The organism is Cnuella takakiae (assembly GCF_001953305.1).
In the GTDB taxonomy this organism is placed as follows: Bacteria; Bacteroidota; Bacteroidia; order Chitinophagales; family Chitinophagaceae; genus Flavisolibacter; species Flavisolibacter takakiae.
The window spans coordinates 2,648,717-2,746,283 of the sequence record NZ_MTFE01000010.1; the positions used below are offsets into that span (position 1 = coordinate 2,648,717).

Annotated in this window: 99 protein-coding genes and 2 tRNA genes; 61 read left to right on the plus strand and 40 right to left on the minus strand. The window is 49.5% G+C overall.

Annotated features, from left to right (window positions below; all coding sequences use genetic code 11):
* Positions 1 to 130: 130 nt before the first annotated feature.
* Complete coding sequence (gene ribF / locus BUE76_RS11545; protein WP_073040260.1) at positions 131 to 1,066, minus strand: riboflavin biosynthesis protein RibF; 936 nt, start codon at positions 1,064 to 1,066, stop codon at positions 131 to 133.
* Positions 1,067 to 1,316: 250 nt separating this feature from the next.
* Between ribF and BUE76_RS11550 the strand changes: the two genes are divergently transcribed.
* Complete coding sequence (locus BUE76_RS11550; RefSeq protein ID WP_073040258.1) at positions 1,317 to 2,504, plus strand: AIR synthase-related protein; 1,188 nt, start codon at positions 1,317 to 1,319, stop codon at positions 2,502 to 2,504.
* 152 nt (positions 2,505 to 2,656) lie between these two features.
* Here the strand turns inward: BUE76_RS11550 and BUE76_RS11555 are convergent, their stop codons facing one another.
* From BUE76_RS11555 to BUE76_RS11565, 3 genes are all read right to left on the minus strand, one after another.
* Positions 2,657 to 4,219 carry a M56 family metallopeptidase gene (locus BUE76_RS11555; protein WP_073040257.1) on the minus strand — a complete coding sequence of 521 codons (1,563 nt, stop codon included), beginning with the start codon at positions 4,217 to 4,219 and terminating at the stop codon, positions 2,657 to 2,659.
* Positions 4,216 to 4,578 (minus strand): BlaI/MecI/CopY family transcriptional regulator, encoded by a 363-nt coding sequence (locus BUE76_RS11560; RefSeq protein WP_073040255.1) that lies wholly within the window; start codon positions 4,576 to 4,578, stop codon positions 4,216 to 4,218. Before BUE76_RS11560 ends, BUE76_RS11555 begins: the two co-directional genes overlap by 4 nt.
* Positions 4,579 to 4,678: 100 nt before the next feature.
* Positions 4,679 to 7,057 (minus strand): PAS domain S-box protein, encoded by a 2,379-nt coding sequence (locus BUE76_RS11565; protein WP_143157202.1) that lies wholly within the window; start codon positions 7,055 to 7,057, stop codon positions 4,679 to 4,681.
* A 256-nt stretch (positions 7,058 to 7,313) separates the two neighbouring features.
* On the opposite strand from BUE76_RS11565, the gene BUE76_RS11570 reads away from it, so the two are divergent.
* Complete coding sequence (locus tag BUE76_RS11570) at positions 7,314 to 8,003, plus strand: cell division ATP-binding protein FtsE (protein ID WP_073040251.1); 690 nt, start codon at positions 7,314 to 7,316, stop codon at positions 8,001 to 8,003.
* Positions 8,004 to 8,089: 86 nt separating this feature from the next.
* Here BUE76_RS11570 and BUE76_RS11575 read toward each other — a convergent pair whose 3' ends face one another.
* From BUE76_RS11575 to BUE76_RS11590, 4 genes are all read right to left on the minus strand, one after another.
* Complete coding sequence (locus BUE76_RS11575; RefSeq protein ID WP_073040249.1) at positions 8,090 to 9,208, minus strand: glycosyltransferase; 1,119 nt, start codon at positions 9,206 to 9,208, stop codon at positions 8,090 to 8,092.
* Positions 9,201 to 10,295 carry a glycosyltransferase gene (locus BUE76_RS11580; protein ID WP_245798302.1) on the minus strand — a complete coding sequence of 365 codons (1,095 nt, stop codon included), beginning with the start codon at positions 10,293 to 10,295 and terminating at the stop codon, positions 9,201 to 9,203. The genes BUE76_RS11575 and BUE76_RS11580 overlap by 8 nt, the downstream gene beginning before the upstream one ends.
* Positions 10,295 to 11,296: a Gfo/Idh/MocA family protein gene (locus BUE76_RS11585; RefSeq protein WP_073040247.1), complete on the minus strand. Its 1,002-nt coding sequence runs from the start codon at positions 11,294 to 11,296 to the stop codon at positions 10,295 to 10,297. The genes BUE76_RS11580 and BUE76_RS11585 overlap by 1 nt, the downstream gene beginning before the upstream one ends.
* Positions 11,297 to 11,507: 211 nt before the next feature.
* On the minus strand, positions 11,508 to 14,114 hold the full coding sequence (locus BUE76_RS11590) for a TonB-dependent receptor domain-containing protein (protein WP_073040245.1): 2,607 nt from the start codon (positions 14,112 to 14,114) through the stop codon (positions 11,508 to 11,510).
* A gap of 232 nt (positions 14,115 to 14,346) precedes the next feature.
* Here BUE76_RS11590 and BUE76_RS11595 point away from each other — a divergent pair, with 232 nt between their 5' ends.
* Positions 14,347 to 15,054 (plus strand): hypothetical protein, encoded by a 708-nt coding sequence (locus BUE76_RS11595; protein WP_073040243.1) that lies wholly within the window; start codon positions 14,347 to 14,349, stop codon positions 15,052 to 15,054.
* Between the two features lie 407 nt (positions 15,055 to 15,461).
* Here the strand turns inward: BUE76_RS11595 and BUE76_RS11600 are convergent, their stop codons facing one another.
* From BUE76_RS11600 to BUE76_RS11630, 7 genes are all read right to left on the minus strand, one after another.
* A complete protein-coding gene (locus tag BUE76_RS11600; protein ID WP_073040241.1) occupies positions 15,462 to 15,668 on the minus strand; it encodes a hypothetical protein in 207 nt (68 codons plus the stop codon).
* Positions 15,669 to 15,741: 73 nt separating this feature from the next.
* Positions 15,742 to 16,488, minus strand: coding sequence for a hypothetical protein (locus BUE76_RS11605; RefSeq protein ID WP_073040239.1), 747 nt, complete (start codon positions 16,486 to 16,488; stop codon positions 15,742 to 15,744).
* Between the two features lie 9 nt (positions 16,489 to 16,497).
* Entirely contained in the window at positions 16,498 to 17,511 is a 1,014-nt protein-coding gene (locus tag BUE76_RS11610; RefSeq protein ID WP_073040237.1) for an acetate and sugar kinases/Hsc70/actin family protein, read from the minus strand.
* Positions 17,512 to 17,687: 176 nt separating this feature from the next.
* Positions 17,688 to 19,238, minus strand: a complete 1,551-nt coding sequence (locus BUE76_RS11615; RefSeq protein ID WP_083596355.1) for a helix-hairpin-helix domain-containing protein — start codon at positions 19,236 to 19,238, stop codon at positions 17,688 to 17,690.
* A 58-nt stretch (positions 19,239 to 19,296) separates the two neighbouring features.
* Positions 19,297 to 20,703, minus strand: coding sequence for a PP2C family serine/threonine-protein phosphatase (locus BUE76_RS11620; protein WP_073040235.1), 1,407 nt, complete (start codon positions 20,701 to 20,703; stop codon positions 19,297 to 19,299).
* Positions 20,704 to 20,768: 65 nt separating this feature from the next.
* On the minus strand, positions 20,769 to 21,407 hold the full coding sequence (locus tag BUE76_RS11625) for a vWA domain-containing protein (RefSeq protein ID WP_073040233.1): 639 nt from the start codon (positions 21,405 to 21,407) through the stop codon (positions 20,769 to 20,771).
* A 293-nt stretch (positions 21,408 to 21,700) separates the two neighbouring features.
* The gene (locus BUE76_RS11630) at positions 21,701 to 24,430 is read right to left on the minus strand and encodes a PAS domain S-box protein (RefSeq protein WP_073040231.1); all 2,730 of its coding nucleotides are present in this window, start codon (positions 24,428 to 24,430) and stop codon (positions 21,701 to 21,703) included.
* A gap of 434 nt (positions 24,431 to 24,864) precedes the next feature.
* Between BUE76_RS11630 and BUE76_RS11635 the strand changes: the two genes are divergently transcribed.
* Together BUE76_RS11635 and BUE76_RS25135 are read left to right on the plus strand one after the other, a co-directional pair.
* Positions 24,865 to 25,962 carry a cation:proton antiporter gene (locus BUE76_RS11635; protein WP_245798301.1) on the plus strand — a complete coding sequence of 366 codons (1,098 nt, stop codon included), beginning with the start codon at positions 24,865 to 24,867 and terminating at the stop codon, positions 25,960 to 25,962.
* Positions 25,893 to 26,468 carry a cation:proton antiporter gene (locus tag BUE76_RS25135; protein WP_254049529.1) on the plus strand — a complete coding sequence of 192 codons (576 nt, stop codon included), beginning with the start codon at positions 25,893 to 25,895 and terminating at the stop codon, positions 26,466 to 26,468. The genes BUE76_RS11635 and BUE76_RS25135 overlap by 70 nt, the downstream gene beginning before the upstream one ends.
* A gap of 783 nt (positions 26,469 to 27,251) precedes the next feature.
* On the opposite strand, the gene BUE76_RS11640 is transcribed toward BUE76_RS25135, so the two are convergent.
* The 6 genes from BUE76_RS11640 to BUE76_RS11665 form a co-directional block, all read right to left on the minus strand.
* A complete protein-coding gene (locus BUE76_RS11640; protein WP_073040229.1) occupies positions 27,252 to 27,497 on the minus strand; it encodes a hypothetical protein in 246 nt (81 codons plus the stop codon).
* A 30-nt stretch (positions 27,498 to 27,527) separates the two neighbouring features.
* Positions 27,528 to 27,803 carry a hypothetical protein gene (locus BUE76_RS11645; protein WP_073040227.1) on the minus strand — a complete coding sequence of 92 codons (276 nt, stop codon included), beginning with the start codon at positions 27,801 to 27,803 and terminating at the stop codon, positions 27,528 to 27,530.
* Between the two features lie 26 nt (positions 27,804 to 27,829).
* Positions 27,830 to 28,090 carry a hypothetical protein gene (locus BUE76_RS11650; protein ID WP_073040225.1) on the minus strand — a complete coding sequence of 87 codons (261 nt, stop codon included), beginning with the start codon at positions 28,088 to 28,090 and terminating at the stop codon, positions 27,830 to 27,832.
* Positions 28,091 to 28,284: 194 nt separating this feature from the next.
* Positions 28,285 to 29,118, minus strand: a complete 834-nt coding sequence (locus tag BUE76_RS11655; protein WP_073040223.1) for a hypothetical protein — start codon at positions 29,116 to 29,118, stop codon at positions 28,285 to 28,287.
* Complete coding sequence (locus tag BUE76_RS11660; protein WP_073040221.1) at positions 29,115 to 29,687, minus strand: hypothetical protein; 573 nt, start codon at positions 29,685 to 29,687, stop codon at positions 29,115 to 29,117. Before BUE76_RS11660 ends, BUE76_RS11655 begins: the two co-directional genes overlap by 4 nt.
* Before the next feature lie 361 nt (positions 29,688 to 30,048).
* Positions 30,049 to 30,516 carry a helix-turn-helix transcriptional regulator gene (locus tag BUE76_RS11665; RefSeq protein WP_158069960.1) on the minus strand — a complete coding sequence of 156 codons (468 nt, stop codon included), beginning with the start codon at positions 30,514 to 30,516 and terminating at the stop codon, positions 30,049 to 30,051.
* A gap of 124 nt (positions 30,517 to 30,640) precedes the next feature.
* On the opposite strand from BUE76_RS11665, the gene BUE76_RS11670 reads away from it, so the two are divergent.
* The 23 genes from BUE76_RS11670 (at position 30,641) to BUE76_RS24505 (ending at position 45,029) form a co-directional block, all read left to right on the plus strand.
* The gene (locus tag BUE76_RS11670; protein ID WP_073040361.1) at positions 30,641 to 30,859 is read left to right on the plus strand and encodes a hypothetical protein; all 219 of its coding nucleotides are present in this window, start codon (positions 30,641 to 30,643) and stop codon (positions 30,857 to 30,859) included.
* Positions 30,860 to 30,957: 98 nt separating this feature from the next.
* Complete coding sequence (locus BUE76_RS11675; RefSeq protein ID WP_073040218.1) at positions 30,958 to 31,173, plus strand: hypothetical protein; 216 nt, start codon at positions 30,958 to 30,960, stop codon at positions 31,171 to 31,173.
* Positions 31,174 to 31,398: 225 nt separating this feature from the next.
* Positions 31,399 to 31,548 carry a hypothetical protein gene (locus tag BUE76_RS24490; protein WP_158069961.1) on the plus strand — a complete coding sequence of 50 codons (150 nt, stop codon included), beginning with the start codon at positions 31,399 to 31,401 and terminating at the stop codon, positions 31,546 to 31,548.
* A gap of 60 nt (positions 31,549 to 31,608) precedes the next feature.
* Positions 31,609 to 32,217: a hypothetical protein gene (locus BUE76_RS11685; RefSeq protein ID WP_073040214.1), complete on the plus strand. Its 609-nt coding sequence runs from the start codon at positions 31,609 to 31,611 to the stop codon at positions 32,215 to 32,217.
* A 9-nt stretch (positions 32,218 to 32,226) separates the two neighbouring features.
* Positions 32,227 to 32,550, plus strand: a complete 324-nt coding sequence (locus BUE76_RS11690) for a hypothetical protein (protein WP_073040211.1) — start codon at positions 32,227 to 32,229, stop codon at positions 32,548 to 32,550.
* A complete protein-coding gene (locus BUE76_RS11695; RefSeq protein ID WP_073040209.1) occupies positions 32,543 to 32,833 on the plus strand; it encodes a hypothetical protein in 291 nt (96 codons plus the stop codon). Before BUE76_RS11690 ends, BUE76_RS11695 begins: the two co-directional genes overlap by 8 nt.
* A 54-nt stretch (positions 32,834 to 32,887) precedes the next feature.
* On the plus strand, positions 32,888 to 33,121 hold the full coding sequence (locus BUE76_RS11700; RefSeq protein ID WP_073040207.1) for a hypothetical protein: 234 nt from the start codon (positions 32,888 to 32,890) through the stop codon (positions 33,119 to 33,121).
* Positions 33,122 to 33,287: 166 nt separating this feature from the next.
* Positions 33,288 to 33,385, plus strand: a tRNA-OTHER gene (locus BUE76_RS24495).
* Between the two features lie 454 nt (positions 33,386 to 33,839).
* Entirely contained in the window at positions 33,840 to 34,700 is an 861-nt protein-coding gene (locus BUE76_RS11705) for an AAA family ATPase (RefSeq protein ID WP_073040205.1), read from the plus strand.
* 51 nt (positions 34,701 to 34,751) lie between these two features.
* Positions 34,752 to 35,393, plus strand: coding sequence for a hypothetical protein (locus tag BUE76_RS11710; RefSeq protein ID WP_073040203.1), 642 nt, complete (start codon positions 34,752 to 34,754; stop codon positions 35,391 to 35,393).
* Between the two features lie 143 nt (positions 35,394 to 35,536).
* Entirely contained in the window at positions 35,537 to 35,884 is a 348-nt protein-coding gene (locus BUE76_RS11715) for a hypothetical protein (protein ID WP_073040201.1), read from the plus strand.
* A gap of 7 nt (positions 35,885 to 35,891) precedes the next feature.
* Complete coding sequence (locus BUE76_RS11720) at positions 35,892 to 36,503, plus strand: hypothetical protein (RefSeq protein ID WP_073040199.1); 612 nt, start codon at positions 35,892 to 35,894, stop codon at positions 36,501 to 36,503.
* Positions 36,504 to 36,566: 63 nt separating this feature from the next.
* Entirely contained in the window at positions 36,567 to 38,261 is a 1,695-nt protein-coding gene (locus BUE76_RS11725) for a DEAD/DEAH box helicase (protein WP_073040197.1), read from the plus strand.
* Between the two features lie 187 nt (positions 38,262 to 38,448).
* Positions 38,449 to 39,183 (plus strand): hypothetical protein, encoded by a 735-nt coding sequence (locus tag BUE76_RS24765; RefSeq protein WP_178371829.1) that lies wholly within the window; start codon positions 38,449 to 38,451, stop codon positions 39,181 to 39,183.
* Positions 39,184 to 39,196: 13 nt separating this feature from the next.
* Positions 39,197 to 39,649, plus strand: coding sequence for a hypothetical protein (locus tag BUE76_RS11735; RefSeq protein ID WP_143157201.1), 453 nt, complete (start codon positions 39,197 to 39,199; stop codon positions 39,647 to 39,649).
* Positions 39,646 to 40,053 (plus strand): DUF1064 domain-containing protein, encoded by a 408-nt coding sequence (locus BUE76_RS11740; protein WP_083596353.1) that lies wholly within the window; start codon positions 39,646 to 39,648, stop codon positions 40,051 to 40,053. Before BUE76_RS11735 ends, BUE76_RS11740 begins: the two co-directional genes overlap by 4 nt.
* On the plus strand, positions 40,053 to 40,223 hold the full coding sequence (locus BUE76_RS24500) for a hypothetical protein (protein ID WP_158069962.1): 171 nt from the start codon (positions 40,053 to 40,055) through the stop codon (positions 40,221 to 40,223). The genes BUE76_RS11740 and BUE76_RS24500 overlap by 1 nt, the downstream gene beginning before the upstream one ends.
* Entirely contained in the window at positions 40,189 to 41,196 is a 1,008-nt protein-coding gene (locus tag BUE76_RS11745) for a hypothetical protein (protein ID WP_073040191.1), read from the plus strand. Before BUE76_RS24500 ends, BUE76_RS11745 begins: the two co-directional genes overlap by 35 nt.
* Positions 41,197 to 41,563: 367 nt before the next feature.
* The gene (locus BUE76_RS11755; protein WP_073040187.1) at positions 41,564 to 41,884 is read left to right on the plus strand and encodes a dATP/dGTP pyrophosphohydrolase domain-containing protein; all 321 of its coding nucleotides are present in this window, start codon (positions 41,564 to 41,566) and stop codon (positions 41,882 to 41,884) included.
* Between the two features lie 255 nt (positions 41,885 to 42,139).
* Positions 42,140 to 42,559, plus strand: a complete 420-nt coding sequence (locus BUE76_RS11760; RefSeq protein ID WP_073040185.1) for a response regulator — start codon at positions 42,140 to 42,142, stop codon at positions 42,557 to 42,559.
* Positions 42,560 to 43,150: 591 nt separating this feature from the next.
* Positions 43,151 to 43,573 carry a response regulator gene (locus tag BUE76_RS11765; protein ID WP_076026733.1) on the plus strand — a complete coding sequence of 141 codons (423 nt, stop codon included), beginning with the start codon at positions 43,151 to 43,153 and terminating at the stop codon, positions 43,571 to 43,573.
* A gap of 306 nt (positions 43,574 to 43,879) precedes the next feature.
* Complete coding sequence (locus BUE76_RS11770; RefSeq protein ID WP_158069963.1) at positions 43,880 to 44,299, plus strand: response regulator; 420 nt, start codon at positions 43,880 to 43,882, stop codon at positions 44,297 to 44,299.
* 568 nt (positions 44,300 to 44,867) lie between these two features.
* Positions 44,868 to 45,029, plus strand: coding sequence for a hypothetical protein (locus BUE76_RS24505; protein WP_178371830.1), 162 nt, complete (start codon positions 44,868 to 44,870; stop codon positions 45,027 to 45,029).
* 254 nt (positions 45,030 to 45,283) lie between these two features.
* Here BUE76_RS24505 and BUE76_RS11780 read toward each other — a convergent pair whose 3' ends face one another.
* Both BUE76_RS11780 and BUE76_RS11785 read right to left on the minus strand, forming a co-directional pair.
* Entirely contained in the window at positions 45,284 to 45,670 is a 387-nt protein-coding gene (locus BUE76_RS11780; protein WP_073040177.1) for a hypothetical protein, read from the minus strand.
* A gap of 51 nt (positions 45,671 to 45,721) precedes the next feature.
* A complete protein-coding gene (locus tag BUE76_RS11785) occupies positions 45,722 to 47,623 on the minus strand; it encodes a PAS domain-containing sensor histidine kinase (protein WP_073040176.1) in 1,902 nt (633 codons plus the stop codon).
* 190 nt (positions 47,624 to 47,813) lie between these two features.
* Here BUE76_RS11785 and BUE76_RS11790 point away from each other — a divergent pair, with 190 nt between their 5' ends.
* The 10 genes from BUE76_RS11790 to BUE76_RS11830 all read left to right on the plus strand — a co-directional run bounded on the left by BUE76_RS11790 (position 47,814) and on the right by BUE76_RS11830 (position 55,655).
* The gene (locus tag BUE76_RS11790) at positions 47,814 to 48,038 is read left to right on the plus strand and encodes a helix-turn-helix transcriptional regulator (protein WP_073040175.1); all 225 of its coding nucleotides are present in this window, start codon (positions 47,814 to 47,816) and stop codon (positions 48,036 to 48,038) included.
* Between the two features lie 15 nt (positions 48,039 to 48,053).
* Positions 48,054 to 48,506 (plus strand): hypothetical protein, encoded by a 453-nt coding sequence (locus tag BUE76_RS11795; protein ID WP_073040174.1) that lies wholly within the window; start codon positions 48,054 to 48,056, stop codon positions 48,504 to 48,506.
* Positions 48,493 to 49,026, plus strand: coding sequence for a terminase small subunit (locus BUE76_RS11800; RefSeq protein WP_073040173.1), 534 nt, complete (start codon positions 48,493 to 48,495; stop codon positions 49,024 to 49,026). Before BUE76_RS11795 ends, BUE76_RS11800 begins: the two co-directional genes overlap by 14 nt.
* Before the next feature lie 4 nt (positions 49,027 to 49,030).
* The gene (locus BUE76_RS11805; protein ID WP_073040172.1) at positions 49,031 to 49,291 is read left to right on the plus strand and encodes a hypothetical protein; all 261 of its coding nucleotides are present in this window, start codon (positions 49,031 to 49,033) and stop codon (positions 49,289 to 49,291) included.
* On the plus strand, positions 49,292 to 50,926 hold the full coding sequence (locus BUE76_RS11810; protein WP_216820660.1) for a hypothetical protein: 1,635 nt from the start codon (positions 49,292 to 49,294) through the stop codon (positions 50,924 to 50,926). It begins immediately after the preceding gene.
* A gap of 2 nt (positions 50,927 to 50,928) precedes the next feature.
* On the plus strand, positions 50,929 to 52,323 hold the full coding sequence (locus BUE76_RS11815; protein ID WP_073040171.1) for a phage portal protein: 1,395 nt from the start codon (positions 50,929 to 50,931) through the stop codon (positions 52,321 to 52,323).
* Positions 52,324 to 52,334: 11 nt separating this feature from the next.
* Complete coding sequence (locus BUE76_RS24510; RefSeq protein ID WP_158069964.1) at positions 52,335 to 52,487, plus strand: hypothetical protein; 153 nt, start codon at positions 52,335 to 52,337, stop codon at positions 52,485 to 52,487.
* A gap of 59 nt (positions 52,488 to 52,546) precedes the next feature.
* Positions 52,547 to 53,746, plus strand: a complete 1,200-nt coding sequence (locus BUE76_RS11820) for a PKD domain-containing protein (protein ID WP_073040170.1) — start codon at positions 52,547 to 52,549, stop codon at positions 53,744 to 53,746.
* Position 53,747: 1 nt separating this feature from the next.
* A complete protein-coding gene (locus tag BUE76_RS11825) occupies positions 53,748 to 54,419 on the plus strand; it encodes an SGNH/GDSL hydrolase family protein (protein ID WP_073040168.1) in 672 nt (223 codons plus the stop codon).
* Positions 54,420 to 54,617: 198 nt separating this feature from the next.
* The gene (locus tag BUE76_RS11830; RefSeq protein WP_073040166.1) at positions 54,618 to 55,655 is read left to right on the plus strand and encodes a hypothetical protein; all 1,038 of its coding nucleotides are present in this window, start codon (positions 54,618 to 54,620) and stop codon (positions 55,653 to 55,655) included.
* A 14-nt stretch (positions 55,656 to 55,669) separates the two neighbouring features.
* Here BUE76_RS11830 and BUE76_RS11835 read toward each other — a convergent pair whose 3' ends face one another.
* Positions 55,670 to 55,975, minus strand: a complete 306-nt coding sequence (locus BUE76_RS11835; protein ID WP_073040164.1) for a hypothetical protein — start codon at positions 55,973 to 55,975, stop codon at positions 55,670 to 55,672.
* 25 nt (positions 55,976 to 56,000) lie between these two features.
* Positions 56,001 to 56,192, minus strand: a complete 192-nt coding sequence (locus tag BUE76_RS11840; RefSeq protein ID WP_073040162.1) for a hypothetical protein — start codon at positions 56,190 to 56,192, stop codon at positions 56,001 to 56,003.
* A 98-nt stretch (positions 56,193 to 56,290) separates the two neighbouring features.
* Here BUE76_RS11840 and BUE76_RS11845 point away from each other — a divergent pair, with 98 nt between their 5' ends.
* The 10 genes from BUE76_RS11845 to BUE76_RS25295 all read left to right on the plus strand — a co-directional run bounded on the left by BUE76_RS11845 (position 56,291) and on the right by BUE76_RS25295 (position 61,275).
* Positions 56,291 to 56,941, plus strand: coding sequence for a hypothetical protein (locus BUE76_RS11845; RefSeq protein ID WP_073040160.1), 651 nt, complete (start codon positions 56,291 to 56,293; stop codon positions 56,939 to 56,941).
* An 8-nt stretch (positions 56,942 to 56,949) separates the two neighbouring features.
* Positions 56,950 to 57,297: a hypothetical protein gene (locus tag BUE76_RS11850; protein WP_073040158.1), complete on the plus strand. Its 348-nt coding sequence runs from the start codon at positions 56,950 to 56,952 to the stop codon at positions 57,295 to 57,297.
* 32 nt (positions 57,298 to 57,329) lie between these two features.
* Positions 57,330 to 58,418 (plus strand): major capsid protein, encoded by a 1,089-nt coding sequence (locus BUE76_RS11855; RefSeq protein WP_073040156.1) that lies wholly within the window; start codon positions 57,330 to 57,332, stop codon positions 58,416 to 58,418.
* 21 nt (positions 58,419 to 58,439) lie between these two features.
* A complete protein-coding gene (locus BUE76_RS11860; RefSeq protein WP_073040154.1) occupies positions 58,440 to 58,751 on the plus strand; it encodes a DUF6706 family protein in 312 nt (103 codons plus the stop codon).
* Positions 58,745 to 59,077 carry a hypothetical protein gene (locus BUE76_RS11865; protein WP_073040152.1) on the plus strand — a complete coding sequence of 111 codons (333 nt, stop codon included), beginning with the start codon at positions 58,745 to 58,747 and terminating at the stop codon, positions 59,075 to 59,077. The genes BUE76_RS11860 and BUE76_RS11865 overlap by 7 nt, the downstream gene beginning before the upstream one ends.
* A complete protein-coding gene (locus tag BUE76_RS11870; RefSeq protein ID WP_073040150.1) occupies positions 59,068 to 59,508 on the plus strand; it encodes a hypothetical protein in 441 nt (146 codons plus the stop codon). The genes BUE76_RS11865 and BUE76_RS11870 overlap by 10 nt, the downstream gene beginning before the upstream one ends.
* Complete coding sequence (locus tag BUE76_RS11875; protein ID WP_073040147.1) at positions 59,505 to 59,915, plus strand: hypothetical protein; 411 nt, start codon at positions 59,505 to 59,507, stop codon at positions 59,913 to 59,915. Before BUE76_RS11870 ends, BUE76_RS11875 begins: the two co-directional genes overlap by 4 nt.
* A gap of 32 nt (positions 59,916 to 59,947) precedes the next feature.
* Complete coding sequence (locus BUE76_RS11880) at positions 59,948 to 60,463, plus strand: hypothetical protein (RefSeq protein WP_073040145.1); 516 nt, start codon at positions 59,948 to 59,950, stop codon at positions 60,461 to 60,463.
* 69 nt (positions 60,464 to 60,532) lie between these two features.
* Complete coding sequence (locus BUE76_RS11885) at positions 60,533 to 61,069, plus strand: hypothetical protein (protein WP_073040143.1); 537 nt, start codon at positions 60,533 to 60,535, stop codon at positions 61,067 to 61,069.
* A 77-nt stretch (positions 61,070 to 61,146) separates the two neighbouring features.
* Entirely contained in the window at positions 61,147 to 61,275 is a 129-nt protein-coding gene (locus tag BUE76_RS25295; RefSeq protein WP_262485765.1) for a hypothetical protein, read from the plus strand.
* 344 nt (positions 61,276 to 61,619) lie between these two features.
* On the opposite strand, the gene BUE76_RS11895 is transcribed toward BUE76_RS25295, so the two are convergent.
* Together BUE76_RS11895 and BUE76_RS11900 are read right to left on the minus strand one after the other, a co-directional pair.
* Entirely contained in the window at positions 61,620 to 62,417 is a 798-nt protein-coding gene (locus tag BUE76_RS11895; RefSeq protein ID WP_073040139.1) for a hypothetical protein, read from the minus strand.
* 99 nt (positions 62,418 to 62,516) lie between these two features.
* On the minus strand, positions 62,517 to 62,972 hold the full coding sequence (locus BUE76_RS11900) for a hypothetical protein (RefSeq protein ID WP_073040136.1): 456 nt from the start codon (positions 62,970 to 62,972) through the stop codon (positions 62,517 to 62,519).
* Between the two features lie 82 nt (positions 62,973 to 63,054).
* On the opposite strand from BUE76_RS11900, the gene BUE76_RS11905 reads away from it, so the two are divergent.
* The 12 genes from BUE76_RS11905 to BUE76_RS11960 all read left to right on the plus strand — a co-directional run bounded on the left by BUE76_RS11905 (position 63,055) and on the right by BUE76_RS11960 (position 79,057).
* Complete coding sequence (locus BUE76_RS11905) at positions 63,055 to 67,074, plus strand: hypothetical protein (protein ID WP_143157200.1); 4,020 nt, start codon at positions 63,055 to 63,057, stop codon at positions 67,072 to 67,074.
* 9 nt (positions 67,075 to 67,083) lie between these two features.
* The gene (locus BUE76_RS11910) at positions 67,084 to 67,581 is read left to right on the plus strand and encodes a hypothetical protein (RefSeq protein ID WP_073040132.1); all 498 of its coding nucleotides are present in this window, start codon (positions 67,084 to 67,086) and stop codon (positions 67,579 to 67,581) included.
* A 4-nt stretch (positions 67,582 to 67,585) separates the two neighbouring features.
* Positions 67,586 to 69,118 (plus strand): hypothetical protein, encoded by a 1,533-nt coding sequence (locus tag BUE76_RS11915; protein ID WP_073040130.1) that lies wholly within the window; start codon positions 67,586 to 67,588, stop codon positions 69,116 to 69,118.
* A gap of 68 nt (positions 69,119 to 69,186) precedes the next feature.
* The gene (locus tag BUE76_RS11920; protein ID WP_073040128.1) at positions 69,187 to 70,539 is read left to right on the plus strand and encodes a phage tail protein; all 1,353 of its coding nucleotides are present in this window, start codon (positions 69,187 to 69,189) and stop codon (positions 70,537 to 70,539) included.
* Between the two features lie 4 nt (positions 70,540 to 70,543).
* Positions 70,544 to 72,556 (plus strand): hypothetical protein, encoded by a 2,013-nt coding sequence (locus tag BUE76_RS11925; RefSeq protein ID WP_143157199.1) that lies wholly within the window; start codon positions 70,544 to 70,546, stop codon positions 72,554 to 72,556.
* A 26-nt stretch (positions 72,557 to 72,582) separates the two neighbouring features.
* On the plus strand, positions 72,583 to 73,071 hold the full coding sequence (locus BUE76_RS11930) for a hypothetical protein (protein ID WP_073040124.1): 489 nt from the start codon (positions 72,583 to 72,585) through the stop codon (positions 73,069 to 73,071).
* Positions 73,072 to 73,084: 13 nt separating this feature from the next.
* On the plus strand, positions 73,085 to 73,735 hold the full coding sequence (locus BUE76_RS11935; RefSeq protein ID WP_143157198.1) for a hypothetical protein: 651 nt from the start codon (positions 73,085 to 73,087) through the stop codon (positions 73,733 to 73,735).
* 3 nt (positions 73,736 to 73,738) lie between these two features.
* On the plus strand, positions 73,739 to 76,585 hold the full coding sequence (locus tag BUE76_RS11940) for a right-handed parallel beta-helix repeat-containing protein (protein ID WP_073040120.1): 2,847 nt from the start codon (positions 73,739 to 73,741) through the stop codon (positions 76,583 to 76,585).
* Positions 76,582 to 77,277 carry a PAS domain-containing protein gene (locus BUE76_RS11945; RefSeq protein ID WP_073040118.1) on the plus strand — a complete coding sequence of 232 codons (696 nt, stop codon included), beginning with the start codon at positions 76,582 to 76,584 and terminating at the stop codon, positions 77,275 to 77,277. Before BUE76_RS11940 ends, BUE76_RS11945 begins: the two co-directional genes overlap by 4 nt.
* Positions 77,278 to 77,287: 10 nt before the next feature.
* Positions 77,288 to 77,653, plus strand: coding sequence for a hypothetical protein (locus BUE76_RS11950; RefSeq protein ID WP_073040116.1), 366 nt, complete (start codon positions 77,288 to 77,290; stop codon positions 77,651 to 77,653).
* Between the two features lie 136 nt (positions 77,654 to 77,789).
* A complete protein-coding gene (locus BUE76_RS11955) occupies positions 77,790 to 78,395 on the plus strand; it encodes a hypothetical protein (protein WP_143157197.1) in 606 nt (201 codons plus the stop codon).
* Positions 78,396 to 78,451: 56 nt separating this feature from the next.
* Positions 78,452 to 79,057 (plus strand): glycoside hydrolase family 19 protein, encoded by a 606-nt coding sequence (locus BUE76_RS11960; protein ID WP_073040112.1) that lies wholly within the window; start codon positions 78,452 to 78,454, stop codon positions 79,055 to 79,057.
* A 900-nt stretch (positions 79,058 to 79,957) separates the two neighbouring features.
* Here the strand turns inward: BUE76_RS11960 and BUE76_RS11965 are convergent.
* Positions 79,958 to 81,229 (minus strand): tyrosine-type recombinase/integrase, encoded by a 1,272-nt coding sequence (locus BUE76_RS11965; RefSeq protein ID WP_073040110.1) that lies wholly within the window; start codon positions 81,227 to 81,229, stop codon positions 79,958 to 79,960.
* Between the two features lie 108 nt (positions 81,230 to 81,337).
* Positions 81,338 to 81,413, minus strand: a tRNA-His gene (locus BUE76_RS11970).
* A 316-nt stretch (positions 81,414 to 81,729) separates the two neighbouring features.
* Between BUE76_RS11970 and BUE76_RS11975 the strand changes: the two genes are divergently transcribed.
* Positions 81,730 to 83,883: a carboxy terminal-processing peptidase gene (locus tag BUE76_RS11975; RefSeq protein WP_073040355.1), complete on the plus strand. Its 2,154-nt coding sequence runs from the start codon at positions 81,730 to 81,732 to the stop codon at positions 83,881 to 83,883.
* 155 nt (positions 83,884 to 84,038) lie between these two features.
* On the opposite strand, the gene BUE76_RS11980 is transcribed toward BUE76_RS11975, so the two are convergent.
* From BUE76_RS11980 to BUE76_RS12030, 11 genes are all read right to left on the minus strand, one after another.
* Complete coding sequence (locus BUE76_RS11980; RefSeq protein WP_143157196.1) at positions 84,039 to 84,878, minus strand: SdiA-regulated/phytase-like domain-containing protein; 840 nt, start codon at positions 84,876 to 84,878, stop codon at positions 84,039 to 84,041.
* Positions 84,879 to 84,896: 18 nt separating this feature from the next.
* On the minus strand, positions 84,897 to 85,421 hold the full coding sequence (locus BUE76_RS11985; RefSeq protein WP_073040106.1) for a DinB family protein: 525 nt from the start codon (positions 85,419 to 85,421) through the stop codon (positions 84,897 to 84,899).
* Positions 85,422 to 85,590: 169 nt separating this feature from the next.
* Complete coding sequence (locus BUE76_RS11990) at positions 85,591 to 87,267, minus strand: S8 family peptidase (protein ID WP_083596352.1); 1,677 nt, start codon at positions 87,265 to 87,267, stop codon at positions 85,591 to 85,593.
* 162 nt (positions 87,268 to 87,429) lie between these two features.
* A complete protein-coding gene (gene amaB, locus BUE76_RS11995; RefSeq protein ID WP_073040104.1) occupies positions 87,430 to 88,956 on the minus strand; it encodes an L-piperidine-6-carboxylate dehydrogenase in 1,527 nt (508 codons plus the stop codon).
* Between the two features lie 302 nt (positions 88,957 to 89,258).
* A complete protein-coding gene (locus tag BUE76_RS12000) occupies positions 89,259 to 91,172 on the minus strand; it encodes a TonB-dependent receptor plug domain-containing protein (protein WP_073040350.1) in 1,914 nt (637 codons plus the stop codon).
* Between the two features lie 350 nt (positions 91,173 to 91,522).
* Positions 91,523 to 92,338, minus strand: coding sequence for a 3-methyl-2-oxobutanoate hydroxymethyltransferase (panB, locus tag BUE76_RS12005; RefSeq protein WP_073040102.1), 816 nt, complete (start codon positions 92,336 to 92,338; stop codon positions 91,523 to 91,525).
* A gap of 112 nt (positions 92,339 to 92,450) precedes the next feature.
* Complete coding sequence (locus BUE76_RS12010; RefSeq protein ID WP_073040100.1) at positions 92,451 to 92,765, minus strand: hypothetical protein; 315 nt, start codon at positions 92,763 to 92,765, stop codon at positions 92,451 to 92,453.
* A 65-nt stretch (positions 92,766 to 92,830) separates the two neighbouring features.
* Entirely contained in the window at positions 92,831 to 93,148 is a 318-nt protein-coding gene (locus BUE76_RS12015; protein WP_245798299.1) for a response regulator, read from the minus strand.
* Between the two features lie 252 nt (positions 93,149 to 93,400).
* A complete protein-coding gene (locus tag BUE76_RS12020) occupies positions 93,401 to 94,297 on the minus strand; it encodes a Ppx/GppA phosphatase family protein (protein WP_073040098.1) in 897 nt (298 codons plus the stop codon).
* Positions 94,278 to 96,368 (minus strand): polyphosphate kinase 1, encoded by a 2,091-nt coding sequence (gene ppk1, locus BUE76_RS12025; protein ID WP_073040096.1) that lies wholly within the window; start codon positions 96,366 to 96,368, stop codon positions 94,278 to 94,280. Before ppk1 ends, BUE76_RS12020 begins: the two co-directional genes overlap by 20 nt.
* A gap of 106 nt (positions 96,369 to 96,474) precedes the next feature.
* On the minus strand, positions 96,475 to 97,494 hold the full coding sequence (locus tag BUE76_RS12030; RefSeq protein WP_083596351.1) for a lysylphosphatidylglycerol synthase transmembrane domain-containing protein: 1,020 nt from the start codon (positions 97,492 to 97,494) through the stop codon (positions 96,475 to 96,477).
* Between the last annotated feature and the right edge of the window lie 73 nt (positions 97,495 to 97,567).

A 97,567-nucleotide genomic window follows, 5' to 3' on the forward strand; every position in this document is an offset into this window, starting at 1 on the left:
ACACCTTAAAACATTTAGAAATAAAAATAGGTTAGCAAATTCAGTTCTAAAAGAGGTACTGAAATGCATTGTAGCAACAGGAATGTTCTTAACCGGTAAAAGATATGTCCGAAATACAAACAAGATCAAACTAACCAACCAATCCTCCAAGCACCCTCAAACTATTTTCCTTATCCAATAACAACTGTGCTTTCAATGCCTCCAGGTCGGGGTAGCGTTCCTGTCCACGGAGGTATTGGTGTACATGAATGGTGAGGGCAGCGCCATAAATTTCTTCATCAAAGTCAAACAGGTTTACTTCAACACGCTCATCAAGGCCGTTTACGGTAGGCCGTTTGCCGATGCTGAGCATACCTTTCAGAATACGGCCATCCAAAATAGCTGTTACGGCATACACACCAACACTCAATTGAATTTTATCAGGATCGGTATACTGCAGGTTGGCTGTTGGATAACCCAGGGTACGTCCCAGCTTGTCGCCATGCACTACCAGGCCGGAAAAGAAAAAAGGATAGCCCAATAGCTTATTGGCTGTTGCCACATCGCCGCAAAGCAGGGCCTTGCGCACCTTGGTAGAAGAAATTTCAACGGCATCCAGCACGTGTTGTGGTATTTCGATCAGTTTATACCCGTAGGTGGCTGCACGATCTTCCAGTAGTTTAAAATTGCCTTGCCTGCCTTTTCCAAAATGATGGTCGTAGCCGATGATGATGGTATGCGGCTGAAAGCGGGCAATCAGGAATTGGGAAACATAGGCTTCCGCATCCAGTGCGGCAAAGGCTTCATTGAAAGGCACTACCACCAGGTGGTCGATGCCCTGCGTTTCCAGCAGTGCTGTTTTTTCTGCAAGGGTGTTGATCAGTTGCAGGGGCACATCGGGGTACACCACTTTGCGCGGGTGGGGGTGAAAAGTGATGATCACCGTTTCGCCGTCAATGGCTGCTGCTTCGGCTTTAAGGGCAGCAATAATCTGGCGGTGCCCGGCATGTACGCCATCAAAGGTACCGATGGTGATGACGGCATTTCGAAATGGTGGTAGCGCATCGATGGAATGGTGGACCTGCATAGTTGGGTTGCGAAGATAAGCAAGAGCCGACGGTTTGGAGACAAAGGAGAGGAGGGACTACGGACGACGGACTTGACCATGGACGACAGACGACGGACAACGGACGACTAGGGACAACACAAAGTAAAAGTGGTTTGCCTTTTCGACTGTTGTCTGTCGTCTGTAGTCCGTCGTCCGCCAACTTCAACCTGCCAACCCTCCCTGATGTGTTGGTCAATACCATAACTTAGCGCCCTGAAATTAACCGCACATGTCGTTATACAGCCAGCGGGGCGTAAGCGCCCAGAAAGAAGAAGTACACGCCGCCACCAAAAACCTGGACAAAGGTTTATACCCCAGGGCCTTTTGTAAAGTGTACCCCGACGTGCTGGGCGGTGATGCGGCTTACGTAAACGTAATGCATGCCGATGGCGCCGGCACCAAGAGCATCCTGGCCTACCTGTACTGGAAAGAAACGGGTGACCTCAGCGTGTGGAAGGGCATTGCTCAGGACGCCATCGTGATGAACACCGACGACCTGCTTTGTATCGGTATTACCGACAAACTACTTTACTCTTCTTCCATCGACCGCAACAAGGCCCGCATTCCCGGTGATGTGCTGCAGGCCCTCATTGAAGGCTCTCAGGAGTTCTTCGATACCCTGCAGCAGCATGGCGTAGACATCACTTTTATGGGTGGCGAAACCGCCGACGTGGGCGATGTGGTGCGCACCGTGGCCGTAAACGGCACCATGGCGGCACGCTGGCCCAAGGCCAAACTGGTCACCAACGAAGGCATAGCTCCCGGCAATGTGATTGTGGGTTTTGCTTCTTACGGCCAGGCGGTGTACGAAACGGAATACAACAGCGGCCTGGGCTCCAATGGACTGACTTCGGCTCGCCATGATGTGCTGGCAAAGAAATACAAGCACGAATACCCCGAATCGCTGGACGACCTGCTGGCAGATGAAGTATCCTATGTCGGTTCGCTGGGTATGACGGACAAGGTGACCGTCAACTACCGCGGAGCAAGTTTTGAAACGCCGGTGGGCAAGCTGTTGCTGTCACCCACCCGCACCTATGCGCCGCTGGTAAAACGCATTTTGTCCGAGCAGTTTGATGCCGTAAAAGGTATGATCCACTGCAGCGGTGGGGGCCAAACCAAGTGCATGAAATACATGCCGGAGAATGTGCGTGTCATCAAAGACAACTTGTTTGCTGCACCTGAAATATTCCGCATGATCCAGCAATCAAGCGGTGCCGACAACCGCGAGATGTACCAGGTATTCAACATGGGTTGCCGCCTCGAAATCTATACCGATGAAGCATCGGCGGCACAAATGATTGCCACCGCCACCGAACTGGGCATCGAAGCCCAAATTATAGGCAGGGTAGAAGCAGGGGAAGGACAAAGCCTTGTGTTAACCTCTGGAGGCGAAACCATTGAGTACAGGTTCTAATGTTGGTTTAGACAACGGACCTATGACGACAGACCACTTCAATAACCCAATAGGTCTTCCATCATCATTAGTTCATTAAGAGCCACCTTAAGCCGATATGTAAACAAACAGGCAATAATGAAAAAGCCGGAAGGGTGCTTCCGGCTTTTTCATTATTGTTTTTTGGTAATAATCTCAATGACCCCGTACTTTCCTTTTTCTCCGTATTTGTCCGTTGCTGTTTGATCTTTCAGCACATTCATACTGGAGATATTTTCTGGCTTAACGGGAAAAGAGGCTTCGGGGTAATCGCCCATGGTACCCATTTCTTTACCGTCAATTACCAGCAGCGCTTTGCTGGAATCATCTTTAATCTTCCCCTTTTCCGCCAAAGGCTGTTTGGTTCCCGGGCCCCGGTTGGTTTGTGAAGCATCAAGATGCGGCTCTTTGCTTTTTGCAAGGGTTGTTATTTCAATCACCCCATTTTTGCCTTCCTGGCCATAACGTTTTACAGCCTCCTCATTTTTCCAAACATTGACGGAAGCAATCTCCTGCGGCTTTACCATATTTTCCAACTTCTGTGTAGCCGACAGGGTACCCAGCAGTTTTCCATCTACTACCACCAGGGCAGTTGCGGGCATAGGTGGTGGTGGAGGCGGAGGTGTTAGAATGCCTTTCTCCCTGGCTTCCTGCTCCGTAAAGTTTTCTTCTTTTCCGTCTTTATAAGTGATGGAAATGCGGTTGATATTGTCCTTCTTGGTCACGCGTACTTCTTTGATGTTGTCGGCATTGCGTGCAGGTACCGTATCCGAAGTGTTGGATAACCCTTTGGTGGGCAAAGCCGCTGTTTGTTGAACCGAAGCTGCAGCCTGCTTTTGGGCAACAAGCATCAAAATGAGGGCTGCAACAGGAAGCGCCAGCAGTCGGCCTACATAGGCATTTCGGGGTGTTTGCAAGGTTTTGTGGAGCATAGACAATCGTCGTTTTATGGGTTGTTGAAAAAATGGGTTGATCAGGGAAGGGTATGTATTGCCATATACCGTTTGCAGGATCATGCGGGCCAGTGCCCCGGCATCGCTGTTGCGGGCGGCATTCTGGTCGGCAACAAACTCGTGAATCAGTTGCAGCTCGCGGCGGATAATCCAAAAGAACGGGTTGATCCAGCAAAGGGAAAGCACCAATTGCAACACCAGTTTATCTACCGAATGTTTGGCCTTGATGTGCGCCAACTCGTGCCGGAAAATGGCGGCACCCTCCGGAGTATCCAGGTCAATATCCTCTCGCCAGAACAGGCGCTTGAAATAGGAGAAGGGCGCCATCGCATGGGTGGTGAGGTAAACTTGTACTCCCTTGTACCGGATCGCTTTTTCCTGTTGCATCAGCCTGCTCATTTTCCAGACTCCCTTTAATACAGCAAAAAGGAAAAGGAGGGTTGTAAGCGCATAAGCACAAAACAGAAGGGTTGACAAATCCGGCGTTGTTTCAGGCTTTAAAGCTGCCTGCTGGTTGCCTCCGGCAAAAAGCAACTGCCAATTGCCGGAACTGGTTGGGGCACCCTCCGGTAAAAATGCAGGCAGGGAAACCAGCGGGAAGAGGAGGGATGCGGCCACACTACCCAGCAAATAAAAACGGTTGTACTGGTGAAACACCTGGTTGCGCAGCCACAGGTAATAATAACCATATAGCAGGCCTGAGCAAAGGCTAACCTTTAAGAGGTAGAGGGCTAAGGTAATCATGGCTGCTTTTTTTTGAGTTCCGTTAACAGGGCTTCCAGTTCTTCTACGCTCAGGTTGTTTTCCTTCACCATAAATGAAACAGCGTCTGAGAAAGACCCGCTGAAAAAAGAGCTTACCAGCGACCCGATGGAAGATTTCGAATAAGTATCCTTGCTGATGAGCGGGAAGTACTGGTATTGGCGGCCATACTGGTTGGTGCCTACAAAGCCTTTTTCTACCAATATTTTCAGGATGGTGGAAACGGTATTCTGGTGTGGCTTGGGTGGCTTGATGGCATCCATGATGTCGCGGATAAAGCCTTCACCCAGGCTCCAAAGTACCTGCATGACCTGTTCTTCTGCCTTGGTTAATGTTTTCATGATCGAGGTTCTGATCATGAATGTATAACTAATTATTTAGTCGAACAACTAAATAATTAGTTATAGGGAAAAGTTTTTATAAAGATTTGTGGCAGTGGTATTATGCAGGCAGCAGGATGGTAAAAACGGCACCTTCGCCCTTGTTGCTGCTGGCCTGTATGGAGCCGCCGTGCCGTTCGGCAATTTTCTGGCAAAGGGCCAGGCCCAAACCGGTGCCTTCATACTGGTCCTTCGAATGCAGGCGGGTAAAAGTCGTGAAGATCCTTTCGGCATACGCCGGGTCGAAACCGATGCCATTGTCGGTTACTTTTATTTTAAAGAACGACTTAGCATTGACCATTACAGCCTCCGAGTGGATACGGATATGCGGCGGAACTTCAGGTCTGGAAAACTTGAGCGAGTTGTTTACCAGGTTATAAAAAAGTTGGTACAGCAATACCCTTGCGCCCTGCAGGGTAGGCAGGGGCTCTATTTCCAGAACCGCGGTTTTTTGCTGGAGCAAAACCTCGAGGTCAGATTCAATATTGCCAAGTATTTCGTTGAGGTTTACTTCCTCCACTGGTTCTTCATTTCCCGAAAGGGTAGAGTATTTAAGTACGCCGTCAATCATGCTGATCATGCGGCTTGCGGCACTTTGTATTTTGTCGAGGTACTGGATACTGCGGTCCTCCAGTTTTCCTTCCAGTTCCGATTGCAGCCTGCTGGTGAAGGTCTTGATCTTCCGCACGGGCTCTTTGAGGTCATGGGAGGCTACATGTGCAAACTGCTGGAGGTCGGCGTTTGACCTTTTTAGTTCTTGGTTAAGCGCCTCCAACTGCAAGGCTGCTTTACGCTGGCCGGTGATATTGGTAATGGTAACGGTGGCGCCTTCGCCCAGCCGGTCGGCCACTACATCAAAATACAGGGGACCATTGGGATGAAAAACGGTAATGGGGAAATGGCCGTCTTCGTTGTAATCTACGAAGCGAACCAATTGCGTAAAGGCGCCATTATGAGCAGCATCAGGAAAAGTTTCCAGCATGGTTTTGCCAATGATGCCAGCGGCGCTTTGGCCTAGGTCTTTGGTTACCATATCGTTAATAAATGTGATCCGGAAATCGGTAATAATGCCTGCCTTGTTGCGGATGGGTTGGTAGGTAATAATCCCGTTTTGGGTTCGGTTGAGCACCGACTTCAGGAAAGCCTGCGACTGCTCCAGTTCACCTGTGCGCTGGGCCACCTGTTGTTCCAGGTTTTCGGCCAGGTTCCGGTATTGGGCCTCGCTTTGCCTTACCTTTTCTTCTGCAGCCTTACGCTGGCTAAGGTCCTGAATGACGGATATAAAATACTGTGGGGCACCGGCTTCATCACGTACCAGCGAAACAGTTAGGTTTACCCATATGGTTTCGCCATCTTCCCGTATATACCGCTTTTCCAGGTTATAACTTTCCTTGTCGCCATCCAGCACCTGCTGCACCAGTTCCAGGTCCAACTTTAGGTCTTCGGGGTGGGTAATATCCTGGAAGCCATGCTCCAGCAATTTTTCGCGGCTATGGCCTACAATAACACAAAACCGTTCGTTTACCAGCAGCAGTTTGCCATCGGGTGCCACGTGGGCAATGCCCGCCTGGGCATTCTCAAAAGTGCTGCGAAAGCGCTTTTCGCTTGCATCAATCGACTGCTGGTAGCGATGCTGGTAGGTAATATCGCGGGAAACAGAAATGATCTCGGTGATGCCGCCCTGGGTGTTATGCACGGGTGAAACCACCACATCCCACCATTTGGGGGTGCCTTTTGCCGTGGGGCAAAAAGCCTGGAACTGGGTTGACTGTCCTTTCAACGCTTTAGCTACAGATGCTTTTATGGTATCGCGGCTTTCTTCGGGCCAGAGGTCCCACCAGTACTGGCTTGCTACCTGGCAGAAATCGTCCAGTTCCATCAGGCAAAGACCCTGGTGGCTCATCGATATCATGCGGCCTTCGGTGTCGATGATCTTGATACAGTCGGGACTGCTTTCCAGTATGGTACGATTGAATTCTTCTTTTTCCTCGGCTATCCTTCTTGCTTTTACCTGTTCGGTGATGTCGTAACCGGGTGCCATGATGCCCGTAATGGCTCCCGCTGCATTGCGGATGGGCGTATAAATGATCTTAAAAAACCTTTCCTGTTGCGCCCCGTTGTTTTCTACCAGGTAGGATACTTCCTCCCGCACCTGGGCCAGGCCCGTGCGGTATACTTCGTGGTACAGGTTTTCCAGTCCGGTATTTTGGAGGTGGGCAAATACTTCGAAATAAGGCTTATTCAGTACCTCTTCAGCGCTTTTGTTCCAAATCTGCAGCAGTGCGGGGTTGGCAAATTCAATAATGAAATCATCGCCTCCAAACACGGCAAGGGGCGAAGGCATCTGGGCAAGCAAATGGTACTCGGCAGTAGCTGCCAATAGGCTTTGCGGCGCAGTAGCTGCCTGTTCGGTACCAAAAAAAGCTGCTTTGTTTGTCATAAAATCCTGCGGCAAAGGTCGGAAAGGAAACCATCTCTTTTTACAAAAGGAGGGAACTTACGGGTAATTGTCGGTGAAAAGCACCATTGTGACGTTTGGGTATTTTTGGTTGGAGGCGGACTTAAGCATTTCCACCATTTTGCCAAACCGGGTGTGCCGGCACGGCATATGGCAGTGTTTTAATGGGTTAAGCCCCGGCTTTTTAACGGCCGTTTACCGCATTCTTGTCTTATTTTGCAGCCTTCAATATAGGCGCATGTCAGAACCCATTATCGATATAAAGAACGCAAAGATTTTTCAAGGGGAAAACCTGGTGTTGCAGGAGGTAGACCTGCAGGTGCATAAAGGCGAGTTTGTATACCTGGTAGGTAAAACAGGTACGGGTAAATCGAGCCTGCTGAAAACCCTCTATGGCGAACTACCCCTTAAAGAGGGCCAGGCAACTGTTGCGGGTTATAACCTGCGCGACCTTACCTGGAAAACCGTTCCTTACCTGCGCCGCACCCTGGGTGTTGTTTTCCAGGATTTCCAACTCCTTACCGACCGCAACGTAAACGATAACCTCAAGTTTGTATTGAAGGCCACGGGCTGGAAGGACGAAAAGCTGATGTCGGAAAAGATTGCCGATGTATTGGAAAAGGTAGGCCTTAAATCAAAGGGGTTTAAATACCCGTTTGAACTGAGTGGCGGTGAGCAGCAGCGTATTGATATTGCCAGGGCCCTGCTCAATTCTCCCAAACTGATCCTGGCCGATGAACCTACCGGTAACCTCGACCCCGAAACTTCGGACGAGATCATGAACCTCCTGTTCCATATCTCCCGCGATTTTGGCGCCGCCATCGTAATGGCTACCCACGATTATATGGTGATCCGGAAATTCCCGGCCCGCGTGGTACGTACCGAAGCCGGCAAGGTGCTGGACAATGCCAGTATTTCGATGTTCTAAAAATTAGAATAAATGGTTGAAGGGCGGTCCCGTGTAAAAGCGGGGCCGCTTTCTTGTTTTTAGATTCAAAAAACAATGCTTCTTGCTTAAAAAAGCATTGTTGCCAGTTTTTGGGCATTTACGGCAGTGTCATATTGCGCCAGCCATTGTGCTCTTTCCTTTATTTCCCTGGGCCCAAAAGGTTGTTGCATCAGGGCTCCAATCTGTTGTTTAAAAGCAGCCACATCTTCTGCAAGGTGTACTGCTTCCTGCAGGCCACTACCCGATACGGCTGCGGCATTGGCCACCACATGGCGCCCCCGGAAAAGGGCATGCAACAGCTTAAGTTTGACACCCGAAGGATGGAGTGCAGGCACGAGGTTTACCTGCGCCTTGCCAATCAACTGTTCCAGGTATGCTTCCGTTGGGTTGGCAATGATGGTGCAATTATGGTCGGCCTCCATTTCCGATACCAGGCCCTTGGGTGGGTTCCTGCCTGCAACAACCAGGTGGGCTGCGCCGTCTTCAAAAACATTATTCGCCAGCCACTTTGCCGTGGTGGCGTTGGCTGCCACAGAAAGGTCGCCATGGTATAAACAGTAAGGCTCGGCATAACTCCGGAATTGTGCCTGTTGCCAGGGCGTAAAAGCGGGTACCCACTGCACGCCATTCCAACCCATCCTGTTGGTAAAATATTCCTGTTCGGCAGCGGAGATGGCCGCAACCTTCAGTTGGTGGGAGAGCTTTTGCTGGTAGCGGTCCAAACGGTTGGCCTCGGTAGTATAGTAAAGGTTGCGCACGGGGTTGATCTCGCTATGCGCCAGTTGGCGGTAATAGGCGGCTTCGTTGTTGTGGAGCCGTAATACCAGGCTCCGGTCCTTTGCCAGGTAGGGTAGGATGCCGGTGCAATGAATGCCTTCCACCAGCATGGGATCCTGGTCCTCATTCAACCGGCTAATCAAATCCTTGTTGATGCGCGAGGAAACTATATAGGGTAGGGAAGAGGCCAAGCATTGCCTATAGCTTTTACGTGGGTAAGCGTAAATGGCTGCGCAAAAAGGTTCCAGTCCCGCATGGCCCCTGCCTTCCTGGTATTGGAAATAATGCAGTTTGATGGAAAGTCCCAATGCTGCCAGTGCTTTCACTTTTGCATAAACATCTACCACCCCGCCATAATCGGCAGGGGCAGGCGCATTGAAACAAACGATATGGATAGAATCAGCCAAGGATAGAACGGTAAAAGTGAATCAATCTTTTTTCTTCTGCCTGCCAGCTAAACACCTCGCGTGCTTCCAGGCAGTTGCTGCGCAAAGTTTGCAGTTTAGCCGGACTCGCCAATAATTGGTTGATGGCACTTGCGAGGTTTCGTGCCGACAAATCAGCTACCAGGTGCGCCACTTCATACTCCTGGTTGATGCTACGGTAAACGGGATAGTCTGCACAAAGCTGCGGCACACCGGCATGCATATAATCAAAGAACCTGTTGGCCAGCGAATAGTAATTGCTCAGGCCTTTGTTTTCAAAAATCGTGATTCCTAAAGTGGCCTTGGGTGTTTGCGCCTGCAATGCTGTGGGCACCAGTTTCCCTTTGAACAACACTTTTTGCGAAAGCCCCAGTTCCTGCACCAAGGCCCTTGCCTGTTCCAGGAAGTTGCCATCGCCGTAAATATGCAGGGGCAGGTCAATCCATTGAAAGGCGGGAATCAGGGTTTCAAAACTGCGGCCTTCGTTTACGGCACCCTGGTAAAGAATGAATGGTTCAGGCTCCGGGGTATGCTTTACAGGTTTCAGCCATGGCATATTCCGGATCACTTCGTAGTGTACGCCATACTCCCTTGCCAGTATGTCCCTTATTGGTTCATTAACGGTATAGCCCAACCTAAACTGCGGTACCGCATACCGTTCCACCCCTTTCCAGAACTGGTAAATGCGGGGCCGGCTTACCACTTCCTTCATTTCGCAGAACAATTCGTGGGCATCATATACCCGCTTGGTGCCTTTTAGCTTTGAGGCAAACAAAACAGGTAAAATGGTATCGAGGTCGATGGCACAAAGCAAGTTTGCTTTTTGAAACAACAGCCAGGTAAAGAGCCGGAGGTTGTATTCCGCGTAAAACAGTTTTCCCTTTATAAACCAGCAATGAATTCGATGTTGCCGGAACGGCTGTGCAACCAATGCCGGGGTATTTCGATAGCGCCTGCCTACAAGCATGACCTCGTAACCCGCATCAGCCAGGGAAGTGCAAATACGGATCATCCGCTGGTCGTACAGCAGGTCGTTGGTAACGGCACATATGATCCGTTGCTTCCGCATCAGCGCCGTGCAGCTGCGTAGAGTTGTTCAATAAGGGTAATGGTACTTACCGTATCCTTTGCTTCGGGCAGGCTCTGGGGCTGTCCTGCCAAGGCTTTTTGCAACTCGTCATACACCAGCTGGTGGTTACTCATATTGCCGGAATAAATACCATTATCATTGGCACCTGCATCCATTTCCGGTGTATACGGCACTCCGGCATCATTGCTGTTCCATTCGATGGTGTTGAGGTACTGGCCGCCAATTTTCATAGTGCCTTTTTCACCGATTATGGTAAAAGAACCTTCCTTGTTCCCCCCATGTGCATTAATGGAAAAGTGAGCGGTGCCCAATGCACCGCCGGTTGTTTGCAGCAAGGCCACAAAACTGTCTTCGATTTCAAAGTGGCTGCGCAACCCGCTGTTGCTTGCAGCAGCACTGATAACAGTTGTATCACCCAGGAGCCAAAGCAGCATATCAAAAAAGTGGCTGAACTGGGTGTACAGGATTCCGCCATCTTCGTGCCGGGTGCCGTGCCAGTTACCGGTATAGTAAGCTTGCGGCTGGTTCCAGTACCCATTCAACGAAAAGGAAAGGATACGTCCCAGGTTGCCTGCTTCCAGTATTTGCCTGGCAAAAAGCACCGGTTTATTAAAACGGTTTTGTTTTACCACGAACAATTTGCGGCGGAAGAAATGCGCGGTATCGCGCATGGACCATGCCGCTGTAAAGGCAATACACAGAGGTTTTTCGCACAGCACATGGCGGCGAGCCTGCAGGCTCTTGATGGCATGTTCGGCATGCAGGCCGTTGGGCGTACATACCACCACCAGCTCCACCAGGGGCTCCTGCTCCAGCAATACCTCCAGCCGGGTATAAACCCGGGCCTGTGTTCCGGCTGCCAGTGCCTGGGCCATTGCCAAATCAATATCACAAACCGCCACAAGGGCGCCGGTACGGAGGATCTCGGTTTTATGCCTTTGGGCAATACGGCCGCATCCAATGAGTGCAAACTGCGTCATGGGTTGCGAAGGTAGGAGGAGAAAGGGTTAAGTAGCTGTTGGCCTTTGGCAGTTGGCTTCTGGCTAAACTAGCAAACGATTAGTTTGCGCATTTAAAAGCCACAGGTGGTCTTGTCAAGAAGTTTGGGACCACAAAAAAAGGCTGCCCGCTTTCGCGACCCAGCCTTTTTGCTATTTAAAATTCAGGCAATCAACCTAAACCTTGAATTCCTTAGAACCCGGTTTCGATATTATTGCTTTCGCGTTCGCCACGGGTATTCTTACGCTTGAACAGGGCCGGGTCGAACTTGCCAAAGCGCCAGTTGAAGTTTACCCGCACCAGCTGCGGATCGCGGCGGCGTGAAACTTCCTGGAAGAATATGGGCGATTCGGATACTGCCTGGTACAAACGGGTGCGGAAGATATCCTGGATATTTACCGAAAGCGAAGCGGCCCTGTTTTTCAGGAATTCAAAACGGAGGGCGGCATCTACGCCGTAGTTGGGTTTGATATAACCCTGGGCCGTAGTTTGGGTGCCAAATCCGCCGCCAAAACCACCGCCGCCGCGGCCACCACCACCACCAAATCCACCGCCGCCACCTGCAGGCAGGATGGTTTTGCTCTGGTAATCAGCAGAAACCTGGAGCGAGAAATTTTTAGGCAGCTTAAAGGTGTTATTCCATTTAAAGAAATAGGAAGCCAGCGGGTCCTGCTGTGTTTGGTTGGGGATGTCAATCTGAATTTGGGAAACAAACAGGTTCAGGTTGGCATTCATATCCCACCACTTCGTCAGTGTGTTGCGGCTGGTCATTTCCAGGCCGGTGATATAACTGCGGTTGGCATTTACAAAGGTGTTGACTAAGATGGTTTGCTTGATCACCGAATCAGCTTCTTCAACCTGAACGCGGCTGATCAGGTTATTGGTATTGCGGAAGTAAACGGATGCCAGGAACATATCGCTTTTACGATAGGTTTTCTGGTAGCTCAATTCCAGCGAGTTGGTAAACTCTGGACTCAGACCTGGGTTACCCCGGGTGATGTTAAGCGTATCGGTATAGTCGGTAAAAGGAAACAGTTGCCAGAAATTGGGCCTGTTGATCCGGCGCGAGTAGTTGAGTTGCAGGTCCTGGTTCTCACCCAATTGCTGGCTCAGGAACACGCTTGGGAAAAAGCTCAGGGGGAAATCAATGTTGAAATTTTGTCCTTTGCCCGGCAGGGTGCCTTCGTAGTTGGAGCTTTCGGCACGCAGGCCTACCTGGTAGTTAAAAGTTTTGAGCTTGCGGCTATAATTTACATAGGCAGCATGTACCTGGTCGCGGCTGTTGAACAGTACCGACAGGTTGGGTGCATAGATATAGGTGCCCGTGGTGTCGATATAGAAATCATTGCGGCTGTTTACGTTGCGCCATTGGGTACGCAGGCCCATTTCAAATTTGGCATTGTCGGAGATGGGGTTGGTATAATCCAGTTGGTATACCAGGTTTTCGTTGTTGCCCCGGCCCTGTTGCAGCTGGTTGAGGTAGCTGATCTGCGGACCGCCTTCATAAGCGTAGTTGTTGGAAAATACTTCGTTGTCGTTATTGTTGCGGCTACGGTTGTAGGTAATGTCGGAAGTAAGTTCCTTGCCCGCTTTAGGAAAATTGTATTTGTACGAAACCTGGGCGCCCATGTTGCGGAACTGGCTTTCCGAATTGGCTTCGCGGTTGTTGAAGCTGTTTGTCTGAAAAGGCTTTTGCTGGCTGATGAAGATCCGGCTGTTATTTTCGGGGGTAAAACCTCCCTGGCCAATATTGCCGCTAAAGCTCAGCGTGTTGCGGTTGTTGATGAAATAATCGATACCGGCGCGCAGGAAACGGAAACTACCTTCCGATACGTTGCGGTCGTTTTGGTTGAGCGTACTTTGAAGCCTGGTAGAATTGGTGCTGCGGTACTGCGAACCAGTAGAAATGGACTTGCGCTGGTTGTAGTTGACACTGCCAAAAAAGTTCACCTTGTTCTGGCGGAGGTTAAAATCGCCACCAAGGCCTACACGAGCCCTTGAGTCGATGCTGGTGCGCACCGAACCATTATAGCCTACGCGTTTTGTTTTTTTCAATACTACGTTGAGGATACCAGCGCCACCACCCGAAGCATCGTACTTGGCCGACGGGTTGGTGATGATCTCTACGCTTTCAATGGCGTCGGCGGGAATTTGCTCCAGAGTGAGGTTGGTAGGACGGCCGTCTACAAATATCTGCGGCGAGCTGTTGCGCAGCGTTACATTACCGTCCACATCCACGTTCAACGAAGGTACATTGCGCATCACATCGATGGCGGTACCACCAGTGGAGGTGAGGTTGCGGTCAACGTTGAAAATTTTCCGGTCGATACCCATTTGCAACTGTGGTCTTGAGGTTGCCGTTACCGTTACATTCTGTAACAGCTTGTCGTCAATCTCCAGTTTGATATTGCCCAGGTCTTTGTCCAGCGCCGCCATCATGTTGGAAGGATCGCCGCCGCCATTGCGGTTGGGTGCGCTAAAGCTTACCGCCTGCTCAAAAGGCTTATAGCCGATGCCGGTGATTCTTAGTTTGTAGCGGCCCATTGCCGGCACGTTTTCCAGGCTGAACTCGCCATTGTTGCGGGTAAGCATGCCATTGGCAACAACCTCCTTGCGCTGGCGGGTGGCGCTATCCATTCGCTCCTGCACCAGGGTTACAGAAGCTGCATCTACCGGTTTATTGTTGGCATCTACCACTTTGCCATAAAAGCGGCCACTCATCTGCTGCCCACCCCGGTTCTGTGCGGAGAGGTTGGTAAACAACAGCAGGGAAAATAAAAGAACGTAAATTTTGCTCATCATTTTGCTATTACACTTGGGTAAGAGTTACAGGAGTATAACCCATCAAATCGCGGGCAAGTTAAGACGGGATGTACTCAGGCATCGATATGATTAACCATTATTAACCTCGGGTCTAACTTTAATTAACCTCTTTAAGCAAGTAGTACCAAAGCGCTAAAGCCAACGGCAAGCCTTACCTTTGCCCATTCTGCCAGGGTGCATACCGTGGCAGAGTTAACCTATTAGCTTCATGACAGATACTGATAAGATATATCGCGGCCTTGTTTCCTTTGTGCATTACGACAAACATTTTGCTACCATTGAATACAAGGCAGGAGGCAAAATGAAATCCATCAATACTAAAACAAAGCTGCCTGGTGCCGGCGGCAAAACCCACCATTTCCGCGTGGGTGATGAGATCAATTTCAAACTGCGCCTTACCGACCGCGGCGACCGCCAGACGGCTTACGACGTTGAGTTCTTGTACAATGGCGGCCTGGACAAGCTGACGCAAAAAGCCCGTAGCGAAAACCGCTTTTCGGGTTACCTCAAGCAGGTAGAGGATGATTTGTTTGTAAAGGAGATGGAGACCTACCTGTTCTTTCCCCTCAAATTATCGCCCTGGGAAAACAAGCCCGGCGAACAAAGCTTCAATGCGCCGGTGACCTTCCAGTTGGTAAACCTGGACAAACCCAAGCAAATAGCCGCAGCTTTATCTTACCGGGTATTCAAACCCGAGTATCGAGAGGCGCTTAAAGCGTTTGAAGCAAAAGAACCCATACCTGCAATCATCACCAAGGTATCGCCTTACGCGGTGTACCTGGACCTGTATGGCGGCAAAATTCCATCCAAGATCAACCTGCCTGCACCGGGACTTGAAAACTTGGAAGCAGGGCAGGAGTTGAATGTGTTGATCAGTTTTATGAACGAGGACCGGGTAGTTGTACAGCCTGCCTGATAAGGAAAGTAAAATGGCTGTGGATATCACGGTAGCCTATGCACTTCAACAACTAGTGCAAAAGCCAGCGTGCTACTTGTTCGTTTATGAATAGTTGGTGCAAACCCGCGGCCTTGCTGCGGGTTTGTTTTTATATTGGTTATGGCCACCATGCCACTGTAATATACCTTTTACCAGAGTGATCCGCTTGCGGTTGTCAGTGCCATCACAATCGTTTGTATACCTTAATGGAATGCAGGGGCACAACGCAGCTTTGACAATTACCTTCCCCCACCTTCCTGAACTTAATCAGCTTTCACCGGGAAAATGAAGCAGGTTGCTGGTGGCTTTTGCGCAGCAGGCGCAAACAAATGCAAGGTCAGGCAAACACAAAACAGCCCCATAAGTGGGGCTGTTTTGTGCAGGGTTTAATTAACCGGTATGATGTTGTGCTCCCAAAGCAGGAGGTGGTTGCCGGGGAAAGTGACCCATATCTGCCCGTTGGGTTCATGACTTTTTACTTTGCCTGCAGTCTTTGCGTTAATATACTTTTCGTAGATAAAGAAGTTTTGCTTCCGGTCATCCTCCTGTAAGATATCCTGGTTGAGGATGACTTCTGTTCCAATGGGTACCATTGGGCGAAGATACTGGCATGTAGCGGGTCAGCTGAAAGTTGGGTTAAAATAAGTATCCCTATAGAGCACCCGCTTAGAAATATTGAACGATCTTCTTCAACTCCGTTTCTATTTCTTTTTGCTTGTGCTCGCCGGCCAACAGGAATGATTGCCGGGAAGTATTCAGCTTGTCCTTGGTCAGGTTGATCTCCTGCGTGATCTGATTGATCTCCGCCTTCAGTGTATTGATGCGCATGGTGAGCGCCTGCAATTCCTCCGCCTTTTTGTCGATCACCTGTTCCTTGCTTTGCACTTCCTTTTTATACTGCAGCGCATGTGCTCCCTGGAAGGCATTCATATCCCTGCCAATAAGGTTCAGGTATTCCTGGCCGGTTGCCAGTAGTTTATCGCGGGTGAGCCCCGTACTTTTCAGCACATTGTAGGCCGTGCGGTACTTCAGCGATTCGTCGGTGATGTCATCGATGTCCATCTTGCTGTCCACAAACTCCTTGTAGTCGGAGCCCTGGAAGATGGGATTGGTGCGGTTGGCCTCATCGATCAGCTTTTCGAAATAGGCCACATGCTCGGGCAGTGGCTCCGTAAGGGTGCCGGATGCCGAATAGGTAGGCACCTGGCTGGCAGCCGCAGCAGCGGCAGCCGGCTCGTTGATCAGCGGATGTATGGCAGGCTGGTCCTGTGGTGGTGGTGCGGGTGCCCTTGGCTGCGGTGTAGCGCTGCGCGTGGGCGCCGCAGGCGTAGGCTGGGTTGGTTGTGCACCCTGATTTTTTTTGTCCTCGTCGAACTCGATAAAAGGGTTGAGGAGTTGTTTTAAAAAACTCATAGGTAAGGATTAACGGTTCAGACCAAGCAAGAAGCCAATGGTGAAATTGGCATCCCAGTCAAAAACAAAGGTGTCGGTATTGGTGGCTGCTGCAAGCGCCTTGTAGATGTTCAGGCCCGAAGCCATCTTTTTGTCTGCCGCCTCGTACTTGGCGGGTAGCCGCAGCACGGTGTAGCGTTCTTCACCCTTACGATGCTGCTTGGCTAAAGTGAAGGGCACGCCACCCAGGATGAAGCCCACATTTCTTTTGTTCTCCGGGATGCGGGCGGCCTGTTCTTTTACCTGGTTGTACACCGCATCGTCAGCCATGCCTTTCTCGTAATACTTGGCTCCGGGCAGTTCAATGGCTTTGAGGCCACCGCCCTCTTCCCAGGAAATTTTGGTGTTCCCCGAGCCGATATCTACGAGGAACGAATTATCGCGGAACTGGGGCGGAATGGTTGCCTGTAGTGCATAGCGTGCTTCCTGTTCTGCCGTCACGAGGTTGACGACGTAGCCCATTTTTTTTAACTCGTTGCTGATGGTAGCCGTCTTAGGTTCTTTCTGTGCACCCGAGGAGATCACAAAGTGCATGTTGTTTTTGGATACGCCTTTGTCGAACATGGCGGCCAGGTATTTTTTCAGACCGCTGCGGATGTCTTCTGTGGTAGCCAGCCCTTCGTAGGCCAACGATTCCCCAAAGTCCTTGGAAACGATCTCCCAGCGCTTTTGCGTATCCATATTGATCACAAAAGAGTTGAAGCCTGTTGCACCCACTTCCACTACACCCCTGAGCGTGCCGTTCTGTGGCTTTTCCGGCGTATAGTTGAATTCGCGGTCATCTGTATTGCCGGTGCTGGCTGTAGTGGGCTCTGGGACAGTTGTGTTGGTACCTTCTGCGGTTGTGCTCCGGTTGCCGGTAGTGCCGGGCAGTTCTGTGTTGTTTTCCGAGCGGATTTCAGATAGGCGGGGCTTCAGTGCAAAATAGCCCAGAATGGCAATGATCAAAACGATGATCAGTATGCCTGCAGGTTTTAATCTCATATAGGTGTGTTTGACTTTTTTGATAAAGGTTTGCAGCGGGTTAGTATGGAAACGGTATTTGGGTCCCAGCCAACAGACAACAGACCACAAAGGGTACTGTCATTGTGGTCTGTTGTCTGTTGGCTGTGGCCACTGTATTTGATTCCATGCCCGATTATTTGATTTGGGATTATAGATTATTTATTGGCCATGGTAATGACAATGATCCGGCCGCCTTCCTCCCGCGACAGCAACAGCTTTTTCCCATCCGTCAGGTCTACCATCGTGCCAATGGGGATTTCCTTGTCTTCGGTAAGATCTTTTAAGGAATCCAGCTTTTGGTTTACCAGTACCCACTTGTTGTGGTGAAAGGTGAAATAGCCCACCGGAATCATCTGTTCTTTTGTCAGCCTTTCGTTGCGTACCACGTTTCGGTTTACATGCCATTGAAACAGGTACTGGTTGTGGTACACCATCAGCCGGTGGTTTTCGGGGTGCCACACCGTTGGCTTGAACTGGTAGTACAGGTCCAGTACCGGCAGGGTGCCTTTTACCGGCGTTCCGCAAAAAGGACATTTGGGTGCATTGGTATTGTCAAACACAAACCACTTCTGGTCGCATTGCGGGTTGGCGCAGGGTTGCATCAGGTCGGTGGTTTTGAGCAGGGCCTGCTCCCAGCTGTCGGCGTTGGGCCGCATGTTGGGGTTGTGCAAACCTGTAATGAATGCCTGGTCGAACAATGTTTTCAGGTAAGGGCCGGTGAGGGTATAAGGCAGCTTGCTTACATCGGCCCAAGGCAGGGCCCATTTGCTTACCTGGTCCAGCTTGGGCCGGTTGGAAAGGTCGGTAGGATTTTCAATAAACAATGCCTTTTCTCCCATCGACAAGAGGTCGTCCTGCTCCGTATCCAACGAGTTTACCTTGCCGCCCTTTAGGGGGTGGCGGTACAACAGGTACATATAGATCATCACCGCAAGGGCGTGGAGGTCGGTCGTGCGGTTGGCGTGTTTACGGGCAGGATCCCGCAGTTCCAGGTGTTTGGTGGACAGTACTTCCGGTGCAATAAAATCAGCGGTACCGATTACATCGGGCGGGTACAGGCCGGGCACTACCAGTCCATCGATATCGATGATGGTGGCCGAGCGGCTCACTGGGTCCACCAGCACATTTTTATAGGAAAGGTCGGAGTGGGCCAGGCCCGCAGCATGGAGCCTTTTTACGCCCCTTGCAATTTTGACACATACCTGGAAATAACTGAGCCAGTTGCCCAGCTCACTTTCATCCAGGCGGAGTGAAAAACCTTTGTTGCGAAACTTGCCCGAGGCAAACCAAAGCCCCTGCTTTTCTTTTCCTTTGATGCCTTCGCTGGTGGCATAGCCTTTCTGGAAAAAGAAAGCTTTGTTATAGGTAGGCACCACCAGGCCTACCTTTCCACCTTCCTCCACCATATCGGTGGGCCAGCAATACAATTCCTTGAAATAATCGCCGCCCTCCCGGTTGAAGAAACTGTCGTAGTACTGGGTCACGATCTTTTGCAGCCGCTCCCGAGAATTATAATCCTGTTTGTCGCGGTAAAAAGCAACCACGTAGGAGCGGTCTGGACCAAAGTACACGTCCTTCATCCCGCCGCGCATGGGTTCGCCATTATCAACGTATTGATAGGTTTTGCCCGGGTGCACCACGGAAGGCGCCGTCCGGATGCGATAGCCGGGTTTACCTGTAAAATTGCCTGCTTGGTTCACAACCATGGTGCTCTATCGTTTAAATTTGGGTGCCTGGAAATAAGGGGATGGTGTGGCGCACCGGTTAAAACACAATCGCCAGTGTGCGGTCATCATGATTGCCCGGGCTCCAGAAATCCATCCACTGCGATAGCTGTTGTGCTATTTCCGGGTTGTCCGGGTTAAGGTCTACCTTGGTGCCTGCTTCATTGTTGCCCCCGAGGTCGGCCAGGAACTCCTGCCACTTGCTGATCTTAGGCAGTGCCGCTTCCACTACGAACTTGGGATCGTAAATACCATCCGACATCAGGAACAGGTAAGAAAAGTCATCGATCAGCTTAAATCCAAAACGGGTGGCGAACTGCTTGTTCTGGAAGATCTCCGGCATGGTGATAAAGCGGGTGCCGCCGCCAAATTCGCCTACGTCGAGCCAGTTCATCAGTGTCACTTCTGTCACGTCCCTGTTCAGCACTGCAATGGGGCAGTCGCCAACACCAAAAGAAAGGAATGCATACCCTGCTTCGTATTTTTTCCAAAGGGTAAAGATCAGGGTGGCGCTGAGGTCTTTCAGGGTGGCGCCACTTTCCTTGGCAAAGACCTCCAGCTTTTTGTGGGTGGTAAATGCAGCCTTGCCCAGGTTGTTGTATACAAAGTTGTTCAACTCCTTTTCCGTAGCGGCTTCCTGTTGGGCCAGGTATTGTTGCAGCACGGCGTCAAAACCTGCCATACTGGTTTTGGCCGCTTCTTCTTTGAAATACTCCACCACCGAGGCGCATGCCAGGGCTGAACCTTTCCGGGACAACTTTGCACTGCCGGCGCCATCAGCTACCACCACAATCTGCCAGCCATTTTCAAGGCTATCGAAAGCAAAATCATCTTCGCGGAAAGAACCCACATTTGCATGGGAGCGTCCCCGTTTGGATGATACCACAATGTGGCGGTCGCCCAGCGGGGCAAACTTTGTAACATGATCCTCCTTCCAGTAAGGATCCTGTGTATCACTTTCCAGGTTTTTCCAGAGGCTTTTGGGGTCGGGATTAACCGTCAGGGTAAGGCTTTTTGCATGGAGGGATGCATCCTCTTTTTCTGTATCCAATCGGTACAGGAACTGGAGCGGGATGTCGCCACTTTGGGTAGGCGTACCGCTGATCTGCCCAGTGGCCGGGTCGTAGGCAAGGCCTATTGCCTCCAGACCCGAAAAAGCGGTTTGCACCATGTCCTGCCAGCCCAGTTTCTGAAAATCAAGGGTAGCAGTGTAATCTTTACCAACCGTTGCATTGGGGATACGCAGGAGCTGCTGCTGCAGGTCTGCAATCCGTTCTTCCTGTTTCCATCCGGCCATAAGCAAATTGCCTGTTTGCATGATTACATCAATAAGCGCCTGGTTTCTTTCGGCTTCCAGGAAGCTGTTGAACAGCGCTTTTCTGTCGTCCGTTATGGCAATGCCACGGTTACGGAAAAGGCTGTCCACCACCGCTATTATATCTTCCATTGCCGCTATGTTTTAAGCTCCTGTTTCTTTGGTAGAATGCTTTTTGAATGGAGCAGCTGTATCAGTTATACCACTACATTCAGTTCGGAAGGAGGGGGCGGCAGTTCGCCAAGACCGGTTACCTCTTTGCCCGAATCTTCTACCTTGGTGGAGGTAACGCCAATGGATGCGCTTACCCAGGTAAAGAACTTGGCGATGCTCTGGCTGTCGGCGGTATCGAGGCTTACCACGTTTTCGGTGATTTGCTTGAGCAGGTTGGCATCGGCACCGCTGCCGGCTGCACAGGCAACGGTATAGGCCGTTTTGCGCTTTTTAAATTCTTCCAGTCCGCTTTGCCAGTCGTCGGTGGGAATGCCATCGGTCATGATAAAAACAAGGGGCTTCCAGTCGCCTTTCTGCTCTGCGGTGGTCTTGGTCACTTCGTTGTCGATGCTGGTGGCTGCCAGTCGCAGGGCAGCACCCAGGCTGGTGGTGCCGGTAGCCTTGATGTCCACCATCTGGAAAGAAGCCAGGTCGGTAAGCGGCACCAGCTGGCGCGCATCGCTGTCGAAGGTGATCACGCTGATGAAGGCGGTCTCAATGGCCTGCGGGTTCTGGCGCAGGGAGCTGATCATAACCTGCACGCCGTTTTTTACGGCTTCGATGGGCTCGCCGGTCATTGATCCTGAAGTATCGAGCAAGAGGTAAACGGGGAGTCTTCTCATTTTGTATGGTGATTTTTGGGTGTATAAAAAGGGAAATGCCCAGCGATGCAGCGCATTTCCAGGGTCGCACCATTATATGCAAATCCTGAGCCTTGTTTCATTAGTCAGGAACAGGTTTGCATTCTGAAAGGGATATCCTCTATCCCTTTTTACAAAAACTGAAATGCTTTTATCAGGGTTGTACCTCCTGCTCATCCCTTTCTTTCCCAGTTATTCAAATGAATAGAGCGCATCCATCATGGATGCGCTCTATTCGTTGTGCTATGTACCCGTTCTTTTATTATCAATACTGGTTATTCAATGGGCAACAGCACGGAAAAAGTTGCCCCTCTGCCCGGTATACTTTCAGCCCAGATATAACCGCCATGGTTTTGCACAACGTTTTGTGCAATGGACAATCCAACACCCGTGCCGCGGTATTCGGCATTGCCATGCAGCCGCGTAAATACATTGAAGATTCTTTCTGCATCTTCCTGGTCGAAACCAATACCATTGTCCTGCACTACAACCAGGTGGTACAGCATTTCACCTCTTTTGCCATTGAGGTGCAAGGGGGTGTCTATACCTTTTACCTGTTTTGAGGTGATGTTGATTACGGGCGGTATATCTGGGTTGCTGTACTTAAGGGCATTGCCAATGAGGTTCAGAAAAAGCTGCTGCAATTGTTGCCGGTGTCCTTTGATGGTGGGTAATTCAGCTACCTTGATGGTGGCTTTTTTCTCTGCCAGTTCTACCTCCAGGTCTTCCAGCACCAGCTGAATTTTTTTGTTCAGGTCCACCATTTTATCCTTCACGGCACCCCTGCTCACATGCGAGTACAGCAACAGGTCGTCTATAAGGGTGTTCATCCGGTGGGTAGCATTGATGATCCTGGTGAAATAATGTTTGTCATCCTCCTCCAGCTTGCCTTCGAGCCGGCCTTTGAGCCGGTCGGAAAAGATCTGGATCTTGCGCATGGGCTCCTTCAGGTCGTGGGAAGCGGCATAGGCAAACTGCTCCAGGTTTTTGTTGGAACGTTCCAGTTCTTCATTGCTTTTGTGAAGGGCTTCATTGGCGTCCGCAAGCGCCTGTGTGCGCTCTTCCACTTTCTTTTCCAGCTCTTCCTGCCATTGTTTCCGCTCGGTGATATCGCGGAAGAAAACGGATAAACCGCCATCAGTTCCCGGGTATATGCTGGTATCAATCCAGATACCGAGCAGGGGCGACACGGTTTCATAATGAACGGGTCTGCCTTCCTTTTGCGCCTGGTAGTGCATGTGATAAGATTGGCTGCCTACGGCTTTGGGAAACTCGGTCCAGTAGTGTTTACCAATCAGGGCCTCGCGGTCGCTGCCCCAGAGTTGGGCTGCTTTTTTATTGACATAGGTAAAGTTGAAATGCTCGTCCAGCGCATAAAAAGCATCGGCTGTACTTTCCAGGATATTGACGATGCGTTCATGCGCTAGGCGCAGGTCTGCCTCCACCTTTTTACGTTCAGTAATGTCCTGCATAGAACCCAGCATCCGGGATGCCTTTCCGTCCTTATCATGGATGATATAGCCCCTGTCGAATACAAGGGCATAGCTGCCATCTTTTTTCCGGAACCGGTATTCTGCCGACCAGTTGGTTCCGCCACTACTAATTACCTCGTGAATGCCACCCACAATACGTTCCTTATCATCGGTGTGCACGCGGTTGTACCAGGAATCCACGGTGGGTTCTATCTCCTCGGCCTGGTAACCAAAAAGTTCTTTAAAACCTTCGTTCCACCAAATTTCATCCGTGCGCAGGTTCCAATCCCAGATTACGTCCTGGGTCGCTTTGGCCACCAGGTAAAAACGTTCGGTGCTTTGCTGCAAGGCCTCGGCCGCCCTTATTTGCTCGTGCACATCGGTGGTGGAACCATACCATTTCAATATGCGGCCATGTGCGTCCTGCATCGGTGTGCCCCTTGTAAGAAACCAGCGGTATTTGCCGTCAAACCGTTTAAGGCGGTATTCAATTTCATAGATGGTGCCGGTCTGAAGGGCTTGGTTCCATACCGCATGTGTACGTTCCAGGTCGTCTGGATGCAGTGATTGCATCCAGCCATCACCCTGCACGGCTTCCAGCGGAAGGCCTGTAAATTCGAGCCAGCCTTTGTTGAAAAAATAGGTATACCCATTGGCTTCAGCCGCCCACACCAGCTGCGGCAGGGTGTCGGTCACAAACTGTAATTCCTTATTGGCTTCCTGGACTTTTTGCCGGGCCTTCACCTGCTCCGTTACATCGTGTGAAATGGTAAAAACTCCAGTTGCTTTGGTGCTGCCATTAGTGAAGTAAGGCTGGTACACCAGGTTGAAATAGTGCAGCTCCTCTTTTTCTTTAGCCATGGAAGATACGGGCACCTCATGTGCAATATAAGGTTGCCCGGTGGTGCGCACCTGGTTGAACAGTTCGATGATGCCCTGGCCCTTCAGTTCGGGCAAGCTTTGTAAAATGGGCTTGCCAATGATCTCTTTCCCTTTGCCCCATAACTTTAAAGCTTCTTCGTTGGCCATCTCCAGCACATAGTTGTCACCGTTTACCATACCTACCACCATGGGTGCATGCATAAAAAGGCCAAAGGCTTTTTCAATGCCTTCCAGCTTTTGTGCTTTTTTCCGGGCCTGGACCTGCCCGGTTATGTCCTCGGCGGTATGGATGATGTACAGCAGTTCGCCTGCATTACCCAGTACCGGCACATTGTACACCTGCCAGTATTTTTCGGTAAAACTGCCATCTTCATTGGCAACATCGTAGCGTTGCTGGGGAAGGCCATGGGGTACTTTTTGTTGTTGGATGTACTCCAGGGAAGCCCTGATGTTTTGCTCACCGGTAAATTCCGGGTCCAGGGTGCTTTGGGGGAACTGCTCAAAAAATCCGCGGCCGATTAATGCTTCCCGGGGTAATCCGGTTGAGCGAACCAAATCGTTACTCACGGCCATTACGGTAAACAAAGGTGCATCGGGTAATAAAACGGCGCTGATACCCGGACGGGCCTCGAAAATTTTAGGATCTAACACTGTTCTGTTATCAGTTAAAGATTAAGGGTTGGTAAATATAAAGGTTTATGGCCCGACCCTTGTGTAAGCTGGCTGATTTAGAATTGGGTTTGTTGAGCCAGTGATAGTGCGCCAAAAAATGTTAAGTATCGCCCATGTTACAGGCAAAAGTTTTAAATCAAGCTTGCAGTTTTTAGTTATAAAGCCATTTTTCCAGCTATGTTGAAACAAATGTTCTACGGCTTGAAGGATGGACAGGAACGCACATACTTTTCGTAGTTAATTGCGATAAAAATTGCGGTTAAATCCACATTTTTAAAAGCAATACCACATCAAACTGCTTGTAATGCTGTCTGGAAGTATTGCCAACACCATAGACATGCTCGAAAAGGTGCACTACAGCCAACAATAATGGAATGCCCTGCTTTTGGTATTTTTAGTGGAATCACCCTTGCATGCAGATCATCTTCATCCAGTTTGTCTTCCTTGTTTTATATATCCTGGCCTTGGTTATGCTGGCCAACAGGCTGAGAATTGCATACCCCATTGTGTTGGTTGTAGGTGGACTGGCGCTGAGCATTTTCAGTTGGTTTTCCCATATCACCATCGACCCTAACCTGGTGTTTTTTATTTTCCTGCCACCTTTACTTTATGAAGCTGCCTGGCAGGTGTCGTGGAAGGAGTTTTGGAAATGGCGCCGGGTGATCACCAGTTTTGCCTTTCCCATTGTAATCATTACCTCCTGCGTGGTTGCGTTTGCATCCAGTGCGCTCATACCCGGCTTTACCCTTGCGTTGGGATTTCTGTTGGGTGGCATTGTTTCGCCACCCGATGCGGTTTCTGCCACCACCATCATGCGCCAGGTGGATGTGCCCAGGTCGTTATTGAGCATTATAGAAGGAGAGAGCCTGCTCAACGACGCCTCTTCGCTGATCGTCTTTCGGTTTGCCATGGCTGCTGTTATTACCGGCCAATTTCATTTTGGCGAGGCTGCCGGCAGCTTTGCCCTGGTAATAGTTTTGGGAACGATCATCGGGCTTTTGGTGGCTGCTGTATTTTATGCCATACACCGCTGGTTACCTACAACCACCAGCATCGAGATCGTGCTTTCGCTGGTGGCTCCTTACTGTATGTATTATGCAGCCGAGCACTTTCACTATTCCGGTGTTTTGGCCGTTGTAAGTGGCGGGTTGTTTTTATCCAGCCAAAGACAGTCTATGCTATCCTACAGGAGCCGCATTGAGGCGGTAAACGTCTGGACCAACCTGGTCTTTGTCATGAATGGGCTGATCTTTTTATTGATCGGGCTGCAACTCCCCACCATCGTAAGGCAGTTGGGCAACCCCAGTTTAGTAGAGGCAATCTGGTTTGGCTTACTAATATCATTGGTTTTGATTGTATGCCGTTTGCTATGCACGTTTGGAGCTGCACTTTTTACCCGCTTTATAAGCCGCTTTATTACCGTTGCCGATCCAAACCCCGGATGGAAATCGCCCCTTATTGCAGGATGGGCGGGCATGCGTGGGGTAGTTTCATTGGCCGCAGCATTTTAATTCCTGTTGTCATCAATGAAACCACGCCCTTTCCCTTTCGCAACCTGATCCTGTTCATCACCTTTATTGTCATATTGGTAACGCTTGTTTTCCAGGGGCTTACCCTGCCCTGGTTGATCCGCAAGGTTCGACCTGAGGAAGCTTCACCTGCAACCAAGTCGGCAGCAGAAACAGAACTGATTATCCAGGAACGTCTCGCCGATGCGGGTCTCGCATTTTTAAAAGGCCGGCAAACGCCGGAAATGGGCGTCAACCCGCATTACCAAAACCTATTAGAGCGGGTAAGCCTCGACCATGTGTTTGCAAGCGGGAAAATGAAGGGTGTTGTGGATGAAGATAACCTGCATGCTTTCCGGCAAATCTACCTCGACCTGTTACAAAGGCAACGGGCTATACTCCAGGAGTTGAACCGTGAAGATGGATTTGATGAAGCGCAAATAAGAAAATACACAGCCCTTGTAGATATCGAGGAATGGAAGCTTAGGGAGCGTTTGCCTGAAGGATAAGTTCCAACTTTTAGTTTGCACCAGCTACATTCAAACACAATTGTCCCTTTTAGCTGATTAGTGCATCCGCCATGGGGCTTACAGCTATTCCATCCAGCGGTATATTGAAGAGGCTTTTGTTGCTCCCCGGCATCCGAAATGGAATTTTCCTACCTGCACTCCAATCAAAGTTTGGCAGCCTTGGAATAGTATAAGGAATCTTAAACATGGAATTTCTTCTTATGCTATTCCCGCTATATTAGGCGCGTGTTGCTTTGGTCTAAACCTTGCGTATTGTTAGTATCAATCTCTAAACTTAAACTATATTGACGCGGCAACCGAAGCGGGAGCGGAGAAGATTTGGGAGATTGTAAGTTGGCAGCGGTTTTCAAGGGATACCCCCCCCAACAAAAAACCCCGCAATTTGCGGGGCCTCTTGGGGTGAATGACGGGGTTCGAACCCGCGACCTTCGGAACCACAATCCAGTTACCTGAATTTTTCAATTTCTGAAACCCGCTCCTGTAGCGGCTTTGAATAGATCAGCTTTATTTTTTCGGCAGCTCCGCGCTGCACTTTTGTGATGATTTTTGTGATGCTACGGCTGGGCTTGTTTTGCCATCATTCAGGTATTTTCCCATTAGCTTGCTTTATGGATAATTGTTTTTTTTGATAAATTAGGGTTATGGAAAAGCATGATAATACTGCAGGTAAGGCCACTATAAAACCCAGAACTCTTGCCAAGGCTATAAAAGGAGTTACTGAAGCGGCGCTTTCAGGGAAGCCCTCTCTTAATGCACGAGCTATTATTGCCGTTCAAGGATCTGGAACTTCAGAAAATAAAGATCATTCTTCATCTCGTCCAACCGGGGGGTAGGTGCTCCGCCTTCCTTTGCAATAATTGTATTCAGTTCCTTTATTGCCTGCTCTACATCTTCTAGGTGTTTGTCTAAATTTTTGTTCGCCAGAATGTCATTGTATAGGGAGGCATAGACGTTTTGAGCATTTTTCCAGTCCTTTTCTCCAAACTCGGTTTGTTCGTTTTGGCTCATTTATGGTTTTGGTTTTATTAAGTTGCCCTTTTACTCTACCTGCTGCTTCTTGTTCAAATACTCAATTCGCTCATGAACTAGTCGCTTCAAATAAACCAGATCCTCTTTAACCCCCTCAATCCAGGCATTAGTTTGACCGCCTGCTTGTTCCTTCTGATCGTTCAGATTTATGATCCCTATCTCAATCTCACTTACAAGTGCTTCAAGGTTTTCGCCTGTATAAATCTTATGATACAAAAGGGTATAAACCTCTTGAAACTTCTCGTAATCCTGTAGTCCAAACTCAAGTCTTGTGTACTGGTTCATAAGAAGTGCTTGTTTTTTACCACCTATTAACTGGCAATAGTTTCCATCTGTTCAAATATTAATTGCTTCAAATACAACAAGTCACCTCTCACATCCTCCAGCCAAAAGTTGGTGAGACCATCCTCCCGATCTATATAGGTATTCAGGTTTCTGATTCCTTCCTCCACTTCGTTTAGCTTTTGGAGCAGGTCTTTGCCTTCCCTGATCTCCTTATACATGCCATCGAATATGAATTGAAACTGTTCATATTCATCCTTTCCGAACTGTATTCCTTTAACTTGTTCCATTGTGAATTATTTACCATTACCCTTCTTACCCTGCCACCTATTTGAAATCGGCTAAGGGTTTAACCTAGCACCTTCTTCAATGAAAATGCTTTAAAGCCAACAGAAAGAACCAAGGCTAGTAGGGGGCCTGATTGGGATCAAAAGATTTTTTGAAATCAATCGCTGGATTCTACAAAAAATTGACTTAGAATACATTAGGTAAACATGTCGATTATTTCCCCCTTATTCGACCACCTAGAAACTTCATGATCAAGTGACTTTTCCAATTGCCTGACATAAGGTAAAATTTTCTTAACCTGAAAACCAGAAACTTGATCATCAATGATCGCCACTTTGTTTTTTATAAAAGAGTTTAGATCCGAGCCGGTTGCAATATCAAAATCAACTGTAGCATTGGTCAGGCTTCTCCTATAATAATCTGGCGTAACACCTGTTATGTATTTAACCAGGACAATTTTGGAATCAGCCTCCGTTGCAATTGCATTGAACCTCACACTTTCATATTTAGGGCCCAAGCTCTTACCAAACTGCAATTTTGTATCATCCTTTCGCAAGTATATCCTCTCTAAAAAGTTATTTACACCCCCCAAAAATTTCTCTCTTTGTTGAACATCTTTTGCTTGATCTATTTCATATAGAGAATGGAACGTATATAGGGATTGAGAAATAAATTGAGCAAGGTCATGAACCTTGTTTGGAACCATGTCTATTTCACTAGTCGATGAAAAATACAAATCATTAACTCCATTGGAAGTTTTTCTTAATTTGTAAAAAGATGTATAATAAAATAGAAGAGGATCAAATTCCTTTGTTTTAAGCAAAGAACTTTCATAATACTCCCCAGACATCAACCAGCCTCCGTCAGTGACGATGTACTTACCGTCCCTTTCAGTAATAAAAACTGAGATGAATTTTGAATCTGGTGATGTATAATGAGTTATTATTTCCAAAGTGTTACCCCTGTACTTTGCCTTCCACAAACTGCAGAACGACTCCTTTACTTCTGTGAAAACTTCTAATAGGTTCATGTTGGAAACTTTATACCTTCTAACAGATCATCCGCTTGAACAGGTAGTTGGAAAATCCTGGTGTCACCTGATTCAATAAAAGGGAAAGTACCATCGATGTACCTGAGGTGACATTGTTCACAAAATAGAACGAAAAAATCACCAATCCTTTGAAGTTCTGAGTAGTCTATATTTTCTAGCTCTGGGGTTTGATATGCGATGCTTTCTCCTTTATTATTAAACTTGTTAAAATGTGGAGTAGGTACAGATTGAAGTTTCAGTTTTTCAGATTTATTCTGATGTGCAGACCCATCTGAATCAAAACGAAAAATTGGTTTTTCACAGTACGATGGACACCTTAGCTGAAATTTGTAAAAGTTCTGGTCAACCTTCTTTTGCTCAGCCATGAAAAACACTTGGTCTTTTATTGAAGAGTGCTCCAATAGGTTTTCATACCACAACATGTCTTTTTTTCTTGTAGGCTTGTCTTGGCTAAACCTTATGGTTTGCTGAAAAATCTTTTTTAGATCATATACAAGCATCTCATACTTGCTGAAGTCTTCAGCAATAGCTAGAATTGGTCTCTGCATAATGGCTATAAATTGATCTTGGTTTTATAGTTTTCCCTTTCACTCTACCACCTATTTACATTCTGCTAAGGGTTTTTACTAAGTACTTTCTTAATTAAGGTTAATGTGGTTTTTACTGTTGAGCTTTGCGTAGAAATTCGCTTAGATTGCTAAACAAATTAGTACACAACCAATAAGCCGACTGCCCGATGAACATGACCGATACCCTAAAAACTTGCCCTTTGTGCTTGTATGCCAATGATGGACGGTGCCCTATTCAAATTCAAGCATCCAGCTTTTGCCCTAGGTTTGATGAAAAGCCGCAAGGCAAAACACCAATACCAGATCAAATCAAATTGCTGCTAAGATTTACTGCTAAAGCCTAGCGTTTTGATGCCTCCTTCTTGGAGGCATTTTCCAATGCATCCTCCCATATACCACCAGCGGAAGTAGCTGGATGAAGGCCCATGTTATTTGCAGGTGCACTAACTCCCATTTTCATTTCCAGCATAGACACTAATCTGCTCATTGTATTGCTATCTATTAGTCTACTTTGAGTTAATCGCTCCATGCTCTCTGTCATTGAAAGGAGTGCCTTTAATAAATCATTGTCGCTATTGGGCTTAGGTTGACTGTTATGCAATTTTTCTGCGTCTTTATAGATATCAGCACGAGTGAACCCTAATAAGTCCGCAAGTTTTTGCAATGTTTCCTGCTTAGGCATTGATTCCCCTTCTTCGTAATACTGATAAGTCCGCAAACTTTTTCCTATTGCTTTTGCAACGTCCTCTTGTGAAAGTCTTTTCTCTAACCTTTTGGTTTTCAATAACTCAGTTAGGTGGTTTTGCATTCTAAACATGTTTATGCAACATTGTTGCAGAGATATTATGCAGGATAATTGCATAATATCTTGCGTATATGCAGTTTTGTTGCGTATCTTTGGTGTAGCAAAAATGCTAGAGCAAATCAAATATATGAAACTCACCCAACTCGCCCTAGGCGCCATTCGGAACAACAAGAGGGTGCGTGCTCGCCTTCAGTTGGAGCTTGACAGATCAGAATATACCATCAATAGGTATGTCCAAGAAAATGACATTATGCTCACAACAGCTACTGCATTGAAGATTATTCGAGAGGAGACTGGATTGACTACCAAGCAGATCCTTGAAAAGGAGAAAGCATTAGCTGCTTAACAGCAACAAACCTAACACCCACGCTTAGCCGATTTTCTTAAAGGCTTGCTAATTGGCCAAAACACCTACAAGCTGTTAAATCAACCCCAACCATAACCATGCGACCACAAACCAACCTTAACCAGAACCTCGATGCACTCGAGAGCCTTGAAAAAAGAATTATCGCCGGCGTACTGACCCTTGTTGTAACCGGCTATTTCGTAGGAGCTGACCTGATAAAGACTGATCTCCGCAGCCGGACCGGTGCCAAGAACGCAAGGTCCATCCGCGGCCAGCGGACCGGACGCAGGGATGTTAGTTACCCAACCTATTAACGCATACCGCCATGGCTACCGACAAAGAGCTAAACAGATTACGGGAGGAAGTGAGGATCATGAAGGCCTCTGCAAAAAGCCTCCTGGACAATGCTACAAGGATAGAACAGACGCTGGATCGTCTCCACGAACCGGCTCTCCCTTCGGGGAATGTCCTTACAGCCCTGGACAAACAGAAGCTCCGCGATGGATTACGTAAAAAGTCACTCAAAAACCCTCAATAATATGGCCTCAGAAATCAAAGTAAGTAAAGCAAAGGTGACGGCAGAGCTGTCGCCTTCCCTGCGGGACAAGTTCAACCGCAAGTGCAAGAAGAACGGCACCAGTGCCGCGCAACAACTGCGGGACCTGATCCAGCAGTTCGTAAAAGGATAGACATAAAAAAAAGCCGGCGCTAGTAACACCGGCTTCCTATAAATCCAAATAAATCACCTTATGTCAAAAGTAAACAAAAATATCGAACGCACATTCCGCTTCGACTTCCTCATGAACGAATCTACAGTCTCTGACCTTAAGCGGGTAACCATCACCCACGGCATTCTGGATGTGCACTGCACCGGCAAGTTTGCTCCGGAGGTATCACCCCTTGATCCGGAAGCCCGCTACCAGGTTGATATATCCATTGCCTACCTGGCCTGCTGCAACATCATGCCGATGCTAGACTGGAGTGGGATGCGGGTTGATGTGGAAGATGCCGCCCGTAGGCACTTCGCAAACCTGATTGAACTGGAAACACCAGCTTTCAAGCCACAGCCACAACAGTTTCCCGAAACCGAGCAATTGGCTGGTGAAATCCGGGACCAAGTGCGGTGGTATAGTAGGGAAGAGTACATGGCCTTCCCTTACCCAATTTCCTTGATGCTTGGCGGCAATCAAATCTTTGCTTTTGCCATCGAAATCGTTGACAGGGGGGATATTAAAGTGCAGGACGTTAACGAGAAATGGCATACACTGGAGCCTTCCGATTGCACCTTCCCGGCTGACATACGTAACCTGCACAGCCATGTTGTCCTCACATGCGCAACCCTTGTTAAAAACGCTTAACCCCTTGCCATGAACCAGATACCTGATCTTGTTATGCTTACCTGTCAAGACCTGCTTACCAGCGTCATGGAGGTAAACAACGAAAGCACCCACACCGCCAACCTTGATTTTTCAGGAAGCGAAGCTGGCATTGGTGTAAAGGTTTACAAGACCGATGAAACCAGCCCGGTAATATTTGAGGATAGCGTAGCCCTTACCACTACCTCATCACGTTCTGAAAGGTCTATTGTTTCCCACATTGAATACATCTGCGCCAGGCTTGATGTGATTGTACGTAACGACTACGCCAACCAGCACAGCCTGGAGCCGAAAAGGGAGGTACGCCATGCCTAAGCTCCAAACCATCATCTGCACCGTGCTGGCCATCAAAGGAAGCAGTCCGCTCCAGTTCCACCAGCCGGTTACCGTTCGCCTCACCGACTTCCACCCACCGCTGGAGATCGAAGCCATCCAGGTTAACTACAAGCACGAGCTGACACTATACCTGGTAGGCGGGGAAGAGAACATTCTCCAGCCGACAGACGACCGGTTTGATCAGGTGATCGAGGCCATCTACAACCGCTGTGAAGCCGCCTTTGGTGCGTTCATGAAGCAACACGAAGCACACGCCGTATAGACAATAGCCAACTAAAAACACCATCCTCCTCATGTCACCTAAAAGCAAAGCCATATGTACAAAGAACTCATTGGAATCGCAGTATGCGCCCTCCTGTTCTATCGGTGGGGAGCGCTCGACCTGCCAACCTTCTGGCCTAAACGCAAGTGCCACGATCCTAAGTCAGGACGAAAGAAACTGTATAAGCCTGCTGAGATCAGGGTCAAAAGGGAAGGGCATGCTGGCGGGTTATATCCACCGGTCAGCTTCAGGGAGTTGTGCGACCAGGCACAGGAAGCTACTAACTGAACTACGTGAACAGATCATGCACGGCAATGCAAAGGCGCTGGAAGCATCGGTGGGAGAGCAGGCAGTGCAAGCATTGAAAAAGTTGGTTTTGGTTGCCAATTAGGTTAAGAATGAAAGCCCGGTTATTCATGGCCGGGCAGCTTAACCAAACAGTTCTTTCAATTACACAGGGGTGGCGGAATTGGTAGACGCTAATGATGTGAGATAGGTGGAAGCATATGTGACACACAACCTATCGTGCTGGTTCGACCCCAGCCCCCTGTGCAAATTCTAGTGGTACCGTGGAAATAAAACTGCCGGTACAAACCGGCTGGCAAACAACACAAATGTGACTTCCTTTTTTGAGTTCATGCAAGTTGTCGGGTTCATCAGCAAGCCAGCCGGTTTAATTACCTCTTTTCATTTGGCAAGCAATCGTTGAAATGCCGGCCTCTTTAGTCTTATCGAGGCCCTTCTTTAACCTCCGCTTTTGCCGCTTTTCATAACCTAAGCCATGATCACCTTAAGCCGTTGTCCCATTTGCCATGACGAGCCCGCTAATATCATCTGTCCCGATTGCGGCCATCCACCAGTACAACCGGATGCTTACCCTGAAGAGGCCCGGGAGTTCCGCAGGTTCAAGCGGTTTGTGATCGCGGTTGTGATTTGTGCTTTGGTAGGCCTCGCTATAGCCCTTTACTTCTTTCTCTCTTCATTCTATAACCATCAATAACCAACCATGCAACTCAGAAAAGCAACCCGCAAAAAAGCAAAGATTCGCCTCGGCCTCTCCGCTGTATCCGGAGGCGGCAAAACCTACAGTGCCCTTCTTATTGCCTACGGCATTTGCGGCGACTGGTCAAAGGTTGCCATCGTAGACAGTGAAAACAACAGCGCTGACCTGTACGCCCACTTAGGTGACTTCAATGTGCTGCCGCTGGAGGCGCCTTTCTCTCCTGAAAAATACATTGATGCCATACACACTTGCGAAAAGGCAGGAATGGAGGTAATCATTGTTGACTCTATAACCCACGAGTGGGATGGCAAAGGTGGTTGCCTTGAAATCGTTGAAAGTTTTGGAGGTAAATACCAGGACTGGGCAAAGGTTACACCCCGCCACCAGGCCTTTATTGAAGCAATTGTTCAGAGCCCTTGCCACATGATCACCACTGTACGCCGTAAGCAGGACTATGAAATGACAAAGGACAGCAGCGGCAAAATCAAAGTAGAAAAAGGTGGGCTCAAAGAAATCACCAGAGAGGGGTTTGAATATGAGCTGACGGTGAACCTTGAACTGGATATGCGGCACAATGCCACGGCATCAAAAGACCGTACCGGCCTGTTTATGGGCAAGCCCGCCTTCGTGCCTTCGGAAGATACAGGCAAAATAATCGTTGAGTGGAGCGAAAGCGGAGAGGATCCTGTTGCAGCCCTGCACCAAGCAATTGCCAACCTTGCCAACTGCAAGAACAATGAGGAGCTTGCAGATTTCGGTAGTGTTCTGCCCGACTACATAAAGACCGATGTGCGCTTCCGCGAGGCTGCAAGTAAGCAGCGTAAAACCTTTTCTACCGCACCAGCTGCTACCACGGCCGGCTAAGCCTTCCACTTCAGTAACAATCCTTTTTAATCAATCAAACCAACTACAATTATGTACCACGCCAAACACAAAAAGGCCACAACGCAAGAACTCGCCGGTCGGCCCAACACCCAGCCATCTCATCAGGATATTGTAATGGATGCCACTGACGCCTTTTTGGATGGAGAGGAGCACTTGGTTGAACAGGATGCTGAAAAGGAAAGTTATGTCGCGTTGATGGAAGCAGAACGTGCACTTGTGGAAAGCTCTGGCTTCAACCTTCTGCCCATCAACAAGGAGCACCTTGAAATTTATATCGCTGACTGCAAAAACCAAATCCTTGAAGGCCAAGTGGACTTCCGCGAAGCCCTTCGCCGCAAAAAGCTGATGGACATGGTATTGGAGCAGGTGTTTAAGGATCCTGAGGTAAAGCGCCACCTGGAGGATGAATACGCCAAGCATGGTCAGAAGAAGATCATGTGGCATGGTGCCGAGATCAGCTTCAGCAGCCGCAAGTCCTACACCTACGACCAGTGCAGTGATAGTGAACTAGCCAGCCTGGAAGCAACTGCCAAGGAAGCGGACGGCAAGCTGAAGGCCCGGCAGAAGTTCCTGCAAAACCTCACCAAGCCGATGGCTGATCCTGAGTCTGGTGAGCTGATCTACCCGGCAGCATTTACCACTACTGATTACTTCACCGTAAGCATCAAATAGCATGACAACCTATTGCCAGTACCGGGATGGTACCCTAAGTCCTCCGCTGATTGAGGATCTGGATGTAAAGACCTTCTGCAGCTCGATGGACAAAGCGATAGGCTACGGTGTTGTAGCCATTTTCAAAGTGAGAGAGAAAAGTGATGAAAGAAACGACCTACCACAACACGACAAACCTGAGTGCACAGGAACTGATGGCCCGGGTACAGCGGGCCAGTAAGCAGAAAGATGCGGTGCTGCTGATCTTCCTTGCAAAGCGCGGACAGAAGTATGCCGCAAGCCAAGTGCACCGCTCCTTTACCAAAGCAGGCAAGACCTGGCCAATTACCTCCATCCGCAGGGCAATGACCGACCTGATGAATGAAGGCCATCTGGTGAAGTTGGATGAAACCAGGATAGGACCCTACAATGACCCTGAGCACCTGTACACTCTCAATATCCGGAAGTATCCCACGCCTCAAGACACTATACAATCAAACCTTTTTCAATAAACCAACTATGGGACGTACAAAAACAATCAACATCACTCCAGAGCTGCTGGATAAGGCAGCCGAGAACATGAAGGCCAAAGCAATCGAGGTGCGAGGCGCCACCCTTAAGGACCTGTTCTGTAACTACAGCTACAATCACAAGCTGGCGCCCGGTACCGTAAACACCGTATCCACCAAGTCGCAGGTGCCCGTGCACGATGACCTGAAAGCCGCCTTTCGCAAGCTGGATGCACACCTCGCTGTGATCTGCGAAGAGATCCCTGCAGATGCCATCTCCAACATGGACGACCTGCTGCCTTACGATGAAGATGTGCATGCGACCGGCAGCATTGAGCACAAAGTGTCCATGTTCACCGTGAACTCCTTCCGCCTGGAAGGTGACAGCGACAACCAGTCGGTGATTCTGGTAGGAGAGAAGCAGCTCACCACCGGCGACTTCGTGAAGCTGGAAACACCCAAGACGCACCTGGACAGCAGCTATCCCTTTGCCCATGAACTCAACATCGCACTCATTGACTTGGTGGGTGAGGTGGAAGAGTACATGCAGGGTAAGCAGGCCCCGCCGGTGCAGCAGGAGTTGTTTGCCGGTGAAGATGATTATGCCGAGGCAGACAGGTAATTAACCGCCGGCCGCGTGGCCATTCACCGGCCGGCAATTTCCCAACCCACAGAACAGGATCAAATGACCATTACAGAAAACCATAGCGGATTTGAGATTGCCTTCCCTTTCGACCGCAGGAAGGTGGACGAGGTGCGCGCCATCCCGGGTGCCAAGTTTCTGGGTGTGAAAAAGGTATGGTGGGTACCCAAGTTCCGCGAGCGTGATGTGGAAGCCCTCCGCTCCAAATACTGCGTGGATGAAGAGGGGCAGATCGTTGCCAACCTCCCGGAGAGCTTCGACACCATTCCGACCATGCCGGAACTGGATGTAGAACTCGACCTGCCCCGCACCCTGTTTCCCTACCAACTGAAAGGGGTTGCCTACAACCGGCTAAACAAACGCACCATCATCGGCGACCAACCTGGCCTTGGCAAAACCACCCAGCTTATTGCGTCCATCGTAAGCCTTAATGCATTTCCCTGCCTGATCATCTGTCCCGCATCCCTGAAGCTTAACTGGGAAAAGGAGTGGAAAGATGTTGCCGGCCGAAAAGCCATGGTGCTTACCGACAGCATCCGCAACACATGGCACCAGTACTGGCGCACCGGCATGTGTGATGTGTTCATTGTGAACTACGAAAGCCTGAAGAAGTTCTTTGTTGCGCCAGGCTGGACAAAGCCAAAGGATGGCAGCTTTCGCGCCAACCAGATCCCTTACCGTGAAACGGTGCAGTTGTTCAAGTCGGTTGCCATCGACGAAAGCCACAAGTGCAAGGATGGCCAGACCCAGCAGACCAAGTTTGTAATTGGTATTGCCAAGGGCAAGGAGTATGTGTTTGAGCTTACCGGTACCCCGGTGGTAAACAAACCCAAAGACCTGATCCCTCAGCTGGTGATCATTAACCGCCTGCGTGATATTGTATCGCACATCCCTGATCACTCCGGAAAGGATGCCAGCGGGTACAAGCGCTTTATTGCCCGCTACTGCGGTGGTGGTACCGGTCAGGGCTCCATCAACACCAAGGAGCTGAACTACCTGCTCAACAAATACTGCTTCTACCGCCGCGAGAAAACGGAGGTGCTAAAGGACCTGCCGGCCAAAATGCGCCAGGTGGTGCTCTGCGAAGTCTCCAACCGCTCCGAGTACCAGAAGGCTCAGAACGACTTTGTTACCTACCTCAAAAGCGTAAAGGGCTGCGATGATGCAGAAGTGATGCGGAAGCTAAAAGGAGAGGTGATGGTGAAGATGGGTATCCTGAAGCAGATATCTGCCCGGGGAAAGATGGAAGCCGCTCAGGAGCAGATCGATGAGATCGTTGAAGGTGGGGAAAAGGTAGTTGTGTTCTGTTCCCTGCGCGAGGTCGGTGATGAACTCAAGAAGCTATACCCCGCAGCGGTAATGATCCGTGGCGGCATGACACCTGAGGACAAGGACACCAGTGTGCAGAAGTTCCAGAAGGACCCGAAAACGCAAGTGATCATCTGCTCCATCAAAGCTGCAGGTGTGGGCCTTACCCTTACCGCCTCCTCCAATGTGCTGTTTATCGAGTTTCCATGGACAGACGCTGACTGCGAGCAGTGCGAAGACCGAACCCACCGCATTGGCCAGGTAAACAGCGTGACAGCGAAGTACCTGCTGGGGCAAAACACCATCGACCAGTACTGCTATGAGCTGATTCTTAAGAAGCGTTCCATAGCTAGGGCAGTGACTGGTGCGCAGGACGAAGTGCAGGAGGAGATTGTAGACGAACTGCTCAACCTGTTTAACCAGAAGTAAACCCACCACCGAACCCATGGCACGTATACGAACTATAAAACCCACCTTTTTTAAAAACGAGGACCTGGCCGAACTGCCAATGGTTGCCCGGCTGCTCTTTATTGGGTTGTGGTGCCTGGCTGATAGGGAAGGAAGATTGGAAGACCGGCCCAAACGCATCAAGGCAGAACTATTCCCTTTTGACAACGTGGAAGTGGAACAACAGCTATCACGGCTTCAAAGTGCAGGCTTCATTATGAGATATGAAGTTGGCGACCTGAAAGTGATACAAGTCCACAAATTCACAAAACATCAGCGAATAAGCGGCACTGAAGCAAAGACCGAATCCGAATTGCCTGAATATCAGCAAGAAAATGGTGTGGAAAATTCTGGAAGCACTGTGGAAGCACTAAGGAAGCACTCTGGAAGCACCTTGGACGACAGGAAAGGATTAATGGATAATGGAATAATGGATAATGGATTAAAGGAAGAAACAACAGCGCCGGCTACGCCGCCGGGGACTTCCGGTGATGATAAAACCATTCCTCTACAAACCGAAAAAAACAGCCAACAGCCCCAGGGCACCCCGCGCCGCGAATTGCAGCACCCGTTCTCCCCGGCTTTTGATAGTCACTGGTCCCGTTGGATCGGATACAAAAAAGCGCAACACCGGTTTACCCACAAGGGCGAAAGCGAACAACAGGCCATTTCCCACCTGGTACACCTTAGCGGAAACGATGAAGCAAAAGCCATCCGCATCATCGATCAAAGTATAGCACAGGGCTGGAAGGGCCTGTTTGAACTCAAAAAAACAGACAATGGCAATGCAAACAATCGGCAGCCTACTGCCTCAGGCGGTGGGGCTGCAAAAGGAAATTCAGCAGGTGCAGCCCGGCTTGCCAGCATGGTACGGGAGCAACTTGGAGCAGCTTCCGGAGCATGAGCAAAAGATGCTGGTGAAGAAATACGCTAAGCCTCAGTTCAGGCACCTGGGCAAAGCGGATATGTACACAACCTGCGAGTTGTTGCTGATCAAAATCCATGTCATTACCGGCTGGCCTATTCCGGATAATGAAGACCTCATGACTGTGCTCACCGACCAGTTTATGCAGCTGCTACTGGAAGACTACCCGGAAATGAACGCAGACGAGGTAGAGTATGCCTTCCGCCACTATGGCGCCACCGGTGAGATCAAGGACTGGGGTAAGAGCATGAACCTGACCCTTATTCAGCAGGTGCTGATCCCTTACCTGAACAAGCGCTACGACCTGGGGCAGGTGGAGCGGAGGGCAAAGGAGCAACCGCAAGAGGTGCCGAAGTGGGAGTGTGAACTAAACTGGGCACTGATGTATTTGGAACAAATTGATAAAGACCCCTGCCGGGTGATCCGGTACAAGAAGCGAAGATGAAAGGCAAAGCATTTACCCTTGACGACCTCAAAAACACCCCTTGCGCGGCACTTAACCAGCATCTGTGGGGCGATGCACCCAAAGAGCAGCGAAAGTCGAAGTACGGGGCCAAAAAGGTGGTAATCGACGGCATTACGTTCGACAGCACCAAGGAAGGTGGCCGGTACCTGGAGCTGAAGATGCTGGAAAGGGCCGGACTGGTTACTGAGCTGGAGTTGCAGGTGCCTTATGAACTCAACCCCGGCGGCACCCATTCGCTCAAGTACATCGCTGATTTCCGGTACCGCGATGGAATGACGGGCCAGCTGGTGGTGGAAGACTGTAAGGGCTACAAAACCAAGGAGTACATCAAGAAGCGCAAACTGATGCGCGAGGTGTACGGAATCATCATCAAAGAAACCTGATGCAGCCTGACAAACTACTCAACCTCCAACGCCTGCAGCAGTTGCTCAAAGACAAGGATAAGCGCATAGAGCAGTTGCTGCACGAGCGGAACCGGTACAAACAGATGTACGATCACTTAAAAGCCAAGAAGTCAAATGCAGCTACCACCATCCATAAGCAAAAAGATTAGCAAACGCTACCCTGGCTGCCAGGACAAAAAGAAACTGGCAAAATCTTTAGGCATAAGCCTGTATAAACTGGAACTGGAAGCTAGGCGCCTGGGTATTTACCAGGCCTGCAGGGCTGGCCGAAAGGTGACTGCCCGTAAGCCTAAAGGCAAACACAAGACAGAGAAGCAGAAGCGCCAGGATAAGGTGCGCAAGCTGTATCCCACCTGCCCTGACCGCAGAGGCCTTGCAGCAAGCCTTGGCATTTCCTACAGCACCCTCCGTGATGATGTACGCCAAATGGGCTTAAAGCGGCTGGTAAAAACCAAGTGGCACTTCAAGGAGCGGGAGGAGCGACTGCAGCGGATACTGAAAGAGTATTCTTCAGCAAAGACATTGGCTACCCGAAATGCTTTGGCAAAGGACTTGGGCATAACTGCTTACCACATGAACCGGGTTGCCCGCACCCATGGCATTTACTTCTTTATCGGCAAGGATGCCAACACCACCCATGACGCTTTCCTTATTGCCAATATGGGCACTATGACCTCCATCCAGATTGCAAAAGCGATAGGCATGGGCAAAACATGGGTGCGGGACCGGTTCAAAGCATTAGGCATCAGTAAGCCGCATCCACCCAGGCCAAACAAGAAGCCCCCTAAACCCAAACCCGCCGGCCCGCGTAAGCAGTACCCCTCGGATTACAAAAAGCTGAGTCCTGCCGAACTGCAAAAGCGGAAGGATGAACGGGACCAGAAGCGGATAGCGGAGCGGGAACTGAAGATCAAGGTGCGCCAGGCTGCGGCATCACAGCAAGCAAGCCGGAAGAAAGCGCCGGTAAAGCTGGCTACCCTCCAGCGGGATCCGTCCAAGTTCCGGAGGGTGAAGGCAGATGGACGCACCTGGATTGAGGTGCCGGTGGGAGTGGACCCGCAGCCTTATATCGATCGGTACCTGGCCAATAAACCACTTAATAAACTCAAAACAGCAGCATAGGCTGAGTTTATTCTATATAGTCATCCAAAATTCACCTGAGTCCTCCTGAATGGGGACGTAAGAGAAAACAACTTGTGCACCGTACTTGGAACAAGCCTGAAAGATTTGATCATCCGTAAAATCTCCTGTTATGGTGCATTCACGGGATAATACTTCAGTTCCGCTGATTCTCTCAATTAAAAGGAAGCGGATAATACTGCTTAAATCGGGAAATACAAGTTGAACATCATCCATATTCATCGGCTGCAACATTACAGCCAAACATTTTTCAACTAAAGATTACTATTTCACAGCCCTCCTGACGAACAAAAACAATAGGGCTGTGAGTGTGTGTGGATAACAAATCAAACTAAAACAGCAGCGTAGTATGAACAAGAATCAATTTGAAACAATCACAAAGTGGCAAGATCGAGTCTTTACAAAGGCCACACCTCTGTCCTGCATCAATCACCTTGAAGAGGAGGTGAAAGAGCTTAAAACCGACGTGGAGCAAGGCAAATACAGTTACGATGAAATAGCTGACTGTTTTCTCCTACTGTTTGCGGTCTGCAATAAGTGTGGGCTGGAGTATGAGGATGTAGTTGCGGCCATCGATGCTAAAATGCAGGTCAATTACAAGCGACAATGGGGGCAAGCAAATGAAAAAGGGTATGTAAAACATGTTGTAAGGCCGGAGGAGGGAGCATGACACAGGAAAAAACAATCTAAAAGCCAACGTAAAAGCGCAAAAGCTAGTTCCATTTAATGTACATAAGTTGTACGATTAGGGAAAAATACCTATCCTTTCAAATTAAATGTGTATCAAGTACGCATTATTTAAAATCCTACTATATTTGCGCCGCCAAAGGGTTTTTAAGTTTAGGCTCGAATGAATTGGCACTCAGCCTATGATGCTTGAAATATCCACCTATTTTATTTTAGTCAAGTTCATATAGCTATAATCATGAGGGGAGAAGGTCCTAGGTGTGTTGTTTTTTATGCTAGTAGAGATGAGGCAAATATTCAATGCTTCCAAAACCATTTGCAAAAAGTATATCCAACCATTAAAGTGATAGCTGTTTCGGACGGAACTGATGCTGTAAAGTACTTTTCCACGGGTGAGGATCAACATGAAGTTCCATGCCTTATTATTATGGATGTTGTTATGCCATCCAAAACAGGGATAGAAGCTTTGGAAGAAATAAGAAGGCATCCAATACATTGTTATACACCTGCTGTTTTGATTTCCAAAGCACCATTTCACTACGAACATGTTGTTGAAGAAAAACTCAAAGCTAAACTTGTAATAAGGCCTAATTGCGATCAGAAAAAAAAGGAGTTAATAAAAGATGTATTTACTTCTTTTTGTCCCGGAATCTGTTAATACAGTTTGTAGTTACTGGTTTGAGCTAGCATTGCTAGGCTTGGTACTTTGGGGAACAATGAAGGGTAGAAGGTGATGGAAGATGCCTACTAGCATTTACCTGCTTCCAGATGGTAACAATTATTTCAGCACCTAACCTACCGATCCAACCAGCCTTGGATAAAGTGGGCGACTGCAACGGACCGGATATGTGATTGCTGGGAAATGCACTCTTTCTCTGATATAGGTGCACTTAAATCGTAAAGAAACTGCTCAGCACATCCATTTTCACTTAGGATGTTGAACTCATAGATGTGATTGGTTAACCAGGAGACTTGTACCTGATCCTTTCCTTCGCGGAGTGTAAAAGTATATGGCAGCAGCATGATGGCTGAAAATATAAAAATAATGCCGGCCCTTGCCAGGATTTACTTTCTCTTTAGTTCAAATCACGCTTTGTAGTACAACTACTACCCGGCATGTCAAGTAATACTACCATCTTTGAATCTGCTTATACCCGTAAGCAGTTAGTTTTGGTTGCGGGCCCTGTTTCCACAGGGCCTTATTTTTTGCCCCTCGCATCGGTATGGCTTTTGTAATGCTTTTCCCTATATGGACAACGGCTTACCCTTTTCTGTTTTGATGGTTGAAGATGATGAGGACGATCGTGCGATTATTGATGAGGCTTTTCTTGACCTTCATTTTGCTCAAGAAGTAAAGAAGTTCAAAGGGGGCAAGATGCTCCTCGACTACTTAAGCAAAATTGAACCTAACCTTTACCCATCGTTAATTATCCTGGACAGTTCCATTCCTGGAATGGATGGACTGCAGATCCTTAAGTTGCTAAAGGAAAATCCAAACTACAATCAAATTCCCGTTCTCATAGTAAGCACTTTTATCTCTCCGGCAAAACAGTCGGAGTTTGTGGCTGCAGGTGCTTATGGCTGCATTCAGAAAGGGAACAACTATGATGAAGTGATAAGGATGGCCGAAAAAATTAAAAACATTTCACAAAGCAATGTGCCAAGGCTGTAAGGACTGGCGCTTTGAGAACACTTATTTCTTTATTCGATCTCCTAAAGCCCCGCCAGCACCACTACCTCTTTTCTTCCCTTTGTTTGGCTGGTTCAACAGCATCCCCCGGCACCTCCGGAAAGGGCGTAAAGAGAGGAGGTGTAAATTTTTACTGCAACTTTACGGAGGCAATCTTCACCTTTACGTCATGGTTTCCCTTGGCACAGATGTAAGGGCTGTTGCAATGGCCGCACAATGTTATTGAGATTGGTGGAGCGTAGGGAAATAGGGCACTTTTTTTAATATTCGTAGGCAAAAATGAACAAAATGACGAAAGGACCAATAGTAATTGTAGAAGATGATGAAGATGACCGGGAAATTTATGCAGAGGCTATAAAGGAGCTAGGGATCACAAATGAATTGATCTTTTTTGAGAATGGCCAAAAGGCCCTTGAATACCTATCTGAAACAGAAGACCAGCCATTTATTATCATTTCGGACATCAATATGCCAGTGATGAATGGATTGGAGCTAAAAAAGCAAATTCAAGATGACTCCTACCTCAGTGCAAAAGGTATCCCTTTTGTCTTTATATCCACCAACTCCTCCAACGTGTCTGTTCGTCACGCACATGCTTTAAGTGTCCAGGGGTTCTTTCAAAAGCCACTCAATATTACTGATTGGAACTTGGCACTAAGAACCTTATTTAACTATTGGGGGTTATGCAAACACATAAATAACACCTAAAAGCCTGCACTAACTACCAACTTGCTTTGCAAGAAGGATGTTGACTAATTAAAGATTGAAGGTTAAAAGGTGTTTACATATTATTTTTCCCTTTTCCTCTGAAAATTCTTACTCATTTAAGCAGTTAGTTTTGGTTGCGGCGCTGGTTTCTACCGGAACTTATTTTTTTGCCCTGCCGTCAAAGCGACATTATTAGACTCCGCAACTTTACGGATGTAAAATCTACATTTGTGCGAAATACGTATCTGCCGAAATGCAATACCTGATTAAAACACACCCAGCATATCCTACACTCACACCAATTTTGCAGGAGATAGCAGTTTCACCTTCTTACCTGGAATGGCTGCAAACCTTATTAAATATAGCTAGGCGTGACACGGATGCAGCTTTGCGGACAATAGCTGAAAACCAGCATGTAAACCCAGTTGTAAAAGTGATTTACTCAGATATTGTAAGAGCCTAAATGGGCAGTGGTATATAGGGTTTATTCTAACGCTTGCTACTCTTTGACCAGTACCTTCGCTCCATGGTACCCATTGGAACAGAAGTAATCCTCAACAAAGACATCTTGGAAGAATCCGACCGTAAGCAAAATTTCTTCGTCTACGAGCGCTACATAAACGGAAAAATATCAGGAAAGGTTAAGAGCCATGAGCCGGATGGCCGTATATGGGTGACCTTCCCGGGCAATGGCCTGTTGCTGTGGCCGCACAACGTTATTGAGATTTGACCTTAACCCAGCAGCCCGCATAAAGCAAAGCCCTTCAAAACTGAAGGGCTTTTGTCGTTTTGGTTACGACCTCATTTAATTTGGAAAGTATCACGCCGAATTAGGCGCACTAAAGTTCATCAATATTGGGCTAGAAACAAATTTTTGTTCTGTAGTTCAAATACTACTTGAATTGTCAGATACAATTACCATCTTTGAAAAGCTTATTCATTTAAGCAGTTAGTTTTGGTTGCGGTCCCGGTTTCTACTGGGACCTATTTTTTTGTCCGGTCCCCAAGGTTTGGCCCGCCACCTTCACCTTTCTTCCGTTGGTTAGGTTGATTTAAAAGCATTCGCGCCGGTAAATCAGGAAAGGTTGATGGAGGTGGAGGTGGGGGAGGTGGGCCCGCCAAATGATCTTCAATGGCTTTGCATACTTTGGCCAGTGCCTTTTCATCCTTCACTTCGCCTTCAACAACTTTCCAAGTGAGTGGCTTTTTCTTGAGCCCTCTGGCCATGAGCATCGGCCGGTTACTTTGCAGAACCACAACCTTGGTGCCTGCAGTCAGGCGCCAGCGCTCAAAGGATTTGTCCTTACCTGACAACTCCACATCAAAGCGGAAGGTGTAGATGCCATGGGTTATATTGAGGGGGAAGTGCATGCCTGTGCTATCAATTAATTCAATTTAAAAGGGTGTGCAATGCAAGCATTTCTACTCATCTTCCGTTGGCAGCAGAATTTTAAAGGTTGATCCTTCACCCGGCGTGCTTTCTGCCCAAATGTAGCCGCTATGGTTCTCTACAACTTTTTTGACAATGGATAAGCCTACTCCAGTACCACTGTATTCTGCTTTTCCATGGAGCCTTGTAAACACATTGAAGATTCTTTCGGCATCCTCCTGGTTGAAACCTATACCATTATCACGCACTTCCAACAGGTGGTATGCTTTCCCACTTTCATTCAGCGGCAAGTCTGATTTAACCTTGCCCCCAATAACAATCTGGGCGTTGATATTTACTATTGGTTTTTGGCCAGCTTTGCTATATTTTATGGCATTGCTGATCAGGTTTTGAAACAGCTGCTGAAACTGCCTACGATTTCCTTTTACAATTGGAAGGGCGCCCACATTGATAATTGCATGCTTCTCCTGTAACTCTAGCTCAAGATCTTCCAAGACAAGTTGCATCTTTTTCTTTAGATCAATTTGTTCCACCTCGATCACCCCTTCAGCTACGTGGGAATAAGCAAGCAGGTCATCAATCAGGGTAGACATGCGCTTACTTGCCCTTTCAAGTTTTTCAAACATGCGGAAGTCTTCGCCGTCCATTTTTTCTGCAAGCCGCACCTTAAGCCGATCAGAAAAGAAATGAATCTTCCTTATTGGCTCCTTCATGTCGTGGGAGGCTGCATAGGCAAACTGCTCCAGGTTTTTGTTTGATCGGTCGAGCTCCTCTACTTTTTGCTCAATTTGGAATTGCAATTGCTTGATTGGTGTGTAATCCGTAAAGGTGACAAGCAATCCCCCATCAAAATGGGTACACTGAATGTCTAGCCAGGCATCAATACCTTCACTCTTATAGTGGAAATCAAAGCGATTCGGCCGCTTTTTTTCAAAAGATGCTTTGTAAATATCAAAGAGCCCATTTGTAAGGTAGGAGGTGAAATACTTACTTGCCAACTCGCCTTTAAGTGCTTCCGGATCTTGGTTAACATAAGCTGCAAGTGCTTTATTGACCACGTCAAAACGAAAGTCAATGACCTCGCTTCTTTCATTGCACACCGGTTCCAGGGTAAAAATTCCAGATTGGGTTCTGTTGATAATATCCTCCAATTGAGCAGATGAGCGCTCCATTGCGAGTTGTGCATTTTTGATGGAAGTGATGTCTGTGAAGTTGTGGATCAGCCGGTTTTCATCCATTCTTGATACGGTTACCTCCAGCCACCTGTTTGTTGGCAACAGGTTATATTGGGTAATAAAGGCCTCGCCTGTATCCAGCGTATGCAGGCATTTTTTATAATAAGAAGATTGCAGGAAGCCTGGGTCTATTTCTCCTCCAGTTTTTGAAAGGTAAATGTCTTTGGAAATACCAGTAAGCTTTAGAGCCGCATCGTTTACAGTGATAGTCCGAACATCTACTACCTGGCCCTGTTCGTCCCTGACGGCCTCTCCGACGGTAATTCCATTAGAAGAATAACGCAGAAGGTTATCCATAAACCTCTTTTGTTCTTCCATCTGTTGTATCAATAGGTGCTCTTCAGTACGATCCTGGAGCACAGTGAGCACACCACCACTAACCTTGTTCCGGGTGTAGCTGTAATACCGGTTTAGGTCAGGGTTGTTTATCCTTGCGATTGTTTTTTTTCCAGTTGTATAAACATTCAGCAACTCGCCAATGAGCTTCTTTCTAGACTCTTGATTGGATATAACAGGGCTACAGGAAACATATTTGCCTATTATCTGTTCGGGTGTAATCCGGGTATATTCATAAAACTCTAAGTTGCAGTATCTATATTCAAAGTCGGTAATCTCTCCGCCTTCGTTTGTAACGGGTGTCATCCAAAAAGCAGGCTGAGGCATGAGGGCAAATAGGGTATCGGCCAAGTTTTCTATCATAAGGTTAAAAGGTATATAGAAAAGGGTGCTGTTTTACTTAGGCTAAAAATAGCTCAAAGGATGATTCTTTCTTCCAAGTACTCCATTATTGCCCAATAATGATGAGCTGTCAATCCACACCTCTTTTCTTACCTTTACAACACTGTTCTACTTCTTGTAGCTTATTAATCCACCAGATAAGCTACCATCCATGACTTTTACCTCGTTTGAGCGCCTGCTCATTTCCTTTGCCATAGCCGGCTTTACCATCAAGGAAATAGCACACGAAGTGGGCAAGAATGAAGACGCCATCGAAAGCACGCTACGCCGTGCCCGCACCCGTATCGGTGCCAAAACCCTCACTCAACTCTGTTGCATGTACCTCACCGGTAGCGGAATACCGTCGAATGCAACAACCCCTTCCCAAGCATGCTAATTTTACCTGAACAGCATGCAAGCATCATCATCATACGGACGCAAGCAACTGCTTATAATCGGTAAGGCCCTGGCCTTCTATCAACCCGACCTCGCAGCCCAGATGCTTGCAGATAACTACCTCCCGCCAGTGGAAACAGACCTCTCCAAACTCCCGCTACTGTTGGAGCAGTTCAAGCAGGCGGAAAGGACAGCACAACTATCCACCGACCAGCGCCGTGTATTCATCGGCATTGCACTCCGGCTTTACAAACCACACCTGTACACCGTACACCGCAAACTCATTTCAGCAAAGGACCAATCAGGATTTTCTATAGCCCTTGCCAAACTGCTGGCAATGAAAGAGTCGAATGTGTCCGTAGCAATACGCCAGGTGATCTTCTGGGAGCAAACAAACTTCGAAGGAATGGGCGAAAGGGTGCAGCGCATCATGGCTAAAATGAAAGGAGGGGAAGTTGGGAGCACCTAAAGGCAATCAGTTTTGGAAGCTCCGCTCAAAGCATGGGCAGGATAAGCTGTTTGCATCCCCGAAACTGCTATTGGATGCCGCATACGAATACTTCGCCTGGTGTGATGAAAACCCATGGATGAAGAAAGAGCAGGTGAAGAAGCCTTACGAGAAGAAACAGGGCAGGGGAAAGGTGCTGGTGACGATGGTTGACATACCGACTCAAAGGCCTTATAGCTTGTCAGGACTGGGCATTTACTGCCATGTGAGCGAACGGTTTATTCTGGACTTCGAGAAGAGACTACAAGAGAAGGGCGATGAAGAGGCAAAAGGTTTTCTCGCAGTCACTACACACATACGCGAAGTGATCTCCACCCAGCAGCTGGAAGGGGCCACCGTGGGCGCTTTCAATGCCAACATTGTTGCTCGCAAGTTGGGCCTCACCGATAAGAAGGACATCACCACGGACGGCGAGAGCCTGAACAAGGGGTATTACGATCTGCTGAAACAGCGGAAGATGAAACAATCAAATCAACAATAAGCATATGAGTTTAGGCGAAGTAAAGGCACCAATGGTGCAAGATGCCGAACAGGCAAGAAGGTTGGCCGAAAGTAAGCGGTCTGAAAGCTTAAAAATGGCTATGGATACAATACATACCGCAGCCTGGCAGGGCTTTAACGAGGTTGTTTTGTTTGGCTGCCCTCCGTCATTTGATGTCGTTAAAACCCTGCTTGATAAAGGTTTTTCTGTTAATGAATTTGTTCACCCACTTGAGCAGCGCAAACTGGTAAAAGTAAGCTGGTAATTGACAACCGACCTCACCATACAGGAAGTGGAGCAGCTTGGGCTGGAGCAGGTGGATGATCACCTGCAGGATTGGTGCGTCTTCGCTGAAGAGGTCTTTGGCGTGTACCTGGATGAAGAGCAAAAAGCAATTCTCCGATCGGTACAGCACAACCCAAAGACGGTGGTTAAGTCCGGTACCGCTCGAGGTAAGGACTTCGTAACCGCTGTTGCCGTCTCCTGCTTCCTTTACCTCACCCCAGAATGGAACGACACAGGCGAGTTGATTGGTAACACAAAGGTGGCAATGACTGCGCCCACCGACCGCCAGGTGGGCAACATCATGTACCCTGAAGTGGTAAAGCTGGTGAGCCGTGCCCGCAAGCGTGGCTTCAACCTGCCCGGCCGCCTCACTGGGTACGATATCCGGATGGAGGACAAAGAATGGTTCCTTACCGGATTTAAAGCCGATGATAAAGCCACAGAAGCCTGGACGGGCTTCCATGCCGTAAATGTAATGTTTGCCGTTACGGAGGCTTCCGGTATGTCTGAGGAGGTATTCAATGCCATTGAGGGCAACCTGCAGGGCAATAGCCGCCTACTCATAGTCTTCAACGACAACACCGGCACCGGCTATGCCGCCAATGCCATGAAAAAGCCCGAGTGGGCAAAGTTCCGCCTCGATAGCCTTAATGCACCCAACGTGGTGAATTGGGGCCGGGTTGTACGCGGCGAGATCACTGAAGCGACCTACCATAGCACCCACATACCCGGCCAGGTTGACTGGCAGTGGGTGGATGCCCGGGTAAAGGACTGGTGCGAGATCATTGCGCCTTCCGACTTCCTGGAAACAGAAGGCGACTTCTGGTGGCAGAACGAAACCGGAAAACACTGCTATCGGCCTAATGACCTGTTTCGCGTTAAGGTGCGCGGTATGGCGCCCAAAACCGCACAGGACATCCTTGTGCCCCTCGAATGGATCGAAGCAGCCCAGGAGCGGTGGAAGGAAGGAAAGCGCAACCCTATGAAGCCACTACGGCTGGGTGTCGATGTGGCCGGCATGGGCCGCGACTCATCTTCTTTCTGCCACCGATATGGCGACTACGTGGAAAAGTTCGACCTGATCCAATCCGGTGGCGTTGCCAACCACATGCAGGTGGCAGGGCTTACCAAGACAAAGCTGGAAGCAGTTACCAACACCTTCAACGGTGTGTACCCGCAGGCCTTCATTGATACCATTGGTGAAGGTGCCGGCGTGTACTCCCGCCTCCTGGAGTTAGACATCAAAGGCGTGTTCTCTGTCAAAGCAGGCGAGGCTGCCAAAGATGGTCTCGGTAACCCCTACAAAGATGTTACCGGCGTGTACACCTTCAAAAACATGCGCTCTTACCTCTACTGGGCGGTACGCGACTGGCTAAACCCACGGAATGGGTCCAATGCCATGCTGCCACTGGGAGCCGACTACCGTGGATTAACAGACCTCAAATGGAATATGCGATCGGACGGCTCCATAGAGCTGGAAAGCAAGGACGACCTCAAAAAGCGCATCGGCAAGTCTCCCGACGAAGAGGACAGCCTGGCCATCACCTTCTACCCGGTGGCAGACATAGACGGCACCGTAAAACGGAGCAAAACAGATAACTACTATCCCCTTTAAACATGGAACTGGAACAAATCATATCAGGCCTCGAAGACTACGGCAAGCTGGTGACACAGATCAAAGCCGGCAGGGCTGATTACGAATACGAAAAGCTGAAAAAGCAGTACGACCCCTTGCTCCATGAGGTTATGGACAGGCCTGATAAGATTGTTTCCGATGGTCCGCCCGTCAAGCGGGCAAAGCTGCCGGTGCCCATGCAAAAGCTGATCGTAGAGTATGCAGTTATGATGGCCGTGGGCAATCCTATTCAATACGTGGCGGCCGCAAAGGAAGGTGCTGAGAAGAGCCTCAAGGAGGTGCTGGATATCACTACCGAAAAGAACAGGCTTGCAACCCTTGATAAGCAGATCCTGCGCATGCTTAAATCGGAGTGCGAGGTGGCGGAACTGTGGCACAGCGAAAAGGCACCGGAAGGCTACTGGGATGGTACCGCCAATGACGGTACACCCTCCAAGCTGCGGGTTAAGCTCCTGGCGCCCTCCCTTGGTGATACGCTCATTCCCATCTGGAACATGTACGGCGATATGATCGCCTTTGGCCGGGGCTACCTGGTTACCGTTGCCCGCGGTAAAAAGGAAGAGCATTTTGATATCTATACTGATACAACTTACTACCTGGGCAAAAAGAATGGCGAAGCGTGGGAGTTTAAGCCAGAGAAAGCTCAGTTCGGCAAGATACCGGTGGTATACCACACCCAAGAGCATACGGAGTGGCGGGATGTGCAGCGGCTGATTGAGCAAAAGGAAATGCTGATGTCCCGGCATGCGGACAACAACGCCTACTTCGCTTTCCCTTTTATGGTAGCAAGCGGTGAGATCGAAAAGTTTGCAGATAAAGGGGAAGACGGCAAGGTGCTGACCCTGAAAGGTGGCGGTGATGTAAAGATGATGACCTGGGACAATGCCCCTGCCAGTTTGGAACTGGAAAAGAAGACCCTCGATGATGAGATCTTCTTAAACACCATGACACCCCGACTGAGCGAAGAGCAGGTGAAAGGCCTTGGCAACTATTCGGGTGTAGCCCTTAAGATGCTGTTCCTCCCCGCCCACATGAAGGCAGCCAAGACGGAAGAGGTGTTTGGCCCGGGCGTGTCCCGCCGCATATCGCTGCTAAAGGCATGGGCGGTTATGAATAACCCCGCACTGAAGCCTGCCGAGCGCATGGAGATCACGCCCCGCTTTACCTTCTTCGTTCCCAAGAACGAACTGGAAGCGGTACAGACCCTTACCAATGCCCTGAGCGGTGAGCGGCCGATCATGAGCCAGGAGACGGCTGTAGGCCTCAATCCCCTTGTGAGTGATCCGGAGGCGGAGTGGGAACGGATGCAAAAAGAGCAGGAGAGCGCCGATACCCTGCCTTCCGGACTCGACAGGCAGATGAGAGCAGTTATTTAAACACCTATCATATGGCAGAGAAGAAAGCGGCCAAAGAGCCCACAATGACCAAAGAGCAGGCTGAGGCCATTATCGCCCAGCATGCCGGTAAGAATTACGAAGAGAAGCCTGTAGTGCTGGTGGAAGCCGAAAAGGTAGTGGCCAGCGAGAAAGCTAGTGATTAATGTAAACGGCCTGCCACCCGGTGGGCCCTTTTTCGAACCAAGCAAACAACCTATATACAGTGGCAACGATAATCATCAAAAAGACAACCGGTGGTGTTACCTACCAGCGTAATGGGGGCGAGATCATTTCCCTTTTCGGCACACCGGACCAGCTGCAAACGCAAGGGAGCAAGGTGATCCTGCGGGAGAATGGCAACGACCTTGACTTTGTGGCAAGCGATACCATCACCATCAACGATGTGTCGTTCACCGGCACTGCCGCACAGATCGCAGACAAACTCAGAGATGAGGTTTTTTTTTTAGAGGATGATGGTACCGGCGGTACGCCTGAAACAACATCCTCTATTCTGGGGAAGATTGGTGATGGTAGCACCATTGACCCGGATTACTTGCCCGGCTTTCCATTTAGCGGGGCACAGTTCGAAATTGAGGCGGGAACGGGTCTTTTCCGTTTTAAGGATAGCTACCTGATTGCCCTTATTCAGGCTAATAGTGGAGGTAGTTCAAATGTTGCACCTACTGTAAACAGTGGTACCGATCAGAATTTAGCCAGCGGCACCACTTCGACTACACTTACTGCAACGGCTTCCGATAGCGATGGCACAATTGCCTCTTACGCATGGACCCGGGTAAGCGGTCCAAATACACCAACCATTGCAAGCCCTTCGGCTGCAACAACCAATGTAACGGGGATGGTTGCCGGCACTTACGTTTTCCGGTGCACGGTAACTGATAATGCAGGCGGAACTAAAACTGATGACATAAGTGTAACAATTGCATCTGCAAGCGCTGTAACCTCCAAGTTTGTGGATGTGGGCCTTACTTCAGGTACTACCACCTTCAACGGACAAGTGTTTGAAGCGGATACCTACGCTTCAGGTGGTAGTACCTACACGGATGCAGGCGCAGTTACCGGCACTTCTTATCAGGATGCCTATAAATCTGTACGCTTTGCAACATCCAATGCAATCACACACTCTTTCCCATCCATTCTGAACGGCAACTACACGGTACATATCCACTACCGGTCATTCAACACCAATGCAAACGGGGTGAATGTTACCATCAACGGAACGGCGGTAGATACCAACCTGAACGTGTACGGCACAGCAGGAGCGGCCAACAAAGCCCTGATACGCAGCCACAACGTTGTAGTGAGTAACGGGCAAATAACCATACTTCACACTGTTGTATTTGACCAGGTGAACATTGCTGCAATTGAAATCGTAGCACAAGGCACCGCTTCTAAACTGGCATAACATGGCAATAAACTACGGAGGTAAAAGGGTTGCGTTCATGGGTGACAGCCGCACGGCAGGCGTGGGCGCCTCCAATTATACAAAGCGGTGGGCTTTCCTCCATGCCAGCGAAAGCAACGGCGTGGAGTACAACTATGGGGTAAGTGGCATGTACCTGCAAAATGTTGGCGGCACCAACCCCTTTGACCAAACAACTATCCCGGCAAAAGGGACCGAGTTTGGCAAGCTATGGATTGCCTTTGGCTCCAATGACCTGAGAGGCAACCCGGCAAGCTACGCCACTACAGCCTTTCAGACAAAGCTCTCGGAGGTGGTAGATTATGCGGTTAGCAGTAAGGGGTGGGCTTATGCCGATATTATTTTGCCCACCGTAAACTACATAGCCCCGACAGGTTACGGCACTCACGGCACTGTTTCACGCCATGAGGCATACAATGAAGCCATCAGGCAGGTAGCACTCGCAAAGGGTACTATCTACATTGATGTGTACACCGCTTTTAAAGCCTTGTCCAATAGAGACAGCCTGTTTGTAGATGGGCTGCATGAAAGCGATGCTGGCTACCGTGCAGCGGCAGACATAATGAATGCGGCCACCTACTCGGTTTATACCGAACCTGAACAGCAGCCGGAAACACCCTTGATGATCAGCGGTAGAAACTTCATAATAGGATAGTTCATATGCTATCCTTAAGAATTAGTGGCATTATAAATGCGAATGGAGGCAGCCGCGATTATTGATAAGCTTGAAAATCCATGCGGTTCGTTTTAAAAAATGCCTCAATGAAATGGAACAAATACAAAATAGCCGCGCTGATTTTAGGTGTCTTGTTGTGGCTGCTGATCATTCTACTTGTAATGCGAATTTATTAACATGCCCGACCTGCAAGATCAATATGAACAAGAGCATCTGCGCTCGGTTAGAAACACCGAGCGCAGGATCCGCCAGGCCTTCGAGTCCGCAATCCTCGAAGTGACACCGCTTGCCTCTACCATCACGGCTGCAGACGGTACCGTTTTCCAGTTGGCAGATTATCCCGGCCTTTCCAATCGCATCAGCCGCATCATCCAGCGCCTGCATGCATCCGTGTATGCCACAACCATCAACGGCATCAACCTGGGATGGGACCTGAGTAGCGAAAAGAACGATATCCTGGTGGATAGAAGGCTTGCAGGCAGGAAACCGAGCGAGGCTGCCAAGCAGATACTCTTTGATGCTAATGACGGGGCACGGCGTGCCTTTGTGGAGCGCACGGATAATGGCCTGAACCTGTCCGACCGGGTATGGAACACGCTGGACAACTTCCGCACGGAGATGGAAGCAGCTTTGGGGCTGGGTGTGTCGGAAGGTAAGAGTGCCACTGCCATGGCCAGTGACCTGCGTAAGTACCTCAATGAGCCGGATCGCCTTTTTCGTCGGGTGCGCGACCACCAAGGCAGGCTCCAGCTGTCGGAGGCTGCCCGGAACTATAAGCCGGGTAGGGGTGTGTACCGTAGTTCCTATAAGAATGCACTTCGCGTAGCCAGGACGGAACAAAACATGGCCTACCGCACTGCTGATCACGTACGCTGGCAGCAGATCCCGTTTGTGACAGGCATTGAGATCAGGCTATCAAATAACCACCCTGTTTACGATATCTGCGATGAGTTGAAGGGCAAGTATCCAAAAGAGTTTAAGTGGTCAGGCTGGCACCCCCAATGTCTCTGCCATGCCGTTGCCGTGCAGATGAGCGATGCGGAGTACGACAAGTATGAAGACTCCATCCTTGGCTTGGGTGAGGCGCCGGAAGTGAAAAAGATAGAAACACCCCCGGCTGGCCTTGGCGAATGGCTGGAAAAGAACCGGGAGCGGGTGAAAGGGTGGGGTAGTGAGCCTTATTGGATGCAGGATAATCCGCAATATGTAGAATAATAGCTAATGTTACTCTACCCTTCAATAATCATCTCCCTAAGCCTCGTGGGACTTGTGTTTTTTTGTTGATTCTCAAAGAAGTCAATGCCGGAAAAAATAAAAACCCCATCATTGTCAGTTGCGCCTCGGTAATAAAAAAAATAATCCAAATCAACAGCCTCTGTTAGACTAAGTTCTGCAACGAAGTTCCCTTTGTCATTTTTGAACAATCTGCTTGTACCTACTTGTTTGTACCCATTACTGGTTCCAATATAAACATCACTGTAAATAGTGTACTGCAATGATTCCTTGCGATCTAAAAGGCTTAGTCTTACAATCATATGAATAATTAGTTTTTAGCTTTTTTTATTCCTCCTGATCATTATCCACATACAGCCACTGGCCATCCACTAGGTAAAACTCTACATGCTTCACCTTTCCTGTGGGCAGGTCCTTATAGGGCACCTTACACACTTCACCCTTCTTGTAAATCGGTATGTACTTCCTTGCAGCCTCTGCAAGCTCCCATTCGTCAAAATCACCGGCACGTTGTAGCATAGCTTAAATGTAAGAAGCGTCGGTCTTATACCCATCACAAAAAAGCCCACATATGCCCTGTATAGCTTTGGAATTGAAACAAAGCTCTTTACAAGGACATGAAGGACAAGATCAAAGCACGACTGAAGGAACTCTTCCCAGGCGTGAACCTATCACAAGCCAGGCTGGACGCCATTGCGGACAAACTGAGCGCGAAGATCACGGACGAAGCAGGGATTGATGAGCAGCTGAACTTTCTGAACGAGGTGCAACCCTTTCAGGAGATCGCAGCCTTTGACGATTACCAGCGGGCAAAAGCCGCACGGGACCGCCAACAGCAGCAGAACAACCAGCAGCAATCTTCCCAGCAAAACAATCAGCAACAGCAAGGCCAGCAGAGCAACCAGCAAGGTGCCACCCAAACGGACGACACCCCAGCCTGGGCAAAAGCACTGCTCGACAAAGTATCGGCACTTGAAACCAAGGACCGTACCCAGTCGATGCAACAGCGCCTGCAGGGCCATGATAAGCTGAAGTCCGTGCCGCAATCCTTCTACCGTGGCCGCCCCCTTCCTTCTAAGGACGATGAATTTGACAGCTTCGTGGATACGATCGCTGCCGACTTTGCGGACTTCCAGAAGGAAACCAACGCCACCACTCTTACCGGAGGGCAGCCGCCCATCGCTGGCACTCCTGCAGCTACAACCGCTGCCGTAGATGCCGCAATCGACGCATGGGCCGGTCCAAGCAAAAAAACAGATAAAACTTAATTCAAACAATGGGACTTCAACCTGTTAAAACAACTTTTTCCAGCGGCGTTCCCGTATGGCAGAAGGTAGACCAGACCGCCCAAGGTGGTTTTGTGCTGGATACTACTGGCCTTACTTTGGGCAACACCATTGCCGCCGGTACCGCCATCGTAATCGATGAGGCTACCCGCAAGGCGAAGCCTACCACCGCCGACACCGACACCCCCGCAGGTCTCCTGTATGAGGATGTGAAGATCGAAGTAGGTGCCACCCTCGATGTAGTGATCGCCGGTACCATCTACGCCCGCCGTGGACCTGCAGTATCTGCAGCCCTTAAGGCCAAGATGCCCCGCATCACCTTCTCCAATTCATTCTAAACCCCGAAAAACGTATACGGAGGAACTAAACAATGAGTACCGCAGTTAAATCTATTTTCGGGGCTTACGCAGACCGCATGCAGCTGATGATCGACCGTTCGCTCGATCAGTTTGCACAGCCCTGGTACACCCGATACTTTGGTTTTGCGCCCCCGCAGATGGGCCTGACCTACACAAGCGCCATTGGCCGCAGCCGCATTGAAGCTGCCGCCTCTGTAATCTCCACCGATGCCGCTGCGCCCTTGCGTAGCCGCCCCGCCCTTGAGAAGTACAGCGGTGAGGTTGCCAAAATCTCTGAAAAGGTAAAAATGTCGGAAAGCGATTACCGCGATTTCCTGACCCTGCAATCACTTACCGGCGTAGATGATGCCACCAAGCAACGCCAGTTGCTGGACTTCATGTTCGGCGATATCAAGCGTGTTGGTGATTCCGTTGACAGCCGTGTGGACATGATGTGCCTGCAGGCTGTATCAACCGGCAAGGTGAAGGTAGACGCCACCACCAACCCCGACGGTCTGGTGTATGACGATATCGACCTGTTGATGCCTGCCGGCAACAAGGTGAATGCTTCTGTTACCTGGGCAACTGCAGCCTCTGCAAAGCCCTTGAGCGAAGACATCCCTGCCATCGTGCAGGCAGCGTCTACCCGTGGTATCACCTTCGAAAAGATGCTGATGGATGTTTCCCTGTGGTGGAAGTTCATCCAGATCGCAGAGGTAAAGAGCCTGGTGAGTAACGCTATGGGCACCAAGCAAGCCGGCAACGTGCTGATCTCTTTGGAAGCTGTAAACAGCCTCCTGGCTGCCAACGGCTGGCCTGTGATCGAGCTGGTAAACCGCAAGATCGGTGTAGAGAAAGACGGCGCTATCACTACCGTAAACCCCTTCGATACCAGCGTCGTGTCGTTTGTGCCCGCCGGCCAGCTTGGTGAGATCAAGAATGCCGTTTCTATCGAGCGCATTTCGCCGATTCCCCAGGTAGTGTATGCCAACTACAACCGTGCGCTGATCTCCAAGTGGAAGCAAAACGAACCCTTTGGCGAGTATACCAAGGCGGAGCTGATCGCATTCCCTGCGTTCACCACCATCGACAGTGTGTACCTGCTCAAAGCAATCCTGTAAGGATAACCCCCTTTTACTAGCATGACCATCATTCAGGCCTTTATCGCAGAAATGGAAGACGTACCGGTAAGTAATACACTTGCGGGCAAGATCCTTTCCGATAAGGGCCTTGATGCTTCCGCTACCTACAGTGCAGCAGTGCATGAGCAGGCAGTGGATATGGCCGTTGCGGCAGCTCTTACAAAGGCGCTTGCGCGGCCGTCTGTTAGCGAGGGCGGGTATTCGGTTCGCTTCGATGCGGGTGCTATCCAGGCCCGTATTGCTGCCATCTATACCAAGTGGAACGTTGCTGATCCCGGAGCGCCAACAATCAAAGCCGTAAACCCATGGTAAGCCAATACCCCGACCTGATATCCTTTACGCCCTCCGCTACCGCTACCCGCGATGGCCAGGGCAACTGGGTGGAAGGTGTGGCGGGTGAGGCAGTGCAAAGCTCCTGCAGGTGTGAGCCTGCTTCCGGCAATGCGCAGATCATGGGTGTGGACGGGGCGCTGATCTCTTACGCCTCCGCTGTTTACCTGCCGCAAAGGTGCCCGGAGCTTCCGCAAGGGGCTTCGGTAACGGTTACCATCCAAAGGGATGGCCAGGATCCGGAGATATTCACAGGTACTGTTAAACGCTTTTCCCGGGGCCAGTTAAATGCAAGGGCATGGCTATAACACCTAAGTTCAACAATGCCCAGATCAGGGCGGAGTTGGAAAGGCGCATGGCAGAAATCGAGGCTAAGGTTATTTCTGCCCTTGAAAGTGTAGGCGAATACTTCATTGCCGATGCAAGAACCGATGGTTCATACGAAGATCAGAGCTCAGATTTGCGCAACTCTATTGGTTACATTATCATGAAAAACGGCCAGCAAATCCGTTACGCCGGCCCAAGGGAAGGTGGAAAAGCAAGTGCTGATCGAGTTCTCGCAGAGCTGGCTCTTAAATACCCGAAAGGGTATGTGCTCATAGCTGTAGCCGGCATGGATTACGCTGCAGCAGTGGAAAGCAAAGGCTATGATGTTTTAAGTGGATCAGCACCAGCAGCTGTGGCCAGGTTGAAGGAAGCAATGGAAAGGATCACTAAGAAAACTGCTGAGGGAAGATGAAAACAACACTACACTTTGTCGATAAGGCATATGAGCGCGTAAAGGCTTCCCAGCTGGCCCAGGTGGTAAGTGGTAGCGTGTTCAAATACCAAAAGCCGAAAGGCTGGGCAGGTGAGGCTGTTGTGATCAATTCCCTTCCGGTAAGCGCAGAACAGGTGCAAACGGGTTTGATCAACATCAATGTGTTTGTACCCGACCTGAAGCTCACCATTGGCGCCCAAGGCCCCGAACTGCAGCCCAACACGGCAAGGCTCTCCGAGCTGGCTGATATGGCCGTTGAGACGCTCAAAAGCTGGTACCAGGATGGAACGGACTACAGCATCGAAGCACAAAGCCTGATAAAGGACGATGAAGGCGACAATCATTACATCAATTTCCGGGTGCGGGTGTACGCACTCAACCCATAACAACATTTACAACTCTTTAAAGCATATCCAAAATGGCTAATTACTCCCAAGGCCTTGCAAAAGTAGAACTGGCACCCCTTGCCGGTGATGGCGGTCTCGGAACTGCATTTACCGAACTGGGTTCCACATCCATCGGCTCCATGTCGATCGCCAATGAGCAGGGCGAAACCACAGATATTTTTGTGGAGGAAAAAACCGACCCGGTAATTTCTAACCGCACCAGTGGCGCCATGCGCGTAAACTGGGAAATCCTGGATGTTGCACCTGATACTTTGGTAAAGCTCTTTGGCGGCACCAAGACTGGCACCGGCACTATCGCCGATCCTTATGTGTACACCCTGCCCGATAAGATTGAAGCAAAGGATTGGACGGTACGCCTGACGGACTCCACCGGCATCAAGCTGCTGTTTGCCCGCCTGAATGTCTTCCCTGCATTTAACTGGGTAATGACCAAAGCAGACGCCGGCAAGGTTACCCTGTCCGGTACCGTGCTCACACCTACCAAAGCGGGTGTAAAGGCAATGACCATCACTTATCCAGGATCGTAAGGCTTCCCGCCAATACATCACAACCAAAGCCCCTCCATCAGTGCAGGGGCTTTGCCGTAAACCAACTATATGAGTGAGATACCTACCAACCACGGCCAGGTACTGGCGCAGGAGCCAATAGAGATCACCTTTGAGGTGGCGCCCCGCACCAGGTTTCAAAAGCTGCTGAGCCGGTATTTACCAAAGCACTTCAAGAAGACAAGGACCTACACCATTCCTTCCACCACACTTGGCAACCTGGTGCGCATTTCTGAAATACTGCTGTCAATAAAGAAAAAAGAAGATAGCGGTGAGCCTTTGGAAATCACCCACCAGGTAGTACAGGAACATGCATTCGACTTTTGCCGCATTGTTGCCATTGCCATCACCAACACCAAAGCTGGCCCTAAAAGAAGCCTTGCTGAAACCATACACTGGAGCTTGGACACCAACGAGCTATTGGCTGTTGTAATGATGGTGATGAAGCAGATGAACGTTCAGGCTTTTTTACATACTATCGTCTTGATGCGCGGAGCGAACGTATTAGACAGCGGGACGCAAAAAAGCGAAAGCCCCGCCCCCGCGATGACGAGCCCACAAGTCCCTGGGAACAGTGCGGAAGTGTAGCCGCCCATTTCCACTGGACGCTTGATTATGTCCTTTGGGAGTTGTCTTGGGCAAATGTCCAGCTGCTGCTTGCCACCATGCCGGAGTATGACTTTGGCGATGATGAGGAAGAGCAGGTGCAGGTACAAAAAGGAAAGACTACCGGTTTTGGTAGTCTCGAAGAGTTTATGGGCATGGCCAGTGGGATGATGGGGAAGGGGCAATAAAAAAGCACTGCGCGAACAGTGCTCAACTAAAAAGGAAATGACTGATTAAAATTACAAAGTATCAGTCATGAAAAGAATATTGTATTTGGTTTTTGTTCTGGCACTTACTAGTTGCAATAAGGATGTACAGCCAGATTCTAAATTGTATCGGCAAGTATTACCTTCTGGAATGATTATATATCACACATCGGATACTAAACATATTTGCGTGTACCCTGATGACTTTGAGAGGGTTCAGACAAAATGTATGTACCGCAATTCGATTCCAGTGCCAAAGTTCAAAAAATACGTAACGCCTTCAGGGATCGCTGTGTATTATGTCGATACTTTGATTTTTTTCTGATTTAACCTTTCAAAATTTCCTTTAATTTCTTTACATATTCAAAGTGCTCCTTTTTATCTGCTTCAGAGTTGTAATGAACTTCAATGCCATATTTATTAGGATTTACCATAGCATCTAAAGAAGAATCAATTTTCAGAAACTTGAACGTGCTAAGCCAAGTTATCGAGTTTAAAGGAGTGATATTAATAACAGCTATGGGACCTCCCACAGTCTTTGTTTTGTTTTTCTGTTTTGCATAACTGTAAATTGATTGTTCAATCATTTGGGCAACTTCTTTAGTGTTTCTTTCCCAATACCTAGTTGGCCTAAAGTCGTAAGTGCGGTCGTTAGTAACAAATGCTTGGGGCCCTGTAAACCCTCGATTAGGTCCATCTAAAATTCCAATCTGAGGCTGACCTTGTTCATACTTGGCAAATAAAACTGAAATTTTTAAAGCCCCACCACCTAAATTCTTTCTTGCATAATCCTCCCATTGTTTTATGCGTTCAGGAATATTGCCTTTTTCTGGAATTGATTTTTGAAATTGCTGAACGTAATGGCTAATTGTAAGCCAATTAAATGATGTCTGGTTGCTAAAAATGGCAGCAAAGTCTTTGATAATAAAAGCCTTTTGAAACCTATCATAATAGGCAACATCATGGGGCTTGCCATTTTTGTCATATGCAATCGAAGCTCGGGAATCCACTCCTAAAACAATACCATTTTTGCAAGATGCAACTATAAAAAAGGTGCCTCTTAAATACTGAGCATTTACAAGGAAAGGAAAAGCAAGTAGTAGCGAAAGGGTGAACTTTTTCATGGTTTTGGTATGGTTAAGTGTTAACTAGCTTTATTCATCAACTGCAGCACCTTCTCTCTTCTCTTCACCCAGTCCTCCACCTGGTGCAGCTACAAATAATTAGTAATAAATAAGGTAAAATATAATCGCTAAGACAATAAGGCCAAAACAGACATAAACACCATTAGTGAAGGCCTCCAGGCGATCTTCAGTTTTCTTCTGGGCTGCATACTCAATTTCAAGGCTCCAGCCTTCTCGAGGCTCTCCATATTTCTTTTCATAAATAGCGTGTGCTTTTTCCAAGTCTTTCGCCTCAAAAGCCGCAATAAATGATTTTCGCCATTCCCGTTCAACACCCATCTGTCTTAATTCTTGATCCTTGGCAAGTTGCACAGGGTTCCATGTATTGCCGCAGGCAAGACATGTGATATCCACTTTATTTTTGCCAATAGCTCCAGCTGCCAATCCAACCGGCCCGGCAAGGACGGCTCCAGCAACAGCTTTACCGGCTGAAAACCCTTTTTTGTTAGCAGATATTTGGTTGCTTCCGCATTTAGGGCACTTTACTTCGCTCATAAGAGTTGTCTGTTTTGGTAAGTAGGGTTTGAGTTATAAATGTAATATTCCAGCCGAAAATATGGCGTTATAGTTTGCAGTCATGGCACTACAGATAAACGGCGGCCCATTAGCCTTTGAGAGTTCCATTGATGGAACTCAGTTCGATGCTGAGATGAAAAAGATGGAAGCCCAACTTAAGAATATAACGGGCGGTGTTAAAAAGCAGGGAGCTGAAATTGAAAACTATGCCCGAAAGACTGCTGTTGCTATTGGTTCCTACCTATCCCTGCAAGCTGGCACTCAGTTTATCAGCGACCTGGTACGGGTTCGGGGGGAGTTCCAGAAACTTGAGGCCGTGCTTACCAACTCCATGGGTGATGCTGACATGGCAAGGAATGCACTTGGTATGCTTTCGGATTATGCAGCAAAAACGCCATTTCAACTTCAGGAGGTAGCCGGCGCTTACGTGAAGCTAGTAAACCAAGGCTTTACGCCTACCCGAAAGGAATTGGAAAAGATCGGCGATTTGGCAGCTTCCACCGGTCAGAATTTCGATCAGTTGGCTGAGGCCATTCTGGATGCCCAAACAGGCGAGTTCGATCGATTAAAAAGCGTGGGCATTAGAGCTGAAAAAGCAGGCGATCAGGTTCTCTTTACCTTCAAAGGAGTACAGACGCAGGTAGATTTCACTTCAGCCTCAATCCGCGAATACATTACCTCACTGGGTGATCTCCAAGGAGTGTCCGGCTCCACTGACGCAATCAGTAAAACCCTTGTAGGCCAACTGTCTAATCTGTCAGATGCATGGGATCGCATGCTTAACGAGATTGGCCAGAGCAATGAGGGTGTGTTCTCTGGAGCGATCAGTGCAGCAACAGGGTTGGTTGAAAGCTATGAGACGGTGCTTAATATTATCAAGGTGCTTGTTATTACTTATGGCACCTACCGGGCAGCCCTCATGGTAACCAATGTTGCCGCTACTACTTTAGGGGTTACTACAAGAAGCCTCACCGCTGCTCAAATACTTCAAGCAGGAGCTTCGGGGATCGCCCAGAAAGCAATGGCATTCCTAAATAGCACAATGCTTGCAAATCCGGCAGTTGCAGTTGCGGCTTTGGTTGCAGGCGTTGCTGCTTCATTATATGTTTTCTCCAAATCTGCAAGCACAGCTGCCAAGTCTCAGGAAGATCTAAATAAGATCAGCAACGAAGCGGCCGCAGCAATAGCTAAGGAAAAGGACTCACTGAATAGCCTTGTTGCCATTGCTAAAGATGAAACCCAGAGCAAGGCCGACCGGGAAGCGGCCATGCGCAAGATCAATGCGCTTTCTCCAGAGTACCTTGGCAATCTTGACCTGGACAAACTCAAAACCAAAGAAGGTACCGAGGCCATCAATCTGTACGTAGCAGCACTTGACCGCAAAGCCAAGGCGCAGGCAGTTGGCCGGGCAAAGGATAAGATCGAAGATGAAAGGGCACAGGAACTGCTGGACTTGCAGGACAAGCTCAGTAAGCGCCAAACAGCTACCAAGGCCCTGCCCGTCAATGTCAGGGCACAGGATCCTGTTCTCAAGGAATTGCAATCGCAGATCAGCGAAACCAACCAGGCCTTTGATGATCGTATAAAGCAAATCAACACCGCCTATGCCGATGTGATCAAGGAGCAGCTGATTGGGGACCAGAAAAACCAGGCAAGTAAAGCGCGTACTGTTGCCATCATCGATGCGGAGATTAAAGCTCAAAAAGAACTGCAAAGCAACGCATCCACCAGCAGGGCCCAGTATGAGCAGTTCCAAAAGAAGATCAACGACCTGGAAGCTGAAAAGCTCCGCATCACTGGCAACCAGAAGGCTGCCGCTAAGCAGGCACAGACGGAACAGAAGAAAGAAAATCAGCTTTTGGAGGAGCGCAAAGACCTGTTGCAGGTTATTTCAGATATGCGCAGGGATGCCGCCCAGACGGGAATGCTGAAGGAGCAGTCGGAATTGGATGCTATAATTCAGCGTTATGATGCCATGTTCCGCAAGATTGCCGAGTTCAACGAAAAGGCAAAGAAGGCCAAAACCGCAGGCATTGGCCAGTCTGATGTGCAAGCTTTGGAGCGGTCCCGCCAACTTGAACTTTCCAACCAGAACCTGAAGGAAGATGCTGCCCGCTATGCTAAAAGCCTGGAGGCAAAGAAGGTCATTTTCGAGCGGTATGAGGAAGCCAAAAAAGAGATAGGCGATCTGGCCGCAGCCGATATGTACCGCGACCAGGCGCAGGGCTTTTCCACTTACCTGGAACTGTTGCAGGCCGAATTTAAGAAGGTGGCACCCAAAGTAGTTTTAGGGGTTGCCAATGTGGGCGATATGGAAAAGTACAAGACTTTGGCCGCCCAGATTGCCGATGCCCAGCGCAAAGAACAGAATAAGTTGTACCAGGAGGAGATTGATAAGCTTTCCCGCATTCTCCAGATATCTGCTACTTATAAACAAAGGGCCGCTGCAATCGAGATGCAGTACAATGAGCGGGTCGCCATCGCCAAAAAGGGACTGCAAGGCGAAGAACTAAAAAACGCACTGGCAGCCCTGGCCACTCAGCGGGAGACAGCACTACGTGACGCACAGGCGGTCGTGATTCAAAACGGCGCACTGTACCAGAAGCTCGGACAAAACCTGATTTCCTTCAACCGGGCAGACCTCAAGCAACGTATTGCGGAACTGAAGCAGGAACTGGAAGGTACCACCCTTACCCCCAAGATGAAGCTCGATGTCGAGAGCTCCATCCAGGAAGCGGAAGGCCTGCTGCAGGCAACGGCCGATGGGGTAGATGAAGCAAACAAGTTTGGCAGCAGTGTGGATAAACTCCGCCAGGGCTTCGATGCTGTGGCATCTTCCGTGGAAGGTATCAATGGTGGGCTTGCAGCATCTGTCCGTTTGCTTGCAAATGTTTCGGGCAACCTGGTGAATGCCGCCTCCCAATACAAGGCTTTCAAGCAGGCACAGGAAACCGGCGACACGGTAGGGCAGGTGGGCGCAGGCCTTGGCATTGCCGGTGCCGCCATAGGTGTGGTGACCTCCATTGTTTCCTTTTTCAAAACCGCCAAGGAGCAGCGCAAGGCCGCTCAGGCGGATGCGCAAAGCTGGATGGATGCCATAAAGAAGGGAGAGCAGGAGATTAATGCCATCTACCGCGAAAGGGCCCGCGAGCAAGCCCGCATTAATGACCTGAAGGTGCAGGGACTCACAAAAGAGAAGGACCTGCTGGAGGCGCAGCAAAAGGCAGTATCCAAGCAGTACCAGGACCTGTTTAAGCAACTGCAGAACCAAACGGCAGTAATTGGTAAGACCGTCGAGCGGGGCGGCTTCCTTGGTCTTGGTACCCGCACCCGCGATATCACCGCTTCCCTTGCCGGCAAATCTTTCGAGGAGCTGGAAAAGCTATTCACCCAGGGCCAACTGACAGGCAAGGCAAAGGAACTCTTTGAGCAACTGCAGAAGATCAAGCAGGAAGGCGTTGATATAGACAGGCTGCTGGACGAAAACAGGGCAGAGGCTGCACAGATATTCACCGGGACCACGGCCGACAGCATTACCGATACCATCGTTGACGGCTTTGCTAATGGCTTTACCGCTGTGGAGCAGTTCGCAGACAGCACAGAGGATATTATCCGCAAGGCCATGCTCAATGCCCTGAAGTACCAGGCATTAGAGGGGCCGATCAAAAAGCTGTATGAACAGTTTGCAAAGGATGCGGAGAGCGGTGGTGGTCTTGATACAGGCGAGGTGCAATCCTTTACCGACAGCATTAATAAAACCATCCAGGATGCAGCCCTGTTTGCAGAGCAAATCCAAAAGGCCACAGGGGTAAGCCTTGCAGGTGTTGCCGGCGGCGCATCAGGTCCCAACTCGCTCACCGGTGCAGTAAAAGGCATCACTGAACAGCAGGCGGACCTTTTGGCTGGTCAGTTTGGCGGCCTTCGCATTACCAACCTGGAGATGCTGAAAGTGGGCCAGATGGCGCTTGCCGTACACCAGCAGATCGAGATCAATACTGCATCGGCTGCATCGGAATTAAGAACGCTTGTGCGCAAGTTTGACCAATACGAAACCGGTGCCCGCACCATTCACATTACCTAAATACTCACAATGGTTGATTTATCCGGATACTACTACCTCGATGGAGTGGATCTATGGCAGGCGTACGGCCTGATTATTCAATTGGGCAGTGCCGACTTTCTCCGCTTTCCCGCGGCAAAGCCTGCCATCTCCCACGACTGGCCAGACCAGAACGGCATCGATGTGGACCTCTCCAAAGTGTACCTGCAGGCACGTACCGGTACGCTGCAGTGCGTAATGGTGGCAGACAGTGAAGCGCAGTTCTTCCAAAAGCACCAGGCGCTGCTGGCAAGGCTTATCCAGCCGGGGCTCCGCAGGCTTTCCATCACTGCACATGGCGGCCGCAGCTACTTTGTGTACTACAAAGAATGCACAACCTACCAGCAGCTGCCCGGTGGTAAGCTCAATGGTCTGGGTGATGGCGGTGTGCTGCATTCCTTTGGCATCACATTCACCGAGGCCAATCCAACCATCGATGGCAAGGACACCCACATAATTGCCGATGACGGCGCATTCATAATCACTTAAGGGCATGGACAAAATAGAAGTTAAAAGAGGTGCTGACCTTTTTACCGTGATCAAGCCGGAAGAGAGCAGCACTGTTAACCAGGCGCTCATGCAGCCGGGCGCAATATCGCTGCAGTTCCGGCTTTCCTACCTGGCACAGTTTCAAATCAGCGACTGGTGCGAGGTGTTTGGCGTGCGCTATACCTTACACACCCTGCCACAGATCAAAAAGCGGGGCACCAACCTGTATGAGTACACCATGCAGATGCAGGACAGCGCCTATGATCTCTCGAGGGTGCAGTTCCTGTTTCTTGGATCAGTAAACACGCTCACGGAGACGGACTTCACCCTTCGCGGTACGGCGCAAGACTTTCTGCAACTGCTGGTGGGCAATATGAACCGGGTATTCACCGGGTGGCAAGCGGGTGCCTGTCCTGCCACCATTCATGTAAACCTGTCTTTTGCAAAGGAAACAGTGTGGAATGCCCTTGCCAGGGTTGCTGAGGCTTTTGGTACCGAGTTCTGGGTTGATGGCGGCATTATCAACCTGGGTAAGTTGGAGCGAAGGACGGGGCACACCTACCGCCAGGGCATGAACCAAGGCCTTAGAGAGCTTTCCCGCATCAATGCCAGCGAGGGTGGCCTGATCACCCGCCTGTATGCCTACGGATCAGAGAAAAACCTGCCAGCGGCATACCGCAACTTCTCTTCCCGCCTCCGCATGTTTGGCGCAGATGATTACATAGAGCAAAACACCGCGGCCTTTGGCATCCGCGAAGGAGTGGTGGTGTTTGAAGATATCTACCCAAACAGAACCGGTACTGTTACAGGCGTAAATGCGCTCAACCCGTTTGAGTTTTCCGATACAACCATGGACTTTGACCTGAATACGCAGCTGCCGCCAGGCCTTACCGCGAAGGTTACCTTCAACACTGGCCAGCTACAGGGCTACACCTTCGACCTTTCAACCTATAACCACACAACCAGGCGCTTTACTTTTCTTAAAAACAAGCAGGAAGGAAAGATGGATGTGCCATCAACCCTGCTCCGACCACAGGTGGGCGATCAGTACGTGCTGGTGGATATCCTCATGCCCGCGACCTATGTGGAGGCGGCGGAGAAGAAGCTTTTGGAGGCTGCCCGGCAAACCCTTGACGCGAGCGCATCGCCATTGGTAAAGCTTTCCGCCCTTTCTGATCCCAAGTTCCTGAAACACCGTGACCGGGTGCTCCTCGTTGGCGATGTTGTGTTTGTTGAAGACACCGACTTAAGCATCAGCAGGCTTATCCGCATCACAGCCCTTACCCGCAACATTGTAAACGAGTGGGACTACGACCTTACCCTTTCTGATGCTACCGGAATGGTAACAGCAGGCCGCATCGAACAGATCGTGCAGGCGGCACAGGCGACCGGGCGGGAAGTGACTGACCTTGGCAGGACCCTTGCCAACAACGCCACCCTCAATGGCTTTGCATTCCTGCCAACAACACCAGGCGGTGCGGGTTTCGCTGAGGTTCTTGTGGAAACAGCAACGGGGAAGCTGTATCGAAAGCAATAATATAAGTACTGCTCTACTTACGCCAGCCGCCCAATGAGGCGGCTTTTCATTTTCCAACTTTACCGGCGATGCCTTTATCGCCACAACTGGAAAGTGAAATAGCAGCCTACGTGCAGTCCCTAATGCGGAAGGTGCGCATCCCTGAGCTGCCCCAGTACACGCTCTTTGGTGAGCTGTCGCTCGATGATCGACTACCCCTTTGGATGAGCGGTGCAGATAAGACCGTATGGCTGAAAGCACAGGACCTGCGCACACTAATCCTTACCGGTGGCTCCCAGACTGTTACCCCAGTGTTGGAAGGTGACCCGATGATCTACATCGTGCCGCTGGCAGATGCGGGCACACAGACGGCATCTATTCCTTCTCTTGCGGGCAAAAGGTTTTTCCTCCGCAGGGACGGCCGACCGCTTACCTCCGCGGAGTTCGATGTACTGGCAGGTGGTGGCTTTAAGCTCAAACAATCCGGCGACATTTTGCAGGAAGGGGAGCGGTACGACTACCAGCTGTACCGTATGGAAGGCTCCGACCCCGGCGCCCCGGTAGTAACCGGTACCGGCGGTGGCCTGTTTACCGGTGTGGAAGAGGTGACTGCAAACAAGACCCTTACCCCCGAAAGCGCAGGTAAACTGCAGCAACTCCGCTCCGGTGCAACTCAGGTTACGCTTACCCTCACCGATATCGCTTCCCAGCCCGCCAACAGCGTGGTAGTGGTGGAAGCCTCTATCTCCAATAATGTTCAAAACAGGATCGCAGCCCCTGCAGGTGGTTACATCTACATGAATGGCGCGGCCTTCACCGAGCTGTGGCTTTCGCCCGGCGAAAGTGTATGGTTGTTCCGTGATGCGGATGGCTACTACGTGATTGGCGGCGACCTGTCAAACGCATACAGAAGCCTGGCAAAGCCCTACGCTTCTTACAATATAGCCCAGGATGAACTTCGATGTAACGGCCAGGTGGTACTCCGACAGCAGTACCCCCGGCTGTGGGCTATAATCCAAACACTTGGCCCGGCTGTGATCACCGAGCAGCAACTGGCGCAGGATCCGGTAAATAAAGCTGGCTGCTTCACTACAGGCGATGGCTCAACAACTTTTCGTTTGCCCAACCTCGATGGGGTTTTCCTACGTGGCATAAAACCGGGCGACACCGAAAGGGCGTACAACAATCCCGGTGGCTACCAGGGGGATCAAAACAAGAAGCATAATCACGTTGAGGCGCCATTCAATAAAGCCGCTGCAAGGGCTTCTGACCTGTCCGGCGGTGCGGGCACCACTGCAACAGTGGATAGCACTGGCGCTGCAGGTGAATACCGGGTGGCCTCTATGAGCGATGCGCAATGGACAGCAGCTACAATAGAAGATGAAGGCGGAAGCGAAGCCCGGCCAAAGAACGTGGGCATTTACTGGGTGGTAAAATTTTAACTACATGAAACGACTGAAAATACTATTGCTGTTTTTGCTGGCTTACGCTGGCGCATATGCACAGAAGGCGCAGCGCATACCTACCTGGTATGAGTACGATTACAACCAGTTTTCCAAAGGCCTAGCCATCCCTTCCGGCAGTTGGCAGATACCTGTTGAATATCAAAACCGTGTACACCTCAAGGGCTCAGCATCGGATAGCACCCTTGAAGTATGGGTGCCAACACTTGGCAGGTGGGCGAAGGTTGGGGGAGGGTTCAACAAAAGCGATACATCTACAGCGCTCGGTGTTCCTTTTGTTGCTCCTGGTCAGTGGGTACAGCAGCAGATTGCAGCACTGCCTTCACAGCAGGAGCCATATTATGTGAATGGAGAGCTTGCCGGTATAGATTTCAAAGATGCCAATGGGAATGTGTATTTCAGGTGGTTATTTGATACCGGAGATGAGCAGGCAGCTGTAGAATATTTGCGCAGGGTAAATGCAGGCTATGGCCTGACCCCTGTTAATGACAGCACACCCAGGGTTGATACTTTTGCCATTGCCACAAGGGGCAGGTTATATAAAACACTGGACAGCTTAAAGGCCACCATACCTCAGGGCAATACGTACACTGCAGGGTTGCCCATTATCCTGAATGGTTCAACTTTCACCGCTGACACCACAGGGGCCACTTCTGGCCTGGCTACCAAGGGACGGTTATACAAGTCCCTGGATAGTTTAAAGGCAACATTGCAACCAAGCTTTACCGCGCAGGCTGCAAAGACATTCTTTCGGGGGCCGTATTCAGGGGCTGCTGCACCACCTTCATGGGGCCTTATTGACAGCACCGACCTGCCGCCTATTCCTTCCCGGTATTTGGTAGGGCCTATTTCGGCTCCTGGTGATGGTAATACGGTTCACATTTCAACGCTGGATGGGGATACAGTTATTAATATGTACAGCGGTGGAATCTTGCGCTACAGGCTGACAAATAATGGCCTTGGCGAATGGTATTTCCGTTCAGGCTCCGAAGTTGGATCCTTCAGATTTGGAACGCCTTCAAACCTGCCCGGTATGCAACTTTTTAACGCATCCGGTACAGGCAGAACACAGGCACGCATGCTTGGCAGTTCCGGAGGATGGGCATTTGGTAGTACTACGGGTAGCGGCATTCCTACCGATCATTTTACGCTGACAACAGCAGGCAAAGCAACCTTTACAAATGATGTGGAAGCAGCAAGCTTCACTTTTACCCCTACAGGATCGGTTGGCACATTGGCTGATGGGCAAATCAAAAAAGGTGCAGATGGTGAATATTATGCAGGTAAAGGAGGGGCAAACCATAAGTTTATCACGGCGGACGCTTCAAACAATGTTTACATAGAAGGCCGCCTAGGAGTGGGTACGAATGCCCCGCAGCAAAAGTTTGCAGTAGCTACAAGCGGTGCCAACACCCTAGAATTTGGCTACTCCGCAACGTATAACATGAACGTAATAGAAAGTATTGACCGGGCTACAAATACAGGTAAAGACTTTGGATTGTATTCCCCAAATGCAACCGCTATACGGTTCCACACCAACACCTTTGAGCGCATGCGGGTGGGAGGTGATGGCAAGGTGGGGATAGGAACCAACAACCCCTTTTCCATGCTGCACGTTGCAGGTAGTGTGCAAATAGAAGATAGCCTGACGGTAAAAACATTGACACCTAACCGGGTTGTGGTATCTAACGGCACCAAAGGGCTTGCAAGTGGCCCGCTCATGGGCTATGCTCAAGCTGCAATCAACACCACCCAAACTATTACGATAACATCCGGGGCATTGGAGCAGATCGTGTTTTTGGGTGGCACCACCACCTCGGTTGCATTCCCTGCCCCACAGGATCAGTTGAAGCTAAGGGTTCGCAACACAACATCTTCCCCCATTTCAATCACTTCCAATCAACCCCTTAACGATGCTGTCACCATGACTAGCATCCCGGCTAATACGTTCTATGAGTTCGTAAAAGACGGTTCATCCTGGCGCAGACTCGATTAGAAACACAACTTATTTAAATACGAACCATGAAATACCTGATCACTCTTTTGCTCCTTTCAGTTTGCCACCTATTTGCAAACTCCCAATCTGACACTTTAGCGGTACCGGAACATGACTACAGCAAAGACACCATGCACATCACTGGACTGAAGCTGTGGGAGTACGGCTATGTGTCCGACCTTATAAAGTCTACTGATCCGCAACAGCAGGCATATGAGCGGAGGGTTGCAACTAAGTGGGACGGGGTAGACTCCAACCAAGTGATTAAAGTGGCCACTACCTACGGGCAATTCATCGCCACCTATGCTTTTCTGCTATCAAAGCCTGATGGCATTGTTGCTGACTTCAATGCAACGCTACTGCAGGAGGTGTTCCCCGATGCAATGCGACACCCTTGGATCATGGAGCAGATCATGCTGCTCAGGGCAAAGTATGCAGCCTACCGCCAGCAGATCAAAGAAGCGGGCATCAAGCGCCTGCAGGAAATCAAGCAATCAACCTTACTGGACGAGTAAAACACTTAAGCACATGAAAAAGCTATTGCCTATACTGTTGCTCATGTCTTTGCCATTCCTGGCAGATGCTCAGTCAGGAACACTACCTTCCGAGCCTACAACTTTTCCCATCCCTGTAGGGCGTGGTGGTGCTGGCCTCTCACAGGCAGACAAAACCACCATCGACAGCTTCCGGCTGATCAGGGCAAGTATTGTACTTGCTGAAGCTGGCTTTGGACTGCTTTCCGATGCTGAAAGACAGATGATCCTGTCTGCTTACAACAGGCCAGTGCCTAATTTGGATAGCTTTCGTAGGAAAACTGACCTGATAAAGGCTGAAGAAATACCAGGCAAAGTGGCCATAAGCCAGCAATCCCTTTCGCGAACGCCTACCGGTGCAGTAAACTATCACCTGATGTACACCGCTGACACCATCACAGTGCTGGATGTACGGGAAGTGCTGCAAGGCACCACACCTTCAGTAACCTATAGGATTGAATACGGTGTAAATAGGGGTGTTGCAGACGGTACCATTGTGGCCAGTCATGCTGCCACCAGCACAAGCGGTGCAGCTGCTACACTCACCGCATCCACTACCATTCTGCCGGGCCGCTTCATCTGGGTGGTGATAACCGCAATCAGCGGAACCCTCACTGATTTTGGTGTAACGATTACTTACAATTAACTGATGCGCCTCCTTACTACCATCCTTCTTCTTTTTGGCCTCCACAGCCAGGCTGCAACTTATTATGTGAGCTACTGGGGCAGTGCAACAAACAGCGGTACCAGCCCTACATCGCCATGGACATTAAGTAAGGTTTCTTCCGAGATTGCAAAAACCTCAGGCAACATCTTTGGCGCAAGTGACAGTGTACTATTCCGCCGAGGAGAGCCGGCATTGTATGGAAGTCTTTCAATTGGCAGGTCCGGTGGCAGCCTGTCTGCACCGCTATACTTTGGTACCTACGGATGGGGAAGCCAGCCGGTAATTAGTGGCTTTCGGAAGGTGGAAAGCTGGGAGGAGATCAGCCCCAATATCTGGCGCAGTACTCTTGCGGTGAGTGGCTTGAATACTGCCCACATGGTTACTGTACGGGGTGAAAACACGCCTATGGGCAGGTACCCGAATGCAGATGCCGCTCGTTATGGATGGCTTTTCATAGACGCGCATCCAGCCGGCAGCAAAACAACTCTGTATGATACTGCCCTTTCTGCCTCACCCAATTGGACAGGTGCAAGGCTTGTTTCAAAAGGGCAGCGGTGGTCAAGTGACACAGGCACCATTACCAGCCATACGCATGATGGATTCAGGTCAACGATTGTAACCAGCGGCCAGGAGTACGAAATGCGCAACAACTGGGGCTATTATATTCTGAATCACCCTGCCACCCTTGATCAGCAGTGGGAATGGTGGTACAATGGAGCCTTTGACAAAAAGCTATGGATGTACAGCACCTACAACCCGGTAGGTGACTCGGTGAAGATCGCAACGGTTGATAATGCTTTGTCCATTGCCGGCCGCTCTTACCTGAAGTTCGAGGACCTGGTGTTTGAAGGGCCCAATTTGGATGGTATCTCCTTTTCAGGAACCTCCACTTTCAACACCTTTGACAGCGTTACTGTTCGCTACTGCGGTTCCAAGGGTGTTGACGCCATGCAACAGGCGAACGTTTCTGATATCACCTTCATTGACTTCACTGCTATCGATTGCCAGAACTTCGGCATAGACGCAAACAGCACGGGTAGCAGGTGGACCCTGATCCGGCCCCTAACAAAGCGCATAGGTTTGTTTTTCGGCATGCAAGGGCAAGAGCAGGGAGGTAGCATGATGACCGGCATACGCTTACGTGGCGGCGTTGGCGGCCATTATATAGGAGGTGCCCGCGTGGACTCCGTTGGGTGGGCAGGTATAAGATTCAACTCACGTAACTGCCTTTTTGAAAACAACTTCATCACCAACTTTGCCATGCGCAATGATGATGTTGCGGGCCTGTACACGTTTGATTCTACCAGCAAGGAAGGGACAATTGTCAGGTACAATTTTGTTGATGGCGCAGGTGTATACCCAAGCTTTCAAGGAACCGAGTTTACTGCAAGCCGTGCTGCTTATGGTGGATACACTGATGATGGAAGCGGCGGCAGGCCGGGAAACCCCCTGAGGTTTTACGGTAATGTATTTACCAACTGCAGCCGGGGTGGCTTTTACCTGCACAATAATCACAACATTGAATTTACGGGCAACTTCCTGGTAGGGAACGGCAGTTCGCAGTTGAAACTGGAGAACGATGCCAACGTTATAAATACCGCAGCTGCACTGGCCTTCAAGTTGGACGATTCCACCAACAACCTGGTGATAAAAGGCAACCTCTTTGTTTCCTACAGTGAAACTGATCTCATTGCATACTTCCGCACTCTTTGGGACGATACGGCTGTGATCAGGAAGTTGGATGAGCCAAGGGGAACGGACCGTTTTTTCAACTCCGGAAACAATATTGATTCAAACTGGTACATACGGCCTACATCACTGGATGCCGAACTGATCAACGTTATATGGAACTGGCGGAAGGTGGGCAACCCAGCAGCAAGCGAAAAAGCCAGGGACTACAGCCTGTCACAATGGAGCACACTGTTCGGCCATGATAAAAACAGCCGCGGAGCTGTACTGAAATTTGCAGCTGGAACACCCATCGCAAGCGCCTTCCGCTTTATCTATAATCCAAATGGGAAGGATAGCAACATTGTGCTTCCGCGGAGCTACATGCGGCATAATGGCGAAGTGATCAGTGCCGGCCCGATGAAGTTGGGTGCTTATGAGTCTATGGCGCTCTTCGTATATGATCCGCCGCCGAACGTGCGGCCGCCGGCTGGCTATGCCGGTGTGATCCCTCTAAAACACCGTAGCACCACAGGCAATGCCCGGAAAAAAAGCCTTGCATCAGGTCCGGTGCTGCTAAAGCTCCGACCCGTCATTCCGGAAAATGGCGTATTGTACTCCGAGGAGTTTGATAATCCGGTATGGAGCAAAACAAACGTTCCCATTACTGCCAATGCAAGCACAGCGCCTGATGGCACCACAACCGCTGACAGGGCCACAACACTCATCAACACCAGCAGCAAGCATATTGTCCAGGGTACTGCAACAGTAGCGGGCAATAACTACACCTATGCGGTTTATGTAAAAGATGTGAACCGCAGGTACGTGCAGCTCTTCCTGGGCAACAGCGGTTTCGGCAGCCAGGCCTTTGCCAACTTCGACCTGCAAACAAGCACAATCACTGCCTTTGGCTCATCCCTGATCGATAAAGGAATTGAGGATGCGGGAAGTGGCTGGAAGCGCATTTGGATCACGGCGCCCGCTACCACTACCCAGGTGAGTGGTGTAAACAACACCATAGGTCTTATACCCAGTGGAACACATCCAAGGGCGGGCGGGTACACTACAGATGCGGCATACAGCGTCGATCTGTGGGGCGCCCAGTATAATAAAGGGTACAAGCAGGATTATGTTCTAACTACTTCAACGACTGTGCAATGATATATAAGCAGCTAACCATTGCACAACTGTCAGCGGCTTTAGGTTGGTCAATCATCTTTTTGTATGGCCTGGTGAAGTGCGTAAAGGACTTCAAAGAGGTTAAGGAGTCCATCCTGTACTGCTTCACCTATATAAAAACCGTATGGCTGTGGACGGTTAAGAAAATGATGTGGCGCAAGCAGTTTTCCGAGCTTCTGGTGGGCCAAAAAATCCTACTTGAAAAGATCAGCATTGAACAAGAAAGCATAAAAAAGGAGCTGGCCTACAATGGCGGCAGCTCCACGAAGGATGCCGTGCGCAGGATTGAAAACACCCTGGCCCTTGTGCAGGATGTGCTGACAGAGAATAAGGCCCTAAGGAAGGCGCAGGAGCTATGCAGCGCACAGATGGTGTTCAGGATGGATGAGCAGGGGGCGTGCATATTTATCTCCGATGCATTCCTGAAGTTCTTTGCCTGCCAGTTGAGCGAGGTGCGGGAGTTTGGCTATGAGAACCTGGTGCATGAAGAGGACCTGTTGGAGATGCGTTCCAAATGGAACAAGGCAATCAGCACAAAGACGGCATTCAAGGATGAGCAAAGGATAAGGCATGGCAACTCGGGCAAGTACTATACGGCTTTCGTGCAGGCACACCCCGTGATCATCGCCGACCAGCTTAAGTACTTCTACGGAACCATTGAAATCGTAAACTAAACAACGCAATATGACAACCATCCTTTTCCTCAAGTGTGTACTGGCTGGTGTGCTAGGCATCGCCTTTCACATCGCAGTGATCAAGCTGCCGGCACTCAAGCAGCGCAGCGAGGCTGCAAACAAGCCATTCAGTGCCCTCGATTACTTCAAAGATGATTGGGTGACCATTCTGGGATCGGTGCTCACTGTGGCCATCTTCCTGTTGATCCTGGACGAAGTGGTGCACTTCAACCCGATCATCATGGATTACGTGAAGTTCTTCTTTGCCTTCGTGGGCTTTGTAGGCTCATCCATCCTGCAAAAGGCATTCAGCAAAACGGAAAAGAAGATCCTGCAGGTGATCGATGTGAAGACTGATATCGCCGATGGCAAGTAAGGGTACCGGGCGATTGTACCTATACATAGCCCGGCACCTTTCATTTCACCCCTTAAAGTAAAATATGCAACTACATAAAATACCAGCAAAGACCTGGCTACTATTGACAGTACTTGCCTGTGCTGCCTTCGTTGTTATGTCCTTTGCCAGCTGCACCACCCCGCGAGGTGCAGAAAGGTACTATAACAAGCATCCGGATAAGCTGATGGCCCATGCGGCCAGGCTGGCGCCCAACATTGACAGTGTTGGTACTCCATATATCGAGCAGCACACCCCTGCAAACAATATCGACTACACCGGGCAGATCGACAGCCTGGAACAGGAAGCGCAAAAGGCAAAGGACCTTGTGGATAGTTTACTTGGTGCCGTGAATACCCAGAACCCGGTACCATCGATCGATCAGGGCAAAGCAAAGCTGCAGAAGCAGGTAGGTAGCCTGCTTGCTCAGGTTCAGCAGTTAAAGGCCCAATACAAACCGTGTGAGCCCGACACCGCAAAGATTATCCAACCCATTTACCGGGAGTTGGGTTACAAGCTGGCAGACCTACGGTACCAGTTGGGAGCGGAAGTAAAAAGGAGGGAAGGGGTGCAGTTAGAACTGCAGACGGCCGTTGTAAAAGGAGATAAGTGGAAGGCTCAGCGCGACCAGCTGCTCTGGATCCTGATTATGATCGCCGGCGGTGTGGTCATCTGGGGCTTTATCAAGCTGCGCCCCAAAATCCCGATCCTAGGGAGACTCTAAACTTATAAGTTAACTATGATCCCGACATCCATGTCGGTAACAACAAAGCAGGTATTATGAACCTTAGCCAATTCACCAGCCTTGTGCAGATACCCAACGAGCAGGAGTGGGGCACCCATTTTCTACCGGCACTGGCAAAGTATGAAATCAACACGCCTCTGCGTCAGTCTTACTTCTTTGCCCAGATCCTGCACGAAAGCATGGGCCTGACCCAGGTGGAGGAGAATCTGAACTACAGTGCAAAGCGCCTGGTGGAGGTCTTTCCTAAGTACTTCGCCAATATCGGTGTAGCCCACCGGTACGCACACCAGCCCGAGAAGATCGCCAACCGGGTGTATGCAAACAGGATGAAGAACGGCAACGAGTGGAGCGGTGATGGTTACAAGTTCCGCGGCCGTGGCCCCTTGCAGATCACCGGTAAAAGCAACTACACCGCAGTAAGCAAAACGCTGCTTGGTGATGACAGTTTTGTCGATGATCCGGATTTGCTGCTGCTGCCGAAGTGGGGCGCCATGGCTGCCTGTTGGTGGTGGGACAATGCAGGTTGCAACCAGCTGGCAGATGACAGGCTTTTCAAAGCAGTAACAAGGCGCGTGAATGGTGCGTTGAATGGTTACAGTGACCGCCTCAAGTGGCTGGCCAGGATCAGAGCGCTTGCTTAATATAGCTTTTCTCCTTAGTTATTTTTGTATTATGCCCTGGCATTCTTGTTTGGGCTTTCCTATTTGGGCAGGGTTATTGTTCCTTAGAAAGAAACTTCTTAGTTTCATACTTTGGACGCCCCTGCTTTCTAGTAGGGGCTCTTTTTTTGGCAAAAAACTTGTTCAAAATAAAATAGAAACATTTTGTGTAATCCACGTTTTTCTATCGCCCTGGCAGTCTTGCCGGGGCTTTTGTTTGGCAAGGTGATTGATAAAACCCTAACGATTGATCTAATACATTCTTTATGGCGTTGCCCCTGTTTTCCAGCAGGGGCTTTTTTACGTTTTCTAAGATTGATACCTTTGTCCAAGAGTTCATTAGGAGCTCGTTTCGTTTAAGGCTCCTGTGTCTACAGGAGCCTTTTTTAGTCAGTAAGCTTGTATTCTAGCTTTATAGTTGGGGTAGATAATTTTCGAATTTTGCCCTTGCATTCCAGTAGATGCTTTTTTATCTTACTATTATCTTCTGCTTTCTAGTAATACGCGGCCCAGGCATTCTTGCCAGGGCTTTTCTTTTGGCAAAAAGATTGTAATTCCTTTTCCATCACAATCGCATAAACAATAGTACACGCCCTGGCTTTCTAGCCGGGGTTTTTTAGCTAAACTATTGTGAGGGACTTAATACACCTTATTACATTTTTTTACAGATTGCCCTTGTTTCCGCAAGGGCATTTATATTTGACTTGGTAAGTAAATTTATGAATAAGGGTGAAGCCCCTGCTTTTCAGCGGGGCATTTTCTTTTCATACAGTACCTTGCACTCGTGCACCAGTACCATTACTAGGGGAGAGGGTGTACAAATAAAGGAGGGCACCCCACGTGCATGGGTGCCCTTCAGTTTTCAGGGAGGGTGTAATATGGTTAGAAGGCGTTGTTTGCCCGCTTCAGCCGTTCGTGCTCCCGCTGTTTTCTTGAGTGGTCATATATCGAAACAACCATTGCAGTTGATGTATGGCCAGCTTGCTGGGCAGCTGCTTCATCGCCAAGGCTGTCTACCAGTTCGGAAGTGTTGCCATGTTTCAGCGTGTAGAAATCTGAGGTAATACCCAGCGGTGATTTAACCCACCGGCGCCAACGCTTATCAATCTGGTCTTCACGGATCATGGCCGGGCCAGGTACTAACCTACGGCTGAATACATAGTCATCAGGGAGGGCCTCTTTGATCTGTTCCCGCCACAGCGGCACAGCGATGTTCTTGATGGTTCGCTCCTGGTACTTGTACAGACCTCCTTTTTTAACCAGCACCCGGTAGGTCTGGTTGATGAGGTCCACATCCTTCACCTTCATAGCCAGCAACTCCGTACGGCGGCCGGAGGAGTGGAAGAAGATTTCCACGAACCTGCCAAAAACAGGGTTTTCCTCCGCCAAATGTGTCTTGATCCGTTTGCGCTCTTCTTTTGTCAATACCTGACGCACCTCTTTTGCCACCTTCCTTTCTTCCACATCTTCGCCAGTGATTGGATTGTGTTTAATGGCGCCATACTTTTTGAGCACTTTGAACGCCAGCTGCAGATTAGCCCGGTACCGGTTGTACTTCGCATCTGAAAAGGGGCCGGGCTTGGCCTTGTTGACATATGTCTTTTCACCCAGTCGGTTGATCACCTTCCATTCTTTTTGCATGCCGTCCAGAAGGGCTACAATGTGATGCGACTCAACCTCCTGTATTTCCATGATGTCCATGCGAAAGTGGCGGAGGGCAGGTAATACGTAGTTTAAGACGCAACGCAGATCTCTTCTGGTGCTGTCAGCGCCTTGCATCTTTTCCATCGCCATAAGCAGGGCTGTATCAAATGGCGTATCGCGGGGGATGGTTATAACCAGGGCAGGGGTAGCAACTTCCTTTTTTACTGGGTGGTAACTCTCCCGTGTCAGCATGTGCACAGTGTCTTCAATCAGGAACTGTGTTGCAGCCTGGCGCTGTTTCAGGTCCGTGTATTTGTTCATGGACTGGATGGTAACCTGTTTGGGTTTCACTTTACCAGTCTTTGGATCAGTAATCTTTGGATCGTAGAACCGGTAATGGATGCGCCAGGCTTTGCGGATGCTTGCCTTTGCTGTTTTCCAGTTGTCAGGTGTGACAGAGGGGTAACTGCACCAGCAGCCGCCAGAGAGGAAGAGTTTTTTGGGTTGCATTTGTGAGCGCTTTATTGTGATGAATTTTGTGATGAAATTCAAAAGCGCTACAGGGATAGAACAGAAGAAAAAAACCGGAAACCCGCTACTGTATTGGGTTTCCGGCTAGGGTGAATGACGGGGTTCGAACCCGCGACCTTCGGAACCACAATCCGACGCTCTAACCAGCTGAGCTACAATCACCGTTTTGTGGAGTGCAAATGTAGGTGTATTTGTGAATTTGCCAAAAATCGCAAAATATTTTTTTACAAAAGCCTGCTGTTGAAGCGTGTACGAGCCCTTAAATACTGTTTGGCATTATTATCCATTCTTTAGTACAGGCAGGTTCATTATTTGCATCAGGTATTAGAATCCATCCTTCCGGAAACTTGTTGTTTAAACCTTATTTGCATTTTCCGCTCATCAAAAACGTTTGTTAAACGGGAATGCCCATTCTGCAATCGCTATTTTTTGCCCTAAATTTGAGACATATGCCCCAGGCAATCAAATACCTAACAAACATGAAGAGATTACCCTTAGTGCTGCTGATGCTGGCCGCTGGCATTTTCCTGGCCTTTCGTTCCCTGGGCACCACCGGCAAAACCGATCCGCCCTCCAAATACGAACGCATCCTGCAAAGCATTGGAGAGATGCTGGCACAGGGTCACTACCAGCCCAAAGCCATCGACGACAAATTCTCCAAGCAGGTGTTTCAGAAATATTTTGAAGAACTGGACCCCGAAAAGAATATCCTGATGCAGGAAGATGTGGAATCCCTGCGTCGTTTTGATTCTAAACTGGATGATGAGATCAAGGGCGCTCCTGTAAGTTTCTTTCTTGAGGTTTCAAAAGTTTTCAACAAGCGTATCGGCGAAGCCGAACAAATCACCAAGGACCTGCTGGCAAAACCTTTCGACTTTACCAAGGAGGAAAGTATTGTCACTGATACCAAGAAACTCAACTTCCCCAGCAACCAGGCCCAACGCATTGACTCCTGGCGCAAACGCCTGAAGTATATGACGCTGGAACGCTTTGTTGAGCTTCAGGACCTGCGCGAGAAGGCGAAAGACAGCACCGCAAAGAAAACAGACGCCCAACTGGAAAAAGAAGCCCGCGATAAAGTGGTAAGGGCTATGAACCGCACTTTTGAGCGCTACCGTTACAAGTTCAACGACGATGATAAGTTTGCTGTTTATGTAAACACCGTTACGCAGTTGATGGACCCTTATACAGAGTTCTTCCCGCCTGCCGACAAGCGTTATTTTGATGAGCAGCTGAGTGGTGAATTTTACGGTATTGGCGCTTCGCTGCAGTACGATGACGGCAACATCAAAATCGCCAGCCTGATTACCGGCAGTCCCGCCTGGAAATCGCAAAAAATTGAAGTGGGCGATGTGGTTATGAAAGTAGCCCAGGGTGAAGGTACCCCTGCAGAACTCACCGGCTTTGCAGTTGAGGATGCAGTAAAACTGATTCGTGGCAAGCAGGGTTCGGAAGTAAGGCTCACCCTTAAGAAAAAAGACGGCACACAGGAAACAATTGCCCTGGTTCGGGAGAAGATCGTACAGGACGAAGTATTTGCACGCAGTGCTGTAATTGATAATGGTCCCGGTGGCAAGATCGGCTACATATTCTTACCTGAATTTTACGCCAACTTCAACGACCCCAATGGCAGCCGCAGTGCAGTGGATGTAGCCAAAGAGGTAATGAAATTGAAAACAGCCAAGGTAGATGGTATTGTAATCGACCTGCGGAATAATGGCGGCGGTTCGCTCTACGACGTGGTACAGATGGCAGGCCTGTTCATCGACGAAGGTCCCATTGTGCAGGTTAAAGACCGCGAAGGCAAACCTACCGTTATGCGCGATAAGGATGGTGCGGTGTTGTATGATGGCCCGCTGGCGGTGATGGTAAATGAATTCAGTGCTTCGGCCTCGGAGATCTTTGCTGCCGCTATTCAGGACTATGGTCGCGGTGTGGTGATTGGCAGTACCAGCACCTATGGCAAAGGCACGGTGCAGCGCAGCATTGGTTTGGATCCTGAAAACTTCATGAACCAGAACTCCGAACTGGGCAGTGTGAAACTTACCCTCCAGAAGTTCTATCGTGTAAATGGTGGTTCTACCCAGCTGAAAGGTGTCGTGCCCGATGTGGTGCTTCCCGACCAGTACGAGTACCTGCGTTTCCGCGAGAAAGACAATACCAATGCCCTTGCTTGGGATGAAATTACCAAGGCAAACTATCGTACCTGGAATGGCGATTATGACCTGAGTACCATCAAAAACCTAAGCAACGCACGGGTAAATACTTTGCCTGCCTTCCAAACCATTAAGCAAACAACGGAGTGGATGAGCAAGCAAAATGATAAGGAATACCCCCTCAACATTGAAAAGTACCGCTCGGAACAAAAGGTGCTGAAGGCTAAAGTGCAACAGCTGGATAGCCTGCTGAAACTGCCCCAGGCCAGTGCATTGAATATCTCTTACCTCGCACAGGATAAAGAGCGTTTCACTGCCGATAAAGACCGCTCGGAGCGCTATGCACAGTGGCTGAAAAACCTGAGCCGCGATATTTATCTGGACCAGGCTGTAAAAGTGGTAGGCGATATCCGCAACCAGCAGGCCATGGCCCGCAGCGGTCAGCCCAAAAAGGAGAAAGAAGCAAAAGCTTTCTAAGGTTTTTGAATGAATAAATAAAAAGCCACCTCTTGGGGTGGCTTTTTTTATGAACTATGATAATGCCTGAATGAGTAAGACGAAATAGCAATGGATAGGGTAGAATTAGCTAGTATAGCCTTTATACTGGTTTTGAGGTGTCCTGCCTGCAGCGGCTATTTCAGTTGATAATAGTAAAGGAAAACATCGTTGCCAATCAATTTTTCACTCAAGGTAAAATAGCCTTTGCCATCCTGCCGGAAGCATATGGCCTCACCCTGGGGTTCCTGTTCGTAGGGCAGTTCTGTTGGCGAGGTCTTGAGTGCAGCGGCAATACTTTCGCCTGTTGCACGCGAATAGCGGTAAATTTTATTATAGGTTTTTACAATTACGCTTTTCCCATCCGGAGCAAGACATGCACTCACCACGCCGTTGTAAGGCAATATGCCTGCTTCGGCCGCAATATTTTGCTGGCTGAGGCTATAGTTTGCTGCCAGGCGAAAAATTTTGCTTTGGCTGTCCCTTTTGGTAATGAGGAAAATATCACCGGAATCAGGGTCGACCAGGAAAGCCTCGGCATCATGTGCCTGGTCGGCATAGCGGAAGCGGATGGCTGCAACCTGGGGTACCGTGCTGGCGCCTGCTTCAGGTTCGGGAAAACGGTACAAGGTATAATTGTTATGCGCGGCATCGTTGTCGCCAATTTCTCCGATAAACAACTGGTTGCCGGCCAACACCAGGTCTTCCCAGTCGCGGTTGGTTGCGCTTGCAATGGGTATTTTTTCCTTTACTTTTCCATCATGACCCAGCACAATGAGTTGGGCTGGATTTCCACCGTCTTCAATTACCCAAAGGTTGCCCGGGCGGCTTTTGCTATCGGCAATGCCTGAAGCTTCCTGTATCAGGGGCACAACAGTATGCTGCTCGGGTTTGGTTGCTTTTGCCGGGTCAGATTTCTTCTGGCACTGGGAAGCTGCCAGCGGTAACATCAATAAAGAAAAAAGAAAAGGTTTCACTGCTTTGTTTTTGGGGTATCAAACCGTTTCGGGTTGGAGGTAGCGTTCTTTAAGTATCTGCAGGTGGTGCAATGCATGACCAGCAATGGTAAACCCGATGCCGGCAACATAAACCAGGTTGCCATTGGCTACTCCCGAAGTCTCCAACTGCTGTTGGGTAAAGCTGTCAAAAAGGAATCGGGTGCTGCGGTGCACAGCGGCAAATTCATCCAGCAGGCTTTGCTTGCTGCGGTAGTCGGCACTGGCATTTTGTGCGTATTCGTTTTCATCAAAACCAGGCAGGCTTTGTTTTTCGCCCCGTGCAAAGCAAAGGGCACGGTAGGCAAAGATTCTTTCCGTATCGGTAATATGCTGTACCACTTCCTTGATGCTCCATTTGCCCGGCGCATAACGGTAATTCCAGCGACTTTCAGGAATAGCTTCCAGCAAGGAAGACAATTCAATGGCATAGTGTTGTAGCGCTGCCTCCAGGCTATACTGCGCTACCTGTTGCAGGTATTTGTGGTAAAATGGCGGGACCCGGTCAAAATCGATATAGGCCATACAGGAAATTTGGTTCAAAATAAAGAACCCCGGCCAAAGCCGGGGCTAAATATTGACAGAAATAAGGAATGGGTTATGAGGAATAAATTGTGAGACGGAGCCAATTAACGGGTTACGAAAGCGTAACTGCTCTTAATTACTCATCATTCATCATTCCTTACTCATCATCTTAGAAAGCCTTTTTACCATTAGCTGTATTGCCGGGAACGCTAACTTTTCCGCTGCTCACCTGGTCGGCCAGGCGTACTGCTTCGTAAGCGTTTATCACGCCTCCTGTTACACTCAACTCGCTGAGCGGAGCAGCTTGCTGCGTTTCGGGGTTTTTACCTTCAATGGCAGGCTTGGTCACACTGTTTTCCAGCACATACTTGATCTGCTGAGGCGTAAGCGATGGATAATATGATTTTACCAGTGCAGCTACACCGGCTACAACGGGCGATGCCATGGATGTGCCCTGGAGATTGCCGTATTTGTTGCCGCCAGGCAGGGTAGCGTAAATGGCTACACCGGGAGCAAAAAGGTCTACTTCTTTTTTACCAAAATTGGAGAAATAAGCTACCAGGCCGCCACCTTTGGGGTCGCCGCTGGCGCCAACAGTGATCCAGTTGGGAGCATAGCTGCTATCGAGTAACATGCTGCTGGGATAATTGAATTCCTTATCCAGGTTTTCGCCATCATTACCTGCAGCATGTACCAGCAGTACACCCTTGGATGCGGCATATTTCACGGCATCATCCACCCAATTTTTTTCGGGTGAGTAACCTTTACCAAAGCTCATGTTGATCACCTTGGCGCCATTGTCCACCGCGTAACGGATGGCCAGTGCCACATCTTTGTCATGTTCGTCACCATCGGGCACGGCGCGCACCATCATGATCTTCACGTTGTCGGCAACACCGTCCATACCTTTACCATTGTTGCGTACCGCGCCAATGATACCGGATACGTGGGTGCCATGCCTTGAGTCGGAAGCCATCACATCGGCATTACCATAATAGCGGTCGTTGATGTCTTCGTAGTTGTCTTTTACAATTTCGGCGCGGTAAGCTTTCGGCGCCTTGGTGCCTGCCTCGGCTTTTGCTTCTTCCTTATCAATCTCCGCTTTGAACTCTTCCAGCAACTCCTTATTGGACATTTCCATCAGGTTGTTGGCCGTAAAGAAGTAGAGGAATGCCTGGCGCGAACGGCGCAGTTCTTCCGAATCGGGTTTGTATTCATCCAGTTCCTTACCGGTGTAGGTAGCTTTGCCGATGCCTTTCTGCAGCAGGGAATCGCCCTTGCTCACCATTTGGAAGGTGCGGCGGAGCATCATCATCTGCATGGCATCGGTAGGCTCGCCGCCTGCCACCTGCTCCTTGGCTCTTTTCCAGCTGGCATAGTGAAAACGGTCAATGCTGCTCAGCGAAGCGGAATCGGTGAGCTTTTCAAAACGGTCTTTGTACTTGTGGTAAACGCGGGAAGCCTCATCGGAGTCCTTGCCCACATTGCGGCCGTCTTTGCCTCCCAGGAAGTTCCAGCCATAAATGTCATCTACATAGCCGTTGCCATCATCGTCTTTACCGTTACCGGGAATTTCTTTGGCATTGCGCCACAGCACGGGGCGAAGGTCTTCGTGAGCAGTATCAATACCCGAGTCGATAACGGCTACAATAACAGGGGTACTTTTCTTATTCTTTAAAAAATCATAAGCCTTGTCAACGCTGATGCCATAGAGGCCATCGGTCTGCAAGTCGCGGGTGTGCCAGCCTTTGGGAACGCTTTCCCGGGTAGCGGTTTGTGCACCTGCCGAAAGGGTGGTACCAGCCAGAAGGGCAGCAACCGCAAGGTGTTTCATTGTATGATTCATGTAAACTTGTTTAAGCCTTTTAAGGGCGAATGGTAAAAATAAACCCGGTGGCTCATAGAATTATGTGAAAAGGATAAACGGTCGGCGGGTTAGGTCAGTTTTTAACGGTTTTTAGCGTTGGGCAACACCCAACAGGTCTCCAAGACCTGTTGGGTGTTGCCTTTACAAGTCAAATTTAATACCCTGGGCCAGTGGCAACTGGTTGCTGTAGTTGATGGTGTTGGTTTGCCTGCGCATATACACCCGCCATGCATCCGAACCACTTTCGCGGCCACCGCCGGTTTCTTTTTCTCCGCCAAAAGCGCCGCCGATTTCCGCACCCGACGTGCCGATGTTGACATTGGCGATGCCGCAATCAGAACCTGCATGGGACAAAAATTGTTCGGCTTCCCGCAAATTAAGCGTCATGATTGCAGATGACAGCCCCTGCGGCACACCGTTCTGGATGGCGATGGCTTCCTCGAAGGTGTGATACCGCATCAAATAAAGAATCGGTGCAAAAGTTTCGTGCTGCACCATGCTGTGGTGGGGTTCGGCTTCGGCAATACAGGGCTTGACATAACAGCCGCTTTCGTATCCGGCACCTTCCAGCACCCCGCCTTCAACGATAAAATGGCCGCCTTCCTTTTTCGACTGCTCAATGGCAGCCAGGTAGTGGGAAACCGCATCGGTATCAATCAAGGGGCCTACATGGTTGGCTGCATCCAGGGGATTGCCAATGCGCAGTTGCCCATAAGCTGCTACCAGCTTTTCTTTAAACGTATCGTAAATGCTGTTGTGAATAATGAGGCGGCGGGTAGTGGTACAGCGCTGCCCAGCCGTACCCACAGCACCGAACATACAGGCAGTGATGGCTATTTTGAGGTCGGCATCAGGGGTGATGATGATGGCATTGTTGCCACCCAACTCCAGCAGGGAGCGGCCCAGGCGGGCGCCAACAGCAGCACCGACGGCTTTACCCATGCGGGTACTGCCCGTAGCCGAAACCAGCGGGATGCGGTTGTCTGCCGAAATGCGTTCGCCCAGGTCCCGCTCGCCAATTACAAGGGTGGATACCCCTTCGGGGACCCCATTGCGGGCAAACACTTCCGAAACAATATTCTGGCAGGCAAGGGCACAAAGCGGAGTTTTTTCCGATGGCTTCCATATACATACATCACCACAAACCCAGGCAAGGGCAGCGTTCCAGCTCCATACCGCTACCGGAAAGTTGAAGGCCGAAATAATGCCTACGATGCCCAGCGGGTGCCACTGTTCGTACATGCGGTGGCCGGGGCGCTCGCTGTGCATGGTGAGGCCATGCAACTGTCGGCTGAGGCCAAGTGCAAAGTCGCAGATATCGATCATTTCCTGTACTTCGCCCAAACCTTCCTGCAGGCTTTTGCCCATCTCATAGGACACCAGTTTGCCCAAGGCTTCTTTCTTTTCACGAAGGGCATCGCCCAACTGCCGCACTACCTCGCCGCGTTTGGGTGAGGGCCACATCCGCCATTCCAGGAACCCCTGTTGCGTCGTGGTGATGGCTTTTTCATAAGCGGCCTCATCGGTAGTAATTACCGTGGCCAGTTGTTTATTGTCTACCGGTGAAAAAGAAGCAATGGTATGTCCACTGCTTTCCACCCAATTGGTGCCTGTTGCTGTTCCGTGGTTTTGGCTCCTGATGCCAAGCTGGTTGAGAATATCCTCCATTGCAAGCTATTTGTGGTTACAAGATTAAGGGAAAGTGACAAGATTAAGACGGCATAGCATGGTGGCGGAAGATGAGGTTAAGGTTTAGGCAAAGAGGAGGGAACTGCTTTATATTTTTTCAATAAAAGAGAATTGACCGGAATGCGTGTGTTTAAGTTTATAATCCTTACAATATGCAACCATTCCATTGCAGACAGGCGCAATCAACCCATGCCGTCCGCAAATACTAAAACGGATAGCATCCCACGAAAAAGGGTTTGGCCCTTTCGAACCAAACCCTAAATTCTTAGAACCTTCAATTTCTACTTGCTCCAGTTCACTTTCACTCCACCCATCACCCAGGTGCCGGGCATTACCGATCCCAGCAGGTCGCTGTAGCGGGTGTTGAGGATATTGTCGGCCTGAACAAAAAGGCGTACCTGCTGGCGGTAAACGGCCGCTTCCGCCACCAAATTCAGCACGAAGTATTCTTTAGTGACTTCGGCATTGATGGCCGCAGCCTTACGTGGTGCGCGGTTTTTATAGATGCCGTTGGCGGCAACTGCAAAGCCTTTATAGGCATACCGGACATTGAAGTTGGTCATGAATTTGGCGTGGGAGCGCACATAAAACATGTCGCGGGTTTCATCTGTTTGCGAGTCCAGCCACACCAGGCCGGCCATCAACAACAGGTTTTGTGCAGGGGCAAGGGCTTTTTGAAACACCAGGTCTGTTTCAAAACCGCGGGTGGTTACTTCCGAAACATTCCTTGCCAGGGCGTAAGTACCTGTGGGTACAATGTTGGTTTTGCGGGGCATATCGCTGTAAGGCGTGGTCACAAAATCAATCAGGTCGTTGTGGTTGCGCTGAAAATAGGTTGCCGCTACCCGCAGGTTGTTCGATGCATAAAGGTCGGCACCCAGTTCGTAGCTAAACGACCGCTCGGCCTTCAGGTCGGGGTTGCCGATGGAACCACGGGTAACAAGGGCTTTGTTGTAGTTGTTGTACCGCTCGGTGAAATCAGCATGGCGGATGGTTTTGCCTGCAGCGCCACGCAGTTGCACCATTCCTTTACGATAGGAGAGCGCCATTTGGGGCACCAGCTCTGTGCCGGCACGTTCGTCCCAATCTACCCTGATGGCCGGGTTAAACCGAAAGCCCTCGCCAATGGACTGGTTCAGTACCAGGAAGCCGGCAGCCTGTTTAACCGTATGGTTGCCGCGGTCGTTGGAAGCAATCTTACGGTTTTGAAACTGGCCGCCACCGGTGAGGTAGGAGTTTTCGCCAATGCGGTGTTCGTAGGCGGCAATGGCCTGGAACAGTTTTGATTTATTGTTGTTGGGAATGGAAACCGGGTTGAAATAATATTCATCTTCCACCGACTTGTACCCGATATTGGCACTGAGCTTCCCGCGGTTTTTCTGGTAGTTCACAGAAGCCTGGTTCCAAAAAGTGCTCACCGTCTCCGACGCAGTATCGGAAGCAAAAGTGGTATAGAAATTCTGCGCGGCAAAGTCGCGGTGGTCGAAGGAAGAGCGGATGCCTACCTGCAGGTTGTCGTTGATATGCTGGGCAGCAGAAACCGAAACAGTATTGTTGTGGAAATAACCGCGGGTGCCGCGCTGCAGCTGCCCGTTGCTGTTGTTGGAGATCATGCCGGCGCCAAAGCTGGTTTTGCCATTGCTGTAAAAGCCACCTGCCTGGCCGTTTACCAGGCCATATTCGCCCACGCCAATCTGCCCGCTGATCTGGCGGCGTTCGCCACGGGAAGCAAACGTTTTGGTGATGATGTGGATCACCCCGCCCACTGCATCCGAGCCATAGATGGCGGAAGAAGCACCTTTTAATACTTCAATGCGCTCAATTTCAGATGGCGCAATAGGTATATAGGACGAGAAGTGACCGGTGTTGGGGTCGTTGAGGCGAAGACCATCCACCACTACCAGCACCTGCTGAAAGGTGCCGCCGCGCAGTACGATATCACTTTGTGCACCCTGCGGACCGCGGGCCTGTACTTCTACGCCGGGAATATAACGGAGCAGTTCGTCGATGGAGTTGACAGGCAACTGAGCAAACTGTTCGCCTTTGATGATGACCAGGTTCCGGCCTGTACGCGATGATTTAATGGCATTCAACGAGGAGGTAACCGTTACCGGGTCCAGGTCCACCTGCTGGCTTTGGGCCTGCAAGGTGAGTGTACCCAGCAAAGCCAGGCTTACAACCGTGGTTTTTTTCATGATAAGCTTGTTGGTTTTTTTCAAAGTGGGGGCAAAGGTAAAGCGGAACCGCAGATTTGCATGATTAGAAATGATTTGAAAGAATTTGGTGTTGCCAAATGGTTTTGTACCCTTGGTACTTTGCGGAAAAATTTGATGGGATTTTACATGCTGCATTGACGGGCATTAAGCATAAATGAAACAGTCCTATTCATTTTTGAATAAGACTGTTTCATTTATGCTTAATAAAGCAAAGTATCTATATACCTAAATCCTGATCACCAAAGCTTAAATGCTATTTCGTTTGCAGCAGCCAACCCCACTGAAGTCATAAAAATCATATCTAAACATACAAATTTGCGGTTCTGGTTTTAGTACGACTCCGCCATGGAAGGAAAATCATTGCTCCTTACATCCTTGATGTACTGCTGTGCAGCCTGTGTGATCTGCTCGTGGAGGTTGAGGTATTTGCGCAGGAAGCGGGGTTTAAATTCGGTATTGATGCCCAGCATATCGTGCATCACCAGCACCTGGCCATCGCAATGCGGGCCGGCGCCAATGCCAATGGTGGGAATGGTGAGGCTTTCGGAAACTTCCTTAGCGAGGGTAGCAGGGATTTTTTCCAGTACCACGGCAAAGCAGCCGGCCTCCTGTAAAAGGAGTGCGTCCTTTTTCAATTTCTCCGCTTCGGCTTCTTCACGGGCACGCACACTGTAAGTGCCGAATTTATAAATGGATTGCGGTGTCAGTCCCAGGTGGGCCATTACCGGTACCCCTGCCGAGATAATGCGGCGCACGGAGTCGAGGATTTCTTCGCCACCTTCGATCTTGATAGCATGGGCTCCTGTTTCCTTCATGATGCGGATGGCCGAGGCCAGCGCGATATCGCTATTGCTTTGATAGGAGCCAAATGGGAGGTCTACCACCACCAGGCAGCGGTTGGCGCCCCTGATCACCGAAGATGCATGGTAGATCATATGGTCGAGTGTGATGGGTAGGGTTGTTTCATGACCCGCCATCACGTTGGAAGCCGAGTCGCCCACCAGTATTACATCCATTCCGGCAGCATCAAAGATGCGGGCAAAGGAATAATCGTAAGCCGTGAGCATCGAGATCTTCTCTCCCTGCTGTTTCATCTTTTGCAGGGTATGGGTGGTAATGCGCTTTACTTCGGAGGTAACACTCATGGTGCGAAGGTAAGCAGTTAGGCGTTTGGAGTTTGGAGTTCGCAGGATAGAGCAGTTTGCGCGGAAAGTATGGTTTAAGCTTGGGTAAAGCAGCCGTTACCATGGCCCTGCCTTAACCACCATATTTTAGTGCCATCCACTTATCCACGAGGGTAGCATAAAACGAACCTGTGGGCGTGGCCTCACCGTCTTCGTCTACATGGCTTGCCTCCAGTTCAAAGAGGATATCTAATATTTGTTCTACCTGTTCGGGTTTAAGATCAACCATGTAGTAATGGGTCGCTTTACTAACAGGGCTATTAGGAGTTGCAGGTTGGTCAGCCTTGTTTTGCTGCAGGATCCGTTCGAGCTCGGCTTGAAGGGCCGCCTCTTTTTTAAAGGCCACTTCTTTCAGGGTAACAGTAAGGGTGGTATAGTCCAACAACATGTTTATACTTATTTAAGCCTTGTTCTTTTTACTGATAGACCTGGACCCAGTTGATATATAAATACCTACTGTGCATTTTTGATATAGTTGGGCGATTCGCACTCCTGCCAGTATTCAACAATTTTGACAATCACTTTTTTCAATTTTTCATAATTACTTGGTTTAACAAAGAACCCCTGGATGGACCTGGAGTAAGCATCAATCACATGGCGCTGCTCTGCACTGGTAGAAAAGAAAAGGTAGGGGATTGACTTTAATCTCAGGTCTTCATTGTTGTGGACTTTCTCCCTTAATTCCATGCCGTTAAGCTTGGGCATATTAATATCGGAAAGTACAAGAAATGGTTCAATATCCGTATCTGTCAGGTATTTCAGCGCTTGCAAACTGTCACCAAAAAAATGATTTTATTGCTGTAATTCAGTTCGTTGAAAATTTCGGTTAGTACATCCTGATCATCAAGGTCATCTTCAATAATCACAATTGGTCCAGTCTTATTCATTGGTGGTTTTTGGGAATAACTGTTGTAAGGTATACATATGTTTGGTGGAACCTTACGGAAATAATACAGGTATATTAAAATGGAACAGCCTAGCCAATCGGGCCAGGCTGTTGGAAAAGTCGTTTAGGAAGTTTCCTTATTCACTTAATGCCTTGCGCACCACATCGTGGTACAGGATATTGATCAGGCCATCGGCTAAACCAATTTTGGGTACAAAGATTTCCTCTGTATCGGCCCAGCGCATCACGTTAATATAAATAAGCAGGGCGGGCACAATCACATCGGCCCGGTCTTCGCGGAGCTTGTACAGGGTGCGCCGCTGTTCCATGTTCAGCGAGCTGAATTCTTTATAATAATTGCGGAGCAGTTCCAGGGTAAGGGGTTTGCCTTCCTTGCGTTTGCTCAAGGAAAATACCTTGTTGATATTACCACCCGAGCCAATGGCCGTGATATGATGGTACCCGCTTGTTTTGGTACGGATGAAGTTCTTCATTTCATTCCACACCGACTCTTCCACCTGGTCTTTTAGCAGGCGGATGGTACCGATGTTGAAAGATTCTTTTGCTACCAGTTTACCATCGCTGAAGAATGTAAGTTCGGTGCTGCCACCGCCCACATCTATATAGAGGTAGGATTCATCGCTGTTCAGGTTTTCTGCCACATGGTTCTCGTAAATAAAAGCCGCTTCCTGCTGGCCGGTGATGATCTCTATGGAGATGCCGGTTTCCCGCTTGATCCTTTCAATCAGCTCAGGGCCGTTGGCTGCATCGCGCATGGCTGCGGTGGCACATGCTTTCAGATGGGGCACATCGTACACCTCAAGCAGCAGCTTATATGCCTGGATGCTTTGCACCAGCTTTTCTGCCTTGCCTTCCGAGATGCGCCCGATTTCAAAAACATCCATGCCCAGGCGGATGGGTACCCGCACCAGGGATTGTTTTACAAACTCTGGCTGGCCTTCGGGGCCGTCTACCACTTCGCTGATCAGCAGGCGCATGGCATTACTTCCGATATCAATGGCTCCTAACTTCAAGGTTTACTCCGGTTTTTTGAAAAAGGTAATGATAGGTATCTTCTTGCGAACGTACATGTTTTTCCCCTTCGGCAGGTACGTAATGGTTTTGCAGTTTGTTGTCCAAAATGCGGGCCTTTATATTGTCCTGCAACTGTATGTCCAGGATGTCGAGCAATTCTTGCTTCAACTCAGGGTCCAAAACAGGACAGGAGCATTCCACACGGTGGTCGAGGTTGCGGGTCATCCAGTCGGCAGATGAGATAAACACACGTTCCTTCCCATCGCAATGAAAATACCATACCCTCGCGTGTTCCAGGTACTCGTCTACTATAGAAATGGCTTTTACCGGTTGCACAAACTGCTTGTTTTCCGAATACATACAGAATATGCCCCGGATGATGAGCTTGATTGTTACACCAGCACGGGCCGCCGTTGTGAGGGCATCAATCATTTCCTCGTCGGAGAGCGAGTTCATCTTGGCAATGATGAGGGCCTTCTTGCCTTTGCGGGCATTCTTGATCTCCGTGTCAATCATCTTCAGTACTTCCCTGCGGGCAAATACAGGGCTGGGCAGCAGGGTGGTGCAGGCCTTCAGAAAATGGGTGCCTGTTTTATAATGCTCTATATAATTGAAAATGCGGTTTACATCGGCCATGATGGCCTTGTTGGCTGTGAGCAGGCAGTGGTCGGCATAAACCTTGGCTGTGCTTTCATTGAGGTTGCCGGTAGAGACAAAACCATACTGTATGATGCGGTTTTCCAGCCTTTTGCGGATCAGGCAGATTTTTGCGTGGATCTTCATATTGGGTATACCGATCAGCACTTTTACGCCTTCGTCCTCCAGGCGTTCCTTCCACTCGAGGTTGGCTTCTTCGTCAAAGCGGGCTTTCAGCTCCAGTACCACCGTTACCTGTTTGCCATTGCGCACTGCGTTGATCAGGGCATTGATTACCTTCGACTGCTTGGCCACCCGGTAGCAGGTAATTTTTATGGAGGTAACACCCGGGTCGATGGCCGCTTCCCGCAACATGTCAATCAGGGGGTTGAAAGACTGGTAAGGAAAATGGAGCAACAGGTCACGCTCCATCACCACATCGGTAACGCGGCGTTCCGTAAGCAGGGGATGGTCGAATGGTTTCCGGCGGCGGCTTTCCTGTTTGAAAATATGGCCGGGAAAGTCCATGAAATGCCTGAAGTTATGGATGCGGCCACCGGGAATAAGGTTGTCCCTTTTGCTCAAATTGAGCTTCCGGATCATGAATTCCAGCAGGCCCGGGTCCATTTCTTTGTCGTAAACAAAACGGGTGGGCTTGCCCTTCCGGCGGTTTTTGAGTCCTTTCTGAATTTTTTGCACCAGGCTGGTGGCTATATCATTGTCAATGTCAATTTCGGCATCGCGGGTCACCTTAAAAACATGCGAGGTGTACTGGTTGTAGCCAAAATAGGAGAAGATCTCCGGGAGGTTGAAACGGATCACGTCCTCCAAAAGAATGATATGCTGTTCGCCATCGGGTGAGGGCAGGAGCAGGAACCGACCAAGCACGCGGCTGGGCACTTCTATAAGCGAGTACTTGCGCTGGAGTGCACTTTCCTTCATCCACATCACCACGCCCAGGTAGATCGATTTTTCCCGCAGGTATGGTGCGCCGGGAATGGTTTCAATCATCAGGGGAATGACGTTGGAACTTACCTCTTCTTCATAGTAGCGGGTTACAAATTCCTGTTGCTCGGGGTTGAGGTCCGCTTCGGTAACCAGGAAGATCTTTTCTGACCGCAGTTCCTCCAGGATGCTGCTCCAGATGCGGTTGAACTCGCTTTGCTGGTTAAGCACGGTCATCTGGATATCCTGCAGAATATTATCGGCATCGGCCTCATGGTGCATGCGGCCCTTGGCGCCAAACTGTATCATGCGCTTAAGGGTAGCTACCCTTACACGGAAAAATTCGTCCAGGTTGTTGGAAAAAATGCCTAGGAAACGTATGCGTTGCAGGAGCGGCACGGTGCGGTCTGCAGCTTCCTGCAGCACGCGGCCGTTGAAAGAAAGCCAGCTTAAATCACGGGGTATGGTCTTGCGTTTCGGATCGGTCATAAAGTCTGCGGTGTTCGATCAGAAAGTTATGCAAGATTCGTGCTTAGCATTGAAGACCACAGAAATTTAATGTTGGGCTTGAGGGCGTAAAGGCCCTGCTTTGTGTTCAGCTACCAGCGGCCTCCGTGTTTTTGTTTTTGTTGAAATAAGAAAAGAGGGCAAAGAATACCATACCGCCCAGCAGGATGATCAGGGTTTGAGCCGTCCACAATAGCCAGCCAAGAGCCTTGCCCGTAGCATCGGGAATATGGTAGAGCAACATCAGTTTTTCTACCAGGAAAGGGTAAGCGCCAATTCCACCCGGGGTGATGATCATGCCGATACTGCCCACACCCAGGGTGGTGAGGCCGCCACCCAGGCCCAGGTGGGCCGTCTCCTGAAGGGCATAAATACCCGCCGTGGTGCTGAGCAGGTACATGCCCCAGATCAGTACGGTATGAAATAAAAACCAGCCTTTGTGTTTCACGTACCGGATGCTGCTCAGGCCCTGGCCTATACCGGTGAAGACTTCCCTGACCTTGCCAATAAAATTGATATGGGCAAAACGCCGGAGCACCCACATCACCAATGCGATGACGGCTATCAGGGCACCGGTAAGCACGGCTACCTTGGTAAGGGAGAAACTGCCGCTTTTGTTGCCGAAGAAATTGGCAAAAGTGTCGGCAACATAATCACCAATATAGCGGCCCTCAAACAGCAGGGCCAGCAGGAAAACCACGGCCAGGCAAACCACATCTACCGCCCTTTCCACAACAATGGTACCCACAAGTTTGTCGGCACGTACCTTTTCATACCGGGCCAGCAGGGTGCATTTAACAATCTCGCCCAGGCGCGGCACCCCTGCATTTACCAGGTAGCCGATCATTACGGCGGCAAATGTGTTGAAGGTGGAAGGTTTGTAGCCTAGTGGCTCCATGAGGATTTTCCAGCGAAGGGCCCGGCTGAAATGGCTCAGCAGCAGCATGCCTACCACCGGCACAACCACCCAGTGGCGGGCATTGGCAACGGCATAGCGGATGGCCTGCCACTGCTGGTCGTCAATATCCTTAATGGTAAGCCAGGCAAACAGCAGTCCCAACCCAAAGAAAAACCCATATTGGAGTAACGTACGAAGGGAGCGGAGCATGGCGTGAAGATAGGGAAAGACGGGAAAGACGGGAAAGACGGGAAAGACGGGAAAGACGGGAAAGACGGGAAAG

Bases quoted from the DNA above. Each gene is read 5' to 3' on its own strand.
- ribF (WP_073040260.1), bottom strand. From the start codon at position 1,066: ATGCAGGTCCACCATTCCATCGATGCGCTACCACCATTTCGAAATGCC.
- BUE76_RS11550 (WP_073040258.1), top strand. From the start codon at position 1,317: ATGTCGTTATACAGCCAGCGGGGCGTAAGCGCCCAGAAAGAAGAAGTA.
- BUE76_RS11555 (WP_073040257.1), bottom strand. From the start codon at position 4,219: ATGATTACCTTAGCCCTCTACCTCTTAAAGGTTAGCCTTTGCTCAGGC.
- BUE76_RS11560 (WP_073040255.1), bottom strand. From the start codon at position 4,578: ATGAAAACATTAACCAAGGCAGAAGAACAGGTCATGCAGGTACTTTGG.
- BUE76_RS11565 (WP_143157202.1), bottom strand. From the start codon at position 7,057: ATGACAAACAAAGCAGCTTTTTTTGGTACCGAACAGGCAGCTACTGCG.
- BUE76_RS11570 (WP_073040251.1), top strand. From the start codon at position 7,314: ATGTCAGAACCCATTATCGATATAAAGAACGCAAAGATTTTTCAAGGG.
- BUE76_RS11580 (WP_245798302.1), bottom strand. From the start codon at position 10,295: ATGCGGAAGCAACGGATCATATGTGCCGTTACCAACGACCTGCTGTAC.
- BUE76_RS11585 (WP_073040247.1), bottom strand. From the start codon at position 11,296: ATGACGCAGTTTGCACTCATTGGATGCGGCCGTATTGCCCAAAGGCAT.
- BUE76_RS11590 (WP_073040245.1), bottom strand. From the start codon at position 14,114: ATGAGCAAAATTTACGTTCTTTTATTTTCCCTGCTGTTGTTTACCAAC.
- BUE76_RS11595 (WP_073040243.1), top strand. From the start codon at position 14,347: ATGACAGATACTGATAAGATATATCGCGGCCTTGTTTCCTTTGTGCAT.
- BUE76_RS11600 (WP_073040241.1), bottom strand. From the start codon at position 15,668: ATGGTACCCATTGGAACAGAAGTCATCCTCAACCAGGATATCTTACAG.
- BUE76_RS11605 (WP_073040239.1), bottom strand. From the start codon at position 16,488: ATGAGTTTTTTAAAACAACTCCTCAACCCTTTTATCGAGTTCGACGAG.
- BUE76_RS11610 (WP_073040237.1), bottom strand. From the start codon at position 17,511: ATGAGATTAAAACCTGCAGGCATACTGATCATCGTTTTGATCATTGCC.
- BUE76_RS11615 (WP_083596355.1), bottom strand. From the start codon at position 19,238: ATGGTTGTGAACCAAGCAGGCAATTTTACAGGTAAACCCGGCTATCGC.
- BUE76_RS11620 (WP_073040235.1), bottom strand. From the start codon at position 20,703: ATGGAAGATATAATAGCGGTGGTGGACAGCCTTTTCCGTAACCGTGGC.
- BUE76_RS11625 (WP_073040233.1), bottom strand. From the start codon at position 21,407: ATGAGAAGACTCCCCGTTTACCTCTTGCTCGATACTTCAGGATCAATG.
- BUE76_RS11635 (WP_245798301.1), top strand. From the start codon at position 24,865: ATGCAGATCATCTTCATCCAGTTTGTCTTCCTTGTTTTATATATCCTG.
- BUE76_RS25135 (WP_254049529.1), top strand. From the start codon at position 25,893: ATGGAAATCGCCCCTTATTGCAGGATGGGCGGGCATGCGTGGGGTAGT.
- BUE76_RS11640 (WP_073040229.1), bottom strand. From the start codon at position 27,497: ATGAGCCAAAACGAACAAACCGAGTTTGGAGAAAAGGACTGGAAAAAT.
- BUE76_RS11645 (WP_073040227.1), bottom strand. From the start codon at position 27,803: ATGAACCAGTACACAAGACTTGAGTTTGGACTACAGGATTACGAGAAG.
- BUE76_RS11650 (WP_073040225.1), bottom strand. From the start codon at position 28,090: ATGGAACAAGTTAAAGGAATACAGTTCGGAAAGGATGAATATGAACAG.
- BUE76_RS11655 (WP_073040223.1), bottom strand. From the start codon at position 29,118: ATGAACCTATTAGAAGTTTTCACAGAAGTAAAGGAGTCGTTCTGCAGT.
- BUE76_RS11660 (WP_073040221.1), bottom strand. From the start codon at position 29,687: ATGCAGAGACCAATTCTAGCTATTGCTGAAGACTTCAGCAAGTATGAG.
- BUE76_RS11665 (WP_158069960.1), bottom strand. From the start codon at position 30,516: ATGCAAAACCACCTAACTGAGTTATTGAAAACCAAAAGGTTAGAGAAA.
- BUE76_RS11670 (WP_073040361.1), top strand. From the start codon at position 30,641: ATGAAACTCACCCAACTCGCCCTAGGCGCCATTCGGAACAACAAGAGG.
- BUE76_RS11675 (WP_073040218.1), top strand. From the start codon at position 30,958: ATGCGACCACAAACCAACCTTAACCAGAACCTCGATGCACTCGAGAGC.
- BUE76_RS24490 (WP_158069961.1), top strand. From the start codon at position 31,399: ATGGCCTCAGAAATCAAAGTAAGTAAAGCAAAGGTGACGGCAGAGCTG.
- BUE76_RS11685 (WP_073040214.1), top strand. From the start codon at position 31,609: ATGTCAAAAGTAAACAAAAATATCGAACGCACATTCCGCTTCGACTTC.
- BUE76_RS11690 (WP_073040211.1), top strand. From the start codon at position 32,227: ATGAACCAGATACCTGATCTTGTTATGCTTACCTGTCAAGACCTGCTT.
- BUE76_RS11695 (WP_073040209.1), top strand. From the start codon at position 32,543: ATGCCTAAGCTCCAAACCATCATCTGCACCGTGCTGGCCATCAAAGGA.
- BUE76_RS11700 (WP_073040207.1), top strand. From the start codon at position 32,888: ATGTACAAAGAACTCATTGGAATCGCAGTATGCGCCCTCCTGTTCTAT.
- BUE76_RS11705 (WP_073040205.1), top strand. From the start codon at position 33,840: ATGCAACTCAGAAAAGCAACCCGCAAAAAAGCAAAGATTCGCCTCGGC.
- BUE76_RS11710 (WP_073040203.1), top strand. From the start codon at position 34,752: ATGTACCACGCCAAACACAAAAAGGCCACAACGCAAGAACTCGCCGGT.
- BUE76_RS11715 (WP_073040201.1), top strand. From the start codon at position 35,537: ATGAAAGAAACGACCTACCACAACACGACAAACCTGAGTGCACAGGAA.
- BUE76_RS11720 (WP_073040199.1), top strand. From the start codon at position 35,892: ATGGGACGTACAAAAACAATCAACATCACTCCAGAGCTGCTGGATAAG.
- BUE76_RS11725 (WP_073040197.1), top strand. From the start codon at position 36,567: ATGACCATTACAGAAAACCATAGCGGATTTGAGATTGCCTTCCCTTTC.
- BUE76_RS11740 (WP_083596353.1), top strand. From the start codon at position 39,646: ATGAAAGGCAAAGCATTTACCCTTGACGACCTCAAAAACACCCCTTGC.
- BUE76_RS24500 (WP_158069962.1), top strand. From the start codon at position 40,053: ATGCAGCCTGACAAACTACTCAACCTCCAACGCCTGCAGCAGTTGCTC.
- BUE76_RS11745 (WP_073040191.1), top strand. From the start codon at position 40,189: ATGCAGCTACCACCATCCATAAGCAAAAAGATTAGCAAACGCTACCCT.
- BUE76_RS11755 (WP_073040187.1), top strand. From the start codon at position 41,564: ATGAACAAGAATCAATTTGAAACAATCACAAAGTGGCAAGATCGAGTC.
- BUE76_RS11760 (WP_073040185.1), top strand. From the start codon at position 42,140: ATGAGGGGAGAAGGTCCTAGGTGTGTTGTTTTTTATGCTAGTAGAGAT.
- BUE76_RS11765 (WP_076026733.1), top strand. From the start codon at position 43,151: ATGGACAACGGCTTACCCTTTTCTGTTTTGATGGTTGAAGATGATGAG.
- BUE76_RS11770 (WP_158069963.1), top strand. From the start codon at position 43,880: ATGACGAAAGGACCAATAGTAATTGTAGAAGATGATGAAGATGACCGG.
- BUE76_RS11780 (WP_073040177.1), bottom strand. From the start codon at position 45,670: ATGCACTTCCCCCTCAATATAACCCATGGCATCTACACCTTCCGCTTT.
- BUE76_RS11785 (WP_073040176.1), bottom strand. From the start codon at position 47,623: ATGATAGAAAACTTGGCCGATACCCTATTTGCCCTCATGCCTCAGCCT.
- BUE76_RS11790 (WP_073040175.1), top strand. From the start codon at position 47,814: ATGACTTTTACCTCGTTTGAGCGCCTGCTCATTTCCTTTGCCATAGCC.
- BUE76_RS11795 (WP_073040174.1), top strand. From the start codon at position 48,054: ATGCAAGCATCATCATCATACGGACGCAAGCAACTGCTTATAATCGGT.
- BUE76_RS11805 (WP_073040172.1), top strand. From the start codon at position 49,031: ATGAGTTTAGGCGAAGTAAAGGCACCAATGGTGCAAGATGCCGAACAG.
- BUE76_RS11815 (WP_073040171.1), top strand. From the start codon at position 50,929: ATGGAACTGGAACAAATCATATCAGGCCTCGAAGACTACGGCAAGCTG.
- BUE76_RS24510 (WP_158069964.1), top strand. From the start codon at position 52,335: ATGGCAGAGAAGAAAGCGGCCAAAGAGCCCACAATGACCAAAGAGCAG.
- BUE76_RS11825 (WP_073040168.1), top strand. From the start codon at position 53,748: ATGGCAATAAACTACGGAGGTAAAAGGGTTGCGTTCATGGGTGACAGC.
- BUE76_RS11830 (WP_073040166.1), top strand. From the start codon at position 54,618: ATGCCCGACCTGCAAGATCAATATGAACAAGAGCATCTGCGCTCGGTT.
- BUE76_RS11835 (WP_073040164.1), bottom strand. From the start codon at position 55,975: ATGATTGTAAGACTAAGCCTTTTAGATCGCAAGGAATCATTGCAGTAC.
- BUE76_RS11840 (WP_073040162.1), bottom strand. From the start codon at position 56,192: ATGCTACAACGTGCCGGTGATTTTGACGAATGGGAGCTTGCAGAGGCT.
- BUE76_RS11845 (WP_073040160.1), top strand. From the start codon at position 56,291: ATGAAGGACAAGATCAAAGCACGACTGAAGGAACTCTTCCCAGGCGTG.
- BUE76_RS11850 (WP_073040158.1), top strand. From the start codon at position 56,950: ATGGGACTTCAACCTGTTAAAACAACTTTTTCCAGCGGCGTTCCCGTA.
- BUE76_RS11855 (WP_073040156.1), top strand. From the start codon at position 57,330: ATGAGTACCGCAGTTAAATCTATTTTCGGGGCTTACGCAGACCGCATG.
- BUE76_RS11860 (WP_073040154.1), top strand. From the start codon at position 58,440: ATGACCATCATTCAGGCCTTTATCGCAGAAATGGAAGACGTACCGGTA.
- BUE76_RS11865 (WP_073040152.1), top strand. From the start codon at position 58,745: ATGGTAAGCCAATACCCCGACCTGATATCCTTTACGCCCTCCGCTACC.
- BUE76_RS11870 (WP_073040150.1), top strand. From the start codon at position 59,068: ATGGCTATAACACCTAAGTTCAACAATGCCCAGATCAGGGCGGAGTTG.
- BUE76_RS11875 (WP_073040147.1), top strand. From the start codon at position 59,505: ATGAAAACAACACTACACTTTGTCGATAAGGCATATGAGCGCGTAAAG.
- BUE76_RS11880 (WP_073040145.1), top strand. From the start codon at position 59,948: ATGGCTAATTACTCCCAAGGCCTTGCAAAAGTAGAACTGGCACCCCTT.
- BUE76_RS11885 (WP_073040143.1), top strand. From the start codon at position 60,533: ATGAGTGAGATACCTACCAACCACGGCCAGGTACTGGCGCAGGAGCCA.
- BUE76_RS25295 (WP_262485765.1), top strand. From the start codon at position 61,147: ATGCCGGAGTATGACTTTGGCGATGATGAGGAAGAGCAGGTGCAGGTA.
- BUE76_RS11895 (WP_073040139.1), bottom strand. From the start codon at position 62,417: ATGAAAAAGTTCACCCTTTCGCTACTACTTGCTTTTCCTTTCCTTGTA.
- BUE76_RS11900 (WP_073040136.1), bottom strand. From the start codon at position 62,972: ATGAGCGAAGTAAAGTGCCCTAAATGCGGAAGCAACCAAATATCTGCT.
- BUE76_RS11905 (WP_143157200.1), top strand. From the start codon at position 63,055: ATGGCACTACAGATAAACGGCGGCCCATTAGCCTTTGAGAGTTCCATT.
- BUE76_RS11910 (WP_073040132.1), top strand. From the start codon at position 67,084: ATGGTTGATTTATCCGGATACTACTACCTCGATGGAGTGGATCTATGG.
- BUE76_RS11915 (WP_073040130.1), top strand. From the start codon at position 67,586: ATGGACAAAATAGAAGTTAAAAGAGGTGCTGACCTTTTTACCGTGATC.
- BUE76_RS11920 (WP_073040128.1), top strand. From the start codon at position 69,187: ATGCCTTTATCGCCACAACTGGAAAGTGAAATAGCAGCCTACGTGCAG.
- BUE76_RS11925 (WP_143157199.1), top strand. From the start codon at position 70,544: ATGAAACGACTGAAAATACTATTGCTGTTTTTGCTGGCTTACGCTGGC.
- BUE76_RS11930 (WP_073040124.1), top strand. From the start codon at position 72,583: ATGAAATACCTGATCACTCTTTTGCTCCTTTCAGTTTGCCACCTATTT.
- BUE76_RS11935 (WP_143157198.1), top strand. From the start codon at position 73,085: ATGAAAAAGCTATTGCCTATACTGTTGCTCATGTCTTTGCCATTCCTG.
- BUE76_RS11940 (WP_073040120.1), top strand. From the start codon at position 73,739: ATGCGCCTCCTTACTACCATCCTTCTTCTTTTTGGCCTCCACAGCCAG.
- BUE76_RS11945 (WP_073040118.1), top strand. From the start codon at position 76,582: ATGATATATAAGCAGCTAACCATTGCACAACTGTCAGCGGCTTTAGGT.
- BUE76_RS11950 (WP_073040116.1), top strand. From the start codon at position 77,288: ATGACAACCATCCTTTTCCTCAAGTGTGTACTGGCTGGTGTGCTAGGC.
- BUE76_RS11955 (WP_143157197.1), top strand. From the start codon at position 77,790: ATGTCCTTTGCCAGCTGCACCACCCCGCGAGGTGCAGAAAGGTACTAT.
- BUE76_RS11960 (WP_073040112.1), top strand. From the start codon at position 78,452: ATGAACCTTAGCCAATTCACCAGCCTTGTGCAGATACCCAACGAGCAG.
- BUE76_RS11965 (WP_073040110.1), bottom strand. From the start codon at position 81,229: ATGCAACCCAAAAAACTCTTCCTCTCTGGCGGCTGCTGGTGCAGTTAC.
- BUE76_RS11975 (WP_073040355.1), top strand. From the start codon at position 81,730: ATGAAGAGATTACCCTTAGTGCTGCTGATGCTGGCCGCTGGCATTTTC.
- BUE76_RS11985 (WP_073040106.1), bottom strand. From the start codon at position 85,421: ATGGCCTATATCGATTTTGACCGGGTCCCGCCATTTTACCACAAATAC.
- BUE76_RS11990 (WP_083596352.1), bottom strand. From the start codon at position 87,267: ATGAATCATACAATGAAACACCTTGCGGTTGCTGCCCTTCTGGCTGGT.
- amaB (WP_073040104.1), bottom strand. From the start codon at position 88,956: ATGGAGGATATTCTCAACCAGCTTGGCATCAGGAGCCAAAACCACGGA.
- BUE76_RS12000 (WP_073040350.1), bottom strand. From the start codon at position 91,172: ATGAAAAAAACCACGGTTGTAAGCCTGGCTTTGCTGGGTACACTCACC.
- panB (WP_073040102.1), bottom strand. From the start codon at position 92,338: ATGAGTGTTACCTCCGAAGTAAAGCGCATTACCACCCATACCCTGCAA.
- BUE76_RS12010 (WP_073040100.1), bottom strand. From the start codon at position 92,765: ATGTTGTTGGACTATACCACCCTTACTGTTACCCTGAAAGAAGTGGCC.
- ppk1 (WP_073040096.1), bottom strand. From the start codon at position 96,368: ATGACCGATCCGAAACGCAAGACCATACCCCGTGATTTAAGCTGGCTT.
- BUE76_RS12030 (WP_083596351.1), bottom strand. From the start codon at position 97,494: ATGCTCCGCTCCCTTCGTACGTTACTCCAATATGGGTTTTTCTTTGGG.